The sequence below is a fragment of the Streptomyces sp. YIM 130001 genome (genome assembly GCF_003574445.1).
Lineage (GTDB): Bacteria > Actinomycetota > Actinomycetes > Streptomycetales > Streptomycetaceae > Streptomyces.
The window spans coordinates 56,954-171,453 of record NZ_KZ984558.1 but is presented as its reverse complement, the minus strand read 5'-3'; the positions used below and the strand labels follow the sequence as shown (position 1 = coordinate 171,453).

95 protein-coding genes (1 of these 95 cut by a window edge) are annotated in these 114,500 nt (G+C 71.7%); 37 read left to right on the top strand and 58 right to left on the bottom strand.

From position 1 onward, the window contains the following. From DSC45_RS20650 to DSC45_RS20625, 6 genes are all read right to left on the bottom strand, one after another. Positions 1 to 341, bottom strand: the beginning of a protein-coding gene (locus DSC45_RS20650; RefSeq protein WP_119293101.1) for a sugar ABC transporter ATP-binding protein. 1,294 nt of this gene lie to the left of the window's left edge; 341 of the gene's 1,635 nt are visible here — the first part of the coding sequence; the start codon lies at positions 339 to 341; its stop codon lies off the left edge, out of view. A 97-nt stretch (positions 342 to 438) separates the two neighbouring features. Continuing rightward, positions 439 to 1,857 (bottom strand): L-fucose/L-arabinose isomerase family protein, encoded by a 1,419-nt coding sequence (locus DSC45_RS20645; RefSeq protein ID WP_119293099.1) that lies wholly within the window; start codon positions 1,855 to 1,857, stop codon positions 439 to 441. 60 nt (positions 1,858 to 1,917) lie between these two features. Beyond that, entirely contained in the window at positions 1,918 to 2,757 is an 840-nt protein-coding gene (locus DSC45_RS20640; RefSeq protein WP_119293098.1) for a carbohydrate ABC transporter permease, read from the bottom strand. Beyond that, positions 2,747 to 3,631, bottom strand: a complete 885-nt coding sequence (locus tag DSC45_RS20635; protein ID WP_240434754.1) for a carbohydrate ABC transporter permease — start codon at positions 3,629 to 3,631, stop codon at positions 2,747 to 2,749. Before DSC45_RS20635 ends, DSC45_RS20640 begins: the two co-directional genes overlap by 11 nt. Positions 3,632 to 3,702: 71 nt before the next feature. Continuing rightward, the gene (locus DSC45_RS20630) at positions 3,703 to 5,067 is read right to left on the bottom strand and encodes an ABC transporter substrate-binding protein (RefSeq protein ID WP_119293095.1); all 1,365 of its coding nucleotides are present in this window, start codon (positions 5,065 to 5,067) and stop codon (positions 3,703 to 3,705) included. 86 nt (positions 5,068 to 5,153) lie between these two features. Then, on the bottom strand, positions 5,154 to 6,257 hold the full coding sequence (locus DSC45_RS20625; RefSeq protein ID WP_119293093.1) for a glycoside hydrolase family 172 protein: 1,104 nt from the start codon (positions 6,255 to 6,257) through the stop codon (positions 5,154 to 5,156). A gap of 324 nt (positions 6,258 to 6,581) precedes the next feature. On the opposite strand from DSC45_RS20625, the gene DSC45_RS20620 reads away from it, so the two are divergent. Continuing rightward, on the top strand, positions 6,582 to 7,634 hold the full coding sequence (locus DSC45_RS20620) for a LacI family DNA-binding transcriptional regulator (RefSeq protein WP_119293091.1): 1,053 nt from the start codon (positions 6,582 to 6,584) through the stop codon (positions 7,632 to 7,634). Between the two features lie 28 nt (positions 7,635 to 7,662). Here the strand turns inward: DSC45_RS20620 and DSC45_RS20615 are convergent, their stop codons facing one another. Beyond that, positions 7,663 to 8,601, bottom strand: a complete 939-nt coding sequence (locus tag DSC45_RS20615; protein WP_119293089.1) for a TauD/TfdA dioxygenase family protein — start codon at positions 8,599 to 8,601, stop codon at positions 7,663 to 7,665. Positions 8,602 to 9,079: 478 nt separating this feature from the next. On the opposite strand from DSC45_RS20615, the gene DSC45_RS20610 reads away from it, so the two are divergent. Continuing rightward, positions 9,080 to 9,592: a P-loop nucleotide/nucleoside kinase family protein gene (locus tag DSC45_RS20610; protein WP_119293087.1), complete on the top strand. Its 513-nt coding sequence runs from the start codon at positions 9,080 to 9,082 to the stop codon at positions 9,590 to 9,592. Between the two features lie 12 nt (positions 9,593 to 9,604). Here the strand turns inward: DSC45_RS20610 and DSC45_RS20605 are convergent, their stop codons facing one another. Further along, positions 9,605 to 11,641 (bottom strand): AfsR/SARP family transcriptional regulator, encoded by a 2,037-nt coding sequence (locus tag DSC45_RS20605; RefSeq protein WP_119293085.1) that lies wholly within the window; start codon positions 11,639 to 11,641, stop codon positions 9,605 to 9,607. A gap of 122 nt (positions 11,642 to 11,763) precedes the next feature. On the opposite strand from DSC45_RS20605, the gene DSC45_RS20600 reads away from it, so the two are divergent. Next, positions 11,764 to 12,672 carry an alpha/beta fold hydrolase gene (locus DSC45_RS20600; protein WP_119293083.1) on the top strand — a complete coding sequence of 303 codons (909 nt, stop codon included), beginning with the start codon at positions 11,764 to 11,766 and terminating at the stop codon, positions 12,670 to 12,672. A gap of 30 nt (positions 12,673 to 12,702) precedes the next feature. Here DSC45_RS20600 and DSC45_RS20595 read toward each other — a convergent pair whose 3' ends face one another. After that, positions 12,703 to 13,524 (bottom strand): class I SAM-dependent methyltransferase, encoded by an 822-nt coding sequence (locus DSC45_RS20595; RefSeq protein WP_119293081.1) that lies wholly within the window; start codon positions 13,522 to 13,524, stop codon positions 12,703 to 12,705. A 70-nt stretch (positions 13,525 to 13,594) separates the two neighbouring features. Between DSC45_RS20595 and DSC45_RS20590 the strand changes: the two genes are divergently transcribed. Continuing rightward, the gene (locus DSC45_RS20590; protein ID WP_119293079.1) at positions 13,595 to 14,194 is read left to right on the top strand and encodes a TetR/AcrR family transcriptional regulator; all 600 of its coding nucleotides are present in this window, start codon (positions 13,595 to 13,597) and stop codon (positions 14,192 to 14,194) included. A gap of 116 nt (positions 14,195 to 14,310) precedes the next feature. After that, positions 14,311 to 14,931, top strand: coding sequence for an L-threonylcarbamoyladenylate synthase (locus DSC45_RS20585; RefSeq protein WP_119293291.1), 621 nt, complete (start codon positions 14,311 to 14,313; stop codon positions 14,929 to 14,931). A 24-nt stretch (positions 14,932 to 14,955) separates the two neighbouring features. On the opposite strand, the gene DSC45_RS20580 is transcribed toward DSC45_RS20585, so the two are convergent. Next, on the bottom strand, positions 14,956 to 17,289 hold the full coding sequence (locus tag DSC45_RS20580; protein WP_119293077.1) for a SpoIIE family protein phosphatase: 2,334 nt from the start codon (positions 17,287 to 17,289) through the stop codon (positions 14,956 to 14,958). Positions 17,290 to 17,477: 188 nt separating this feature from the next. Continuing rightward, positions 17,478 to 19,091 (bottom strand): IclR family transcriptional regulator domain-containing protein, encoded by a 1,614-nt coding sequence (locus DSC45_RS20575; protein ID WP_119293075.1) that lies wholly within the window; start codon positions 19,089 to 19,091, stop codon positions 17,478 to 17,480. 212 nt (positions 19,092 to 19,303) lie between these two features. On the opposite strand from DSC45_RS20575, the gene DSC45_RS20570 reads away from it, so the two are divergent. The 7 genes from DSC45_RS20570 (at position 19,304) to DSC45_RS20540 (ending at position 27,815) form a co-directional block, all read left to right on the top strand. After that, on the top strand, positions 19,304 to 20,518 hold the full coding sequence (locus DSC45_RS20570; RefSeq protein ID WP_119293073.1) for a thiolase family protein: 1,215 nt from the start codon (positions 19,304 to 19,306) through the stop codon (positions 20,516 to 20,518). 192 nt (positions 20,519 to 20,710) lie between these two features. Continuing rightward, positions 20,711 to 21,862: an Acg family FMN-binding oxidoreductase gene (locus tag DSC45_RS20565; protein WP_240434753.1), complete on the top strand. Its 1,152-nt coding sequence runs from the start codon at positions 20,711 to 20,713 to the stop codon at positions 21,860 to 21,862. Between the two features lie 70 nt (positions 21,863 to 21,932). After that, positions 21,933 to 22,856, top strand: coding sequence for a universal stress protein (locus tag DSC45_RS20560; protein WP_119293071.1), 924 nt, complete (start codon positions 21,933 to 21,935; stop codon positions 22,854 to 22,856). 117 nt (positions 22,857 to 22,973) lie between these two features. Further along, positions 22,974 to 24,533, top strand: a complete 1,560-nt coding sequence (locus tag DSC45_RS20555) for an MFS transporter (RefSeq protein WP_119293070.1) — start codon at positions 22,974 to 22,976, stop codon at positions 24,531 to 24,533. A gap of 273 nt (positions 24,534 to 24,806) precedes the next feature. Next, complete coding sequence (locus DSC45_RS20550; RefSeq protein WP_119293068.1) at positions 24,807 to 26,471, top strand: ABC-F family ATP-binding cassette domain-containing protein; 1,665 nt, start codon at positions 24,807 to 24,809, stop codon at positions 26,469 to 26,471. An 84-nt stretch (positions 26,472 to 26,555) separates the two neighbouring features. Then, positions 26,556 to 27,212, top strand: a complete 657-nt coding sequence (locus tag DSC45_RS20545) for an alpha-ketoglutarate-dependent dioxygenase AlkB family protein (protein WP_119293066.1) — start codon at positions 26,556 to 26,558, stop codon at positions 27,210 to 27,212. Between the two features lie 54 nt (positions 27,213 to 27,266). Beyond that, positions 27,267 to 27,815, top strand: a complete 549-nt coding sequence (locus DSC45_RS20540; protein WP_119293288.1) for a GNAT family N-acetyltransferase — start codon at positions 27,267 to 27,269, stop codon at positions 27,813 to 27,815. A 91-nt stretch (positions 27,816 to 27,906) separates the two neighbouring features. On the opposite strand, the gene DSC45_RS20535 is transcribed toward DSC45_RS20540, so the two are convergent. Continuing rightward, the gene (locus tag DSC45_RS20535; RefSeq protein WP_119293064.1) at positions 27,907 to 28,467 is read right to left on the bottom strand and encodes an NAD(P)H-dependent oxidoreductase; all 561 of its coding nucleotides are present in this window, start codon (positions 28,465 to 28,467) and stop codon (positions 27,907 to 27,909) included. A 141-nt stretch (positions 28,468 to 28,608) separates the two neighbouring features. Here DSC45_RS20535 and DSC45_RS20530 point away from each other — a divergent pair, with 141 nt between their 5' ends. Together DSC45_RS20530 and DSC45_RS20525 are read left to right on the top strand one after the other, a co-directional pair. Then, positions 28,609 to 29,334: a TetR/AcrR family transcriptional regulator gene (locus tag DSC45_RS20530; protein WP_119293062.1), complete on the top strand. Its 726-nt coding sequence runs from the start codon at positions 28,609 to 28,611 to the stop codon at positions 29,332 to 29,334. Positions 29,335 to 29,341: 7 nt separating this feature from the next. Next, a complete protein-coding gene (locus DSC45_RS20525) occupies positions 29,342 to 30,322 on the top strand; it encodes a hypothetical protein (RefSeq protein ID WP_162929285.1) in 981 nt (326 codons plus the stop codon). A 23-nt stretch (positions 30,323 to 30,345) separates the two neighbouring features. Here DSC45_RS20525 and DSC45_RS20520 read toward each other — a convergent pair whose 3' ends face one another. Beyond that, positions 30,346 to 31,104 carry an alpha/beta hydrolase gene (locus tag DSC45_RS20520; protein WP_119293059.1) on the bottom strand — a complete coding sequence of 253 codons (759 nt, stop codon included), beginning with the start codon at positions 31,102 to 31,104 and terminating at the stop codon, positions 30,346 to 30,348. 274 nt (positions 31,105 to 31,378) lie between these two features. Here DSC45_RS20520 and DSC45_RS20515 point away from each other — a divergent pair, with 274 nt between their 5' ends. After that, positions 31,379 to 32,215 carry an SGNH/GDSL hydrolase family protein gene (locus DSC45_RS20515; RefSeq protein WP_119293057.1) on the top strand — a complete coding sequence of 279 codons (837 nt, stop codon included), beginning with the start codon at positions 31,379 to 31,381 and terminating at the stop codon, positions 32,213 to 32,215. Positions 32,216 to 32,424: 209 nt separating this feature from the next. Here DSC45_RS20515 and DSC45_RS20510 read toward each other — a convergent pair whose 3' ends face one another. The 7 genes from DSC45_RS20510 to DSC45_RS20480 form a co-directional block, all read right to left on the bottom strand. Beyond that, the gene (locus DSC45_RS20510; protein ID WP_119293055.1) at positions 32,425 to 34,293 is read right to left on the bottom strand and encodes an ABC transporter ATP-binding protein; all 1,869 of its coding nucleotides are present in this window, start codon (positions 34,291 to 34,293) and stop codon (positions 32,425 to 32,427) included. 72 nt (positions 34,294 to 34,365) lie between these two features. After that, positions 34,366 to 35,556: a glycosyltransferase gene (locus DSC45_RS20505; RefSeq protein ID WP_119293053.1), complete on the bottom strand. Its 1,191-nt coding sequence runs from the start codon at positions 35,554 to 35,556 to the stop codon at positions 34,366 to 34,368. Beyond that, the gene (locus tag DSC45_RS20500) at positions 35,553 to 36,395 is read right to left on the bottom strand and encodes an alpha/beta fold hydrolase (protein WP_119293051.1); all 843 of its coding nucleotides are present in this window, start codon (positions 36,393 to 36,395) and stop codon (positions 35,553 to 35,555) included. The genes DSC45_RS20505 and DSC45_RS20500 overlap by 4 nt, the downstream gene beginning before the upstream one ends. 5 nt (positions 36,396 to 36,400) lie before the next feature. Continuing rightward, positions 36,401 to 36,730: an acyl carrier protein gene (locus tag DSC45_RS20495; RefSeq protein ID WP_119293049.1), complete on the bottom strand. Its 330-nt coding sequence runs from the start codon at positions 36,728 to 36,730 to the stop codon at positions 36,401 to 36,403. After that, the gene (locus DSC45_RS20490; protein WP_119293286.1) at positions 36,720 to 41,465 is read right to left on the bottom strand and encodes a type I polyketide synthase; all 4,746 of its coding nucleotides are present in this window, start codon (positions 41,463 to 41,465) and stop codon (positions 36,720 to 36,722) included. Before DSC45_RS20490 ends, DSC45_RS20495 begins: the two co-directional genes overlap by 11 nt. A 5-nt stretch (positions 41,466 to 41,470) precedes the next feature. Beyond that, positions 41,471 to 48,616: a type I polyketide synthase gene (locus DSC45_RS20485; RefSeq protein WP_119293048.1), complete on the bottom strand. Its 7,146-nt coding sequence runs from the start codon at positions 48,614 to 48,616 to the stop codon at positions 41,471 to 41,473. Positions 48,617 to 49,195: 579 nt separating this feature from the next. Further along, entirely contained in the window at positions 49,196 to 50,443 is a 1,248-nt protein-coding gene (locus tag DSC45_RS20480; RefSeq protein WP_240434752.1) for a cytochrome P450, read from the bottom strand. Between the two features lie 235 nt (positions 50,444 to 50,678). On the opposite strand from DSC45_RS20480, the gene DSC45_RS20475 reads away from it, so the two are divergent. Together DSC45_RS20475 and DSC45_RS20470 are read left to right on the top strand one after the other, a co-directional pair. Further along, entirely contained in the window at positions 50,679 to 52,112 is a 1,434-nt protein-coding gene (locus DSC45_RS20475; protein ID WP_119293046.1) for an MFS transporter, read from the top strand. 47 nt (positions 52,113 to 52,159) lie between these two features. Then, positions 52,160 to 52,918: a 2-phosphosulfolactate phosphatase gene (locus tag DSC45_RS20470; RefSeq protein ID WP_119293044.1), complete on the top strand. Its 759-nt coding sequence runs from the start codon at positions 52,160 to 52,162 to the stop codon at positions 52,916 to 52,918. 18 nt (positions 52,919 to 52,936) lie between these two features. On the opposite strand, the gene DSC45_RS20465 is transcribed toward DSC45_RS20470, so the two are convergent. Together DSC45_RS20465 and DSC45_RS20460 are read right to left on the bottom strand one after the other, a co-directional pair. After that, positions 52,937 to 53,581, bottom strand: a complete 645-nt coding sequence (locus DSC45_RS20465; protein WP_240434751.1) for a hypothetical protein — start codon at positions 53,579 to 53,581, stop codon at positions 52,937 to 52,939. Between the two features lie 110 nt (positions 53,582 to 53,691). After that, positions 53,692 to 54,027 carry a deoxyxylulose-5-phosphate synthase gene (locus tag DSC45_RS20460; RefSeq protein WP_119293042.1) on the bottom strand — a complete coding sequence of 112 codons (336 nt, stop codon included), beginning with the start codon at positions 54,025 to 54,027 and terminating at the stop codon, positions 53,692 to 53,694. A 128-nt stretch (positions 54,028 to 54,155) separates the two neighbouring features. Between DSC45_RS20460 and DSC45_RS20455 the strand changes: the two genes are divergently transcribed. Further along, positions 54,156 to 55,049, top strand: a complete 894-nt coding sequence (locus DSC45_RS20455) for an aminoglycoside phosphotransferase family protein (RefSeq protein WP_119293041.1) — start codon at positions 54,156 to 54,158, stop codon at positions 55,047 to 55,049. Between the two features lie 51 nt (positions 55,050 to 55,100). Here DSC45_RS20455 and DSC45_RS20450 read toward each other — a convergent pair whose 3' ends face one another. Further along, positions 55,101 to 55,514 carry a Fur family transcriptional regulator gene (locus DSC45_RS20450; protein WP_119293039.1) on the bottom strand — a complete coding sequence of 138 codons (414 nt, stop codon included), beginning with the start codon at positions 55,512 to 55,514 and terminating at the stop codon, positions 55,101 to 55,103. A 195-nt stretch (positions 55,515 to 55,709) separates the two neighbouring features. On the opposite strand from DSC45_RS20450, the gene DSC45_RS20445 reads away from it, so the two are divergent. Together DSC45_RS20445 and DSC45_RS20440 are read left to right on the top strand one after the other, a co-directional pair. After that, complete coding sequence (locus tag DSC45_RS20445) at positions 55,710 to 57,173, top strand: catalase (protein ID WP_119293038.1); 1,464 nt, start codon at positions 55,710 to 55,712, stop codon at positions 57,171 to 57,173. Positions 57,174 to 57,346: 173 nt separating this feature from the next. Further along, positions 57,347 to 57,742, top strand: coding sequence for an ankyrin repeat domain-containing protein (locus DSC45_RS20440; RefSeq protein WP_240434764.1), 396 nt, complete (start codon positions 57,347 to 57,349; stop codon positions 57,740 to 57,742). Positions 57,743 to 57,939: 197 nt separating this feature from the next. On the opposite strand, the gene DSC45_RS20435 is transcribed toward DSC45_RS20440, so the two are convergent. Beyond that, positions 57,940 to 58,488 (bottom strand): pep a2, encoded by a 549-nt coding sequence (locus DSC45_RS20435; RefSeq protein WP_205571381.1) that lies wholly within the window; start codon positions 58,486 to 58,488, stop codon positions 57,940 to 57,942. A 296-nt stretch (positions 58,489 to 58,784) separates the two neighbouring features. On the opposite strand from DSC45_RS20435, the gene DSC45_RS20430 reads away from it, so the two are divergent. Together DSC45_RS20430 and DSC45_RS20425 are read left to right on the top strand one after the other, a co-directional pair. After that, positions 58,785 to 59,021, top strand: a complete 237-nt coding sequence (locus DSC45_RS20430; protein WP_119293034.1) for a DUF5133 domain-containing protein — start codon at positions 58,785 to 58,787, stop codon at positions 59,019 to 59,021. 88 nt (positions 59,022 to 59,109) lie between these two features. Continuing rightward, complete coding sequence (locus DSC45_RS20425; RefSeq protein WP_119293032.1) at positions 59,110 to 59,943, top strand: aldo/keto reductase; 834 nt, start codon at positions 59,110 to 59,112, stop codon at positions 59,941 to 59,943. Positions 59,944 to 59,964: 21 nt separating this feature from the next. Here the strand turns inward: DSC45_RS20425 and DSC45_RS20420 are convergent, their stop codons facing one another. Then, the gene (locus tag DSC45_RS20420; protein WP_240434750.1) at positions 59,965 to 60,837 is read right to left on the bottom strand and encodes an endo alpha-1,4 polygalactosaminidase; all 873 of its coding nucleotides are present in this window, start codon (positions 60,835 to 60,837) and stop codon (positions 59,965 to 59,967) included. 146 nt (positions 60,838 to 60,983) lie between these two features. Continuing rightward, complete coding sequence (locus tag DSC45_RS20415; protein WP_119293278.1) at positions 60,984 to 61,958, bottom strand: NAD(P)/FAD-dependent oxidoreductase; 975 nt, start codon at positions 61,956 to 61,958, stop codon at positions 60,984 to 60,986. 203 nt (positions 61,959 to 62,161) lie between these two features. Here DSC45_RS20415 and DSC45_RS20410 point away from each other — a divergent pair, with 203 nt between their 5' ends. The 5 genes from DSC45_RS20410 to DSC45_RS20390 all read left to right on the top strand — a co-directional run bounded on the left by DSC45_RS20410 (position 62,162) and on the right by DSC45_RS20390 (position 66,627). Then, the gene (locus DSC45_RS20410) at positions 62,162 to 62,938 is read left to right on the top strand and encodes a maleylpyruvate isomerase family mycothiol-dependent enzyme (protein ID WP_119293030.1); all 777 of its coding nucleotides are present in this window, start codon (positions 62,162 to 62,164) and stop codon (positions 62,936 to 62,938) included. 110 nt (positions 62,939 to 63,048) lie between these two features. Further along, on the top strand, positions 63,049 to 63,924 hold the full coding sequence (locus DSC45_RS20405; RefSeq protein WP_119293028.1) for an LLM class flavin-dependent oxidoreductase: 876 nt from the start codon (positions 63,049 to 63,051) through the stop codon (positions 63,922 to 63,924). Positions 63,925 to 64,165: 241 nt separating this feature from the next. Continuing rightward, positions 64,166 to 64,489: an ATP-binding cassette domain-containing protein gene (locus DSC45_RS36930; RefSeq protein ID WP_346426667.1), complete on the top strand. Its 324-nt coding sequence runs from the start codon at positions 64,166 to 64,168 to the stop codon at positions 64,487 to 64,489. 64 nt (positions 64,490 to 64,553) lie between these two features. Continuing rightward, entirely contained in the window at positions 64,554 to 65,927 is a 1,374-nt protein-coding gene (locus DSC45_RS20395) for a sensor histidine kinase (RefSeq protein ID WP_240434749.1), read from the top strand. Between the two features lie 55 nt (positions 65,928 to 65,982). Beyond that, on the top strand, positions 65,983 to 66,627 hold the full coding sequence (locus DSC45_RS20390) for a response regulator transcription factor (RefSeq protein WP_119293024.1): 645 nt from the start codon (positions 65,983 to 65,985) through the stop codon (positions 66,625 to 66,627). A 43-nt stretch (positions 66,628 to 66,670) separates the two neighbouring features. On the opposite strand, the gene DSC45_RS20385 is transcribed toward DSC45_RS20390, so the two are convergent. The 3 genes from DSC45_RS20385 to DSC45_RS20375 all read right to left on the bottom strand — a co-directional run bounded on the left by DSC45_RS20385 (position 66,671) and on the right by DSC45_RS20375 (position 69,233). After that, positions 66,671 to 67,354 carry a class I SAM-dependent methyltransferase gene (locus DSC45_RS20385; protein WP_119293022.1) on the bottom strand — a complete coding sequence of 228 codons (684 nt, stop codon included), beginning with the start codon at positions 67,352 to 67,354 and terminating at the stop codon, positions 66,671 to 66,673. A gap of 69 nt (positions 67,355 to 67,423) precedes the next feature. Continuing rightward, positions 67,424 to 68,239 (bottom strand): SDR family NAD(P)-dependent oxidoreductase, encoded by an 816-nt coding sequence (locus DSC45_RS20380; protein ID WP_119293020.1) that lies wholly within the window; start codon positions 68,237 to 68,239, stop codon positions 67,424 to 67,426. Positions 68,240 to 68,330: 91 nt separating this feature from the next. Beyond that, positions 68,331 to 69,233, bottom strand: a complete 903-nt coding sequence (locus DSC45_RS20375; RefSeq protein ID WP_119293018.1) for a class I SAM-dependent methyltransferase — start codon at positions 69,231 to 69,233, stop codon at positions 68,331 to 68,333. A gap of 262 nt (positions 69,234 to 69,495) precedes the next feature. Between DSC45_RS20375 and DSC45_RS20370 the strand changes: the two genes are divergently transcribed. Next, entirely contained in the window at positions 69,496 to 70,635 is a 1,140-nt protein-coding gene (locus DSC45_RS20370) for a hypothetical protein (protein WP_162929284.1), read from the top strand. A 32-nt stretch (positions 70,636 to 70,667) separates the two neighbouring features. Here the strand turns inward: DSC45_RS20370 and DSC45_RS20365 are convergent, their stop codons facing one another. From DSC45_RS20365 to DSC45_RS20300, 14 genes are all read right to left on the bottom strand, one after another. Next, the gene (locus DSC45_RS20365) at positions 70,668 to 71,498 is read right to left on the bottom strand and encodes an aminoglycoside adenylyltransferase family protein (RefSeq protein WP_119293014.1); all 831 of its coding nucleotides are present in this window, start codon (positions 71,496 to 71,498) and stop codon (positions 70,668 to 70,670) included. Positions 71,499 to 71,608: 110 nt separating this feature from the next. Then, positions 71,609 to 72,157 (bottom strand): flavin reductase family protein, encoded by a 549-nt coding sequence (locus DSC45_RS20360; protein WP_119293012.1) that lies wholly within the window; start codon positions 72,155 to 72,157, stop codon positions 71,609 to 71,611. 80 nt (positions 72,158 to 72,237) lie between these two features. Beyond that, positions 72,238 to 73,035, bottom strand: a complete 798-nt coding sequence (locus DSC45_RS20355) for an alpha/beta hydrolase (RefSeq protein ID WP_119293010.1) — start codon at positions 73,033 to 73,035, stop codon at positions 72,238 to 72,240. Beyond that, positions 73,035 to 74,174: an LLM class flavin-dependent oxidoreductase gene (locus DSC45_RS20350; RefSeq protein ID WP_119293008.1), complete on the bottom strand. Its 1,140-nt coding sequence runs from the start codon at positions 74,172 to 74,174 to the stop codon at positions 73,035 to 73,037. Before DSC45_RS20350 ends, DSC45_RS20355 begins: the two co-directional genes overlap by 1 nt. A gap of 56 nt (positions 74,175 to 74,230) precedes the next feature. Beyond that, positions 74,231 to 75,442 (bottom strand): acyl-CoA dehydrogenase family protein, encoded by a 1,212-nt coding sequence (locus DSC45_RS20345; RefSeq protein ID WP_119293007.1) that lies wholly within the window; start codon positions 75,440 to 75,442, stop codon positions 74,231 to 74,233. Then, complete coding sequence (locus DSC45_RS20340) at positions 75,439 to 77,880, bottom strand: molybdopterin-dependent oxidoreductase (RefSeq protein ID WP_119293005.1); 2,442 nt, start codon at positions 77,878 to 77,880, stop codon at positions 75,439 to 75,441. Before DSC45_RS20340 ends, DSC45_RS20345 begins: the two co-directional genes overlap by 4 nt. Further along, positions 77,877 to 79,085, bottom strand: a complete 1,209-nt coding sequence (locus DSC45_RS20335; RefSeq protein WP_205571380.1) for an LLM class flavin-dependent oxidoreductase — start codon at positions 79,083 to 79,085, stop codon at positions 77,877 to 77,879. Before DSC45_RS20335 ends, DSC45_RS20340 begins: the two co-directional genes overlap by 4 nt. A gap of 51 nt (positions 79,086 to 79,136) precedes the next feature. Beyond that, positions 79,137 to 80,315, bottom strand: coding sequence for an ABC transporter ATP-binding protein (locus DSC45_RS20330; RefSeq protein ID WP_119293003.1), 1,179 nt, complete (start codon positions 80,313 to 80,315; stop codon positions 79,137 to 79,139). Continuing rightward, entirely contained in the window at positions 80,312 to 81,463 is a 1,152-nt protein-coding gene (locus DSC45_RS20325; protein ID WP_240434748.1) for an ABC transporter ATP-binding protein, read from the bottom strand. The genes DSC45_RS20330 and DSC45_RS20325 overlap by 4 nt, the downstream gene beginning before the upstream one ends. Beyond that, positions 81,447 to 82,451 (bottom strand): ABC transporter permease, encoded by a 1,005-nt coding sequence (locus DSC45_RS20320; RefSeq protein WP_119292999.1) that lies wholly within the window; start codon positions 82,449 to 82,451, stop codon positions 81,447 to 81,449. Before DSC45_RS20320 ends, DSC45_RS20325 begins: the two co-directional genes overlap by 17 nt. After that, positions 82,448 to 83,512: an ABC transporter permease gene (locus tag DSC45_RS20315; protein ID WP_119292997.1), complete on the bottom strand. Its 1,065-nt coding sequence runs from the start codon at positions 83,510 to 83,512 to the stop codon at positions 82,448 to 82,450. Before DSC45_RS20315 ends, DSC45_RS20320 begins: the two co-directional genes overlap by 4 nt. Continuing rightward, on the bottom strand, positions 83,509 to 85,131 hold the full coding sequence (locus DSC45_RS20310) for an ABC transporter substrate-binding protein (RefSeq protein ID WP_119292995.1): 1,623 nt from the start codon (positions 85,129 to 85,131) through the stop codon (positions 83,509 to 83,511). Before DSC45_RS20310 ends, DSC45_RS20315 begins: the two co-directional genes overlap by 4 nt. 582 nt (positions 85,132 to 85,713) lie before the next feature. Then, a complete protein-coding gene (locus DSC45_RS20305; RefSeq protein WP_240434747.1) occupies positions 85,714 to 86,616 on the bottom strand; it encodes a DsbA family oxidoreductase in 903 nt (300 codons plus the stop codon). Next, positions 86,613 to 87,065, bottom strand: coding sequence for an RrF2 family transcriptional regulator (locus DSC45_RS20300; protein ID WP_119292993.1), 453 nt, complete (start codon positions 87,063 to 87,065; stop codon positions 86,613 to 86,615). Before DSC45_RS20300 ends, DSC45_RS20305 begins: the two co-directional genes overlap by 4 nt. Before the next feature lie 276 nt (positions 87,066 to 87,341). Between DSC45_RS20300 and DSC45_RS20295 the strand changes: the two genes are divergently transcribed. After that, positions 87,342 to 87,890 carry a cupin domain-containing protein gene (locus DSC45_RS20295; protein WP_119292991.1) on the top strand — a complete coding sequence of 183 codons (549 nt, stop codon included), beginning with the start codon at positions 87,342 to 87,344 and terminating at the stop codon, positions 87,888 to 87,890. Between the two features lie 49 nt (positions 87,891 to 87,939). Here the strand turns inward: DSC45_RS20295 and DSC45_RS20290 are convergent, their stop codons facing one another. From DSC45_RS20290 to DSC45_RS20275, 4 genes are all read right to left on the bottom strand, one after another. After that, positions 87,940 to 88,581 (bottom strand): FMN reductase, encoded by a 642-nt coding sequence (locus tag DSC45_RS20290; protein WP_119292990.1) that lies wholly within the window; start codon positions 88,579 to 88,581, stop codon positions 87,940 to 87,942. Then, positions 88,578 to 89,681 carry an LLM class flavin-dependent oxidoreductase gene (locus DSC45_RS20285; protein ID WP_119292988.1) on the bottom strand — a complete coding sequence of 368 codons (1,104 nt, stop codon included), beginning with the start codon at positions 89,679 to 89,681 and terminating at the stop codon, positions 88,578 to 88,580. Before DSC45_RS20285 ends, DSC45_RS20290 begins: the two co-directional genes overlap by 4 nt. A gap of 173 nt (positions 89,682 to 89,854) precedes the next feature. Then, a complete protein-coding gene (locus DSC45_RS20280) occupies positions 89,855 to 90,274 on the bottom strand; it encodes a hypothetical protein (protein ID WP_119292986.1) in 420 nt (139 codons plus the stop codon). A 459-nt stretch (positions 90,275 to 90,733) separates the two neighbouring features. Continuing rightward, positions 90,734 to 91,192 carry a pyridoxamine 5'-phosphate oxidase family protein gene (locus DSC45_RS20275; protein ID WP_119292984.1) on the bottom strand — a complete coding sequence of 153 codons (459 nt, stop codon included), beginning with the start codon at positions 91,190 to 91,192 and terminating at the stop codon, positions 90,734 to 90,736. A 248-nt stretch (positions 91,193 to 91,440) separates the two neighbouring features. On the opposite strand from DSC45_RS20275, the gene DSC45_RS20270 reads away from it, so the two are divergent. After that, a complete protein-coding gene (locus DSC45_RS20270; RefSeq protein ID WP_119292982.1) occupies positions 91,441 to 91,854 on the top strand; it encodes a VOC family protein in 414 nt (137 codons plus the stop codon). Positions 91,855 to 91,971: 117 nt separating this feature from the next. Next, positions 91,972 to 93,141, top strand: a complete 1,170-nt coding sequence (locus DSC45_RS20265) for an alpha-hydroxy-acid oxidizing protein (protein ID WP_119292980.1) — start codon at positions 91,972 to 91,974, stop codon at positions 93,139 to 93,141. Positions 93,142 to 93,163: 22 nt separating this feature from the next. Here DSC45_RS20265 and DSC45_RS20260 read toward each other — a convergent pair whose 3' ends face one another. Then, positions 93,164 to 94,105, bottom strand: coding sequence for an alpha/beta hydrolase family protein (locus DSC45_RS20260; protein ID WP_119292979.1), 942 nt, complete (start codon positions 94,103 to 94,105; stop codon positions 93,164 to 93,166). A 228-nt stretch (positions 94,106 to 94,333) separates the two neighbouring features. Here DSC45_RS20260 and DSC45_RS20255 point away from each other — a divergent pair, with 228 nt between their 5' ends. Then, on the top strand, positions 94,334 to 94,714 hold the full coding sequence (locus DSC45_RS20255; RefSeq protein ID WP_119292977.1) for a MerR family transcriptional regulator: 381 nt from the start codon (positions 94,334 to 94,336) through the stop codon (positions 94,712 to 94,714). Between the two features lie 128 nt (positions 94,715 to 94,842). Here DSC45_RS20255 and DSC45_RS36450 read toward each other — a convergent pair whose 3' ends face one another. After that, entirely contained in the window at positions 94,843 to 95,172 is a 330-nt protein-coding gene (locus DSC45_RS36450) for a hypothetical protein (RefSeq protein ID WP_240434746.1), read from the bottom strand. A gap of 200 nt (positions 95,173 to 95,372) precedes the next feature. Here DSC45_RS36450 and DSC45_RS20245 point away from each other — a divergent pair, with 200 nt between their 5' ends. After that, positions 95,373 to 95,855, top strand: a complete 483-nt coding sequence (locus DSC45_RS20245) for a nucleoside deaminase (protein ID WP_119293268.1) — start codon at positions 95,373 to 95,375, stop codon at positions 95,853 to 95,855. Between the two features lie 40 nt (positions 95,856 to 95,895). Here DSC45_RS20245 and DSC45_RS20240 read toward each other — a convergent pair whose 3' ends face one another. Beyond that, positions 95,896 to 96,381, bottom strand: a complete 486-nt coding sequence (locus DSC45_RS20240) for a GNAT family N-acetyltransferase (RefSeq protein ID WP_119292975.1) — start codon at positions 96,379 to 96,381, stop codon at positions 95,896 to 95,898. Positions 96,382 to 96,493: 112 nt separating this feature from the next. Continuing rightward, positions 96,494 to 96,877: a hypothetical protein gene (locus tag DSC45_RS20235; RefSeq protein ID WP_119292973.1), complete on the bottom strand. Its 384-nt coding sequence runs from the start codon at positions 96,875 to 96,877 to the stop codon at positions 96,494 to 96,496. A gap of 426 nt (positions 96,878 to 97,303) precedes the next feature. Between DSC45_RS20235 and DSC45_RS20230 the strand changes: the two genes are divergently transcribed. Further along, positions 97,304 to 98,725, top strand: a complete 1,422-nt coding sequence (locus DSC45_RS20230; protein ID WP_119292971.1) for a PP2C family protein-serine/threonine phosphatase — start codon at positions 97,304 to 97,306, stop codon at positions 98,723 to 98,725. 136 nt (positions 98,726 to 98,861) lie between these two features. Here the strand turns inward: DSC45_RS20230 and DSC45_RS20225 are convergent, their stop codons facing one another. Further along, complete coding sequence (locus DSC45_RS20225; protein ID WP_119292969.1) at positions 98,862 to 100,364, bottom strand: DNA-binding protein NsdB; 1,503 nt, start codon at positions 100,362 to 100,364, stop codon at positions 98,862 to 98,864. 235 nt (positions 100,365 to 100,599) lie between these two features. Here DSC45_RS20225 and DSC45_RS20220 point away from each other — a divergent pair, with 235 nt between their 5' ends. Then, positions 100,600 to 101,751, top strand: coding sequence for an aminoglycoside phosphotransferase family protein (locus DSC45_RS20220; protein WP_119292967.1), 1,152 nt, complete (start codon positions 100,600 to 100,602; stop codon positions 101,749 to 101,751). A gap of 135 nt (positions 101,752 to 101,886) precedes the next feature. Here the strand turns inward: DSC45_RS20220 and DSC45_RS20215 are convergent, their stop codons facing one another. The 6 genes from DSC45_RS20215 to DSC45_RS20190 form a co-directional block, all read right to left on the bottom strand. Next, positions 101,887 to 105,030: a ThuA domain-containing protein gene (locus DSC45_RS20215; RefSeq protein ID WP_119292965.1), complete on the bottom strand. Its 3,144-nt coding sequence runs from the start codon at positions 105,028 to 105,030 to the stop codon at positions 101,887 to 101,889. 145 nt (positions 105,031 to 105,175) lie between these two features. Beyond that, on the bottom strand, positions 105,176 to 106,048 hold the full coding sequence (locus DSC45_RS20210; protein WP_119292963.1) for a sugar phosphate isomerase/epimerase family protein: 873 nt from the start codon (positions 106,046 to 106,048) through the stop codon (positions 105,176 to 105,178). Next, positions 106,045 to 107,250, bottom strand: a complete 1,206-nt coding sequence (locus DSC45_RS20205) for an ABC transporter substrate-binding protein (RefSeq protein WP_119292961.1) — start codon at positions 107,248 to 107,250, stop codon at positions 106,045 to 106,047. Before DSC45_RS20205 ends, DSC45_RS20210 begins: the two co-directional genes overlap by 4 nt. Beyond that, positions 107,247 to 108,263 carry an ABC transporter permease gene (locus DSC45_RS20200; protein ID WP_119292960.1) on the bottom strand — a complete coding sequence of 339 codons (1,017 nt, stop codon included), beginning with the start codon at positions 108,261 to 108,263 and terminating at the stop codon, positions 107,247 to 107,249. The genes DSC45_RS20205 and DSC45_RS20200 overlap by 4 nt, the downstream gene beginning before the upstream one ends. After that, the gene (locus tag DSC45_RS20195; RefSeq protein WP_119292958.1) at positions 108,260 to 109,258 is read right to left on the bottom strand and encodes an ABC transporter permease; all 999 of its coding nucleotides are present in this window, start codon (positions 109,256 to 109,258) and stop codon (positions 108,260 to 108,262) included. Before DSC45_RS20195 ends, DSC45_RS20200 begins: the two co-directional genes overlap by 4 nt. After that, positions 109,255 to 110,769: a sugar ABC transporter ATP-binding protein gene (locus DSC45_RS20190; RefSeq protein WP_119293267.1), complete on the bottom strand. Its 1,515-nt coding sequence runs from the start codon at positions 110,767 to 110,769 to the stop codon at positions 109,255 to 109,257. The genes DSC45_RS20195 and DSC45_RS20190 overlap by 4 nt, the downstream gene beginning before the upstream one ends. A gap of 175 nt (positions 110,770 to 110,944) precedes the next feature. On the opposite strand from DSC45_RS20190, the gene DSC45_RS20185 reads away from it, so the two are divergent. Together DSC45_RS20185 and DSC45_RS20180 are read left to right on the top strand one after the other, a co-directional pair. Further along, a complete protein-coding gene (locus DSC45_RS20185; protein WP_119292956.1) occupies positions 110,945 to 112,141 on the top strand; it encodes an ROK family transcriptional regulator in 1,197 nt (398 codons plus the stop codon). A 234-nt stretch (positions 112,142 to 112,375) separates the two neighbouring features. Further along, positions 112,376 to 114,364 carry a peptidoglycan recognition protein family protein gene (locus DSC45_RS20180; protein WP_119292954.1) on the top strand — a complete coding sequence of 663 codons (1,989 nt, stop codon included), beginning with the start codon at positions 112,376 to 112,378 and terminating at the stop codon, positions 114,362 to 114,364. Positions 114,365 to 114,500 lie beyond the last annotated feature (136 nt).

Sequence of the window (114,500 nt, the reverse complement as noted above, 5' to 3'; positions counted from 1 at the left end):
CGGGGCTCACGGCCGAGGAGGATGTTCTCGGCGGCGGAGAGTTCCGGGACCAGGTTGAGCTCCTGGTGGATCATGCCGATGCCGTGTCGGGCGGCGTCCTTGGGACGGTGGATGTCGACGCGCTCTCCGTCGCGTTCGATGACCCCTTCGTAGTCGGAGTGCACTCCGGCGAGGACGTTCATCAGGGTGGACTTCCCGGCACCGTTCTCGCCGAGCAGTGCCACCACCTCGCCGGAGTGCACGGTCAGGTCGACGCCCTTGAGGGCGCGTACGCCGGGGAAGGACTTGGCTATGCCGCGCATCGCGAGCAGCGGTGGCGCGGGCGGCACTTCGGTGGTCATGGCCGGATGGGCTCGCCTTCCGTGAGTCGGGGCGCGGGGCGGGCCCCGGTGAGGGGCTCCGCCCCGCGCGACGGGAGCTGGAGCGGGGGTGTGCGCTCTAGGCCGCGTCCCCGAAGCCGTCATAACGGATACCGAGTTGGTCGCAGACTGCGCGCAGGTCGGCGACGTGGTCGCCGGGCACGGCGTGGATGTGGTTGGACCCGAACCTGGTCAGGAACTCCTCGGCGGGTGCGTTCAGGCGGGCGAAGGCGTGCGGCCACTCCCAGGTGGAGGCGCGCATCATCTGCTCGTTGGTCGCGGCGTCGTAGTTCTCGAACGATCCGCGCATGACGTGCATGCGGTACTCGCTGTCGGCCCGGGTCAGTCGGGCGAAGGTGAGGTCGCCCGGGGCGGCGAGGTGTTGCACGGAGGCACCGCCGGCGGGGAAGTAGAACACCTCGGGCAGGAAGTTGACCTTGGCGAGGTTCTCCAGCGGGTCGTCGGAGCGGGCGGCGTACCAGGTGGCGTGCTGGCCGGAGTTGCAGAGGTCCCAGACGTCCTTGTCCTGGTGGTAGTGGCGCACGTCGGCGAACAGGACCGGGTCGCCGGTGAGCAGCTTCAGGAGCTGCATGGTGAGGGCGCCGTCCATGTCCGCCTCGGTGGCGGTGACATGGGTTTCCTTCGGCCCTTCCCAGTCGTAGGGGTCGTTCAGGAAGGCCTCGGCGACGTCCATGGTGGCGAAGTTGGCGGTGAGTTCGGGCTGGCCCTTGATGCCGGAGAAGTCCAGGTTCCATTCGGCGATGAGTTCCTTCATCGCGTAGTAGGAGCGGATCTGGCGTTCCAGGAGCTCCGGGGTGAGCCGGTCGCCGTCGTAGTGGACGCCCGCGGAGTTCTGTTCCAGCCAGAGGCGGCCCTGTTTGACCAGGGACGCGTCGGCGTTCTCGGCGCGGCGTACCACCTCCCACTGGTCGATCTCCTCGACGTCGACGCCGAAGATCTTCATCCACTGGTCGGTGTTGGCGGTGGCGGTGTACATCCCCATCGGGCGTCCGCCGATCCGGCCGAAGGTGGATCCGCGCAGGCCCTGGACGGCGGCGCCGGCCCTGACCTGGGAGAGGATGCGGCTGCGCGTGGCGGGGTCGTGCACGTCCCCCCAGGCGCGGGAGTGGACACGGCCTATCTGGTCGAGGCCACCGCCGCCGGCCAGCATGCCGACCATGCCCGGGTACTGCGGGTCGATGTTCGCGACCATCAGGATCGGTCCGGGTGTGGCCTCGGCGGCCAGCATGGTGAAGTGCGGGAAGGTCCACACCGAGTGGTGAAAGATCGTCAGATCCACGTGCTGGTCCGCGAGATGGCGGGCCTGGGAGGTGGCGAGGACGTTGGACTCGACGTGCTCGGGTGCGGTCACGACCTCGTGTCCGGCCTCGACCAGCATCGCTGCCAGTTCCCGGGCGGCGCGGGTCACGTGCTCACGTACGTCGCGCTGTACGTAGTCCCGGCCGTCGGAGATGGACAGCAGACCGATGCGTGCCATGTATGGCCTCCAAATGCGTGGTGGGTTTCGCGGCGGTGCCTGGTGCGGTGGCCGTCGGCGTCACTTCAGGCCGGAGGTCTTGATGGACTCGACCATCTGGCGCTGGAACACGACGAATACGGCGATCATGGGAATGGCGGCGACCATCGTGCCGGCCAGAATGTAGTTGTAGTTCGACGAACTCTGGCTGGCGAACTGGGCGATGGCCGTCTGGACGACCTGGAGCTTCGGGTCGGTGGTGACGACCAGGGGCCAGACGAACGCGTTCCAGTTCGCCAGGAAGAAGAAGATCGCCAAGGCCGAGAGAATGGGCCGGGACATCGGCAGGACGACGCTCCAGTAGACGCGCCAGTGACTGCATCCGTCGACGATCGCCGCTTCTTCGAGTTCACGCGGAAAGCCGAGATAGAACTGCCGGAGCAGGAAGATCCCGAACGCGTTGAAGATGGCGGGGACGATGAGCCCGGCATAACTGTCCAGCATCCCCATTTGGCGGACGACCATGAACAGCGGAATGAGTACGACGGGGGCGGTGATCAGCAGGGTGGCGAAGATCAGGGTAAAGATCTTCTCCCGGCCGGGAAAGCGCAGTCGGGCCAGCGCATAGGCCGCCATCGAGTGGAAGAAGAGAGCCACCACGGTGATGACGACGGAGACGAAGAAGCTGTTGAAGAGGTAGCGCCCGAAGTCGACCTCGGTGAAGACGTAGACGAAATTGTCGAAGGTGAAGTCGGTGGGGATGAGTTTTCCGTCGTTCACCGTGGCGCGGGTCTTGAACGAGGACGTGATCATCCACAGGAACGGGAAGATGGTCACGACCGACATCACGACCGCGAGTGCGGTGAGGCCGGCCCGGCCGGTGAACCGCCGGCGGGTGGCGACCGGATTGCTAGCGGTCATCGTCGAACCTCCCGCTCCCGGTCACCTTGAAGATGACGGCGGAGAACAGCACCATGACCAGGACGAGGAAAGAGCCCATCGCCGATGCGTAGCCGTACTCGCCGAATCCGAAGGCCTGGGTGTAGATGTAGTAGATCGCGAGCGAAGTGCCGTTCGCGGGACCGCCCGCCGTCATGGTGAAGATCAGGTCCAGGCCGCCGGTCATGGCGGCGACGGTGGACATGATGAGGACGAAGAAGCTGGTGGGTTTGAGCAACGGCCAGGTGATGGAACGGAATTGGGTCCATGGCCCGGCACCGTCGATCCGCGCCGCCTCGTAGTACTCCTTGGGGATTTCCTGCAGACCGGCGAGGAAAATGATCATGTAGTAGCCCATCATGACCCAGACCATGATGGCGATGACCGTGGCGAGTGCGAGGGTCGGTTCGCCGAGCCATGACTCGCCCTCCATTCCCAGGGCGCGTAGTGACTGGTTCACCACGCCCACCTGGTCGTCGAGCATGAATTTCCAGAGCAGACCGACGACGGCCAGGCTGATCATGTACGGCAGGAAGAGTGCGGTGCGGAAGAAGCCGTTACCGGGCAGCTGCTGCTTCATCAGTAGGCCGAGCGCGAGGCTGACGCAGAAGAGGACCGGCACGAGGACCACCACATAGATGCCGGTGATCTTCATCGACTCCCAGAACATCGGGTCCTGGAACATCCGCTCATAGTTGCCGAATCCGACCCATTCGTAGCTGCCGAATCCACTGACCTGGAAGAAGCCGAGAACGACGGAGAGCAGCATGGGAATTCCGACGAACAGCAGGAGCCCGAGACCGTCGGGGAGGATGAAGAGTCCGGCTGCCAGCCACTCCCGGTGCTTGCGGCTCATTCGCCGGCCGCCGGGGCTCGCCGGCGTGGCCGTTTCCGTTTCCCGGGTACGTCCCGGTGCGGCGACGCTCGTCATATCAGGCTCGCCCCCTGGTAACTCTTCATGAACGCGTCGATGGACTCGGCGGCGCGGGTGACGGAACCGTCCACGCCCTTGTCGGCGAACATCACGCCCTGGATGGCGTCGGACACGGCCTTGTAGACCACGGGCGGGAAGCGGGGTTCGGCGCGTCCCTCGGGGGCGATGTCGTCCTTGAACTTCTTCATCGCCCAGAAGTCGTATCCGCCCTTCTCGGCGCCCCGTTCGACCGCGGACGTACGCGGTGCCACATCCGACTTGACCCCGGTGCACCACTTGACCATGCGGTCCACGCAACGGTCGTCGGCCTTGCCGAGAGCCCAGCCGCAGAACTCGGCGGCCTGGTCGGGATTACTGCCCTTGGCGTTCGCCGCGAACGACCAACCGCCCAGTGCGGTGATGTACTTGCCGCCTGGTGGCAGGGGCAGCCGGAAGACGCCGTACTTGAACTTCGGGGCGAACGCCTTGAAGCTCGACACCTGCCAGATGCCCATCTGCCACATGCCGACGTTGCCCGCCTTGAAGGCACTGACCACGTCGCCGGCGGCGGGAAGTGTGCGGGGCATGATGCGGTGTTGCACCGCATCCCCCCACAACTGCAGTGCCTGGCGGGCCGCCTTCGAGTCGAAGACGACATTGCCCTGCGGGTCGACGACGTCGCCGCCGCCCTGCCACAGCCACGGATACCACATGAAGTTCTGCAGGTAGCCGGGGTTGGTCTCGACGACGAACCCGGCCCGGGTGCCGCTGCTCAACTTGTCTCCGGCGTCGAGCAGTTGGTCCCAGGTGGTGGGGATGTCGCCCTCGGAGAGCCCCGCCTTCTCCCAGGCCTGCACGTCGTAGAGCATGGCGAGCGGCTCGACCTCCATCGGGAGGGCGTAGACCTTGTCGTCGACCATGCGACTCTTCAGGTGGTCGCCGTAGTCCTCGACGACGCCGTCGTCGAGGTGCGGGGTGAGGTCCTGCAGCACGCCGCCGTTGGAGTAGCGCAGGAAGTCACCGGGGCTGAGCAGGAAGATGTCGGGGCCCGAACCGGTCGCGAAGGCGGAGGGCACCTTGAATCCGTTGGTGTAGTCGCCGGTGGGCACGAAGACCAGGTCGACCTTGACGTCATGGGTGGCGTTCCACTCGCTGACGAGGTCGGTGAACCACTTCGCCTGGGCGTTGACCGCCGGGTCCGGACTCTTCTGTGGAGCGTAGAAGTTCCAGAATGTCAGCCGCTTGCCGTCGGCCTTGGCCGATCCCCCGCATCCGCTCAGCAGCGGAGTGCCGGCGGCCGCTGCCGCCGCGCCCGCTGCGGTGCCGAGGAAGCGGCGGCGGGTGGGCGGCGGAACGGCACCCTTGCCGTCCTTGAGCATGGCCTTGCTCCCGTCTCTGGCTTGTTCCAGTCGGTTGGTGCACGTCAACTGCTGCTGATGGGCCGGCCGGGGCGCTCCCCCGCGCCTCACATATGAGTGTCGGCCTCGAGGTCGAGCAGGTCCGGAGTGACAGGCGGGGAGGCAGGCGCCGGCCGGTCCAGGTAGAACAGGGAGGTCGAGGCGATGTCGTCGTGGTTCTGCCGGTAGCGGTGGGGCAGTCCGCTGCCGTGACCGCGCGCGATGCCGAGGCACTGCACGGTGACCCGCAGGTCCTCCTGGAATCGGACCGGGTCGAGTACGTGCCAGCGGTACATCCCGAACCGCTGCTGGCTGTCGTAGAGACCATCCGGAGCGAGCACTTGGTTCAGGCCGAGATAGGGGGTGGTGAACTCCGTGTAGCCCTGACCGGGTACGTCGAAGTTCCAGGCGCCGCCGAAGTAGTCCTCGGTGCCGGTGCCGCAGATGGTGGGGAACTCGTCGTCCCCGTCGAGGAAGAACTTGAGCTCGCCCTCGCCCCACCAGCCAGGACTGTTCACGGCCCAGGCGAGGTAGGTGCCGACATACTGGCCCGCGCCCTGCACGCCTTCCAGGAGCACGTGGTCGACGCCAGGAGTGACCGGGTTGCTGCGGCGCCACTGCGCGTGGAAGTACGCGGCGTCGTCGGCGACTTCACCGAGCTCGTAGTCGATCTGGTAGTAGAGCGTCATCTGTTCCGGGGCCAGGTTCTCCAGGGTGATGCGCGCCCGGCGGTGGAAGGGCATGGGCCAGTACGCGTTGAACCCGCCGTTCGGATTGGCGGCCACCGGGATGGAGGAGACCTGACTGAAACGGTTCCAGCCGTTGCAGAAGAAGTCCCCGAGCGGCACCTCGACCGCCGGGGTCTCCTCGCCCTCCCAGTACAGGCGCAGCAGGGTCCCCCGCCAAGCGGCGTGCGGCGCGGTGGTGCACCAGATGTGCCGCAGCGTGCCCGGTCCGTCGATGTCGGCGAGTACCGCGGTCTCGCCTGCGGCGATGTCGATGCTCGGGGAGACCTTCCAGCCGCGGCCGAGCCGGGACGCGGCCTGCGCTCCGGTACCCTCGGTCGCCGCCCCGCCCGCACCCTTGGCGCCGGTGAAGTTCTCCGCGCTGATGGAGCGGCTGACGGCGCCGGTGCGGCGGGCCAGATCGTCGAGGCCGAACGTGGTGCTCATCGTCGATGACTCCAGGGACTAGATGTCTGTTGAAATCGATTTCTTACGCCTCAGGCAGAGGTCAACCCAGTTACTACAGCGAAATGTTGAGGTGATCCACCCCTGCGGACCGAGCCCGTCGAGGGATCTCTTGAAATCCATTTCACGCGAACGTAAAGTTCAGGCCAGACGGTGTCAAGGGGTCAGGACGACCCGGCGTCCGGTCGAACGGCGCAGAGCAGTTCGCGTACGGCGACCGTGCTCCCGCCGGCGGAGAATGAGGGGCATGACACCCGGCGCGCGGCCAACTCCCGCGCCTGATCGAGGGGTTCGGGTACGGGAACAGTGACGACGATCAGCGATGTGGCCCGCGCGGCCGGAGTCTCCCCCGCGACGGTGTCGCGCGTCTTCAACGGCGGAAGGGTCACGGCGGAACGGGCCGAGCGGGTCCGCAGAACGGCGGCCGAACTGGGCTTCGCGCCCAACCGGGTGGCGCGCAGTCTGCGTAAGCAGCGGGCCAGCGTGATCGGCCTGATCATCCCCGACATCGAGAACCCGTTCTTCACCTCGCTCGCCCGGGGCGTGGAGGACGCTGCCCAGGAGACGAACCTGTCGGTGGTGCTGTGCAACACCGACGAGGACGTGGACAAGGAGCGCCGCTATCTGGAGATCGCGGCGGCGGAGCAGATGGCCGGCGTCATCGTGGCGGCTGCGTCACGCAACCGCACGGACCTGTCCCTGCTGGCCAGTCGCGGTATGCCGGTGGTGGCGGTCGACCGCCGCCCGCGCGGCGCCTCGGTGGACGCGGTGATGGTCGACAACCAGCACGGCGGCGAGGAGGCCACGGCCCATCTGCTGGGGAGCGGTTACCGCCGTATCGCGTGCATCGCGGGCCCGGAGGGTGCGTCGACCTCCGAGGAGCGGCTCGCGGGCTACCGGGCGGTGCTCCGTGACCAGTTGCGCGAGGCGGGCCGGAGCGGTGAGCCCTCCCCCGAGTACATCCGGCACGGAGACTTCAGGGTGGAGGGCGGCAGGGCGGCGATGGCCGATCTGCTCGCCCTGCCGGAACCGCCGGACGCGGTCTTCGTGGCGAACAACCTGATGACGGTCGGTGCGCTGCAGGCTTTGCGTGAAGCGGCCGTCGAGCCGCCGGACTTCGGGGTGCTGTCCTTCGGTGACGTGCCGTGGGCCTCCTTGGTCCGGCCGCCTCTGACGACCGTCCAGCTTCCGTCGTACGACCTCGGCTGGACGGCCGCCGGGCTGCTGCAGGACCGCATCGCCGGCACCGACCGGTCCCTGCAGACGGTGGTGCTGCGCACGGCCCTGCAGGTGCGGGAGTCGACCTCGGGGCCCGTCCTGCAAGGGCGCGGTGGCCGCCGGACGCGGGCCCCTCGATAGGACCGGACCGCTCCGTGGCCGGAACGCCTCAGTACGGACGGTCCCCCGCGATGGCGACGCGTTCGGCGACCCGTGGTGCGTTGCCGTAGTCACCGACCGCGTAGTGCTGGGTGGAACGGTTGTCCCAGAAGGCGATGTCGCCCGGCTGCCAGTGGAAGCGGACCTGATACTCGGGGACGTGCGCCTGCTGCACCAGGAGACGCAGGAGTTCGTCGCTCTCGCTGCGGTCGAGGCCGGAGATGCGGGTGGTGAACGAGGTGTTCACGAACAGCGTCCGCCGCCCGGTCTCGGGGTGGATGCGCACCACCGGGTGTTCCACCGGCGGGAACAGGTCCTGATGCCGGGCGAGCCGCTCGGGACCGTAGAAGCGCCGGAAACCGGGGATGAAGTCGTGCACGGCCCGCGCCCCGTCGATCCGCGACCGCACATCCGCCGGAAGGTTGTCGTACGCGGCCGCCATGTCCGCCCACATGGTGTCGCCGCCGGACGGCGGGACCTCACGCAGCTGCAGGACGGCACCCATGGCCGGCTGCTCGCGGAAGGTGACGTCGGCGTGCCAGACGTTCTCGAAGGTGGGCACGCCCGCGGCGCTCTTGTCGAAGCGTACGACGTCCTCGCTGTCACCGGCCTCGAGCAGCGGGTTGGTCTCCAACTCACCCCAGTTACGGGCGAATTGACGCTGCTGCTGCGAGGTCAGGTGCTGATTGCGGAAGAAGAGCACCTTCCATTCGAGCAGGGCGCGGTTCAGTTCCTCGCGGAGCTCGGCCGGCGTCGACTGCTTCAGGTCGAGGCCCCTGATCTCGGCGCCGATGGTCGCACCGAGCGGCACCACCTCGAAGTGGCGGTACGGCCGCGGCGCAGCGCCCTCGGGCAGCCGGTTCAGCACGCGCCGCCCCTCGTAGAAGGCGTGGTCCGGGATCCTGGCCTCGCGCAGGGTGGGCACGGGCGGGGTTGCGGTGGTCGACATCTGGCACTCCGGGGTGGTCGGGACAAGGGACGGGTGACGGGTCGGGACGTGGCTGGTCCACGGTGAGCGGGAGTCGGACGGGTGCGGGCGCTGCGCCCGGAGGGTGTACGCCGCACACGCCACCCGTCTCGGGGCTGCCCGCGGCAGTCACCGGGGACTTGCGGGTGTGTGGCAGCAACGCCCTTGAGGCGAAGGGATGTCGGCCTCGTCGCAGGCGGGGCCGAGCGCTCGACCGCGCCCGTGATGCGGCCGGCGGCCGCAGGAGAAGTTCGCTAGAGGCCGCAGCGCGCACAGCCGCAGCGGTCGGGCACGAGAGCCGATCCGGGGGCGTGGGCGTGGTTGGCGAACATGGCGCCATCCTGCGGTGCGAACCCCCTCCGGGTCAAGATCGGGTCGGCGCCCCCGTTGCACGGCCGGTTTCGGCGGTGCCTCGCCGGAAGCTCGCGGTCCGCGAAGGTCGACGTGCAAGGGTGGCGGGATGCTGATCGCGATGGCAGGACTGCCGGGTGCGGGGAAGAGTGCGGTCGCCGAGGAGCTGGGGCGCGAGCTGGCCGCCCCTGTCGTGTCGGTGGACCCGATCGAGGCGGCGATGTGGCGTGCCGGGGTCGCCCGCGCGGAGCCGACGGGGCTGGCGGCGTACGTCGTCGCCGAAGCGGTGGCCGACGGGGTGATCGCGCTCGGCCAGACGGCCATCCTGGACGCGGTGAACGCGGCTCCGCAGGCTCGGGAGCAGTGGCGGTCACTTGCCGATCGTCATGCCGTGCCGCTGGTGTTCATCGAGGTGACCTGCTCGGATCCGGAGGTGCACCGCCGCCGCCTCGAGAGCCGCGTGCGTGCGATCCCCGGCTTCATCGACCCGACGTGGGAGTCGGTGGAAGCGCTGCGCCGGCAGTTCACCTCCTGGTCGGATCGCCGGCTGGTGCTCGACGCGATGAACGACCTGACGTCGAGCGTGGCGGCGGCACTTCGGTACCTGTCGGCACCATATTGATCACGCCGCACCTCAACTCTCTTTTTCACCAAGGGAATTGAGCGCCTCGTCCAGCGCGGCCAGATGTCCGGCGACCGGCCCGGCGGTGAGCACTCCGCTGCCCGCTCCGGCGATCTCGGCGGAGGCCGGAGCCAGGTGTTGCCGTGCCCGCCGCATGATGTGCGGCTCGTCGAGGCTCAGCGCGGCGCGGCCGAGCAGGCACCACAGCGCTTCCGCCAGGAGATCCTGGGGCGGATCGGGGACCTCCGCCAGTGACCGCATCGCTTCGGCCCGCGGTCCGGCCGTGCTCAGGAGCAGAGGGCGGGCCCACGGCTCGTACGGCCCCCAGTCCTCGCCGAGCAGCGCATCGGGTACGGGCAGGGCGCGGGCCACGCGCAGACACAACAGGGCCAGCGGCAACAGGCCCTGTTCCAGGCCGGGCATCCCGGCACCGTCGAGGGCTTTCGCCGCCTCGCGGAAGCCCTGCTCCGCCGCCTCGAGGGGAGTCTCGGGGTCGGCTGCTCCGCGCAGCGCCCGGTACCAGCGGGTGAACACCCCGACCAGCGGCACCTCATGGCGTTCGGCGAGCCGGTCCGCCGCACCTGCATGGGTGTCCGCGGCGGTGAACTCGCCCAGTGCACCGAGGGCTTGGACGCGGACGAGGTGGCCGAGGATCTCGTACGACGGCAGGTCGTGGCGGGTGGCGAGGGCGACGAGTTCCGCGCCGGTCGTGGCGCGGCGCGGGGCGAGGCCGGTGCGCGCGAAGGCTTGCATGTACTGGGAGTTGAGGGCGTGGGCGAGGAGGGCGGGGTCGTCGAGGTGACGGGCGATGCGCTCTGCCTCGGCGGCCGCCTCGCGTGCCCGCGCCCGAGCCGTGGCGGCCGGTGTGCCGCCGCCTCTCGACTCCACGCCGATCGTGGCGAGGAGCGCGGCGCGTGCGGCGTCGTGCCCTTCGGCGGGGAGGCGGCGCAGGGTCCGTTCGGTGGCGGCCAGGATCCGGGCGGTCTGCTCGGGGTCGTCGACCCTCGTCCAGACGGCGGGGACGTCGTAGCGGCCGATGATCCTGGCGGTCAGTTCCGGGTCGCCGAGCGCCTCGGCCGCTTCGACCGCTGCGACGCGGTGGCGCCTGGCCTCCTCGAGGCCGCTGCCGCCGGTCACGGCCAGGCTCCTGAGCAGCCCGGCGGTCGACTCGAGGCGCGCGCGTGCGTCCGCGGGGACGCTGCGGTCGTACGCGGCGGCCGCCCGGGCCCATACCTGTCCGGCGGCGTCCTGCGGGCCGCGTGCCGGCGCGGTCGCCGAGGCGGAGCGCGCCGGGTCCAGGTGCGGGGCTTGACGGAGCATGTCCTGCTCGAGGCCGCGCAGTGCCGGTCCCGGGTCCACGCCGAGTTGCGACACCAGCAGGCCCCGCGCCCGGCGCAGCACGGCGAGGGCATCGCCCTGTCTGCCGGTGCGGTAGAGCGCGAGGGCGAGCAGCCGCCAGGCGTCCTCGCGCCACGGGTGCTCGCTGACGTGTGCGTCCAGGTCGGGCACGGCGCGGTCCGCGCGGCCGAGCGCGAGGCGGGCCTCGGCCTGTGCTTCGACGGCGTGCAGGCGCAGTTCGAGCAGGCGTCCGCGTTCGGCCCGGACCCAGGATTCGTCCGCGTACTCGGCGTAGGCAGGGCCGCGCCACAGCGCGAGGGCCTCGTCCAGGTCGGTGGCGGCTCGTGGCGCGGGTGCGATGGCGGCCGTCTCGACGAGGGACTCGAAGCGCCGGGCGTCGACGGCGCCGGGGTGGGCCCGCAGGGCGTAGCCGGGCCCCTCGGTGACGAGGAGGCGCGCGGGCGTGCGCGGCGGCCGTTCCGGTTCCAGGGCGCGGCGGAGTGCGGCGACGAAGGTGCGGACGGCTCCGACCCCGTCGGTGGGCGGATCCGCCCAGAGGTCGTCCACGAGGCGGGCGACGGGGACGACGCGGCCCTTGGCGAGTACCAGTCTGGCCAGGACGGCACGGTGTCGCGGGCCCTTCAGGGCGACACTGCGGCCGCGCTCGTCCCAGGCGGTCACCGGTCCGAGTACACCGAACATGACCTGCACTTCGCTCCGCCCTTCGACCGGTTCCGGACCTGCTCAACCTAGCGCGCTCGCGGGCTGCTCATCGGTTGCTCATCGGCCGGCAGGAAGCTGGAGAGCGCCCGGTAGCCCGACGAGGAGAGTCCATGACCAGCCCGGAATCCAAGCCCGCCCCCGCCCCCGTGCCCTTCGAGGGGTTCGAGCTGCTGCGCGTGCCCGTCGCGGACGGGGTGTCCCTGAACGCCGCCGTCGGCGGTTCGGGCAGCCCCGTCGTCCTGCTGCACGGCTTCCCGCAGACGCACCTGATGTGGCGGCACGTCGCTGCCGAGCTGGCGGCCGAGCACACGGTGATCTGCCCGGACCTGCGCGGTTACGGCGCCAGCGACAAGCCCGCGGAGCGCGACGGCACCGAGTACGCCAAGCGCACCATGGCCGCCGACGTGGTGGCCCTCGCGGCGGCGCTCGGCCACGACCGTTTCGCGGTCGCCGGCCACGACCGGGGCGCGCTCGTCGCTCTGCGTGCCGGACTCGACCACCCGGGAACGGTCACCCACCTCGCCTGTCTCGACGTACTGCCGACGCTCGACATGTGGGACGCGATGCGCGGGGTGAGCGCGACCGTCGGGTTCCACCTGTATCTGATGGCTCAACCGCCAGGGCTGCCCGAGGAGTTGATCTCCGGTGCCCCCGACGCCTTCTTCGGGCATTTCCTGGATGTGTGGGCGAAGGATCCCGCGGCGATCCCTGGGCCGGTACGGAACGCGTACCTGGCGGCGTCCCGCGACGCCGTCACATCGATCGTGGCGGACTACCGCGCCTCGGCGGGCATCGACATCGAGCACGATCTGGCCGACCGGGAGGCCGGACACACGCTGCGGATGCCGGTGACGGTGCTGCAGCAGGACTGGGGCGCCGCGCTCGGCTACGACGCGTCCGCGCTGTGGCGTGCATGGGCGCCGGATGTGCGGCATCGCACTGTCGATGCCGGGCATTTCATGGCGGAGGAGGACCCCGGCCTGATCGCTGCCGAGCTGCGGGGACTCCTCACCCGCTGACCGGTCGCGTCACCGCGGTCCGGCCCGACCTCAGTCGATGCGCCGTGCCACGACCGCCAACGTGGCGTAGTGCATGGTGAATCGGCCACCCACCGCGTCGATGGCCTCGCCGATCCCGGCGAGCACCTCGGCCCGCTCCCGCGCGTTCAGCCGCGGGAAGGCGCCGGTGGTCGGCAGTTGGTCGAGCCAGGCGTCCTTGGTGTACGTGAACTCCCAGTCCTCGCGCCACCGTTCGGGCTCGGCGAAGGCTCCGCTGCCGCGGATGCCGTCAGCGGCCTTGTCGCAGATCAGGCCGTACCCGTCCACCGCGGACCCGGACGTGCCGCGCAGCGCCAGGGAGTCCGGGGCGGCACGCCGGAAGACGTCCGCGAACGCGTCCTTGACCGCGGCGGGCGGCTCCCCCGCGTTCCAGAACAGGGCGAGCGTCCCGTGCGGACGGAGTATCTGCGCCGCGCGGGACGCTCCGCCCGCGGGATCGATCCAGTGCCAGGTCTGGCCTGCGACGACCGCATCGAAGGAGCGGCCGGCCGGATCCCAGTCCTCGAAGCGGCCGACCTCCACCTCGAGCCCGTTCACCCGGGCCACTTCGGCCATGCGCGCATCGGCGTCGAGACCGCGGACCCGGCACCCCTCGGCCGTGAACTGCCGGGCCGCGATGCCGGTACCGCATCCGACATCCAGTACGTCTGAGCCGGGTGCCGAGCGGGCGATACGACGGATCAGGGCTTGGGGATAGCGGGGCCTGGCACGGTCGTAGCGGGCCGCGTCCTCGCCGAAGGATTCGGCCACGTCCCGGTGCCGATGGGTCTCTCCGGGGTCGGGCGTCGGCTGCTGCGGAGATAGAGTGGGCATGCGCCCACTATGGTGGGCAAGTGCCCACTCGTCAATCGCGGCGGGCGGATCGACCGAGGAGGACCACCGCATGCCCACGGGTGTCGCCATGCGTGACGTACGCCGACAACTCTTCGACGCCGCCGAGCGCGTCCTGCTGAGCGAGGGTCCGAGCGCCCTCACCAGCCGGGCGGTCACGGACGAGGCCGGCTGCGCGAAGGGTGTACTGCACCGCCACTTCGCGGACTGCGACGCTTTCCTCGCCGAGCTGGTCCGCGACCGGATCGCCCGCATCGAGGGGCAGTCCGACGCACTCGTCGCGGCTGCGGGCGCAGGCGATGTCGTCGACCGCCTGACGCGCGTACTGACCGAGCTGTTCGGGTCGGTGGCGGTGGCTGTCGTGGGCCTGGTCGTCTCGCGCGACACCCTGCGCACCCGGTTGCGCGAGACCACACCCGTCGGCATTCCGGTGCTCACCGAGGCCACCGCTGTGGTGGCCTCCTATCTCGACGCCGAGCGAAAAGCCGGCAGGCTCGCACCGGAAGCCGACGTCGGCGCGCTGGCCCCCATGCTGGTCGGCACCGCCCACCTCCTCTTCGCCGACCGCCTCGCCGCCGCGCCCGGCACCGCCACGGTGCATCGCGCCGTGGCGGGCGTCCTGTCCGGGGTGCTGCCCACGCCGGATCCCTGAGCCGCCCCTGACACCCCTACGCCCGCGGAAAACCTGTCCGTGCACGGACCGCTCGGACGGGTGGAGTGCACGTCCGCGGACTCGGAGCGCGTGAACAGGTCACGTACGCTCGGCGGATGGCGAAATACTTCGACGTGCACCCCGAGAATCCTCAGCGGCGCACCATCAGCACGGTGGCCGAGAGCATCCGCTCCGGCGCATTGGTCGTGTACCCGACGGACTCCTGCTTCGCACTCGGATGCCAGCTCGGCAATCGCGAGGGGCTCGACCGGATCCGCACGATCCGACAGCTGAACGACCGTCACCACTTCACCCTGGTCTGCCAGAACTTCTCGCAGCTCGGCCAGTTCGTGCAGATCGACAACGACGTCTTCCGCGCCATCAAGGCGGCCACACCGGGCAGTTACACCTTCATCCTGCCGGCCACGAAGGAGGTCCCGCGCCAGCTCCTGCACCCGAAGAAGCGCACGGTCGGCGTGCGGATCCCCGATCATGTGGTCGCCCAGGACCTGGTCGCCGAACTGGGCGAGCCGCTGGTGTCCAGCACCCTTCTCCTGCCGGACGAGGACGAGCCGATGACGCAGGGGTGGGAGATCAAGGAGCGGCTCGACCACGTGGTGGACGCGGTGGTCGACTCGGGCGACTGCGGGACCAGCCCCACCACGGTGATCGACTTCTCCGGGGGCGAGGTCGAGATCGTGCGGCGGGGTGCGGGCGACGTGTCGCGCTTCGAGTAGGACGGCGCGCCTGCGGACTGCCGCTCAGGGGCGGTGGATGAGCAGGACCGCGATGTCGTCGCTGCCCGTACCAGTCTCACTGGCGGTGGCGACGATGTCCTCGGCGAGCGCTTCCAGGCCCGCGCCGCCGTCGTCCTGCTCGTCGCGCCCGGCCCAGTCGGCGAACACGGACGAGACCCGGGCGAGCGCCTCGTCGTAGGAGCGTCCCGGGCGGTCGACCAGTCCGTCGGTGTAGAGCAACAGGGTGCTCCCCGGCGCGAGTTGACCGTGATGGACGGGATAGTGGTCGTCGGGGGCGAAGCCGAGCGGGAGCCCGCCGGCCACGTCGAGTTCGGTGACGGTGCCGTCGGCCGTCGCCTGCAGCGGCCGGGGGTGTCCGGCGCGTACCACCTGCAGGTGGCCGGTATCCGGTGTGACGTCGACGATGCAGCAGGTGGCGAAGCGTTCGGTGTCGAGTCCGTACAGCGTCTGGTTTCCGCGCCTCATCAGGTGCTCCACCCGGTAGCCGTCCGAGGCGTGCGCACGCAGTGCGGTGCGCAGTTGGCCCATCACCGCAGCGGCCTGGGCACTGTGGCCCTGCACGTCGCCGATGACCAGTGAGGCGCCACCGTCGGCTCGCGGCAGTACGTCGAACCAGTCGCCGCCGACCTGCATGCCCTGCGATGCCGGCAGATAGCACGCGGCGACCTGGAAGTCCTCCAGTCGGGGCAGTGCGCGCGGCATCATCAGCTGCTGCAGGTCGGTCATCCGGCGCCGGCTCAGGTCGGACAGCCGCGCGCGGGCCAGGGACTGGCCGAGGATGCCGGAGACCGCCGCCGCCAGGGTCTGCTCGTCGGGGCTGAAGCGCTTGGGCCGGTCGTAGGCGATGAGGCAGGTGCCGACCGTGCCGTCCGCGGTGGCGAGCGGCAGGAAGACGAAGGCGTGATGGCCCTCGACGGGGCGCAGTTCGTGGGCGGGGAAGCGTTCCTGGAAGGCTCGGCGCGACTCGAAGAACAACGGGTGGCCGGCATCGAGGGCGGCCTGCAACGGGTTGTCGCGGATCCGGCCGACCTCGGCGAGCCGCTTCATGACGTCGGCCGGGTAGCCGGCCGAGCCTTCCAGGATGAGCCGCCCCTCCTCGACCATGTGCAGGGCGAGCGCCCGCGCACCCAGCTCGGGCAGCACGATGTCGATCATCGTCGCCAGTACGTCCTGGGGCGAGAGGGCGGCCGCGAAGGCCTGCGTGACGCTGAGGTACACCGCGCGGCGGGCCTCGCGTTTGGCCTCGCGCTCGCGCTGGGCCGTGGCGTCCCAGGCGACACCGATGACGGACTCGGGCCGGCCGTCGGCGGACCGTTCGACGATGCCCTTGGCCTCGATCCAGTGCTGGGACCCGTCGGGCCAGACGACGCGGTAGACGAGGTGGCAGTCGTCGGTCCGCAGCGTCTCGGCCAGTTCCTCCTGGACGCGTTCGCGGTCCTCGGGGTGGACGACGGCGAGAAAGGTCTCGAGACGCGCGTCGAACGTGTCGGGAGCAAGTCCCATCAGGCGCACCACCCTGGCGTCCCAGACCAGCACGTCGGAGTCGACGTACCACTGGAAGGAGCCCAGGTTTCCGCCGGCCAGGGCCAGCTCGAGGCGGACCTGGTCGCGCGGCTGTCCGGCCACCGCGTGCCCGCCGGGGAGCCGGGCGGCGGTGCCCGCCGGCAGCCCGGCGCTCTCGGTGACGAGGATGTCCTCGAGGCGGTGGGCGCATACGGCGGCGACCATGGCGATGAGCTGCTCGTCGTCGAGATCCGGGGTGTACGACGGTGCCAGGTGTACGACCAGGGCGCCCAGGCAGCGGTCGTCGACGAGCAACGGCTCGGCGAGGACGCCGACGGGCCTTCTGAGTGCGGCGAGGTCCGGGTAGCGGGTCTTGAAGTCCTCGGCGAGGGCGCGTACCGAGCGGCGTTCGCGGGCCGCGACGGCGGCGGGCAGTTCGGCGTCGGGGGCGAGCGAGGGGAAGCGTTCTACGACCGCGTCGTCGAGGTTGCGGTTGGCGGTCATGCGCAGCCAGCCGTCGTCCCCTGCGACGAAGAGGGCGCCGGCCCTGGCCTCGATGCTCTGCAGGGCGCCGAGCGCGGAACCGAGGAGGCTGTCGGGGTCGGGGCTGGCCAGCATCCGCAGGACGCTCTTCTGCTCGGCGGATGCCCGGCCGTCCGGGGCCTGCGCCCGAGCGGACGTCTGTGCCTGTGCCGACGTCTGTGCCTGACCGGACGTCTGTGCCTGGCCGGACGTCTGTGCCGTGGGCGCGAATCCTCCCAGCACCTGTCCCCCGTTCCCGGCGGGCTCGGGGACAGTCGCGGAATCGGCGGGCTCGTCGGGGTCGGCTCTCACGGCTGCCGGTCTGCTTCCTGTGGGCTGAGGATCCTGCGATCACTGTAGGAAGACCAGGACAGAGGTGCCAATAGCGGGAGAAATCAGGCACCGGACTGGGCGGCCCGATGATCCGTACCGGCTCGGGCCGGTCACCCTCCGCGACCTGGGCAGCGGACTGCGCCCGTCCGTCGGGTGAAGGGCCCAGGTCAGGCAGGCAGGGACTGGGGGTCGCGGCCCGCTGCCGCCGCCAGGTCGGCCTCGATGTGCCGTACGGCGGACCGCAGTTCGGGAAGGACGCGGTCGCGCAAGTCGGCCGCGCTGCGCTGGACGGCGTGCGCCGAGATGTTCACCGCGGCGACGGCCCGCCCACCGGCGTCACGGACCGGGAGGGCGATCGAGCGCAGGCCCTCCTCCAGCTCCTCGTCGACCAGGGCGTAGCCGTCTCGCCGCGCGGCGTCCACCACGGCGGCGGGCGAGGTGCGGGTGTGCGGGGTGAGCGACCGCGGGGCCATCTGCTCCAGGCGCAGGGTGCGTGCGTCGCGCTCGAGGTCCCCGAGCAGTACGCGGCCCATGGCGGTGGCGTACGCGGGCAGCCGGGTGCCGACGCCCAGGTCGACGCTCATGATGCGGCGGGCCCCGACGCGGGCGACGTAGCGGATGTCGGAGCCGTCGAGTACGGCCGACGAGGCGGAGTCGTTGAGTCGCAGGGCCAGGGCCGCGAGGTGCGGTCGGACCAGTTGTTCGTAGTCGAGCGGCGGGACGGTGGCGTAGCCGAGTTCCAGGACGCGTGGCAGCAGGACGAAGCGTCCGTCGGTGGCGGCGTCGACGTAGCCGAGACGCTGCAGGGTGAGCAGCGGGCGCCGCGCGCTGGCCCGGGCCAGACCGACCTTCTCGGCGAGCGCGCTCAGGGTCAGCCCGCCAGGGACGTCGAGGGCCCGCAGCACGGCCAGCCCGCGGGCCAGCGACTGGAGGAAGTCCGGACCCAACTCGCCCTTGGCGGAACGGAGTTCGACGTCCGCGCGGATGCCGGTGGCGTCAGCCGCCGGCGGCCCGCCACCCGGCCCCGCGAGTACGGTCCGTAGCGCATCGGCTGTCCGCCGCAGCCGGGGCAGGGCGTGCGCGGTGAGCTCTACGGCGGTGTGGCGGCTGGTGTGGCTGACCACGTTCAGCGTGCGGGCGGCGGAGCCGTCGGGGCCCGGCACCGGGACCGAGACGGCGATCAGGCCCGGTTCGGTGAGCTGGTCGTCGACGGCGAACCCGAGGCCGCGGGCCGTCGCAGCCCGGGCCTCGAAGGCGCCGGGCGCCGCCGCCGAACGCCACGCCCGCCATCGCCTCCGGTCCCAGCCCGCCGCGAACAGGGCGCCGGGCGCGCACCGTTCGACAGCCAGCAGGTCACCGACCCGGAAGGCCGGAGTCATGGCGCGCTGCCGTGGGCACTGCAGGACGAAGCGCGCCCCGTCACCGTCCGGCACACAGACCGACACCGATTCGTCCAGGTCGGCGGCGAGGTCGAGGACGACGGGGCGCATCGCGTCGGTGACGCGCTCGGCGGAGAGGTAGGCGTTGCCGAGCTCCAGGACACGTGGGGCCAGTTGGACATCGCTGCCGTCGGGGCGGGCGTAGCCCATCCTGATCAGGGTGGCGGTGATCCGGTCGACGGTGGCGCGGGCGAGGCCTGTCGTCCTGGTCAGTGCGGAACGGCCGAGGCGGGCGGACGGATCCGCCGCGAGGGCACGCAGCACGGTCAGTCCGCGCTCGAGCGTCGCTCCCGGGTCCGCCCCGCGGCCGGTCCCGGACGGTGCGGTCGTGGTCGGCGGCACGGCTCGCCCTCCCCTTCGTCGCACGTGACAGGCGTCGGGCGGCGCGCCGGGCGGGCATTGACACGCGCACTCGGCCCGGCGAACATACCGGCGGCCAGATTAATGGACTTCTGTTCACTCTGCGAACACACCCGATGGGCGGCAGGCCTCAGGGAGTCCGGCCGGACGGTCAGCAGGACACCCGCCGTGGTACTCACCGAAGGAGTCGCCCGATGAACCACCGGACCAGGGACGTCTACATCGTCGACGCGGTACGGACCCCGTTCGGCAAGTACGCGGGCAGCCTGTCGTCGGTGCGCCCGGACGATCTGGCCGCGCACACGCTGCGAGCTCTGCTCGACCGCTCGCCGGACCTCGATCCGGGCCTGATCGGCGACATCTACTACGGCAACGCCAACGGCGCGGGCGAGGAGAACCGCAATGTGGCCCGGATGGCGGGCCTGCTCGCCGGCCTTCCGGTCACCGTCCCGGGCGTGACCCTGAACCGGCTCTGCGCGAGCGGCCTCGAAGCCGTGGTGCAGGGTGCTCGCGCCATCGCACTCGGGGACGCGTCGGTGATCCTGGCCGGCGGCGTCGAGTCGATGTCCCGCGCGCCCTACGTCCTGCCGAAGTCCGGCCAGGCCTTCCCGGCCGGCCACACCGAGCTGTACTCGACGACGCTGGGCTGGCGGATGGTCAATCCGCGGATGGAACCGGAGTGGACGGTGCCGCTCGGCGAGTGCGCCGAACTCATCGCGGACAAGCACCGGATCACCCGCGAGCAGCAGGACGCCTTCGCGCTGTCCTCGCACCACAAGGCCGCCGAGGCGCAGGCGGCTGGGCGTTTCGACGCCGAGATCGCCCCGGTGAGCGTGCCCCGGCGCAAGGGCGACCCGGTGGTCGTCGACCGGGACGAATGTGTGCGCGCGGATGCTTCGACGGAGGCCATGGGCCGGTTGAAGCCGTCGTTCCGTACGGACGGCGGGACGGTCACGGCGGGGAACGCCTCTCCGTTGAACGACGGCGCTTCGGCGCTGCTGCTCACCGACGAGGAGGGTCTGAAGGCGGTCGGCCGTGAGCCACTCGCCAGGATCTCGGCCACCGCGGTGTCGGCCGTGGAACCGCAGTGGTTCGGTCTGGCGCCGGTGCCCGCGGTGGAGCGTGCACTCGCGAAGGCGGGGCGCGGCTTCGGCGACCTCACCTCGATCGAGCTGAACGAGGCGTTCGCCGCGCAGGTGCTCGGCTGCCTCGCCGAGTGGCCGCAGTGCGACCCCGACGTCGTGAATCCGCAGGGCGGGGCGATCGCCCTCGGCCATCCACTGGGCGCGTCCGGAGCCCGCCTCGCCGGCACCGCGGCACACCAGCTGGCCGCGACGGGCGGCGGCACGGCTGTCGCGACGCTGTGCATCGGGGTCGGCCAGGGGCTTGCGCTGGTGCTGGAGCGCTGAGCCACCCAGCCCTGAGCCCTTGAAGCCCTGAGCCCCTGAGCCCCTGAGCCCGACGGATCACCGCCGGCCCACGGAGCGGCGCCGGTGACCGCGTCCGGCGGCCCGGCCTGGTGAGTCTGCGGGACCTCCCCGATGATGGACAGAAGGGACATTTGCCCCTCCTGCCCGCCGGGGCGGAAAGGACGCTGGAAGGTGACACCGGACAATCCCGCGGACGACGCCCCCGAGCACCGCCGTTCCCCGCAGCCACAACCGCCGGAGCGCGGGCCGTGGGCGAGCCCGGAGCAGGACGGACCGCCCACGGCACCGAGAGCCGCCCCCCGCACCCCGACCGGCCAGGAGCTGAACGGCTTCGTGGCGGACGCCGTCACGGCACCGTCGCTGCACAACTCCCAGCCGTGGAGCTTCCGCGCCGACCGCGACGGCGGGAGGCTGCAGGTGCGCGCCGACCGCACCCGGGCCCTCCCCCACGTCGACCCGCAGGGCCGAGGGCTGCACCTGGCCGGCGGCGCCGCGCTGTTCAACCTGCGGGTCGCCGCGGCCCGGGCCGGCCTGGAGCCTTCGGTAACGCTGCTGCCCGACCCGGATGATCCCGACCTGCTCGCCGAGGTCGACTTCCGTACGGCCCCGGAGCCGGCCGACGCGGACTCCGCGCGGGACGACGCCGAGCCCGCGGCGTACTCGGAACGGGGCGAACTCGCCGATCTGCACGGTGCGTTGAGACGCAGGCACAGCAGCCGTGAACCGTTCGACCCCGAACCGGTGGACGCGGCGCTCCGTGACGGCCTGCGTCGGGCCGCGCTGCTCGAAGGGGCACGTCTGGTGTTCCCGGACCCGGGACACAACGAGATGGTGCTCGCCCTGTCCCGCGAGGCCGAACTGCGCGAGGAGGCGGATCCCGGCCGGCGCGCCGACCTGGAGCACTGGCTGGGCGACGGCCGCCCCGCCGACTCCGGCCTGCCCCGCGAGGCGCTCGGACCGCGCTTGCGCTCGGGCGGCGCACCCGTACGCGACTTCGAGGGTCCGAACGCGCCCGCCGACCGTCCGGGCGCCGCCTTCGAGACCGATCCCCAGCTCGCACTGCTCGGGACCACGGGAGACGAACCGGGCGACTGGCTGCGGGCGGGCCAGGCCCTGGAGCGCGTCCTGCTGCAGGCCACCCAGGACGGCATCGCCACCTCGGTCGCCTCGTCGGCCCTCGAATGGGACGCGCTGCGCTGGGCGGTGCGCGATCCGGAAACGGACTCGGGCCCGGTCCAGATGGTGATCCGGCTCGGCTACGGGCCCGCCGGCCTCCCGACGGAACGCCGCCCGGTGTCGGACGTGCTGACCGTCGACGGTTGACCGGGCCGTCCCGGGTGTACGGCGGCCGGCTGCCGTGTGCGCCGCTCCACATGACGAAAGGAAGCCCGCCATGACCCCGAGCGAGGGGGCCCCGATCCCGGAACCCGACGTCGCGGCCGGGACGCCGGTCGTGGTCGGGGTGGACGGTTCCGCGTCGGCGCTGCACGCCGTGGACACGGCGGCGCGGGAGGCGTCGCTGCGCGGCTGCCCGCTACGGGTGGTGCACGTCTTCATCTGGCCGGCGCTGCACGTGCCGCTCGGCCCTTCGGCTCTCGGACCCGCCGACGGCGGACTGCGCAATCTGGCCCGGCAGACGGTGACGGAGGCGGTCCAGCGGGCCCGTGCGGCCGCCCCCGAGGTGGAGGTGACGCACGCCGTCGTGAACGGTGAGGCGCTCACCGCGCTGGAGGCCGAGTCCCGCTCCGCCCGGCTGATCGTGGTCGGCAGCCGGGGTCTGGGCGGTTTCATCGGGCTCCTCGTCGGCTCGACCGCCGTCCACCTGTCCGCGTACAGCCACTGCCCGCTCCTGGTCGTCCGTGAGCAGTCCGCGCAGGGGGACGGCCGCGTGGTCCTCGGCGTGGACGGGTCCCCCGGGGGCCGGGCGGCGATCGACTTCGCGTTCGCGCATGCAGCCCTGCACGGCACCGGCATCCTCGCCCTGCACGCCTGGAGCGACTGGTCGGTACAGGCACCGCCGCCGGACGACCCCGCCGAGCCGTACGCGGCCGAACCGGGGGCGCTGGCCGGCGGCGAACAGCGGCTGCTCGCCGAGCTGATGGCCGGCCGTGCCGAACATCATCCGGAGGTGACCGTGGAACACCGGGTGGTCAAGGGCGGTGCACGCGAGGCGCTCATCGCGGCCAGCGAGGGCGCCGCTCTCGTGGTGGTGGGCGCCCGCGGGCGAGGCGGGTTCACCGGACTGCTCCTCGGTTCGGTCAGCCAGGCGCTGCTGCACCACGCACACAGCCCCGTTGCCGTGGTCCGGCCCACCTAGCCGTACGCACGGCGCGGGCCGGTGTCGCGGGCCGGCAGGGGAAGCCGCTGCCGAGGGCTCCGCAGGCGCCGCCGCCACGTCGCGCGGTCCCCCGCCTTCTGTGCTGTCCTGGACTGCATGGGTTCCGCACCTGACACCCCGGGGCCGATACCGGACCCGACCACCACCGGGTCCGCGAGCACCCCCGGGAGTTCCCGGGACGCCCCCGATCCACGTCGCTGGTGGGGCCTCGTCGTCATCGCTCTCGCCCAGCTCATGGTCGTCCTGGACGCGACGATCGTGAACATCGCGCTCCCCTCCGCGCAGCGCGAACTCGGCATGTCCGACGGCAGCCGGCAGTGGGTCATCACCGCGTACACCCTCGCTTTCGGCGGGCTGCTGCTGCTCGGCGGCCGCGTCGCGGATCTGGCCGGCCGCAAACGGACGTTCGTGATCGGCCTGATCGGGTTCGCCGGGGCGTCCGCTCTCGGCGGCGCCGCGGGCTCGCCGGGGATGCTGTTCGCGGCGCGGGCGTTGCAGGGTGTGTTCGCGGCGCTGCTCGCCCCCTCCGCGCTCTCGCTGCTCACGACGACGTTCACCGATCCCAAGGAGCGCGGCAAGGCGTTCGGGATCTACGGCGCGCTCGCGGGCGGCGGCAGTGCGATAGGCCTGATCGCGGGCGGACTGCTCACGGAGTATCTCGACTGGCGCTGGTGTCTGTACGTGAACGTGCCCATCGCCCTGATCGCGGTCTTCGGCGCCTTCGCGCTGTTGCACGACCGTTCGGGACACCGGGAGGCGCGGCTCGACGTGCCGGGGGCACTGCTCGGCTGCGGCGGTCTGGTCGCGATCGTCTACGGCTTCAGCGAGGCGGAGCCGCGCGGCTGGAGCGACGGGATCGTGCTCGGTCTTCTGGTCGGCGGTGCGGTGCTGCTCGGCTGCTTCGTGTGGTGGCAGAACCGGGCCGCGAGCCCGCTGCTGCCGCTGCACATCCTCCGCGACCGCACCAGGGCCGGCTGCTTCTTGACCATGGGCCTGGCGACGATCGGCATGTTCGGCCTGTTCCTGTTCCTGACCTACTACCTGCAGGGGATCCTGCAGTATTCGCCGGTCAAGACCGGGCTCGCCTTCCTGCCGATGACGGCCGCGATCATCGTGGGCTCCACCCAGATCTCCGCGCGGCTCCTTCACCATGTCGCGCCGCGGGTCCTGATGGTGCCCGGCATGCTGCTCGCGGCCTGCGGTCTGGGACTCCTGACCGGACTCACCGTGCATTCCGAGTACGCCACCCACGTCCTGCCGGGGATGCTCCTGACGGGTCTCGGAATGGGGCTCACCTTCATGCCGGTGTTCGCCACGGCGACGGCGGGGATCGCGCCGAGAGACTCGGGCGTCACCTCGGCGACGATCAACACGGCCCAGCAGGTGGGTGGTTCGATCGGTACGGCCCTCCTGAACACCATTGCGACCAGTACCTCGACGGCGTACATCGCCTCGCACCTGCGGGACGCGGCGCGGGACACCGGCCGGCCCCCCGGCGGCGACGTGCGGCGGCTGGTCTCCGCGGAGGGCATCGTGCACGGCTACACGGTCGCGCTGTGGTGGGCGGTCGGGATCATGCTGCTCGCGGGTGTGATCGCCGGGCTGATGGTGACGGCGAAGGCACCGAAGCACAGCGAGGTCGAACCGGTGGCGTGACGCGGTACGGCCCGTGGAGTCCCGGGCGTGATTCCCGGGTGGGTGCGGGTGTCCGTTGTTAGGGTGACCGGGCAGATCATCGTGAACGAGGAGTACGACGTGGCGGGCGACGACGACATCTCCGGGTGACACCCCGGAACCGCGACGGCCACCGGCAGGCGCCCTCAAAGCGCGCCGCCGCAGTGGCCGTCTCGTCGTCCCTTCTTCTCGTCGCCCCTCTTTCCGTCTCGGCGGTGCTGCTCCCGGCACCCGCCCTGCCTCACGGTGGTCCTCATGCCCGTACCGGCTCTGCTCGCCCACGATCTCGTCCACACCCTCGGCACCCGGCGTGTCCTCGACGGGGTCTCGCTCACCGCCTCCCCCGGCCACCGGATCGGCCTGATCGGGGAGAACGGCGCGGGCAAGACCACCCTGCTGCGACTGCTCGCCGGCGTCGACGAGCCGGATCGTGGGAACGTCGAGCGCCCGGACGAACTCGGTTTCCTGCACCAGGAGTTGCCGTATCCCGTCGACGCGACACTCACCGACGTACTGGACGACGCACTGCGCGAGGCCCGCGAGGATCTGGCGGAACTCGACCGCGCCGGCGCCGAACTCGCCACCGCAGCACAGGACTCGCCGGACCATCCGCACCTGCTCGCGGCCTACGGCGAACACCTCCAGCGCGCCCAGGAACGCGACGCATGGGACGCCGACCGGCGCGCCTCGCTCGTCCTGGACGGACTCGGCCTCGGCTCGCTGCCCCACGACCGGACGCTCGGGTCACTCGCCGGCGGCCAGCGCAGCCGTCTCGCGCTGGCGGCCCTGCTCATCCGGCAGCCGGCCGCACTGCTCCTCGACGAGCCGACCAACCATCTGGACGACGAGGCCGCCGAGTTCGTCGAGGAGCGGCTGCGCGCGTTGCCGGGAGTGGTCGTGGTGGCCAGCCATGACCGCGCCTTCCTCGACGCGGTCTGCACCGATCTCATCGACCTCGACCCGTCCCTCGAGGGCCCGACCCGCTACGGCGGCAACTACACCGACTACCAGGCCGTCAAGCGGGCCGAACGGGAACGCTGGCAGCGGCGCTTCGAGGCGGAGCAGGAAGAACTCGAGGCCCTGCGGCACTCGGCCGGCGTCACGGCCCACCGGGTCGCCCCGTACCGGGCGATGCGGGACAACGAGAAGATGGGGTACGGCCGCCGCGGCAACCGGGTGGACCATCAGATCTCGCGGCGGGTGCGCAACGCCAGCCGTCGCCTCGACGACCTGCGCCGCGCCCAAGTGCTCGAGCCGCCACGGCCGTTGAGGTTCAGTCCGCCCGCTCTCGCGCGCCCGGTCACGGATCCGGGGACACTCGAGGTGGCCGCGGACGCGGCTCCGGGTCCTGTGCTGTCGTTGCGCGGGGTCCGGGTGCCGGGGCGGATGAGACTGGACTCGCTGGAGGTGTCGGAGTGTGAGCGGCTGCTCGTGACGGGGGCGAACGGTTCGGGGAAGTCGACGCTACTGGCCGTTCTCGCCGGGGAGTTGGAGCCGAGGGGCGAGGTACGCCGCCGTCCCGGTCTCTCCGTCGCGCTGCTCGCACAGGACACCGTCTTCGAGCGCCCGGACCGCACCGTGCGCGACACCTATACGGCGGGGGTGGGCGCCGAACGGGCGGAGTCCGTACCCCTGGTCTCGCTCGGCCTGATGGAAGCCCGGGACCTGGACAAGCGGGTGGGCGAACTCTCGGTGGGCCAACGCCGCAGGCTCGCCCTCGCCCTCCTGGTGGCAAGCCCGCCGGCCCTGCTGCTGCTCGACGAGCCGACGAACCACCTCTCACCGCGGCTCTGCGACGAACTGGAGGACGCACTCGGGCCCGGTCCGGGCGCGGTCGTGGTGGCCAGCCACGACCGCCGGCTTCGGTCACGGTGGCAGGGGCGGGAGCTACGGATGCACGCGGAGCCGTCGCGTGCATGACATCGCGGCGGCGGCGCCGACGGCCGTGGCGGCATACGTACCTGCAGGTAGGCTGGACGGCGAGGCATCGCAGGGAGGTACGTGATGGACGCACTGATTCCGCGGCCTCCGCTCGAGGTGGCGCCGGGTGCCGTCCATGTGCCGGGGTGGCTCGGGCCCGCCCAGCAGCGGGAGTTGGTGGCCGCCTGCCGTGGCTGGGCCACCGGCCCCGTCCCGATCAGGCATACCGAACTGCCGCGCGGCGGGGTGATGTCGGTGCAGACGGTGTGCATCGGCTGGCACTGGCAGCCCTACCGGTACACCCGCACCGCCGATGACGTGAACGGCCGGCAGGTCGCCCCGTTCCCCGACTGGCTGGTGCAGCTGGGCCGGCAGGCGCTGGCCCGGGCGTACGGCGCGTCCGCGGAGGCCGAGCGGTACACGCCGGACACCGCGCTGATCAACTTCTACGACGGCGAAGCCCGCATGGGCATGCACCAGGACAAGGACGAGCGGTCCTCTGCGCCCGTGGTGTCGCTGAGTATCGGCGACAGCTGCGTCTTCCGCATCGGCAACACCGAGACCCGCAACCGCCCTTACCAGGACGTCGAGTTGGAGTCCGGTGACCTCGTGGTCCTCGGCGGTCCTTCGCGCTACGTCTACCACGGCGTCCCGAAGGTCCGACCTGGCACCGCGGCCCCGGACTGCGGGCTCGCCTCGGGGCGCCTGAACATCACGCTCCGCGAGACGGGTCTTTCGTAGCGACCCGGCCCGTACCGCCCGGCCCGCGACCGTAGGGTGATGGCCGTGAATTCCATGATCTTCGACCTGCCCGACGGGGTCACGTTGCGCCCGCTGACGGAGTCCGACGCGGAACCGCTGCTGCGCGCGTACGTCGTCAACCGTGAGCACCTCGCCCCGTGGGAGCCCCGCAGGCCCCCGGACTTCTACACCTTGGTCGGGCAGGAGTCGCGGGCCCGCGACCGGGTGCAGTTGCAGCGGGAGGGGCGCCTGAGTTCCTGGGCGCTCCAGGACGAGGAACGGATCGTGGGCACGATCACGCTGTCACACATCGAGCTGGGCCCGTTCCGCAGCGCCCACCTCGGCTACTGGATCGACAGCGGGTACACGGGCCGTGGGCTCGCCACGGCGGCGGCGAACGCGGTGTGCCGTGCGGCCGACGAACAGCTGGGCCTGCACCGGATCGAGGCGGGCACGCTGCTCGACAACACGGCGTCACAGCGGGTGCTCGAGCGGTGCGGCTTCTCCCGTATCGGAGTGGCTCCGCGGTATCTGCACATCGATGGGGCCTGGCGCGACCACGTCCTGTTCCAGCGCGTCCTCCACGACCGTCCCGCGATCTGAGGTCACCTCGCGCCCTGCCCTCGACGTGAACGGCCCGGCGCTGCACCCGAATCGGGTGCGGCACCGGGCCGTCACGCTGCCACGGCGCGGATCAGGCAGCGGCGGGCGCGACCTGGCCGGCGAGCTGTCCGACCACGGCGGCGATCCCCTCGGCGACCTCGGTGTCGTCGGCGGGGTGCAGCTCGGCGAAGCGGGTCAGGGAACCGGGGATGGAGAGCTTGGCCTCCTCGACCACGGCGCCACCGGCGATCCCGACGGCCTTGCGGGCCTCGTCCTGCGCCCAGACGCCGCCGTACTGCCCGAAGGCGGTACCGACGACCGCGACCGGACGGCCGGACAGTGCGCCGGATCCGTAGGGGCGGGACAGCCAGTCGATGGAGTTCTTCAGGACGGCGGGCATCGTGCCGTTGTACTCGGGCGAGAAGAGCAGCAGCGCGTCGGCCGCGTTGGCCGAGTCACGCAGGCGCTGGGCCGACTCCGGTACGCCGCCTTCGACGTCGATGTCCTCGTTGTAGAAGGGCACCTCGCCCAGGCCATCGAAGACGTCGATGGTCACGCCTTCGGGCGCGTGCTTCGAGGCGGCGTCGGCGAGCTGACGGTTGTGCGAGCCGGCGCGAAGGCTTCCGACGAGCGCGAGGATACGAACAGACATGGAGGTGTCTCCTGAGTAAAACGTGCCTGACGGCGCGGGCTAACGAATACGGTCGGTCAACCGGACCAAGGTCCGTTTAGATTTGTACCACCTAACCGGACCGCAGTCCACTTCTGCTCGTCAGGCGCTACGCTGAGGCGTATGACTGGTCCCGTCACACCCCCGCCCGCGTCGTCCGCCGCACCCGGCGAGCCCGTGGACCTGACCTCCCGGCCGCCGGACGGGACTCCCCAGCTGCGCGCCGACGCCGCCCGCAATCGCTCGCGACTGCTCGACGCCGCCTCCCGCCTGCTGACCGAGCACGGCCCCGAACGCCTCACGATGGACGCGGTCGCCTGCGCGGCCGGGGTGGGCAAGGGCACCGTCTTCAGACGCTTCGGCGACCGCAGCGGACTGCTGTTCGCCCTCCTCGACCACAGTGAGCAGACGTTCCAGGGCTCCTTCCTGAGCGGCCCTCCCCCGCTCGGGCCCGGAGCCCCGGCCGTGGACCGGCTGCACGCCTTCGGTCCCGCGCTGATCCGGCACGAGAGCGATCATCACGAACTGATTCTGGCCACCCGCAAGGACCCACTGCGGACCTACTCGGTCCCGCCGTACCGGCTGCGCCTCACCCACGTGGTCATGCTGCTGCGGGAGGCGGGTGCCGCACCCGACCCCGAGTTCCTCGCGCACACGCTGCTCGCGGCCACCGACACCGCGCTCGTCCACCATCTGACGACGGCCGGCGACCGGTCGTCCTACGAGCGGCTGGAATGCGGCTGGCACGACCTGGTGACCCGCTTCACCCGGCCCGTCGAGCCGCCCTACGCCGGAAACGGACCGCGCGCCGCACAAAGTGGTGGAGGCGGTCCGGCGGATCGCCGATGATGACGCCATGTCCCGGTCGCCCGCGCACACTGACACCGTCGAGATCGCCTGCGACGAGTCCGGATCCGACGGGGAGAACCTCGTCAACGGCAATACGGATGTGTTCACGCACGCGAGCGTGAGCCTGGATCACGCGGCGGCCGAGCGCGGCCTCGACGAGATCTTCGAGCGGGTACGGTCCCCGGCCAGCTCCGCCATGACGGAGTACAAGGCGAACGTACTGCTCCGCTCCAAGCACCGGCCCGCGCTCACCTGGCTGCTCGGCCCCGACGGGCCGCTCCTCGGCAGCGCCCACGTCCACGTCATCGACAAGCGGTACTTCCTGCTGGCCACCACCACGGCCCTGCTCACGGACGAAGGCCCGCACACCGAGGAGCTGAGCCTCGCAGCCCACCGGGCCGGCCCGGCGACGTACGGGCCCGAGCGCTGGCAGGCCTTCCTCACGGCGGCCAACGACCTGCTCCGCGCCCGGCCCCGTCCCGAGACGAGCGATCCCGCGGCGGTGTTCATCCGCTGTGTCGAGCAGCTGAGCAGCACGGTTCCGGTCGACCCCTCGGACCCCGCCGCCCGATTGACCGCGCTGCTGCTGCACTCCCGCGCACGCGCCGAACGCCATCGCCTCCGCTCGGCCGAAGCGCCGGGCGCCTGGCCCGCGTTGGACCCGTTGTTCCCCGCGCTGCTGGGCACCGTCGAACACTGGAGCGCCGCGGGCCGACACGTCGCGGTCGTCCACGACCGGCAGAACACGCTCACCCCGGAGCGCCTGGACCACGTCATCTCCGCCACCGGCGGCATGCTCGATGAGGTCCGCCTCGTCGAGGCCCGGCAGGACCCACGGATCGGTCTCGCCGACTTCCTCGCCGGCATCACCCGGAAGATCGCCTCGGACCGCCTCCACGGCACACCCGACGCCGAACTGACGGACCTCCTCAGGCCCTACACCACCTCGGCCCCGCCCCTGCCCACCTCCTGGTCCTGGCCCAGGTAGGCGTAGAGCTTCCTGACGGGCGTTCAGCTCGAGGAGGCCTCTTGCTCCCTCGCGATCGAAGCGATCATCGCCGCGGCGACGCTCATGGCGTCGCGCGCCGCCTCGCTGTGCGACGGTACGCAGCGGCGGACCGCGGGGTCGTAGGCGCATCCGAGGACACCCGCGTGATCGGTGGCGGGTTCGGTCAGGCGCGTGTCCCAGCCGTGGTCGAGCAGCGACCGGTGCATCGCCCGCGTCGAGTCGGGCGGAACGACGGTGTCCTCGGTGCCGTGGACGAGCCGCACGGGCACCCGTGGCGTGTGCGGGGAGAGAGCGTCGAGTGGGGCGATGCCGGTCGTACGGGCCGGGCGACGGAAGTCACCCGCGATGCCCACCACAGCGACCGGCCGCCAGTCACCGAGGAGTTCGGGCCGAAGCAGGAGGCCGGGCTGCAGCACGGCACCGAGCGCGGCCCCCGCTCCCGCGGACCAGCCCCCGACGATCAGGCGGCCGGGGCTGCCGGAGCGGGCGCGGCTGTGGTCGAGGGCGAACCGCAGCGAATCGGTGAGCTGTTCGCGTCCCTGATCGGGCCGGTCCGACTGCCAGTCGGGGACGACGACGGTGGGACCGAGCGCGGCGATGGCCTGGGCGAGCGGGGCGAGTACGTCGCGTTCGTCCGGACCGGTGCCGTGCCAGAGCAGGACGACCGGGCCGACCGCGGGGCCGGAGGCGTTGGTGTGGATGTCGACTGCCTTGGTGTGGCTGCCGGTTGGATAGGCCGCGGCACGGACCTCGGTGTTCACGGGATTCCTCTCGGTACGGCGGCGGGCGAGGGTCCATCAGAACCTACTCGGCGGTGGTCGGCACACCCCCATCGTCCGAGGCGGTCGTCCTGGACCTGCGGGCCGCTCGGGACCTGACTCGCACAGGGAATTCGCGGTCAAATTTCTCGCCTTTCCGGACACATCGCGTGAACGGTTCGGCTTTCTCGTGCCGGAGGCCTGATGTTCAGAGTCTCGATCTGATATTCCAGGAGTGTCAGAAACGGAAACCCCCCACTCACTCCAGGAGTGACGCATGCGCTCGTTAAGAGCCCGCAGACCGCTCTTCTCACTTTCTCTCGCGGTGGCAACGGCCTGTATTGCATTCACGTCCGCACCCGTCGCACAGGCCGACGACAATGACGCGGCGGCCGCGGAGAAGTACGTCGCACTCGGCGACTCGTACGCCACCGGACCGGGTACGGGCGAGTACGACGACCCGGACGACGCGTGCCGCCGGGGCCCGGCCACGTACCCGCGGCTGTGGGCGCAGCAGCACGCCTCGTACTCCTTCGTGGAGGCGTCGTGCTCCGGCGCGACGACGGCCGAGCTCACGGCACAGCAGGTGCCGCAGCTGACGGCGGACACGACCCTCGCGACGGTCCAGGTGGGCGGCAACGACGTCGGTTTCGTCGAGGTCCTCAAGAACTGCATCCTGACTCTCGACGACAAGGACTGCCTGGCCGGCGTGGACGCCGCCAAGGCCGCCGCGACGACCAGCCTGCCGGGCGCTCTCGCGGACACGTACGCTGCGGTGCGGGCGAAGGCGCCGAACGCCGAGGTAGTCGTCGTCGGCTATCCGCGGCTCTACACGATCGGCGGCAGCTGCGGCGTCCTCGGCCTGAGCGACGCCGAGCGGGCCGCGCTCAACTCGGCGGCCGACACGCTCGACGGGGTGCTCGCGGAGCAGGCCCAGAAGGCCGGGTTCACCTTCCTCGACCCGCGTGCCGCGTTCGACCCGCACTCGATCTGCTCCGACGGCGACACCTGGGTGACGAGTCTGGAGTGGGACGCGCTGAACGAGTCCTACCACCCGAACAAGGCCGGGCACCGTGACGGGTACCTGCCGCTCCTGAACGCCATCACCGGCTGAGCGGAGCCGAGGGACACGAGCGGGCCGACCGGATTTCCGGTCGGCCCGCTCTTTCGTTTCGCGATGCCGCACGTGCCTGCGCGACAATACGGGCCCGGAAAAGGGCAGCATAATTCCGCGGCGGCTCTTTCATCGAAAAGAAGCCGTCGAAGCACAGCACGATCTTTCCCGATCGCGACGTTTACCGGTACCCCATTTCGCCGACCCGGTTACGCGGATCCGGAGACGGTGGAAGTGAGCATCTGAGAAGCAGCAAGTTCGTGGTAAAGAGAATCCGCGCCGATCAGTTCGCCGTGGGTGCCGGAGGCGCGGACGAGGCCGCTCTCGAGCACGACGATCTGTTCGGCGTCGGTGACGGTGGAGAGGCGGTGGGCGATGAGGATGACGGTGCAGCGCCGGGCGGCCTGGTCCACGGCCTCGCGCAGCGCCTGTTCGTTGCTGGCGTCCAGCTGGGCGGTGGCCTCGTCGAGCAGCAGGACCTCGGGCTTGCGGAGCAACGCCCTTGCGATGGCCAGGCGTTGGCGTTCCCCGCCGGACAGGGTGACGCCCCGGTTACCGACCTCGGTGCCGAGGCCGTCGGGAAGGCGGTCCAGGAGCCCGTCCAGACGGGTCAGGCGCAGTACCTCGGCGATGTCCTCGTCGCTCGCGTCGGTGGCGGCGTACCGGAGGTTCTCGCCGATGGTGCCCGCCATCACGGGTGACTCCTGCTCGACGTAGGCGATCCGGCGGCGAACCTCGGCGCGGGGCAGCGAGGCGATGTCCTGGCCGCCGATGCGGATGCGTCCGGACTTCGGTTCGTGGAAGCGCTGCAGCAGCGCGAACATGGTCGTCTTGCCTGCGCCGGAGAGTCCGACGAGCGCGGTACGGGTGCCACCGGCGACGGTGAAGGTGATGCCGCGCAGGGCGGGGTCGCGGTCCGGATAGGCGAAGTGGACGTTGTCGAACTCGACCGGCGGGGGCGGGAGTTCGGCGCCGTCCCGGATGGGCGCGCCGTCCGGGGATTCCGCCGGGTCGACGTCGTCCTCCACCGGCAGGGTCTTGACCTGCTCGATGCGGCCGATGGCGCCGAGGCCCTGCTGCAGCATGCCGAGTCCGCCGAGCAGCGAGGCGATGGGGCTGGCGAGGTAGAAGACGTACAGGAGGAAGGCGATCAGCGCCGCGGCCTGCAGTTCGCCGGAGGCTACCAGCGCGCCGCCGACGCCGAGTACGGCGAGGAAGGCGGCCTGGATGGCGACTCCGGAGAGGACCTGGACGAGCGCGGCGTACTTGGCGCCGACGAGGCCCGCTTCATAGGCCTCCTGGATCGCGGCGTCGGCGCGGGCTGTCTCTCGGCCTTCGGCTCCGTTCGCCTTCACCGTGCGGGCGGCGCCGAGGGAGGTGTCGAGCGCGGCGCCGATCGCTCCGACGGAGGTCTGGGCGCGGGCGACCGCCTGCCGGATGCGGGGCAGGATCAGGCCGAGTACGAGCCCCACCGCGAGCAGGACGCCGAAGGTCACGGCGAGCAGGCCCAGGTGCACGACTCCCATCAGGACCACGGCTCCGGTGATGGTCAGGGCACCGTTGGTGACCATCACCAGGCCCTCGGTAGCGGCGTTCTGCACCAGCGCGCTGTCCGAGGTGACGCGGGCGACGAGGTCGCCGGGGGGCCGGCGGTCGAGCTCCGGGACGCGCAGGCGGATCAGGTGGTGGACGAGGTCCTGCCGGATGGTGCGCACCACGCGCTCGGACGTCCGGCGCTGCCACCAGGACTGAATGCCCGTCAGTAATGCTCCGGAGACGACCAGTACGGCGAGCAGCACGATCGGTCCGCCGACACTGCGTCCGCTGCCGAGGCCCTGAAGGACTTCCTGGGCGACCAGGGGTTGGATCAGGCCGGAGGCGCTGGCGGCCAGGACGAGCAACAAGGTGGCGCCCAGGACCATGCGGTGCGGTCGCGCCTCGCGGAGCAGTGCGCGCAGCGGCGGGGTGCCGTGCTCGGTGTCGGGTCCGGGCGTGCCGAACGCTGCGGGCTTCGCGGCGGACGGGCCGGGGTCCGGGGCAGGCTCCCCCGGCGGTGCGGGCGCGTGGGTCGTGGTCATGCGTGCTCCGGTGCGGGTCGGGGCCCCTTCGGACGACGTCCGAGGAGGAGTTGAGGGAGTGCCGGACGGGATTCAGCTACGGACGGTGGCTGCCGTGACCGGCTGGGCGGCGAGCCGTTCCAGGTGGGTGGCGGCGGTGTGCTGGCCGCCTCCGGCGCGCAGGGTCCTTCCGATGGCGGCCGCGGCGGTGCGGTGCCCCTCGGCGTCGTCGAGCACGGTCGTGAGGGCCTCGGCGATCCGCGGCGCCTTGACCCGTCCGAAACGCACCCGGACGCCCGCGCCCGCCGCGACCACCTGGGCGGCGACGATGGGCTGGTCGTCCCGGATCGGCGCCAGGACGAGGGGCAGTCCGTGCCAGAGCGACTCGGCGACGGTGTTGTGTCCCGAGTGACTGATGACGGCCTTCGCCCGGCTGAGCAGGTCCAGTTGGGGTACCTGTGGCCGCGCCAGCATGCCGGCGGGCAGCTCGCCGAGGTGACCGCCCGGGTCGGCGAACACGCCCTGGACACGGTCCCGGAGGTGGTGGAGGGCTTCGACGGTCTCGCCGAGGAAACGCTGCCCGGCTTCGGTGTTCGCGGTGCCGAGGGACACGAAGACCAGGTCGCGGTCCGCGTCGAGGTCGTCCCAAGGGAAGTCGGGGTCCTCGGGCCGTTCGGCGATGACGGGGCCCACCAAGTGGACACGTTCCCAGGGCAGATCGGCGTCGCCGAGGAGTTCGCGGCTGGTGAAGGCGAGGATGCCGTACGGCGAGAAGCGCGGGTCGTGGTCGGCGCTCGGGTCCCCGATCCGCTGCCGCAGCGCGTCGAGGCGGTCCGCGAGCCAGGCCGCCACCTTGGGCAACTCGGCCAGTGGGTCGACGAGTTCGGCCGACGTGCTGGCCGAGGTCAGATACGGGACACCCAGGCGCTCCGGGACCAGGGCGCCCGCGACGGCGTGCTGGTCGGTGACGACGACATCGGGCCGGAACTCGCTTACGGCCCGCTCGACATGGGGCGCCATGGACTCGGCGAGCGGGACGAAGAACTCCTCCCACAGGAACCGGAACGCCCCGGGACCGGTGAGGCCGGGCGGCCGGGACAGGTCGCCGCCCTCGGGCAGGGGAGCGTCGTGGACCTGCGCACGGTCGTCCGTGAGGCTCCGGATGCGCTCCGCATGGCCGCACCAGGCCACCTCGTGTCCACGCCGGCCGAGTTCGGCGGCCACCCCGGCGAGCGGGTTGATGTGGCCGACGAGCGGCGGCACGACGAGCAGGAAGCGGCTCACCGGACAGCTCCCGCCGCGACGGCCGGCGGCGCGGTGCCCGCGGCATGGTGCTCCCTGACCCAGTCGAGCACCAGTTCGCGGGTCCGGGTGGGCTGCTCGACGAGGACGGAGTGGCCCTGGTCGGGCAGCACCACGGTGCGGCAGAGCGGGAGCCGGGCCTCCAGCCAGGGCACCTGCGCGTTCAGTCCGGAGTCGCCGCCGAAGACGGCGAGGAGCGGGCAGCGGATCGCCGAGAGGTCGTCGTCGATGGTGCGGCCCAGCGAGATCTCCTCCGCGATCGCGGTGCCGGCGAGGATACGGCCGGCGCCGCGGGACAGGCGGGCCGTGTGCGCTCCGTTGTGCTCGGCGATCCAGTCGATGACCTCGTCGCGGACGAGTTCGCGCTGCGCGTGTGCGAGGCCTTCCGCCATGCGTGCGGCCCAGTCGGCCACCGGCGGTTCGGACTCGATCATCACGACGCCCGCGGTGCGCTCGGGGTGCCAGGCGGCGAAGGCGGTGGCGACGGTGCCGCCGAAGGAGTTCCCGACCAGGTGGACGGGCCGCTCCTCACCGAGTCCGTCCAGCAGGTGCGCGAGGTCGTCGACGAAGTCGTCGAGCCGGTAGCCGGTGCGGGGCCGGTCACTGCGTCCGTGGCCACGCAGGTCGTACATGACGGTGTCGATGCCGGCCGCCGAGAGGGCGGGGCCGAGGGTGAAGTAGTAGCTCGCGAGGCTGTCGGTGAGCAGCCCGTGCACGAAGACGACGACGGGTATGTCACCGTCGGGGACGCTGCCGCCGGCGGCGCCTGCGGCCAACTGCTGTACGTGGGTGGTGATGTCGCCGGTGGATATCTTGGCCATCGGGGTCAGCCTCGTTCCGCTGCGTGCAGGGACGCGGCCACGTAGTCGGCGAGTTCGCCCACGGTGAGGGCGATGATCTCGTCGAGTTCCAGGTCGGCGATGAACAGGGCGACGTTGACCTGCTCGCCGTAGTGCTCGCGCAGAGCGCCTGCGAGGCCCACCAGGTCGATGCTCTCCAGCTCGAGGTCGTCGTGGAAGAGGGTGTCGCGGTCGATCTCCACGTCGTCGAGTCCGGCCTCCGGCAGGTCTCGCAGCATGCCGGCGATCTGGGCGAGGACCGTGTCCGTGTGGGGCGGGGCGGTCTGGGTGGGGGCCATGGTTGCCTCAGTGGTCATGTCGTTCTCCGGATTCGTTGACGCCCGTCGTCCAGGCGACGACGTAACTGCGTTGCGGCAGCCCGGACGGGGCCGCCACCTGGCTGCAGCGCACTTCCCAGGCACTGCCCGCGTGTTCCACCTGCAGCCGGTCGGGGTGCGCGGCGGTCACCCGGTAGGTGTCCGGGCGGCCCTGCAAGCCGGTGCCGAGTGCCTTGGCGACGGCCTCCTTCGCCGCCCAGAAGCGGGTGAACCAGAGCGCCGCGTCCTTTGTCGAGCCTTCCGACACGTGGGTGAGCAGCTCGCGTTCGGCGGGTGCGCAGGCGGACTGCAAGGTTGCTGCGGGGCGGTCGGTGACCTCTTCGAGGTCGATGCCGCAGGGACCGCCGCGGTGCGCGAGGGCGACGGCGGCCTCCTTGCAGTGCGCGAGGGACACGACGAGGTCGCCGCCGAGCTGCCTGCCATGCACGCCGGTGGCGATCGGGCGGCCGAACTCGTCGTTGTGCAGGGCTATTTCGCCCGGATAGATGTCGTGCGCGCCCTCGGACCACAGGAGTTCACGGATCGCGTCCTTGGCCGCGATACGGCCGAGGAGGTGGCGCCGGCGCCGTCCGGGTGGCTGGGTCTCGTGGCGGGTGCGCTCCTCACCGGCGAGCATGTTGCGCATGATGAGTTCGCGGGTGGCGAGGTCGGGCCAGCGCTCGTGGACCAACGTCCAGCCACCGGGCTGCAGTTGGGACAGCGTGTTGCGGCCCGGGAAGCGGTCCGTGCGGCGGATGCCGGGGTCGGTGTCGAAGCGGCGGTCGGTCCAACCGGTGAGCTCGGCCCACACCTTCCCCTCGTGGCTGAGCTGCATGTCGGCAGTCAGGGTGGTGTGGGTGACGTCGGTGATACGGATGTGGCAGTCGAGGGTACTGCCGGGCTCGGGGTCCGGACCGTGGAACGCCATGCTGCGCATGCTCACCGGGAAGACGGTGGTGCGCTCGGTGAGCGAGTCCATGATCCAGTAGCCGAGGAGCTGGCCGACGTTGTCCAGGAGCGCTCCGGGCGGGCCCGGAGCGGTGAGCACTCCGCGTACGTGGCGGTCGCCGATCGCGGTGAGGGTGCGCACACCCTGGAACTCGGGGCCGTGGAACATCCAGCGTTCGGAGTAGAGCTGCTCGGCGGTCAGGGCGGGCGCACGTTCCTCGGCAGGGTCGACGGTCCAGGGTTCGGGCGGTGAGCCGTGCCGGGGTGCGAGCTGGAGGACGGCTCCGGCGTATCCGGTGAGCCGCACCTCGAGCCGGTCGGGACCGAGCCGGTGCAGGGTGACGGGCACGTCGGATGCGGGCACGGCGACGATCCACTTCTGCAGCGTCACGTCGTGGACGGCGACCACCCGCAGTCCTGGCAGGGCGCGTTCGGCGATGCGCATCAGGTGGTGGACGACGGTGGTGGCGGGTACGACGGGCCAGCGGTCGCCGTCGTCGGGCCAGCCCGGGCGCTGCCGGAAGAAGCAGTGGTCGAGCAGGTACGGCATGTCGGCGACGTCGATGCGCAGAGCGCCGGGGACGGGGGCGAGCTCGGGGCCGTGAGCGCCGGGGGCCGGACTCGGTTGTGCCGGCGCCGGCTTCGCGGCGGGCTGCTCGTGGACGCGGTCCGCTCCCCTCGCCGGCCGTCCAGGCCCGCTTCGGCCACGACGTGCTGGGCGGGGTACTGCGGTGCGGCCCGCCTGCGCGGCGTCGAGCAGCTCCTCCGTGAGGGAGGCGGTGTCGCTCAGCAGGGCGGAGAGTTCGGCGGTCAAAGGGGCGTGTTCGGCAGCCAGGGCGGCATGTTCGGCGACCCGCGGCGCGGTGCCGAGGTCGGCCGGATTCCCGCGCCCCTCGTGCGCACGAGCGTGCGCGGGCGTGGGCTCCGGGGGGACAACACCCTTGCCCTTACGTCGAGTTGACCGGACGGGTTCGGGGATGACTCGGGGCGCGGGTGATGCCGCGCGGCCCGTCTCGGGGCCGGCATGCGTTCCCGGTTCGAGCAGGCCGTGGGACCGCTCCGGCAGTGACACCAGAGCCCCGCCGAGATCGAGGCGGATCCCCGGGCGTCCAGGGCGGCTCGCCCGAGGGGTGCGGGAGGGCTGCCGATCGCCGGTCAGCGCGGTGGCATCGGGCGCCGCGCCCTCCGTCCACAGCGCCGTGGCCACTCGACGCAGCTGGTCGAGGCTGTCGCGGGCGGTCGAGTGCGCGGGCACCACGAGCCGGTCGCGTCCCGCGAGGGTCTCGTCGACGAGTGAGCCGAGTTGCCCGGCGCCGAGCGTGACGAAGGCCCGGAATCCCGCCGCGTACTGGGCGAGGATCAGCTGCCGGAAGCGCACGGGTTCGAGCAGGTGCCGTACGAACAGGTCGCGGACCGCGGCGGGTTCGACGGGGAACGGCTCGGCGGTGGTGGCCGACCAGACAGGTACGTGCGGGGCGTGCACGGTGTATGTGTCGGCGGCACGCCGGATCGGGTCCAGATACGGGGCGAGCATCGGCGTGTGGAAGCCGGAGCGGAACGGCAGCACCTGCGCGATGACCCCGTCGGCCCGGAAGGCCGCCACCAGCTCGGTGACCGCGGCCTCGGGCCCGCAGATCATGGACTGGCTGGGGGCGTTGTCGTGCGAGAGAACCACGTCGCCGCGGCCGGCGAGGCGACCGAGGACTTGATCGGCGCGGGTGCCGAGCACCGCGAACGCGAGGCCGGGCACCCGTAGCGCATCCGGGTCGAAGCCCGCCAGGAAGGCGTCGACCTCCTCGGGCGCGTGCACCCCCGCGGCCGCCATCGCGGTCCACTCCCCCACGCTGTGGCCGGCGACCGCGTCCGGTGTCACGCCGATACGGCGCAGGGCCGAGTCGAGCAGTCGGCCGAGCTGGAAGACGGCCGCGCCGTGCCGGCCGACGTCGCCGACCGGTGCGCCTGCCCCGAACTCCCAGTCGAGACCGAAGCGTTGAGCGAGTTTCTCCACCTTCGCGTCGAACTCGGCCTCCAGGCCCGGAAAGAGGAAGGCCGTTCGCCCGCCGGACGCGCCGAGCACCGGCCGTGGCGTGAACCACACGTCGCTGCGGCCGCGCCAGGGCTCGCCCTTGGCGACGGCCTTGCGGGCCAGCTTGAGCCTGCGGGCGGTGGGGTCGACGATGCCGAGCCGGACTCGGCCGCCCTGGTTCGCGGCGGCCCTGGTCTCGGGCAGTCCCGCGGCGAGCACCTCGCCGTCGTGCGCGGCGAGACGGGCGGCCAGCTCGTCGGTGGTGGGGGCGGCGAGCCGCAGCACCCGCTCCGGTTCGGTGACCGTGGCGCGGGGGCGGCGGGTCGGCACGGGAGCCGGCTGTTCCAGTACGACGTGGGCGTTGATGCCGCCGAAGCCGAAGGCGTTCACGGCGGCACGCCGCGGAGCTCCGCCCGCGACCTCGCGCCAGGGCCGCGCCCGGTCCAGCGGGGCGAACCGGGTGCCGTCCAGGGCCGGACTCGGGTCGTCGCAGTGCAGCGTCGGCGGGAGTTCCTCGTGATACAGGGCGAGCGCGGCCTTGACGAGGCCGGCGATGCCCGCGGCGGGCATGGTGTGCCCGATCTGCGACTTCACTGATCCGATGACCGCGCGCTCACCGGCTGCGGGACCGAACACCTCGGCCACAGTGGCGAGTTCGGCGCGGTCGCCGGCCGGTGTGGCGGTGCCGTGCGCCTCCAGGAGCTGCAGCGCGTCGGCGGCCCGCGGGTCGAGTCCGGCGGCGTCCCAGGCCTGTCGTACGGCACGGATCTGACCGCCGGGATCGGGGTTGAACAGGCTCGCCGACCGCCCGTCCCCCGCGACGCCCGTACCACGCAGCACTGCGTAGACACGGTCACCGTCGCGCCGGGCGTCGTCGAGTCGCTTGAGGACGACGACGCCGGTACCCTCGCCGATCAGGACGCCGTCCGCATCCCGGTGCAGCGGTCTGATGCGCTCGCTGCGGGAGAGCGCGCCGAGCTGGGTGAACACGCTCCACAGGGTCAGGTCGTGGCAGTGGTGGACGCCGCCGGCGAGCATCACGTCGCAGCGTCCGGAGCCGAGTTCGCGTACGGCATGGTCGACGGCGACCAGGGACGAGGCGCAGGCGGCGTCGACGGTGTAGGCGGGGCCGCGCAGGTCGAGACGGTTGGCGACGCGGGAGGCGACCAGGTTGGGGACGAGCCCGATGGCCGACTCGGGTTGTTCCGGGCCAAGTCGTGCGGTGAACTCGGCTCGTACGGCCTCGAGTTGGCTCTCGTCCAGTTGCGGCGCGAGCTCGCGCAGGGTGTGGACGAGCTGATTGGCGGTGCGCACGCGCTGGTCCAGGCGGACGAGGCCCGGGGTGAGGTAGCCGCCGCGGCCGAGGACGATGCCCGCCCGTTCGCGGCGGGCGGGCAGCACCCGCTCGCCGCCCGCGTCCTCGATAGAGCGGTGTGCCACATCGAGGGCGATCAACTGGTCCGGTTCGGTCCCGGGCACCGAGTTCGGCATCATGCCGAAGCGGGTCGGGTCGAACTCGGCACTGGCGTCCACGAATCCACCGCGCCGGCAGTAGAAGCGGTCGCTGCGCGGCCCGGCGGTGGGATCGTAGAACGTGTCGGCGTCCCAGCGGTCCGCGGGCACCTCGGTGACCGCGTCGACCGCGTTGCGGATGCTGTGCCAGTACGCGGCCAGGTCGGGGGCGCCCGGCAGGAAGACCTCCATGCCGACCACCGCGACCGGGACCTGGCCGCCGCCGTCCGGCCGGTCGGGGGTTGCCATGCCGGTCACCACCCGGACGCGGTGTAGACGACGGCGTGCTCGTCCGGTGCGCCGTAGGCGAGTTCACGCAGCAGGCTGAGCGGTCCCTCGTCGAGGTCGATGAGCTTGATGCCGCGGGCCGCGTACGAGCGCATCAGCTCGGGGGTGACCATTCCGCCGCCGGTGTCGGACGCCGCCCAGGGCCCCCAGTGCACGGTCAGTCCGCGCCGCTCGGGGGTGGACCAGCGGCGGCCCAGTTCCTCGAGTACGTCGTTGGCGCCGGCGTAGTCGCTCTGGCCGCGGTTGCCGAGCGCGGCGGCGATGCTGCCGAACAGGACCGCGAAGCGGGGACCTTCCGCCAGGGTGTCGACGGCGTCGAGGACGGTGCGGGCGCCGTCCGCCTTGGTCGCGAAGACCCGGGCGAAGGAGTCCGGCGACTTGTCCGCGATCAGCCGGTCCTCGATGACACCGGCCGCGTGGACGAGGCCGTCGAGGCGTCCGTACTGCGCGTGCACGTCCTTGACCAGTGCGCCGACCGCCTCGGCGTCGGTGACGTCGACGCGGTGGTACTGGGCTTCGCTGCCGAGGTCGCGCAGTGCGGCCAGCGTGGCCCGCACCTCGCGCTCGGCGAGCAGGGCGCCGACCCGGCGTTCCGTATCGGCCGGGGTGCGGGTGGCTCCCGAGGCGAGCAGCGCGGCACGCAGGCCGGCGCGGTCCCCGGCCGCGGCGGTGAGGGGGTCCTCCGGGCCGGTGGGCTCGGGGGTACGGCCGGCCAGGACCAGGCGGCAGCGGGTCGCTGCGGCGAGGGTGCGGGCGAACCGCGCGGTGATGCCGCGGGCCCCACCGACGAGCAGGACCACCGATGCCCGGTCGAGGCCCGCGGCATCGGCCTCCGCCGCTCCGTCACCGGCGGGTCCGGCTCCGGTGGCGGCGACGGCGCCGAGCGGGGCGGGGGCGAGGTGCAGGGCGTGGCGGCGGCCCTCGCGGGCGAGGACCACGGGTTCGGCGTCGGCGTCGGCGACCGCGAGTTCGGCGCGCAGCGCCCGGGCCGTCTCGGACGGTGTGGCTGTGCCCGGCACTTCGACCAGGGTGGTGCAGACCTGCGGGTACTCGCGGGCCACCGAGCGGTGGAAGCCGCGCAGTCCGCTGGGTGCGCCGCTGCCGCGTCGGTCGACGGTGAGCAGGCGCTGCGGCGGGTCGGCCAGGATGCGCTGGTACAGCGGGAACGCGTCGGGCAGCAGGGGGTCGCCGCTGTCGAGTGCGCCGAGGTGGATCACGGCGTCGGCGCGGGTGGCCGGATGCTGTCCGGTCGGCAGCAGTTCGGTGTGGACGCCGTCCTCGTGCAGCAGGGCGGCCAGTTCTCGTGCGGTGTCGCCGCCTCCGATGAGCTGTACGCGGCTGCCGCGGGCGGGGCTCGCGGTGACGGGCTCGAGGTCGCGTTCGGTGAAGGTGAGCCGTTCCGGTGCCACGACCTGGACAGCGGTGGAACGGTCGTCGTCGGCGCTCGACGCTTCCTGCGTCGGCGTCGAGGCTGCCGGTGCCTCGCCGCTCGGCGACGGCCCGCCGAGCGCCTCGCCGATGAGCTCGGCCAGGGCGGCCGCGGTGCGCGCGGTACTGAGTCGCTCCAGGTCGGCCGTCTCGGCGTCCAGGCCGAGCCGGGCGCCGAGTTCGCCGGCGATCTCGGTGCGCTTGATGGAGTCGACGCTGAGGTCGGCCTCCAGATCGAGCCCGGGCTCGATCATGTCCACCGGATAGCCCGTGCGCTCCGCGACCACGGCCAGCACGGTGTCCAGCACGGCCGCCGGCCCGACGGGCGCCGGAAGTGCGGCGGGTGAGTTGGGTGCGTCATGTGCAAGGGACACTCCGCCGATGCGTTCGGTCAGGAGCCCGGCGATGCCTTCGACGGTGCGGGCCGCGCTCAGCTCGTCGAGTTGGGCGCCGCCCTCGACCGGCAGTCCGAGCCGGACGGCGAGTTCGCCGGCGATCTCGACGCGTTTGATGGAGTCGATACTCAGGTCGGCCTCCAGATCGAGCCCGGGCTCGATCATGTCCACCGGATACCCCGTGCGCTCCGCGACCACGGCCAGCACCGTGTCCAGCACGGCCGCGCCGGACGTGGGCTGCGGCTCGCTGGTCGCCTGCGGCTCGACGACGCGCTCCATCGTCGGCCTCGCAGCCGGCGACTCCGGCACCTGACTCGTGAACCGAGTTTGTTCGCCGGGGAGTTCGGGAGCTCCGAGGTAGGACAGCAGCACGTCGCGTTGCGCGGCGACCAGGTCCCGGCTGCTGCGCAGGAAGTCCGTTATCAGTTCTTCGGGTCCGGCTGGCGCCGGGTGGACCTGGTGCTGGTCGGGCACGGTGAACTCCGTCACGGGTCGGGCCGGTTGCAGGGCGTGCGGTGGGGAGCTGCCGTCGGCGCGGCGCAGCAGTTGGCCGTCGACGGTGAACGCGGGGGGCCGTACTGCCTCGGCGGTGGCCGGGTCCCGGGTGTCGCGGCCGGTGAAGAGGCGGCGGGTGCGGACGTCGACTCCGCTGACGGCGAGGTGGGCGAGCGCGGTGAGGAGCCCGGGAAGTCCGGCCGCATCGGGGCCCTGTTCCAGGGGCACGGTGCGGTGGGGTCGGTCGCCGAGCACGTTGCTCACCAGTCGGCTCAGGACGGATCCTGGTCCGGCCTCGACGAAGACGCGGGCGCCCGCCTCGTACATCGACTCGATCTGCTCGGCGAAGCGCACAGGAGAGCCGATCTGCTGCGCGAGTTCGGCGCGGATCCCTTCCGGGTCGCTGGGGTAGGGAGCCGCGGTCCGGTTCGACCAGACCGGGAAGACGCCGGATTCCAAGGGGAGTTGGGCGAGGTGGGTGCCGAAGTCGTCGCCGGCTCCGGCGAGCAGCGGGCTGTGGAAGGCGCAGGCGACCTTGAGCGTTCTGGCCGTGAGGCCGGCGTCCCCGAGATGGGTGACGGCAGCGGTCACCGAACGGGTCGGGCCCGAAATCACCGTCTGCTCGGGGGAGTTGTGGTTGGCGGCCACCACGTCGTCGGCGAGGCCGGCAAGCTGCAGCACCTCCTCGACCCGAGCCGCGGACGCACCGACGGCGGCCATGGTGCCCGGGTCGTCGTCCGGGAGCCGGCCGAGGATGGCCGCGGCGCGGGCGGCGCTGGCGTCCAGCAGCTCGGCCGGGTTCAGGACGTCAGCGGCGGCCAGGGCGGCCAGTTCGCCGTAGCTGTGCCCGCCGGCCATGTCCGGGCGTACGCCGAGCGTGCCGAGCAGGTCGGTGGCGGCCAGGGCGGTGAGGCCGAGCGCCGGCTGAGCGACGTCCGTGTCGGTGATCCGGGCGCGTGCCTGGCGTTCCGCGGCCTTGTCGAGTGCGGCCGGCGGGAAGACGGTGCCGGCCCAGCGGGAGCCGAGACGCAGGTACCGGTGCAACTCGGGGAAGGCGACGAACAAGTCGGCGAACATACCGGGTCGTTGGCTGCCCTGCCCCGGATACAGGAAGGCCAGCCGCCCGTCCCGCACCTCCTGGGACACTGCGTGGGCGGCGTGCAGTCCGTCGCCCGGGGCGTGTTCGCCGTCGGCGGCCCGGCGCAGCAACTCGGGCAGTCGGGCGATGTCCCGGGCGACCACGGCGATGCGCACCGGCTCGCCTCGCAGCGCGGCCTGGTCGCTCAGCCAGGAGGCGTTGCGGGCATGGTCGCGCAGTCGCCAGGGGCCTCCTTCGGCGACGCGATCGCCGAGGGCGCGGGCGGCCTCGCGCGCCGCTTCCTCGTCGCGGCCTCGGAAGGTGAAGAGCTCGGCGGGCCAGGCGTGCAGGGCATGTGCCTCGGGTGCCTGTTCGTGGGCCCGGAGTACGACATGGAAGTTGGTGCCGCCGAAGCCGAAGGCACTGACTCCGGCGATGCGCTTGCCGGCTTCGGTGGCCCAGGGTGCGGCGGTGGTGTGGAAGGCGAAGGGGCTGCTGTCGCGGTCCCAGGCCGGGTTGGGTTCGGACAGGTGCAGGGTGGGCGGTTTGACTCCGTGGTGGAGGGCGAGTGTGGTCTTGATGAGTCCGGCGAGGCCCGCGGCGCATTTGGTGTGCCCGATCTGGGACTTGACCGAGCCGATGGCGCAGCTGCCGGGGCGCGCGCCTGATTCCGTGAACACCTCGGTGAGCGTGCCGAGTTCGGTGCGGTCACCGACCACGGTGCCGGTGCCATGTGCTTCCACCAGGCCGACTTCGGAAGGTGCGACACGGGCGTTGCGGTAGGCGCGGGTGAGTGCCGAGCGCTGGCCCTCGGGGCGGGGGGCGGTGAGGCCGAGGGCCCGGCCGTCGCTGGCACTGCCGACACCGTCGATGACGGCGTAGATGCGGTCGCCGTCGCGTTCGGCGTCCGCGAGGCGTTTGAGGGCGACGCAGGCGACTCCTTCGCCGAGCGCGATGCCGTCTGCGCGCGCGTCGAAGGTGGCCGAGCGGCCGGTGGGCGACAGGGCGTGCACGGAGGAGAAGAGCAGGTAGTCGTTGATGCCGTTGTGCAGGTCGGCTCCGCCGCACAGCACCAAGTCGCTGGTACCGGCGGTGAGTTCCTTGCAGGCGGTGTCGACGGCGGTCAGGGAGGAGGCGCAGGCGGCGTCGACGGTGTAGTTGGCGCCGCCGAGGTCGAGCCGGTTCGCGATGCGGCCGGCGATGACGTTGGCGAGCATCCCGGGGAAGGAGTCCTCGGTCAGGCGCGGGAGTTGGGCGTCGAGCCCGGGCGGCAGCGTGCCGGTGTAGGCGGGCAGTACGGTGCGCAGCGTGGTGGCGTTGGACAGATCGCTGCCCGCCTCGGCGCCGAAGATCACGGAGGTGCGCCGGTGGTCGGCCTCGGAGCCCTCGTACCCGGCGTCAGCGAGGGCGCGGCGGGCTGCCTCGAGGGCGAGCAGCTGTACGGGTTCGATGCTGGGCAGGGCCGCGGGCGGTATGCCGTAGCGCAGCGGGTCGAAGGGGATCTCGGGCAGGAATCCGCCCCAGCGCGAAGGCGTCTGCTCGCCGTCGCCCTCGGGGTCGTAGTACTGGGCGGGGTCCCACCGATGGGTGGGAACCTCGGTGACGCTGTCCTTGCCGCTGACCACGTTGGACCAGAACTCGGCGAGATCCGGGGCACCCGGGAACATGGCGGACATGCCGACCACGGCGACACGCAGCGGCGGTGGCGCGGTCTCGGTCTCCGGGGCTTCGGGGTGCGGGCGGTCCGCCCGCTGGTGCAGCAGGTCGGCGGCGCCGCGGGTGACGTTCTCGTGCAGGGCGGCGAGGGTGGTGGTGCCGGTCCGCAGTACGCAGACCTCTCCGGCCATGAACATGCCTTCGGCGTCCTGGCGCTCCTCATCGACGTCGTGCAGGACGTCGCCGACGCGTTCGACGCCCTTGGAGGCGAGCCGGAGGCGTCCGACGTTGAAGCGCTCGAGCTGTTCCCAGGCTTCCCGGTCCGGGACGCCGTTCGCGGCGAGTTCACTGCGCAGGGCGGCGAAGTCGTGGGTGATGTGGCTGGCCGCGCAGCGGGTGGCGTGCCCGGGCGCGGTCTCCAGGAGCTGGGTGCGTTCCGCGCTGCGCACCCGGCGCTGGAAGAGCGGCTTGATGGCGCCGGCGCCGACCGCTTCGTCGGTGAACAAATACGCGGTGCCCATCAGGACGCCGAAAGCGGCGCCTTTCTCGACGAGCGGGGCGGCGACGGTGGCGGCCATGGCGGCCGAGCGGTCGTCGTGGATGCCGCCGGCGAAGAGCACGGTGAGTTCGGCGGCCGCCCGTTCCCCGTTCTCGGCGACGAAGGCGCGCAGCACCTCGGTCTGCGCCTCCCAGAGCGGGAAGCTGTTGCGCGGGCCGATGTGTCCCCCGCATTCGGCGCCCTCGAAGATGAACTTCCTGGCTCCCGCGGCGAGGAACTGCCGCAGCAGGCCGGGCGACGGCACGTGAAGGAAGGCGGAGATGCCTTCCGCCTCGAGGGCTGCCGCCTGTGCGGGCCGGCCGCCGGCGATGATCGCGTGGCTGGGCTTGAGCTCGCGTACGACGGCGAGTTGGGCTTCCTTGACCTGCTCGTCGGCGAAGCCGAGGATGCCGACTCCCCATGCGGTGTCCGGGCCGACGAGTTCCCGGGTGCGCTCCAGCATCGTCCTGGTGCGCCCGGCGTCGGCGAGGGCGAGGGCGAGGAACGGCAGCCCACCCTCGGCGGCGACGGCCGCCGCGAAGGCGGGTTCGTCGCTGACTCGGGTCATCGGCCCCTGAACGATGGGGAGTCGGGTGCCGAGCGCTTGCGCCCCCGGGGAGCCCTCGGCGAGGGCCCCGGCGGGCGCCGACGGGTCAGCGGCGGCCCGGGTGACGGCGTCACGCACTCGTCGTACCGCCTCGGCGACCGTGCGCGCGCCGGAGGCGAACGAGGTTGCCAGGTAACCGTCCTGACCCACCGGCAGCAGCCGCTGTCCGGGGTCGTCCGAGGCGAACGCACGCTGGACGGCATCCCCGTCCACAGGGGCCGGAGGCGCTCCGGGGCCGCGACGGCGCAAGTACCGGACGCCGTCCACCAGGGCGGTCTCCGAGCCGTCGAGCGCGCCCAGTTCGGCGCCGATCGCAGCGGTGGGTACGGCCTCGTCGAGGAGGGCGAGCTGGACGTCGAGTACGACGCCCTCGGCTCCCCCCGCCGTCGCTGCGGCGGCGGTCCGCGGTCCGATGCCGCCCCAGACCCATACGGGAACGGTGACGGCGGGGTCGGCGAGCACCCTCTGGAGGAGGACGAAGGTACTCAACTCCCCTGCGCGGCCGCCGCATTCACTGCCGCGCAGCAGGAGTCCGTCGGCACCGCCGGCCTGCGCCGCCGCCGCTTCAGCGGCGCTGGTCACCTCGACGAGGACGCGGCGTCCGGGGAACTCCGCCGGCGAACGCCGCGGGTCGGCGAGCAGCACCGTCGTCGCACTGTCGGGGAGTTGGGCGGCGGGGACCGGGCAGCCGGGACGTACCCGTACACCGAAGGGGCGGTCCGCGCACCACTCGGCCGTACGCTCGAGGGCCTCAGCCGCCCTGCGGGGCCGGCCGTCGGGCAGCTCGAGTACTCCCAGCGCGCCGGCGCGACACACGGCGGCGGTCAGCCGGGGCGACGGCCGATGGAGCGGATTGACCGCTACGACCAGGTCTGTCCGTAACTTTGGGGACACGTGAGGGGTATGCGCCCGCATGGGACTCTCCGAGGTGGGGGGTGGTGCGCGGTAGTCAACTGACGGCGGTGCGGGCGGTCAACCGGTAACCGTGTGTAGCCACTGCCGTTTCTCTACGCGCGTCATCCAATTCGGCCAACTCGGCGCTCACAACTGTCAAGCCAGGCCTCCCCCACATAGGGATTCACGCCGCGGCCGTCCGAGAAGCGACCACGCCGACGCGAACCCGCCATGCGGGAGTAACACGCACTTCTCATTCCACGATCACGAGTGTGACCTAAAACACAGCAACCCAGGCCACTTCACTGCGTCCGCTCCCCAATTGCGCACGCTCCGTGATGAGTCGAGGATGAAACCGCGCCTACCCGGACAAACACCAGCCCTACAAGGTCGACATACACGGCAAGTCGCCCGACACGTCCGCGCGTTGTATGCGCAACCATCACTCCGGATTTCAACAACCTGCATTCCCGGGCGACTTGAGACAGCGTCATACCCCTTGCGCGAACTCGGTACTTCGAGTACTGGAGCCCGGCGGGGGGCTTAGTACTGTCCGGGCGCCCATCGCCCCACTCCCCGGAGACCCGACGCCGGCCCGGCTCACCAAGTGACGGGCAGTGACTCCGGCCCCCGGATGAGTGCGTTGCGCCTCCAGGGAACCTGCTCGGCCGGGACGGCCAGCCGCAGCCCGGGCAGGCGGTCGACGAGTGTGTCGACGACGAGGTCGATCTGCATCCGGGCGAGCGGGCCCCCGGTGCAGTAGTGAGTCCCGTGTCCGAACGCCACGTGCGCGGCAGGCGCTTCGCGCTCGAAGTCGATCCGGTCCGGTTCCGGGAACACGTGGGGATCGCGGTTGGCGGACAGATAGGACACATAGACGGGATCGCCCGCGCTGATGCGGATGCCGCGCAACTCGACGTCCTCGGTGGCGATCCGTGCCAGGCCGACCGAGTTGCGGTGCGGGATGTAGCGCAGCAGCTCGTCGATGGCGCGCGGTCGCAGTGCGCGGTCCGCGTGCAGCTTCTCGAGCAGCTGCGGGCGGGTGAGCAGCAGGAAGAACATCTGGCCGGTGTTGTTGGTGACCGCCTCGCCACCGATCTGCAGCGGCCCCGCGACGCCGATCGCCTCTTCCTCGGTCAGGTCACCGCGGTCCACCCCGGCGGCAAGCAGCGACAGGATCTCCTCGTCCGCTGCGCTGACGGCTTCCGCCCGGCCTCTGCGGGAGGAGATCTCACCGGCGATCCAGGCGTACAGCTCGTCCTTGGCCCGGCCGGTGGCACGGGTGTCGCGGGAGGGAAACACGATCTGCTGGGTCAGGTCGTGCAGCCGCGGCCGGTCCGCCTCCGGTACGCCCATCAGGTCGCAGTGCACGGCGATGGGGAACGGCTCGAGGACGCGCGCCGTGAGGTCCGCGGGCGGGCCGTCCTGCACCAGGGCGTCCACCAGGCCGTCGAGCGCCGCCTGCGCGTGGGCCTGCCGCCGCGCCACGCCGCGCGCGGTGAACGCCGGTGCGACGACCCGGCGCAGCCGGTTGTGGTCGGGCGGATCGGCGAACGCCAGGGAGCCCGGCTTGGGCTTGAAGTGCGGGGCGATCCGGGTGACTTGGCGCTCGGCTACGGGGCGGCGCACGAAGCGCGGGTCGTTGGTCACCGCCCGCACGTCCTCGTACCGGGTGACCAGCCACGCCCAGCCGTCGCCGTACGGCAGGGAGATCCGGGTGATCGGCCCCTCCCGCATCAGCTCGGCGAGCACCGGGTCGAAGTCGGTCCCGCCGACGTCCTCGGCCGGCCAGTGCCGCACCGGTGGCTCAGCGGTCAGTGGGTCAGCGGCTGCGATGTCCTCGGTCACGCGTCCGTCTCCGTCCGACGAGGGTGCGACGTGCGGCGGCTCGGTCCGCCGCCACGGCGTACGGGAGGCCGACGGCCCGCGGCCCCTCCACCTCCCACCGTCCGCCCGCTCGCGCGGGACTTCACAGCGGAGTACTCCAGATGGCCCCGGCCGCCCCGCTCGGTCCCCCGGCCGCTGTCACTGCTCACGCGTCATCCGGACTGCGAGGTGGGCGGCGGCTGCCTAGCGTGAGCGCATGAACACCCCCACCGCGCGTGCCGCTCCCGCCGAGGCGGCCGATCCGCGTAGCTGGAAGGCGCTCGGCGTCTGTCTGACGGCCGGTTTCATGACGCTCCTCGACACCTCGATCGTGAACGTGGCCCTGCCGTCCGTCGAACGGAGCCTCCACGCCACCGGCGCCGACCTGTCGTGGGTGGTGTCGGGGTACGCGCTCGGCTTCGGCCTGGCCCTGGTGCCCGGCGGCCGGCTCGGTGACCTGCACGGGCGGCGCACCATGTTCCTGACCGGTCTCACCCTGTTCACGCTGGCCTCGGCAGCCTGCGGCTTCGCGCCCGGAGCGGGTTGGCTCGTGGTGTGCCGGCTGCTGCAGGGGGTCGCGGCCGGGATGGTGTCTCCGCAGGTGTCCGGGCTCATCCAGCAGATGTTCCAAGGGCCTTTGCGCGCGCGGGCGTTCGGCATGCTCGGCAGCGTCGTCGCGGTGTCGACCGCGGCCGGGCCCTTGGCCGGCGGGCTGATCATCGCGGTGGCGGGACCGGAGCAGGGCTGGCGCTGGGTGTTCTTCGTGAATCTGCCCATCGGTATCGCCGCCATCGTGGCCGGTCGCCGACTGCTGCCCCGCACCGTGCACACCACCGCACGCCGCCCCGGTCTCGACCCGGCGGGCCTGATCCTGCTCGCCACCGGTGTCGTCGCGGTCCTGCTGCCGCTGCTTCAGGAGCAGCGGTGGACCGGCCGGGGCAAGTGGCTCCTGATCGGCGTGGGCGTGCTGCTGCTCGCCGCTTTCTGGCGCTGGCAACGCCGGCAGGACGCGCACGGCGCGGCGCCACTGGTGGCGCCGCAGCTGTTCGCCCAACGCTCCTTCTCGCTCGGCGCACTCCTGGGACTGATCTACTTCTCGGGCTTCACGACGCTCTTCTTCGTCTACACGCTGTTCCTGCAGAACGGCCACGGCTTCAGCGCACTGCAGGCCGGCCTCGCGGCCACTCCCGTCGCCGCGGGATCCGCGGTCGCCGCGAACGTCGGGGGGCGGCTGGTCGTACGGTTCGGGCGGCGCCTCGTCGCCTGGGGGCTCGTCTGTGTGGCGGTGGGCCTGGTGGGCACGATCGTCGTGGTCCAGCTCGTGCCCGGCCGGTCGGTGGCCTGGGCCGCCGCGGTGCCGCTGTTGCTCGCGGGCGCAGGTTCGGGCCTGGTCATCTCGCCCAATGTGACCCTCACGCTCTCCAAGGTGCCGGTGTCGCTGGGCAGTTCGGCGAGCGGCGTACTGCAGACGGGGCAGCGGATCGGCTCGGCGGCCGGCATCGCCGCGGTGGGCGCCGTCTTCTTCGCCCATGTCGCCCATCACGGCGACTGGGCGGGCGCTTTCCAACTGGGCCTGGTCACCTCCCTCGCCCTCGTACTCCTCGCCCTCGTGGTCGCGTTGGTGGACTTGCGCGGGACGCAGCCGGAGTAGCCCCCTCGGCCCGATCCCCGCCCACACCGACCTGGCAGGCTTGCGTCATGGTCGACGAGTGGTCTCTGCAGTCGGGGCACGGAGTGCGGTTCGAGTGGGGCGCGGCAGGTGCCGAACGGCTCGGCCGCGAGGTCGACTGCACCGTCGTCGTGGACGTGCTGTCGTTCACCACCACGGTCACGGTGGCGGCCGATGCGGGCACGCGGGTCGTGCCGTACCGCTGGCGCGACGCCACGGCCGAGGCTTTCGCCGCCGGCCTCGGTGCCGAACTGGCCGTGGGCCGCCGCTCCGCCACGCCGGCCTCGCCCTGGTCACTGTCACCGGCCGCCCTGCGCGCCGCCCCTCGCGTCCCGCTGCTTGTGCTGCCCTCCCCCAACGGCTCCGCGCTCGCCGCGTCGGCCGGCACCCGGCACGTGGTGGCCGGAGCGCTGCGTAACGCATCGGCCGTCGCCGACCGGCTCGCCCGCTGGGGGTACGGAACCCTCGACCGCCCCGTGGCCGTCGTCGCGGCGGGCGAACGCTGGCCGGACGCCGGACTGCGCCCCGCCCTCGAGGACCTGCTCGGCGCGGGCGCGATCATCTCCGGGCTCCGGGACCGCACGGACGCCGTCCTGTCGCCCGAGGCGACCGCCGCTGCCGCCGTCCACGGCGCGACGGCCGACCCCGCCGCGACGATCGCCGCGAGCTCCTCCGGCCGTCAGCTGATCTCCGGTGGCTTCGGCGACGACGTAGCGGTTGCCGGCGAAGTCGACTCGTCTTCGCTCGTCCCGGTGCTGAGGGACGGGGCCTTCGTACCCGAACGGTGACGGGCGGTCCGGCGTCGCTCAGGCGGCGTACGCCGTCACCTTGAGGGTGTCGGCGAGGACGGCCCACAGGGGCCAGGCGAGGGCCTTGCCGGATTCTCTGCGCAGCCGGGTCGGGCGTTCGCCCTGCGGGCTGTTCTGCCAGGCCCGCACGGTCAGGATGTGCATGCCCGCCTTGCGCGAGAACGTGAACCGGATGTGCAGGTTGCTGCCGAGCATGTGGCCGCGCCGCGTCGCGATCTGCAGATGGTCCGCACCGACGAGTTCCACGGTCACCGGATTCCCGCCGAGCAGGTCGCAGTCGCGGCCCTGGTACATGTCGCCGCGGCATCGGCCGCTCACCGGGAACAGCCAGAAGTGGTCGGTCAGTTGGGTACGCACGTCCTGCGCCGAGGTGAAGGGGTGGAAGCCGAGCGTGAAGCTGTACTCGTAGAGCCGTACGGCGCGTGGGCAGTCGTCGAGACGCACCACGCAGGGGTCGTCCGCCGGTGCGGCGGCGGAAGCGGTCCGCGCGGCGGCGGGAGCGGGGAGGGAGACCGGGGCGACGGCCGGCACCACGGTCGCCAGCAGCACTCCCAGCACGCCCCACGACCGGACGCTGCGCCGGATCCACCGCCGTGCGCGGCCCGCGCGGGTGCCGGTCCTGTCCGGTGAGTCGTGGCCCATCGGCTCTCCCGGGGACGGCTGCGTCGACGAGTCGACGCTAGGTCACCCGGTGGCGGCTGTCCTGTTCACGCACCCGCCGGCCACCGCGCCTCGGCCGCCCGTGCGCCGGTTCAGAGCAGGCCGTGGTCGGTGAGTGCCTTGCGGGCCGGCATGCCGTCGCGCCGCGCCCGGGTGAGCCGTTCGCGTACTTCGCGGAGGTTCTGCGGCCGGTATCCCGGGCCGTCGCAGCAGCCCATGTGGAAGGCCACGCCCGCGTTCAGCAGCACCTCCAGCACGCGCCAGGCCGCGATGTCGCGACGCGGCGGAGCTGCGAAGGCGGCCCCCGCGTGGAACAGCGGACGCGCACAGCGAGGGCAGACTCGCTGCCGCCGTCGATCGAATCCCTGCTTGTACGAGACCCGGCAATCGAGGCAGACGTAGTGGGTTCGGGCGACGGCGGCACGCATACCGGCAGCCTAGCGACGACGACCGCCCGGCGGCCACGGAGTTTCCGTACCGTGACGGGCCGTTGTGCCGCTTCTGGTGCTGTGCCGCGCTTGACGGTCACCGGGCGTGGGCGATCGGATGACACGTCATGAACGCAGGCAAGCAGGGCACCGTCCCGGTCCCGGTCGACGAGGTGCTCGTACGGCGCCTCGTGGCCGGGCAGTTCCCGCACTGGGACGGGCTCCGGGTACGGCGGCAGCCTTCCGGCGGGACCGTGAACGCGATGTTCCGCCTCGGCCCGGATCTGGTCGTGCGGCTGCCGCTGCAGGCCGGCGGGGCCGCGGATGTGGTTCTGGAGCAGGAGTGGCTGCCGCGTCTCGCGCCGCTGCTGCCCGTCCCCACCGTGGTGGGCAGCGGGCAACCCGCCGAGGGGTTCCCCTGGCCGTGGTCGGTGTTCCGCTGGTTGCCGGGTGAGCTGCCGGAGCCGGACGCGCTGCGCGAACCGGTGGGCCTCGCCCGGGACTTGGCGGATTTCGTGCGGGCCATGCGGGAGGTGGGACTGCCCGACGCACCGGACGCCTATCGGGGCGGGCCGCTCGCGTCTCTCGACTCGGCGACCCGGGCGGCGATCGACGCACTGCGCGGCATCCCCGAGGAGGGCATCGACGGGAACGCCGTGGCGGCGGTCTGGGCGGACTCGCTGGCGGCCCCCGGCTGGGACGGTCCGCCGGTGTGGCTGCACGCGGACCTGATGCCGGGCAATGTGCTGCTCAGGGGCGGGCGGTTGTGCGCGGTGATCGACTTCGGGTGCATGGGCACCGGTGATCCGGCCTGCGACCTGTTCCCGGCGTGGAACCTGCTGCCCGCCGAGGGCCGCGCGGCCTTCCGCGAGTCACTCGGTGTGGACGCCGCGACCTGGCGGCGGGGCCGGGGCAGGGCCCTGTCCCAGGCGCTCATCTCGCTGCCGTACCACCGGAGCAGGAACGCCGCGATGGCCACGAACGCACGCCATGTGATCCGGGCCGTGCTCAGGGATTCCTGAGCCGACCGCAGGCAACGCCCGCCCGGCGATCAGGGCCGAGGCGGGGACCGGTCAGGAGGCGCAGTCCGGGCACACGCCGCGATAGGTGAGTTCGACGTCGGAGACGGTGAAGCCGAAGCGCTCCGACTCCGGCAGGTCGGCCAGTGGATCACCCGCGGGCCGTACGTCGCGGATCGCACCGCAGCCGGCGCACAGCAGGTGGTGGTGCGGCCGGTGTGCGTTCGGGTCGTAGCGCTTGGCGCGGCGGTCGGTCGAGACCTCGAGGACCTCGCCGATGTTCACGAGTTCACCCAGGGTGTTGTAGACCGTGGCCCGGGAGATCTCCGGCAGCCTGTTCACCGCCCGCGCATGGACCTCGTCGGCCGTCAGATGGACGTGGTCGCCGTCGAGGACCTCGGCGACGACGCGCCGCTGAGCGGTCAGGCGCCAGCCGCGTGTCCGCAGTCTCCCCAGGAGGTCACTCATGCGGGCCACCCTAGCAGCGAGCAGGCCAAAATCGAGAACAGGTACGCCCCTGGAGCTCTGCTTGACTTGGATATTGTCCAGAGTAGGATCGGCAACGACCCAGCCAGGGACAGACTGCGCGGACACAAGGGCGCGACCGGCCAGGAGCCGGGCCTTGAGACGCACGCGGACGAATCACTCACCGAGGAGCGAGCTTTGCCCGAGAACAACCAGAAGCCGTTGACCACGGTCGCCGGCGCACCGGTTCCCGACAACCAGAACTCTGTGACCGCCGGTCCGCGGGGCCCGATGCTCCTGCAGGACGTGTGGTTCCTGGAGAAGCTCGCGCACTTCGACCGTGAGGTCATCCCCGAGCGCCGCATGCACGCCAAGGGCTCCGGCGCGTACGGCACCTTCACGGTGACGAACGACATCTCGCAGTACACCAGCGCGAAGATCTTCTCCGAAGTCGGCAAGCAGACCGACATGTTCGCCCGGTTCTCCACCGTCGCCGGTGAGCGTGGCGCGGCCGACGCCGAGCGCGACATCCGCGGCTTCGCCCTGAAGTTCTACACGGACGAGGGCAACTGGGACCTGGTCGGGAACAACACCCCGGTGTTCTTCTTCCGCGACCCGCTGAAGTTCCCCGACCTGAACCACGCGGTGAAGCGCGACCCGCGCACCAACCTGCGTGACGCCGAGAACAACTGGGACTTCTGGACCAACCTCCCCGAGGCCCTGCACCAGGTCACCATCGTCATGTCGGACCGCGGCATCCCCGCCTCGTACCGTCACATGCACGGCTTCGGCTCGCACACGTACAGCTTCATCAACGCCGAGGGCGAGCGCTTCTGGGTGAAGTTCCACCACCGCACCCAGCAGGGCATCAAGAACCTCACCGACGCCGAGGCCGAGGCCCTGGTCGGCAAGGACCGCGAGTCGCACCAGCGTGACCTCTTCGACGCGATCGAGGAGGGCGACTTCCCGAAGTGGAAGCTGTACGTCCAGGTCATGCCGGAGGCGGACGCGGACAACTACCGCTTCCACCCCTTCGACCTCACCAAGGTCTGGTCGAAGAAGGACTACCCGCTGATCGAGGTCGGCGAGTGGGAGCTCAACTACAACCCGCAGAACTACTTCGCCGACGTGGAGCAGGCCGCCTTCACCCCGGCGAACGTGGTCCCGGGCATCAGCTACTCGCCGGACAAGATGCTGCAGGGCCGGCTCTTCTCCTACGGTGACGCCCAGCGCTACCGCCTCGGCGTGAACCACCACCAGATCCCGGTCAACGCCGCGAAGAACCCGGTGAACTCCTACCACCGTGACGGTGCCATGCGCATCGACGGCAACCAGGGCGCCACCCCGGGCATCGAGCCCAACTCCTACGGCCGCTGGGCCGAGCAGCCGGCCTACCGCGAGCCGGCCCAGGCCGTGGGCGCCGTCGCCGACCGGTTCAACTACCGCGAGGACGACGACAACTACTTCGAGCAGCCCCGCAACCTGTTCCGGCAGATGAGCCCGGAGCAGCAGCAGGTGCTCTTCGAGAACACGGCACGCGCCATCGACGGCGCGTCCGAGGCCACCGTCGAGCGGCACATCGCCAACTGCACGCAGGCCGACCCGGCCTACGGCGAGGGCGTCCGCAAGGCGATCGAGGCCCTGGCCGCCGGCGAGCTCTGAGCCCGGCCGCCCAGGTGAGTGCGGGCTTGCCCCGCACACCGCACCCGGCGTCGCGTACCGCGCGTACGCACGCCGGGTGCGTGTAGGCCGTTCGAGAACCAGGCCGACGAGACCTGCTCGAACCGGAACGATCCATGGCTGAGCGATCACTACGGCCGCACGATCAGGAGGAGGTGCACATGAGCAGTGGAGGTGGACTGACTCCTGAGCAGACGGAACGCGTGGTGACGATCGCCATGGACCTGGCACGCGAGGGCAGCACCGAGCAGTTGGTGGAGTTCGTCGAGCACGGGCTCCCCGTCGACGTGACGGACCAGAGTGCCAACAGTCTGCTGATGCTCGCCGCCTATCACGGGCACGCCGGCACGGTGCGTGCTCTGCTCCGCCACGGCGCCGACCCGGATCTGCGCAACGACCGCGACCAGTCCCCCATCGCCGGCGCCCTGTTCAAGGGCGCGGACGACGTGGTGTCCGTGCTGCGGGAGGCCGGCGCCGATCTCGACGCCGGTACGCCCACCGCACGGGCCGCGGCATCCATGTTCGGCCGGGAGCACCTGCTCACCGACTGAACTCCCCTTGTGCGCCCGGCGGCTTCACGGCCGGAGCGGGCGACGGCTTCGGCGAGTGGCTCCAGGCCGCGGTCCAGGCCCTACGCGGCCCATACGGACCACTTGTCGCAGGAGAGAGGGGCCGGCACCCGTCGTCTCGGGTTCCGGCCCCTTTCGTATGCGCCGCCGCTGTCGCCGCGCCGCGCAGATCTGAGCGGTCAGGCTCCGGCGCCGCTGAGGACGGACTCGCGGCCGCGGACCGAACCGACGTCGACCGGGCTGGCGATCACCACCCGCCGCGGCCCCGCACCGGGCATCGCACATGCTGCGCCGGCCACCGGCTTCGGCGTCCGACGGGCCAGCGTCTCCCGGTCCGTCACGCCGACCCGGTACGCGAACCAGATGATCCGCCCCATGGGGGTCGCGCAACGGCCGCAGCTGTCGCTGAGTTCCTTGATACGGGTCAGGCAGTCGTCCGATGCGGGACGACCGTGCGAGGCGGCTCCGGTGTTGTCGGAGACCGCCGCGATCAGATACTCACCGTTCCACGACATCTCGATGGCGGTCGCGCCGCTCGAGTCGCCGGACTGCGCCCGGCGTTCGGCGATCGTGTGCAGCAGGACACTGATGCAACGGTCGACGGGTCGTGCGAGGTTCTCCAGTCGCCAGTACCGCAGGTGGGCCGTCAGGATCCGGGCGACCTGCCCGACCCGCTCCGGCGTCACCTGTACATCGAGGTGGTACTGACAGGGTTCTGCGTGGTTCATCGTGCTTGCTCCTCACCGCGGGACGTGCGCTCCGTCCCCGGCCGGAGCTCTGCACACGGAGCGTGAGCAGATATCGCTTGACTGTCACCATCAGGGTCGGGGCGTTGGGCCATCCGTGCAACACGGGGCGTAAAACCGCTGGTCCGCGCCGTTCAACAGGACGGATGGTGACCCCGCACGCACCATGAGTGAGGGTGCCGGTCCGGCTCACCGCAGCCGGCCGGTCTCCTCCGTGCCAGGCCCCAGAGTCCGCCCGCCGGGCTCGCCGGCACGGTCGACGGGAAGGACACGGTTCGATGCGGCTACGGGAAGCCACCCACGAAGTGACACGTCAACTCGAGCGGTACCGCACCTGGGAGCTGAGATTCCTCGCGTCCCCCGTGGACTCCGCGATCCGCGCCCAGTTCGAGCGCACGGCACGGGAGTTGTGCGCACTCACCGGAGCGCGCTGCGGCCGAGAGGCGGCGATGGCAGCCGAACGCTATCTGCGCGCCACCTCCGACGGACGTGCCGCCCGCCACCCCGGGCGTTGAACCGGACGCTCCGCACTCCCCCGGCGGCGTCGACGCCGGGTGCCGCCGCACAATGAACGGATCACCCGGCACACCGACGGAGGGCACCATGGGCATCACAGTTCCCGAGTACGAGCTGGGCGACGGCACGTTCGCCCCGGCGGTCGGCCTGGGCACCTACCCGCTGGACGACGACGAGGCGCGGGACGCGGTCGCGCACGCACTGCGCATCGGCTACCGGCTGATCGACACCGCCACCAACTACCGCAACGAGACGGGCACCGGCCACGGCGTCGCGGACAGTGGCGTACCGCGCTCCGAGATCGTCGTCACGACGAAACTGCCCGGCCGGCACCACGGATACGAGGAGACGCTCGCGTCGTTCGAGGAGTCACGCACGCGCCTCGGTCTGGAGCAGGTCGACCTGTACCTGATCCACTGGCCGCTGCCCCGGGTCGACCGTTACGTGGACTCCTGGAAGGCCATGATCGAGCTGCGCGAGCGTGGTCTGGTGCGCTCGATCGGCGTCTCCAACTTCACTGCGGAGCACATCGGCCGCCTGGAGCGGGAGACGGGCGTACTGCCGGTGGTGAATCAGATCGAGCTCCATCCGGCCTTTCCCCAGGACGAGTTGCGCACCTTCCACGCGGACAAGGGCATCGTCACGGAGAGCTGGAGTCCGCTGGGCCGGCGCAGCCCGCTCCTGGACGATCCCGCGATCGGCGGGATCGCTCGGGCGCACGGCGTGACACCCGGCCAGGTCGTCCTGCGCTGGCACACCCAGCTCGGCGCCCTGCCCATCCCGAAGTCCGCCGATCCGAAGCGGCAGCAGGAGAACCTGGACGTGTTCGGGTTCGAACTCGACGAGAACGAGCTCGCCGCCGTCGCCGACCGTCCGCACCGGCGGCAGGGCGGGGATCCCGAGACACACGAGGAGTTCTGAGCGGCCCGCTCCGGGTGCGGCTCAACAGTGCCGGTGTACGTGGCCGGCGCTGCCGGCCGGGGTGACATCGCGGTCCCGCAGGGTGATCGACAAGGCGGTCCCCCACGTGCGGCACGCCTGGTCGTAGTCGGGCGGCGAGTACTCGATGTCGAGGATCCGGTCGTCGTAGGTGTCGGCGAACCGGTCGCACTCGTCGTAGCGTGCGCACTCCTCGACGACGGCGAAGTCGAAGCCGATGCGGGCCCGTCGGGGCAGCAGGTCCGTGGTGTTCTTCTGCCCGACGGCCAGGCCACGGGCATGCGCCCGATCCGCCAGGAGCCGGGCGAAGGCGGCGGCGTCGTTCTTGGTGAGCAGGCCGTCGGAGCGTTCGTAGGAATCCAGGTTGTCGGGCTCGATCGCGTCGAATCCGGACTCGGCGCAGCCGTCGATCCACCGGCCGACGATGTCGAGGAGGCGCTGGCGTTTCGACGCGGTCGAGATGTCGAGGAGGGCTTCCTGCCAGTCCTCGTCGATGACCGGGTCGCCGCTGTCGTCCCGCAGCAGCAGGTCGGGGTGGTCGCCGTCCCAGCGGTCGACCGCGCGTCCCGGCTGGGTCTGGAAGGCGTTGACGTAGCAGATGTTGTAGTGCCCGGGTTCCGGGGAAGCGGTGCGGTCGCGGGCCAGCACGGTGACTCCGGCCGGGGGCGGGTAGGGGCCGCCGAGCTGGTAGTCGAAGGAGGCGTTCGCCTGCGGGGCGCGGAACTCGGTGGACGGCTTCCCGGTCGGGTGGGGCTCGGGGCGGTGCGGGGCGTCGGGTGCGCATCCCGTCAGGACGAGCACGGCCGACGCGAGTGCCCCGGCAACGGCCGGGCGGCGCAGGCGAGTTGCGAGGCGGCGCGGAGGGGCAGGGAGCACGTCGGTCTCTTCTGAACGGTGAGCGGGGCCCGGTGCGGCGCCCCGGGGATCAACCCTAGACGCCTGCCCGCACGCGCCTCGCCCGGCCCGACGTGTGCGAGCCGCCACCCGATGCTGCGGGACACGGGCTACGCGCCGCCTCCTCGTCACGCACCGGACGAAACGGCGCCCTGAGCCCGGTGCTCGGCCACCGCGTCCCGTGTCTCCTCCGCGACGAGTTCGGCGTTGATCTGCGCACCGGCGACGGCCCCCTGCGCGGCGGCGGTGTGTACCTGCGCCGACAGATCCGTGACGTTCCCGGCCACCCAGACACCCGGCACCTCGGTACGCCCCACAGCGTCGGCCGGGATGTGCTGTCCCATCCCGGACTGATGGTCCACCGCCCGCAGGCCGAGGTCCGTGAGGAAGCCGGCCCGGGCCACCATGCGCGGCGCGACGGCGACGGCCTCGCGGCTGATGGACCGCCCGTCGGCGAGCCGCACCCCCAGCGTCCTGCCGCCGATGATCTCCAGGGGCTCGAGTGCGGTCACCTCGCCCCGCACGATCCGGATCCCGCGCGCGGCGAGCTGTTCCGCCTGCTCCGCGTCCGGCTCGGCTCCGGTGTGGGGGAAGTAGGTGACGTCCTGACTCCACTGACGCAGCAGCAGAGCCTGGTGCACGGACATGGGGCCGGTCGCGAGTACGCCGATGGCCCGGTCGCGCACCTCCCAGCCGTGGCAGTACGGGCAGTGCAGTACGTCGCCGCCCCACCGCTCGCGCAGTCCGGGCACGTCGGGCAGTTCGTCGACGAGGCCGGCCGTGACCAACAGCCGTCGGGCGGCCACCGACGAACCGTCGGCGAGGGTGACCACGAATCCCGGCTTCTGGGCATGTACCGCGGTGACTTCTCCGGTCACCACCTGTCCGCCGTAGCCGACGACCTCCGCGCGGCCGCGCTCGAGCAGCTCGCCGGGCGGCGTTCCCTCCCGGCCCAGCAGTCCGTGCACGCCTTCGGCCGGGGCGTTGCGCGGTCGGCCCGCGTCGATCACCAGCACCGAGCGGCGGGACCGCGCCAGCATCAGGGCGCCGCTCAGGCCCGCGGATCCGCCGCCGATCACCACCGCGTCGTAGCTGGAGTTCATCTCCTGGGTCACCGTGACCACCTCCACGTCCGAGACTGCTGGCGACACGACCCTTTCCGCAAGCAAGCTTGCCGGAATCGCAAACTTCTGGCGGTCGGCGGACGCTGCGGGCGCTGCAGCCGGGCCGGTCTCGCCGGACCACCGGGCCGGTCTCGAGGGATAAGGGGACGCGCCCGGCGTTCGCGTGTGATCCACTCTCCGGCATGGATCCTTCACGTCTCCTCGCCTGCCTGAACGCCGACTTCGCCAGGCTGCGTTCGGTCGTACCCGACCGGTTGTCCGCACGCGTGCCGACCTGCCCGGACTGGACGGTCGGCGATCTCACCCGGCATGTGGGCGACGTGTACCTGCACAAGACCCTGGCGATGCGCGAGGGCGTGGAGCGCGAGCCGTGGCCGCCCGCGGAACTGGCCGACGAGGATCCGCTGAAGCTCCTGGACCGCGGCCATGCCGGCTTGATGGAGGAGTTCGCCGCACACGGCCCCGAGGATCACGCCGGATCCTGGTACACCCCCGATCCCACGGTGGGCTTCTGGATCCGGCGGATGGCACAGGAGACCGTGATCCACCGCATCGACGCCGAACTGGGCGCGGGCGTTCCGGTGGCACCCGTGGCGGAGGATCTGGCGGTCGACGGGATCGACGAAGTACTGCGCGTCTTCGCGGAGTTCAGCGTCGCCGAGTGGGGTGACTACTTCACCGGCATCCTGGACCGGTCCCCGGGGCGCCTGCACACGCTCCGCACCGACGGGGCGGAATGGCGGGTACGGACCGCTCCCGGACTGTTCGCCGTCGAGGGCGGCACGGACGGTCCGGGCGGCCGCGCCGAATGCGATGTGACGGTCTCCGCACCACCCGCCGACCTGCTGCGCTGGCTGTGGAACCGCGAGTCCCCCGGCGTACCGAGCGACGTACGCGTTGCGGGCACGCCCGAGGCGGTGGCGGAGTTGCGCGGCTGCCTCACCGTGGCCACGGAGTAGTCGGCGCCGCAGCGCATCCGTGTACGTCCCCGCCCCGCCGCGCAGACGGCCCGGTCCGCGCCACAGGCACGGTATTGCCGCCCATCCGAACGCGCTGGTAGGAAGAGGACATGACCGCACTGGGAGCCGTGTTCCGCCCGCAACTACCCCCGGAACGACTCCGCGATGTGGCCCTCGCGGCCGATCGCGCGGGACTCGACGAACTCTGGCTGTGGGAGGACTGCTTCCTGGAGAGCGGGATCGCCAGCGCCTCGGCAGCGCTCGCCTGGACCGAGCGGCTCCGCGTCGGCGTGGGCCTGCTGCCGGCGCCGCTGCGCAATGTCGCACTGACCTCGATGGAGGCGGCCACCCTGTACCGCCTGTTCCCCGGCCGGGTGCTCCTCGGCGTGGGCCATGGCGTGCAGGACTGGATGGGCCAGGTCGGCGCGCGGGTCGACTCTCCGGTGACGCTGCTGCGCGAGTACCTGGACGCGATGCGCGCGCTGCTGGCAGGGGAACGCGTCACGACCAGCGGCCGGTACGTGCAACTGGACCGAGTCGCCCTCGACTGGCCCCCGTTGACCCCGCCTCCGGTGCTGGCCGGCGCCATCGGCCCGCGGTCCCTGCGGCTGACCGGCGAGAGCGCGGACGGCACCGTGGTGGACGCGCGCGTCTCTGCCGAAGGACTGCGCACCGCGTGCGCGCTCGTCGAGGAGGGACGGAAAGCGGCCGGGCGCACGGGCCCCCATCCCGTGACGGTGTACGTCCACGCGGCGACGGGCCCTGGCGCGGCCGAGCGGGTGGAGGCAGAGGTTCGCCGTGAGGGCCACGACCCGTCCGCGGGACTCGGAGCCGCCGGTGACGCGGCGGAGATCGCCGCGGCCGTGCACGCACTCGCCGAGGCGGGCGCGGACACCGTGGTCCTGCAGCCCACCGCGGACGAGCCGGACCCCGAGGGGTTCGTACGGTTCGCCGCCGAGCAGGTGCGTCCGCTGGTCACCCTCTGACACCGCGGGGCCCTCTGAAGGTGGTGGGGCGCCCGCTGAGGCCGTGAGGCGGACCGCGTCGGTTCGGGCGGCGGTCCGCACAGCGAACCGCGGCCGGCCCGCGGGCAGCGCAGGAACACGCGGCGGGGGAAAACCCCCAGGCGGGACTGAGGAAAACCGCGTTCCGGGAGAGCATTCGGCTGCCTAACGTGTGAGGCATGCTCACCTCCGCGCAAACCCCGCAGCCCTCCTGGCGGCGGCGATGATCTCCGTCCGCGAGCCGACCGCGCACCATCGCGCCACGACGGCCGTCGAGCCACTCGGCCTCGAGCTTCCACTAGGGCGGGTGACCGGTTTCCTCGGCCCGAACGGCGCCGGGACATCCGCCCCACTCCGCAGGCTCGTGGGACTCGATGCCCCGGACTCCGGCCGGACCCTGACCCGGGGCCGCCGGTACGCCCCAGTGCGACGGCTGCTGCAGGAGGTGGCGCGCTGCTCGATGCCCGGGGCTTCAAGGCCGGGCGCAGTGCCGTCCCGCACCTCGCTCGGTGTGAGCGGACGGATGCCGGTGCGCCGTGACGTCTGAACGAGGCGGCTCCGAGGGCGGGGGCGGACCGGTGCCGAGTGGGCGCCCCGAGGCGGAGGGCGGCATGCTCAGTGCTGCGTCCGCGACGAGCGATCCACCCGCCTCGCCGCCGCCGCGACCGTCCCGCGGCCCGCGGTTCCTGCAGCCGCTCCGGATGCCGCTGCGGGCGAGGTCCTGGCGAGAGGCGGTGTACTGCCTGATCGGTGCACCGGTGGGTGTCGCCGGGGCGGTGCTGGTGCTCGTACTCCTCGCGCTGGGCCTCGGCTTCGCGCTGTCCATGGTCGGGGCGGTGCTCGGGCTGGTCCTGCTGGCTCTGGCGACGGTGCTCGCGCGTGGCCTGGGCGCGGTGCACCGCGAGCTGGCCGGGCGGCTCATCGGTGAACGGACCGCTCCCGCGCCCGCGTTCCGCGCGCCGCCGGGGCTCGGTCTGCTCGGCCGGGTGGACGCACGACTGCGGGACGGGAATGCCTGGCGGCAGGTCGCTTACGTCCTGGCCAAGCTCCCGCTCGCGCTGTGCGGACTGTACGGCGTGGCGTGGTGGGTGGTGGGGCTGGCGAATGTGGCGTCGCCCGTGCGCTGGTTCGTTCCCGGGCAGCGCGGCAGCGACGGCGGGCTCGGGTTGCCGACTCCGCTGCCCTTCGGCGGCTTTCCCGTCGTCCACAGTTTCGGCGGCGCGCTCCTCGGGGTGGTCTTCGGTGCGGTCCTGCTGCTGATCGCGCCCTGGCTCACGCGGGCGGTGGCCCGGGTGGACATCCGGTTGGTACGGGCGCTGCTCGGGCCGGGCGCCATGGCCGAGCGTGTCCGTGACCTGGAGGAGACTCGGGCGCTCGCCGTCGACGACTCGGCGGCGCTGCTGCGTCGTCTGGAACGGGATCTGCACGACGGCGCTCAGGTCCGTCTCGTGGCGCTGGCGCTGAGTCTGGACATGATCAAGGACAAGCTCGCAGCCGGCCAGGCGCCCGACCTGGGGCCGGTGCGCCGGTTGGTCGACGGCGCCCGGGAGAACGCCACCGCCGCGCTGACCGAGCTGCGCGACCTGTCCAGGGGGCTGCATCCGCCGGTCCTCGACGACGGTCTGCCCGACGCGCTCGCCTCGCTCACGTCGCGCAGTTCGGTGCCCGTCGAGCTGACGGTGGAGGTGTCGGAGCGGCCCTCGCCGGCGATCGAGACGATCGCCTACTTCTGTGCGGCGGAGCTGCTTGCCAATGTCATCAAACACAGCGGTGCGGCCCGGGCCACGGTGTCGGCGGTGCGCCGGCCGGACGGGACGCTGCGGCTCCGGGTCGGCGACGACGGTCACGGCGGAGCACGGTCGCACCCGGCCGGCGGGCTCGCCGGGTTGCGGCAGCGGGTGCGTACCGTCGACGGCACTCTCGACCTCTCGAGTCCCGAGGGCGGGCCCACCGTGGTCACGGTCGACCTGCCGCCGCACGCGTGACCGCCCGAGGCCGTGCGCGGACGGTACGCCGACGCCTGCGTGAGAGCATGCCGCCATGCGCGTGGTGATCGCCGAGGACGCAGCTGTGCTGCGGGAGTTGCTGGTCCAGATGCTGACGGACCGCGGATACGAGGTGTGTGCCGCGGTGGGTGAGCCGGACGGGCTCCGTGCCGCCGTCACCCGTCACCGGCCGGACGCGGCGGTCGTCGACATCCGGATGCCGCCCACCCACACCGACGAGGGACTGCGGGCGGCGATCGCCGTCCGCCGTGAACTCCCGGACACCGGCGTCCTGTTGTTCTCCCAGTACGTGGAGACGAAGTACGCGACCGAACTGCTCGCGGACGGCTCGTCCGGGGTCGGCTATCTGCTCAAGGAACGAGTCGCGAACATCGCGGAGTTCACGTCCGCCCTCGACCGGGTCGCGGCGGGCGGCACGGCGCTCGATCCGGAGGTGGTGACGCGTCTGGCGGCGGCCGGGCGCCGCGCGGCCGAGGTGGACACCCTGACGGACCGGGAGCAGGACGTCATGTCGCTGATGGCGGAGGGCCGTTCGAACACGGCGATCGCCGGCGCTCTGCACGTATCGGCGGGCACGGTGGAGAAGCATGTGGCCGCGGTCTTCGGCAAGTTGGGGCTGCCGGCCTCGCAGGACCACAACCGCCGGGTCCTCGCGGTGCTCAAGTTCCTGCGCGAATAGGGCGCGTGCCGCACCAGGGTCCGGACGGACGCCGCGCGCCTTCTCACAGCGACCGATGCGCGGATCCGCTCGTCTCCGCGTGCCAGACCAGGGTGTGGCGCCAGAACAGCCGGCCGCGTACCCGCACTCCGGGCAGGACTCGTTCCGCCTCGCGGCTGATGTCGGCGAGCGTCATCGTCGGCGGCTTCACCGGTGCGGTCATGGCCGCGGGACGCGGGACCTTGCGTCCACGGTTCTTGACCAGGGCCATCGCTACGTTCGACACCGCCGACGTCAGATCCCGTGCCCGGTCCGCGCCGGTCTCCGGCCGCGCGAGCCCGACCACGACGAGGGTGCCGCCCGGCGCGAGTTCCGCGCGGAAGCGCTGCAGGGACTCGGTGAACGGGAGGTGGTGGAGGACCGCGACGCAGGTGATGACGTCGTAGGGACCGGGAGGCAGTCCCTCGGGCGCCGAGCCGACGGTGTAGGTGACCGGGGACGACGACGGGGTGAGCGCGCGGGCCCGGGCCACCGTGTCCGCGTCGGCGTCGAGCGCGTCCACGGCACCGGCCCGTGCGGCCAGGGCGCGGGCCAGGTCTCCCGTGCCGCACCCGACGTCGAGGGCGCGGTCGAATCGTCGGGGCAGGGTGCGCAGGATCCATCGGTGAAAGTGCGCGTTGTGGTCCCAGGGCCGGGCGGCGTGGAAGGCGTTCAGTACCCCGATGATCCGGCTCTTGCGTGTCCCCATGGGTCCCCAGTCCATCACGGGCTGACGTCCCCGGCGTGACGAGGGTGGGCAGGCGCCGGGCCACGGGGTTCAGCGCAGGACGATGACGTTGCCCGTGATCAAGGCTGCCTCGTCGGAGGCCAGGTGGACGAGGGTGCGGGCCACGTCGTCCGGTTCGGCGACATGGAAATGGGTGGTGCTGGCCTCGACGAACCGCCGCACCTCGTCCGTGACCCAGCCGGTGTCGGTGACCGGCGGGTGGACGACGTTGGCGGTGATCCCGAACGGGGCCAGTTCGACCGCGGCGGACAGTGTGTAGTCGGTCTGTGCGGCCTTCGCCGCGCCGTAGGACACCTCGCCGGGAAAGCCGAGGTCGCCGCCGGAGGTGAGGCCGATGATCCGGCCCCAGTCCGCGCCGCGTTCCAGGTGTCGGCGCGCGAGTTCGGCGATCAGCAACGCGGGTGCCCGCGCGTCGACGGCGAACTGCTGGGCCCAGGTGGCGGAGGTGACGGGGCGCAGTACCCGGTCGAAGCGGTCGACGGGATCGGGCGTGAAGGTGTCCTGGACCCAGCCCGAGGCGTTGTTGACGAGGATGTCGACGGGTCCGAGGTGCTCTTCCGCGTGGTCGAACAGGGCCGCTGCGGTGGCGGGCTCAGCCAGGTCCGCCTCCATCGGCACGGCGCGTCCACCGGCGGCGCGGATGGTGTCGACGACCTCGTCGAGACCCGTGGCCCGCTGCTTGTCGTAGGTGCTCTGCGGTGCGCCGCCGTCTGCGGCGCGCAGCGGAAGTCCCGTGCACAGGACGGCTGCGCCGCGGGCGGCGAGCGCCCGGGCGACCGCCGCCCCGATTCCCTGGTTCGCGCCGGTCACGATCGCCACGTGTCCGGTTGCCGCTGTCTCGTGCATCGCAGCCGTCCTCGTTCCTGTCCGCAGTCTGCCGTGGTCGTCCGGAGGTGTTCTCGGCGTGCCGGGCGAACGTCCGCCGACGCGCCCTACGTCAGCGTCCGGGCATCCCCAACTCCCAGAGGATCATGGACGGTACGCCCTCGGTCGCCGCACGCGCCGCCTCGGGCGCGAGAGCGGCCAGGGACCAGGGCCAGGTGTCCCAAGGCCCGGGGTCGCCCTTCGCGACGGGTGGACCGGGTTCCGGATCCGGCCCGGCCGCGATCGCGTTCAGGGGCTCCTCGCAGCGCCGCACCTCGAATCCGGCGGCGAGCGCGGCCCGCAGGTAGTCGCCCGTGCGGTGACGGTACGAAGCCACCCGGCCCGGCGTGCCGTCCTCCCGGCGGACCGCCGGAACCGCGCCGCGCGCCACCACCTCGGGATGGACGTCGGCGATCACGGCCGACCCGCCCGGACGCAGTACCCGGGCCATCTCCCGCAGTACGGGCTCCAGTTGAGGGACGTGGGTCAGGGCCAGGGAGCAGGTGACCAGGTCGACGGACGCGTCGTCGACGGGGAACCCCTGGAGCGTGCCGCGCCAGAACGTGCCCCGCGGCACCCGCCGCCGGGCCAGGGCGAGCATCTCGGGAGATGCGTCCACGCCCACCACCTCGTGGCCGAGGTTCCCGAGCAGGGCCGCGACCCGCCCGGTGCCGCACGCCGCATCGAGCGCCACGCCCGCGGGCCGGGCACCGGCGACCTCCCGGATCAGCGCCTCGTCGAAGTCGAAGGCGGGGTTGGGGGCGTCGTAGGTGGGCGCCCAGATGCCGTACGCCTCGACCGGATCGAGGCGCGCCACTTCGACGCCCGCGTCCTGCAGGGCGGGCTCGTCGAGGAGCCGGCGGACGGCGTCGACGCGTGCACGGGTGAAGGCCCGGTCGTGCTCTCCGGTGAAAGCTCGGAGCAGGGCGGCGCCTTGGAGGCCGATCGCGTAGGCCAGGGGGTCCTCGTACGTCACGTCGACAACGTTAGTGATCCCGGTGCGGCCCCTGCGAACGGATTACCGGCGACCGCTCTTCGCCGGCCCGCGCTCGGCCCGCCGCGCGCGCCGGGAGCCCGTTTTGCGGAATTCCTCCGACCGCCCCCGGCCACGCCCTACCGTCGTTCGGGTGCCGCCGCCGGAGCCCCTGCGGCGGACGGCACGGCGAAGGGGCCCGCCGTACCCGCGGTCCCTCGTCACCGACGTTCAGGGGGATCGGGGGAAGAATCGCGCTATGCGCATGTCCAGGAACAGGTCCGACGACGGGGCCGACAGCAGGGCCGCCACCAGGTCCAGGATCCCGCGGCTGACGGCCGCTGTGGGCGCGGCCGCACTCGTGGTCCCCGCGCTGACCGGCGCCACGGCCGAAGCTCCGGCGGCCGCCGACGAGGCGAAGCCCAACGACGCGCCGGGCTTCCTGCAGGTGTACGACGCCAATGTGGAGAACCTGCCCACCTCCACCGAGACTTCTCCGGCCCAGTGCGCGGGCGACTGGCACGACCTCATGTACTACATGCGCACCCAGGAACTGAAGCCGGACGTGTATCTGGTCCAACAGCTCAGCAACAAGGCGCAGTTGGACCGCCTCCTGGACCGTATGGAGACCCACTTCGGCGAGAAGTTCTCCGGTGTGCTCGCCGAGAACGCCCCGGTACCGTCCGACGAGGGCGCCGGAGGCAACTGCTGGAACTACAAGAAGCGCCAGACGAACGCCGTGATCTGGCGCACCGACCGCCTGGAACTCCTCAAGTCCGCCTCGCCGGACAACCGATGGCAGGCCCAGAACTGGAACGGGAAGGAGTGCGTGAACAACAACCAGCCGCGCACCAAGGGCGTCAAGGCCCTGCTGCGCGACAAGGTCTCGGGAAAGACGGTCACCGCCGCGTCGTTCCACTGGCCGACGGTCGGCCACGGCGGCAGCAAGTGCACGATGTCCAACATCGGTGAGCTGTCCAACGAACTGACCGAGGACGAGTACGACACCGACCCGACGCACGGCTCGACGGACCTGTATCTGGCCGGCGGTGACAGTAATGCGCACGAGCAGACCGGCGGGGACTGGCACCCCTGGTACGCGGCGGCGAACGCCGACATCGGTGGCAGGTTCGGCTTCCGTGACGCCGTGTACGCGGACTGCGCGACGCAGGACGATCCCGACGCTTGCCGCGCCGACCGGTGGACGCTGATCACCAAGTCCCACCGCCGCGTCGACTACCTCCTCGGCCGGAAGCCGGACGGCGCACAGCCCCGGATGACCGATGTGGCCGTACCCACGTTCGACGAGGGTGACCTGGCGGACGAGGAGTTGTCGGACGACGGGGACCGGGGCGACCTCGACTATTCCGACCACCGTGCGGTCGGAGCACGCGTGCACTACTGATGCGCGGCGGCCGCACATCGGTGGGGTGCCTCTCAGCGGTGTGCGGCCGCCCGCTCGATCTCCCGGACGAGATGGGCGGCGAACGGGCGCAGCTCGTCGCGCAGCCCGGACCAGTCCTCGGCCGCCTCGCCGAGATAGACCGCCCGGGCGTGGGCGAGGACGGCCCGGTGCCGGGCGGGAAGTCGCGCGAGTACCCAATTCGCCGCCACGTCCTTGGAGTTGATGGTGCCGGTCTCCAGCGTGGCGCGGATGCGGGCGAGAGTGAGGACGACATTGCGGGTGTCCTCCTCGAGCTCGGCGAGGAGCTGGGGTACGCCGTCGGCCATCGCCCGCGCGAGGTCGTCCCGAGGCACGGGGCCGAGGATCTCCGACGGGCGCGGTCCGTACAGCGGCCGGTCCCCGAGGAGCACGATGGTGACCAACGGGGCGAGATCGGGGCTCGGTTCGCGGACCGGCAGGTCTCCGCGTTCGTATTCCTCGCGCAGCCATTCCCCGTACTGGAAGTCGCAGACGGGCGGATACCGCCAGGGCCGTACGTCGGAGTCGACCACGACCGTGAGTTCGACCGGCCGCGCGGACCGCGGTCCTCCTGCTCCGGAGGCGGTGAGCAACTGGTCGACCAGGGCACGGCGTTCCGCGTCTGTTGCGGGCCTGCGGGTCACGACGAACAGGTCCAGGTCGCTGGTCGGGCGCAGGCCACCCAGGACGGCCGATCCGTGCAGGTAGACGCCCCGTAGGTCCCGGCCGAACACCTGGTGCACAAGGCGCAGTACGCGCTCCTGCTGTTCCTGGGTAGGGGCGTCGGGCCCCCCTTGAGCGCCGGTTGCGGTGTCGGGGTTCCGGCTCGTACGGGGACGGTCCACGTTCCCTCTGTCGTCTGTGGGATCTCGGGGTCGGTGTGCGTCCTCCACGGTACGACGTGCCGCCGGACACCTGGGTGGTGCCCGGCGTACGAACGCCCGGTCCGCGCCGGTCAGCCGAGTGGCGTCGGGGTCGCGAAGGCGCCGTTGTGGTGGACGAGGCCGGAGTCCCCCGCGGTCACCGCTCCCGAGTCGACCTCGCCCACGACGAGCAGGTGATCGCCCACCGGCTGGCGGAGCGTGACCCGTGCGGTGAGCCATGCCCCGACGCCGCCGAGCAACGGCAGCCCGTCGGGCTGTGTCTCGCTGGGCACGCCGGCGAAGCGGTCGATGCCGCTGCGTGCGAACTGTGCGGCCAGTTCGGCGTTCTCGCTGCCCAGTATGTGCACGGCGAACCGGTCAGCGCTCTGGACGGCGGGCAGGCTGGAGGCGCCGAGCCCGAGGCAGAACGAGACCAGGGCGGGCCGCAGGGACACCGAGGTGAACGAGGTGGCGGTGAAGCCGGCCGGGCCCGGCACGGTGATGACCGCCACCCCGGACGCGTGCCGGCGCAGCGTGGCGCGGAGGATCTCCGCGCCCTCGGGCGCCGGCGGTGCGGGGTCGGCTGTCGTCTGACGGAGCGGGGTGGCGGGCGTCGGACGGTGGTGGGTGGTGGCGGTCATGCCGCTTCCCTTCGGCCGGTGGGGAGCCCGCACGCCGCGGTGCGGCAGGGCGGCTCCCCGGTGGGTGATGGTGGCTGCGGTCAGGTGCCGGGGGTCGACTCGAGGGTCAGGATCGGCGTCGACTCCGGTCCGCCGCGCAGCCGTTCGAGCCACAGGACGACGGTGGCCGCGGCTGTTCGGTGGGTGATGTCGTTGAGTACGTCGTGGCGGCCGTCGCGGACGGTGCCGAAGGCCGCCCCCGGCAGGCGCGCGGCGAGAGCCCGGGCCCGGTCCACGGAACTGACCGGGTCGGCGGCGCCGTGCAGGACCAGCGCCGGGAGGCGTGTCGTGACGTCGGACCGCAGCGAGGCGGGCACGTCGTCGGCGAGCCGCCCGCGGTCGAACGCGGTGTCCTCGGTGAGCACCCGCCGGTGGGTCGGGCAGGCCGTGCGGGCCGCCAGCTCGGCGTCCCAGGCTTCGTCCGTGGCGGCGGCGGGTTCGGTCGCGGCGGTTTCCGGTTCGGCGGGCACGGCGGTGCCCGCGAGCAGCAGTGCGTCCACGGTCAGGTGACCGCCGGCCGCGGTGTGCAGGGCCTGCAGGGCGCCCGTGTCACTGCCGGCCAGGACCACGGGCGCGGCGGGGCCCGGACCGAGTACGTCCTTCGCCGCTGCTGCGAGTTGCCCCGGCGAGTGCCCGGGGGCTGAGTCCAGTGCGTGCACGACGTACCCGTCGACAGCCAGTCGGCGGCCGAACCTCTCGTACACACGGGCGTGTTCGCCTCTGCCCGGCAGCAGGACGAGGGTGCCGCGCGGGGCGATGGCGGCCGGCGGCTGCCAGCTGGTGGCGGCGATCGCGTCCGTGGCGGCGGAGCCCGTGGTGGCGGTGTGCAGGTCGGTCATCAGTTGCTTCCGGCGGAGGTGAGCGCCGTCCGGGCGGCGCGGTGGGCGAGTTCCTGGCGGACCAGGGGCAGCAGGTGGCGGCCGTAGTCGACGGCGTCGTCGAGCGGGTCGTAGCCGCGGATCAGGATCGTGGTCACGCCGATGTCGATGTAGTCGAGCAGCGCCTGCGCGACGGTGTCGGGCGTGCCGACCAGAGCCGTGGTGTTGCCGCCCGCACCGGTGGCCGCGGCGGTGGGCGTCCACAGCGCACGATCGTGCAGGTCGCCCTTGGCGGCGGCCGCGAGGAGCCGGCGCGAGCCGGTGTTCTGCGGCTCGGTGCCACCGATGTGGTGACGGGCCTGCTCCAGGAAGGCCTTGCCGCGCCCGGACTTGATGGTGTCGAGGATGCCGTGCGCGCGTTCCCAGGCGAGTTCCTCGGTGGGTGCGAGGACGGGCCGGAAGGAGACGCTGATGCCCGGTGGTGTGGTGCGGCCCGCCGCTTCGGCCGCCGCGCGGACGGAGGCGATCTGCTCGGCGGTCTCGGCGAGCGGTTCGCCCCACAGGGCGAAGGTGTCGGCATGCTTTCCGCCCACCCGGTAGGCGGCCTCGGAGGAGCCTCCGAAGTACAGCGGGATGCCCTCGGGGCGCAGCGGGCGGACTCCGGGCGTGTAGTCCTCGAAGCGGTAGTGCCGGCCCTGGTGGCTGATCGGGCCGTCGGCCGACCAGGAGCGGCGCAGGATCTCCAGGTACTCGTCGGTGCGGTCGTAGCGTTCGTCCTTGTCCAAGTAGTCGCCGTCGCGGCGCTGTTCGGTGTCGTTGCCGCCGGTGATGGTGTGTACGGCGACGCGGCCGCCGGTGAAGTGGTCGAGGGTGGCGAAGCTGCGTGCGGCGAGCGTCGGGGAGATGAACCCGGGCCGGTGCGCGACGAGCAGTCCGAGGCGTTCGGTGCGGGCGGCCACGTGCGCGGCGACCTGGGTGCCGTCGGGCCGGGAGGAGCTGTAGCCGATGAGGATGCGGTCGAATCCGGCGTCCTCGTGGGCCCGTGCGAAACGGGTGGTGTACTCCGTGTCGATGAGCGGGCCTTGCGGTGGCCGGGTCTCGGATGCGTCCTGGGTGCCGATCATGCCGATGAACTCGACGTCTCGGCCGGGGCTTGTCATGACGGTCGCCTTTCGTGCGGGAGGGAGGTCGGGCAGGGGCTTACGCGGGCGTTCGTTCAGCGGCGCTCCTCGGAGGCCGCGTCGACAGCCGGGTGGCGGGCGAGCGCCGCGCGCCCGGCTGCCGTGAGGACCGAGTCGTCCTGCGGTGTGTGGATGCGACTGCACAGCACGTCCCGGTGATGGCGCTGCAGTGGGTTGGCGCGGCTGAGGCCGTGGTTACCGGTGAGGGTCAGGGCGCGTTCGACGGCCGAGATCGCCGCGCGGGTGCCGAGGACCTTGGCCGGTGCGGCCTGGGCGACGGCTTCCGGATCGCCCGCGTCGACACGTGCGGCGAGTGCCTCCACCAGCGTGACGGCGCCGCCGAGTTCGGTCTCGATCTCGCCGACGGCGGTCTGGAACCGGGGCAGGGTGGCGAGCGGCGCGCCGAGGGACGTCGGCACGCGCTCGTGCAGGAATCCGGTGAGCCAGTCGCGGGCGGCACCGGCCACGCCGAGGTACAGGGCGGTGAGTCCGAGTGCGTTCCACGCTCCGGTGACCGCGTCAGGTCTGGCCCCCGGCACGGCTGCGGGTTCCGCGAGCCCGATGACCTCGTCGTCGGCCACCGGCACGGAGTCGAGGACGACGTCGTCACTGCGGCTCGCGCGCAGTCCCAGATGGTCCCAGGTCTCCTCGATGGTCAGGCCGGGGGCGTCGGGGCGTACGACGAAGGTGCCGACCCGCGCCGGGTCCTCGCCGGTGCGGGCGAACACCAGCATCCGGCTGAGGCCCACGGCTCCGGTCGAGTAGATCTTGCGGCCGGTCAGGAGCCACCGGCCGTCCGCTCGGCGCGCGGTGGTGGCGGGGAGTCCGCCGCGTACGGGACTGCCGAGTTCGGGCTCGACCCGCAGGGCGTTCACGAGTGCGGGGCGATCGACGGACTCGGCCAGCAGCCGGGCGTACGCGCCGGAGGGCCAGGCGGGAGTGCGGGCCTCGCCGGCGTGCACGAACAGGGTCATCGCGGTGACCAGGGCGACCGCCGGATCGCCTGCCCCGAGGGCGCGCAGAACGCGGACGGTGTCTGCGAGACCGGCGCCGGGGCCGCCGTGCCGCACACCGACCGTTGCGGTCAACAGGCCTGCCGTGTGGGCTAGTTCGAAGCCCTCGTGGGGGAACGAGCCCTCCCGGTCGTGTTCCTCGGCTCGGGCGGCCAGTTCGCGGGTGATGCGGGGCAGTTCCGCGAGGTCGAGGGGCGGCAGTGCGGTGACGGTGGCGGGTCCGGGGTGGGTCACGGGGTCTCCCGGGGTTCGGGCGCGGGCGGCGCGTGGGTGGGCTGCGGCGGGCGGTCCGTACGCGGCGCGCGTGGCTCGGGGGTCGGCGTCGTGGACCGGTGGAGGTGGCGGGGCACGGTGGCGCTGCCGATCAGCGGGGGTGGTTCGCGGACCGTGACGGGCGGCGGCTCGCCCTCGTACCGCTCGGCCTGGACGAGGGTGTGCTGACCGGTGGCGCCCTGACTGAGCCGGGAGGACGGGATGTCCGCGGTGAGTGTGTTGGGGTTGCCGTGCACACACAGCGGAGGGCCGTCCCCCGGGGCGGGGTCGAACCAGGCGCCCGTGGGCAGGCAGGCGACGCCTGCGCGGACAGCGGTGTCGAGCCGGGCCCCGGCGAGTACGGCACCACGGTCGTTGTGCAGGCGTACGAGGTCGCCGTCGCGGACGCCGCGGGCCGTCGCGTCGGTGGGGTTGAGGCGGACCGTCTCGCGTCCGGCGGTCTTGCCGGCCAGGCTGACGTCGCCCACGTCGTACTGACTGTGCAGGCGGGTGGCGGGCTGGTGGGCGATCAGGAGCATCGGGTGGCTGGCGGCCTCCGGGGCGCGGTGCCACGCGTCCGGCTCGAGCCAGGTCGGGTGCGCGGGGCAGTCCGCGAGGGCGAGGGACGCGAGGCGCGCGGAGGTGATCTCGATCCGGCCGCTCGGCGTGTCCAAGGGGTGCGCGACAGGGTCCCGTCGGTAGTCCTCGAAGAGGGTGAAGTGCTCGCGTCCTGCGGGGAGTTCGTACTCACCGTCCTTCCAGAACGTGCCGAAGTCCGGCACCTCGTGGCCGTGTGCGCGCAGGTCCGCGCTCCATGAGTCGTAGAGGTGGGTGAGCCATTCACGGGGTGTACGGCCCTCGGTGAAGCGCTGGGCGAATCCGAGGCGTCCGGCGAGTTCGGCGAGGATGCGATGGTCGTCACGGGCCTCACCGACCGGTTCGACGATCCGGTGCATGGCGATCAGGTGGGTGTCGCGGCGGCCGCCGCCGAAGTCCTCGCGTTCCAGGGTGGTGGTCGTGGGCAGCACGATGTCGGCATGTCGTGCCGTGGCCGTCCAGTGCGGTTCGTGGACGACGATCGTGTCGGGACGGGCGAAGGCGCGCCGAAGCCTGCCGAGGTCCTGGTGGTGGTGGAAGGGGTTGCCACCGGCCCAGTGGACGAGCCGGATGTCCGGGTAGGTGCGGCGCTCGCCGTCGTAGTCGTAGCTCTCCCCCGGGTGCAGGAGCAGATCGGCGATACGCGCGCAGGGGATAAACTCTCTTACCGGGTTGGCCCCTTGGGGCAGATGCGGCAGGCGCAACTGCGGGCCGTGGTCGCCGACGTCGCCCATCGATCCGTAGCCGTGGCCGAAGCCGCCGCCGGGCAGGCCGATCTGACCGAGCATGGCGGCGAGTGCGAGGCCCGCGTGCACCGGCTGTTCGCCGTGCTGAGTGCGCTGCAGGGACCAGGTGACGGTGATCAGGGTGCGGGAGCCTGCCATGCGCCGGGCGAGCCGACGGATGTCCGCCGCGTCGATTCCGCACAGCGCTGCGGCCCAGTCGGCGTCCTTGGCGGTGCCGTCCGTACGCCCTTCGAGGTAGCGGGCGAAGGTGTCGAAGCCGGTGGTGTACCGGTCGAGGAACGCGCGGTCGTGCAGCCCCTCGCGCAGCAGGGTGTGCGCGAGGCCGAGCATGAGGGCGGTGTCGGTGGCGGGGCGGACCGGATACCAGTCGGCGGCGATCCGCTCCGGCAGGTCGTCGCGGAGCGGACTGACGAGGGCGACGCGGGTCCCGGCCTCGGCGAGTGCGGCGAGCGCGTCGGGTGTGCGGTGGCGGGTGACGCCACCGGGTGTGACGTGGACGTTCTTTGCGGGTACGCCGCCGAAGGCGACGAGGAGTTCGGTGCGTGCGGCGATGGTGGGCCAGCTGGAGGCGGCGCGCAGGACTGCGTCGGCTCCCGCGCGCCCGACCAGATGGGGCAGCACGACGAGTGAGGCGCCGAGGCTGTACGAGTTGCGGGAGGCCGTGTAGCCGCCGAACTGGCTCAGGAATCGGTGCAGTTGGCTCTGCGCATGGTGGAAACGTCCCGCCGAGGCCCAGCCGTAGGAGCCGCCGAAGACGGCCGCCGGGCCGTGCGTGTCTCGCACCCGGTCCAGCTCGGCGGCGACCAGGTCGAGCGCTTCGTCCCACTCCACCTCGACGAACGGCTCCCGTCCGCGGGCCCCGCTCGGGCCCGGGCCGTCCTCGAGCCAGCCGCGGCGTACGCACGGGCGGCGCACCCGGGTGGGGTGACGCAGGGCGCCGGACACGTTGCCGAGCAGGGGCGAGGGCGACGGGTCGCCGGGGTGCGGGTAGGTCCGTACCCCGTGCTCGGTCGTCACGGCACGGTAGGCACCCCAGTGCGAGGTGGTGGGCAGGGCACTCGGAGGGACCGCTGTCATGCGGACACCACGGGGTCCTCGAGGGCCACCGGGTCGCCGGACTCGGCGCCGGCGCGGACGAGTTCGACGAGGTGGCGGTAGTCGCGGGCGTCGGCGAGCGGGGTGAAGCCGCGGATGAGGAGGGTACTCACGCCGAGTCCTACGTAGTCGAGCAGCGACTCGGCGACCTGCTCGTAACTTCCCACCAGGGCCGTGGAGTTGCCTGCCGCACCGGTGGTCCTGGCGATCTCGGTCCACAGCCGCTTGTCGTGCACCTCACCCTGGGCGGCGTACTCCAGGAGGCGCTGGGAGCCGCGCTGTTCGCTGTGGTCGAGGTTGAAGGCCTTGCGGGCCTCGCCGAATCGCTCCCTGGTCAGGCGGAGGATCTCGCGGGCGCGTTCCCAGGCCTCCGCCTCGGTGGCGGCGGGGATGGGGCGCAGGCTGACACTGAAGCGCGGGCTGCGTCCGTGCGGGGCCGCCGCGGCGCGCACCTGGCGGATCCGCTCGGCGATCCCGGCGAGCGGTTCGCCCCAGAAGGCGTACACATCCGCGTGACGGCCGCCGACGCGAACGGCGTCCTCGGACGCGCCGCCGAAGTAGACGGGGATGGGCACCTCCGGGCGGACCGTCGAGAGTCCGCCCTTGACGCGGTAGAACTCCCCTTCGTGGTCGAAGGGTTGGGTGGCTGTCCAGGTTTTGCGGACGACGTCGAGGAAGTCGTCGGTGCGCCGGTAGCGGGTCGGCTTGTCGGTGAAGTCGCCGTCGCGCGCCTGGTCGGTGTCGTCACCGCCGGTGATGACGTGCAGGGCCACGCGTCCGGGGTGGAAGGCGTCCAGGGTGGCGTACTTGCGGGCGGCGACGGTCGGCGAGACGAAGCCGGGGCGGTGGGCGAGCAGAACACCCAGGCGTTCGGTGTGGGTGAGGATCTGGTCGGCGACGGTGAAGGCGTCGGGGCTGGACGAGGAGTGGGCGATCAGGACCCGGTCGAATCCCGATTCCTCGTGTGCGCGGGCGAGTTCATGCAGGTACGCGGGCTGGATCGCGGGGCCGGTGGAGTGGCCGGTCTCGGTCTGCGTCTGGATCTGGGTGCCGGCGCGAGTGGGCGGCGGGACGGGGGCGGACTGCTGTTCGCCGGTGGCGCGCGCGGGCTCGGCGCCGGGCCTGGGGCCGGATCCGGTCTCGCTGGTGTCCTGGGTGGCGGCGATTCCGATGAACTCGAGGGGCACGGGGGTCTCCGGGGTGGGGAGGTGACGGGTACGGGCGGGCGGTGCGCGCGGTCAGTCGAGACGGGTGCGCCAGTCGTCGGCGTGGTGACAGGCCACCGTGTGGCCGGCGCCTCCGGGGCTGGGCGATTCGAGGTCGAGGCCGTTCGCCGACTGCGGTACTTCTGCCGCCGGTTCGGAGCGCGACCGCTCGTCGTGGACACCAAGGTCCTGTGCGGGTTCCGCGTCCCCGGAGGTCGACGGCCCGCGTGCGGCGCGTCGTACGGGCTGCGTTCGGCAGTTGCCGTCCGCGAACCGGCAGCGCCGGGCGAAGACGCAGCCCTCCCCCGCCGGCCACGGCGCCCCGCCCTCCGGCGGCCTCAACTGCGCGGGCAGCAGCCGGTGTTCGCGCCGCACGCTGGGCGCGGACGCGGTGAGCAGTGCGGTGTACGGGTGCCTGGGTGACTCCAGTACCTCGCGCGTGGGCCCCTCCTCGACGATGTGGCCGCGGTAGAGGACGGCGACGCGGTCGGCGATGCCGGCGAGTGAGCTGAGGTCGTGGGAGATGACCAGGACACCGAGGTCGAGCTCCTGGCGCAGTCGGTCGAGGAGGCCGAGGACCAGGTTGCGGTTCGAGGCGTCCAGGGCGCTGACCGGCTCGTCGCTGAGCAGCAGCCGTGGTCGGGTGACGACCGCCCTGGCCAGCGAGACGCGCTGCCGCTGGCCGCCGGATATCAGGCCCGGCGTACGGGTCGCCACGGCCGCCGGGTCGAGCCCCACCAGACTCAGCGCCTCGTCCGCACGGGCCGCACGCTCCCGCCGGTCGTACGCGCCGGTCGCGGCGAGTGGTTCGGCGACGATCTGCCGGACCGTCAGATCGGGATCCTGGGATCGCAGCGGGTCCTGGAACATGTACTGGACCTGGCCCGACCGCCGGAAAGCCGCGCGCTCACGCCTGCCGAGCCCGACCAGGTCGCGCCCCTCGAAACGGACGGTGCCGGTGTCCGGCCGCACCAGTCCGACCGCGGCGCGGGCCAGGGTCGTCTTGCCTGACCCGGTCTCGCCGATGAGGCCCACGATCTCGCCGGACCGCACGCTCAGGTCGACGCCGTCGAGCACGGCGCTGCGGCTCCTGCCGAGCCTGCCCCGGCCGTAGGACACACCGAGCCCGCCGATCTCGAGGAGCGCCGCCGCAGGGTCCGCAGCGGCACGCTCGGGCCGCCGGTCGACTCCGGCCACGGGTGCGACGGTCATGCGAGGGCCTCCTCGGTCACGGCAGAGACGGGTGCCTCCTCGGCTACGGCGGACGCGTCCTGCCGTACGGCCGCCGGTACCTCGTCCTGCCGGGACTGCGGCCCCTCGGCCGCGGGCACGGAGTCGTGGACGCAGCGGGTGCGGCGGCCGTCGGGCCGGGTGCGTAGCGGAACCGGCTGTTCGGTGCAGCGCGCGGTCGCGAACGCGCAGCGCTCGGCGAACCGGCAGCCCGGCAGTTCCGCGCCGGTCTCGGGCGGGCGTCCCGGGATGGTGTCGAGGCTCCGGCGGCCCCATTCCCCGATGGACGCGACCTTCAGGAGGGCGGCCGTGTAGGGGTGGGCGGGGGCTTCGAGCACCTCCCCGGTCGGGCCTTCCTCGACGATCTCGCCCGCGTACATGACGACGACCCGGTCGCAGCTGTCGGCGACCACCGCGAGGTCGTGGGTGACCAGGAGCAGGGCGAGTCCCTGTTCCCGGCGCAGTGTGCGCAGGAGTTCCAGGATCTCCGCCTGGATGACCACGTCGAGGGCCGTCGTCGCCTCGTCCGCGATCAGGATCTCCGGGGTGCAGGAGACCGCGATGGCGATGAGGACGCGCTGCAGCATGCCTCCGGAGAGTTCGTGCGGGTACTGGTGGTACAGCTCGGCCGGACCGTGCAGACCGACGTCCGCGAGGAGTTCGACGGCTCGGGCCCTGGCGTCCCGGCGGGAGAGGCCGAGCCCGACCCGCACCTGCTCGGCGAGCTGACGGCCGACGGTCAAGGACGGGTTCAAGTACGAGGCGGGGTCCTGGAAGACGGCGGCGAGCCGCCTGCCGCGCACCGAGTCCCAGTCCCGTCGGGACAATGCGGTGAGCTCGACTCTTTCCGAGGAGCCGGCAGCGGGACCGGAGGCACGGTCCGCGCCGTCCGCCGTCAGCCCGATACGTCCCGAGGTGACCCGGCACCCCGCGGGCAGTACGCCGAGGACCGAACGGCAGGTCAGGCTCTTTCCGCTGCCGGACTCGCCGACCAGGGCGAGTGCCTCGCCGGGCGCGAGACGAAAGGACACGTCCCGTACCGCCGTGGTGCCCGCGTCGGCGCCTACGCCGACGTCCAGGCCGTCGACGGTGAGCACCGCCCCGGCCGACGTCTCAGACTCTGCTGACACGGTGATCGTCCTCCCCTTCGTGGTGGCGCGTGCGTGCGTGTGCGTCATGACCGGCGCGGTCGTACGAGACCGTCTCGGCGGCAAGGCGGTCCGGGACGGGAGCGTGCTGATCGTCGGGCCCCTCGGCACCTGTGCTCCGGACAGCTGTCCGCGGCGGGTCCCCCGCCTGCTGTCCGGGAGCGGAGCTGTCGCGTACCGCGTCGGCCAGGATGTTCAGCGCGCCGACGGTGAGCATGATGGCGACGCCCGGTATCAGCGGGGCCCACGGCTGCTGGGCGAGATAGCCCAGATCCGAGGCGAGCATGCCGCCCCAGGTCGGCGCGGGCGGCTGCACACCCAGTCCGAGGAATGTCAGCGAGGACACTACGAGCAGGGCGGCGCCGATGGTCTGTGCGGTGGTGACCGCGATCGTGGGCAGTACCTTGCCCCAGATGTGCACGCGCAGGATCCACCAGCGCGTCGCGCCCATGAGTTCGGCGGCCTCCACGTACTGGGCCTGCTTGAGCCCCAGTACCGCGGCCCGCGTGACGCGGAAGTACAGCGGCGCGAAGAGCACGCCGAGTGCGAGCATCGCCTGGTGCATGCCGTTGCCGAGGGCTCCGACGACCGCGATGGCGAAGACCGTGAACGGCATGATCATCAGGGTGTCGGCGGCCCGCTGTGTACCCCACTCCACCGCGCGTCCGAGCCAGACCGAGGCGATCCCCGGCACGATGCCGAGCACCATGGCCGATCCCACCGCTTCCAGGGCCCCGATCAGGGAGGGCCCGGTTCCGGCGAGCAGACGGCTCAGTACGTCCCTGCCCAGGTAGTCGGTGCCCAACAGGTTGCCCGCGCCCGGCCCTTGGAGCATCTCGGTGGGGTGCTGGGCGAGCGGATCGTGCGGTGCGAGGGCGCCGCCGGCCGTGGCGACGAGAGCGACCAGGGCGAGGACGGCGAGCGCGAGGCGGGCCGAGCGGAGCCGCCAGGTGCGGCGCAGGACTCTCATCCGTTGCCTCCCGTCGTCGCGGTGCGGGCGCGGCCGGTGCGACGGGAGGCCGGGTTGAGGGCGGCGAGGGCCGCGTTCACGGCGATGTTGGCGACGAGGACCACGGCGATCGTGACGAGCAGGGTGCCCTGGATCACCGGGATGTCGTGCTTCTCCGCTGCCTGCAGGGAGAGTTGGGCGATCCCTGGCAGGTTGAAGATCTTCTCGGTGACGACGGCGCCGCCCAGGATCACGGGCACGCTCATCCCGAGCACAGTCAGGGCCGGCCCGGCGGCGTTGCGCAGGACGTGGCCGAACAGCACGCGCCGGGCGGAGAAGCCGCGCATCTGCGCGCCCGTCACGTAGTTCTCGCTCAGGGCGCCCACGAGGGAGGTGCGCAACTGCCGCGCGAGTGAGGCCGCGGCGTCCAGGCTCAGGGCCACGGCCGGCAGGATCGCGTAGCGCAACCACTGGCCCGCGCCCGCCTCCAACGGCTGATAGCCGCCGGTCGGCAGGGCGCCGAACTGTACGGCGAACACCACGATCAGCACGATGCCGATCAGGAACGGCGGCAGGGTGGCGAGCACCGAGCACACCAGGGTCACCGCCCGGTCGACCGGCCCGCCGTGGTTGAGCGCGGCCGCGATGCCGGCGCCGCCGCCGATCAGTACGGCGAGCAGCAGGGCGAGGCCGGCGATGGACAGGTCGACGGGAAGGGCCTGGGCGACGCTGTCCATCACGGGCACCCCGGTGAACCAGGACACTCCGAGGTCCCCGGTCAGAGCGCTGCCGAGCCAGGTCAGGTACTGCACCACCGCCGGCCGGTCGAGGCCGAACTCGGCCTCCATACGGGCGATGTCGTCGGCGGTCGCCAGATCGCCGAGGACGGCCGCGGCCGGATTGGCGTCGGACAGGGTGCCGAGGCCGAAGGTGAGCAGCGAGGCGAGCAGGAAGACCGTGGCGGTGACGATCACGACCCGGCCGAAGGAGCGCGGTGCCGCGACGAGCCGTTCCCGTCGTCGCAGCGAACGGGCTTTCACGGCAGCCTGGTGATGATCCGTCAGGGCCGGTGCGGCGCTCATGAGACGGTGACTCCCTCGAACCGCTGGACCACACTGAACTCGGGGATCTTCGACACCTTCGGGTTGCGGGCCAGGATCCTCGGCACCGTGTAGAGGAAGACGTTCGGCATGGTGCGGACCGCGACACCGGTCGCCTTCTGCAGCACTTCGGGGTACTCGGGGGCGTCCAGCGGGGTGCGCCGCACCTTCTCCAGCGCCTTCTCCAGTTCGGGTGACGTGGTGCGGCCCGGATTCATCAGCCCGTCCTCGCCGAACAGCACCTGGAACGACTGGGTGGCGGCGTCGCGTCCGGCGAACTGGTCGACGTAGAGGGCCTTTTGGCGCTGGATGTACACGATCTGGGTGGCGCGGTCCTCGGGGATGGTCTCGATCTCCGCGGTGATGCCGACCTTCTTCAGTTGCGCCTGGATCAGCTCGGGGACGCCCTCGGCCTTCTGCGCGGACAGAGTGATCTTCAGTCCGTCCGCGTGTCCGGCCTTGGCGAGCAGCTGCCTGGCCTTGGCGGGGTCGTAGGGGAAGAGCTCGTCGAGGGCGGCATCGTGGCCCGCGTACCCCTTCGGGAAGGGCTGCCGGGTCGCCTCGCCGAAGCCGAACGAGGCGGTTTTCAGCAGCTCTTCACGGTCCACGGCGTACTTGAGGGCGAGGGCCACATCGGGGTCCGTGAAGGGTTCACGGCCGATGTGGACGTCGAGGACGGCGACGACCATGGAGGGGATGATCTGCACCTCGAGACCTGCCGCGCGTGCCGCCTTGACCTGGCTGCCGGGTATCTGGGCGACGTTGTACTGGCCGGACTCGAGAGAGGCCACCACGGTCGACGGTTCCGGCAGCGGATACAGCTCGAAGTCGCGGGTCCTGATGTGCCCGGCGTCCCAGTAACGGTCGTTGCGGCGCAGGACGGCCTTGTCGTTCTGGACGTAGGAGACAAGGGTGTACGGGCCGGCGCCGGCCGGTTTCGTGGCCAGGGCGGAGGCGTTCTTCTCGAACGCGCGAGGGTTGACGATCATCCCGGTCTTGCCGGCGAGCAGTGACGGCAGCTGGAAGTCCGGTTCTTTCAGACGGAGTTCGACGGTGTGCCGGTCCACTGCGGTGACGGATTCGACGCCGGTCAGCTGGGACGCGATCAGGGACTTGGGGAAGTCGCGGCCGCGTTCGATGCTCTTCTTGACCGCGGACGCGTCCAGCGGGCTGCCGTCGCTGAAGGTGAGGCCGTCACGGAGGGTGAAAGTGACTGTGGTGCCTTCGTCGTTGTACTTCCAGGAGCCGGCGAGTGCCGGTACCGCGCTGCCCTTCTCGTCGAGCTTGGTGAGTCCGGCGTAGACGAGGGAGAGGCCGTGCACGTCCCAGCCGGCCGACGACGTGACCGGGTCCCACGAAGTGGGCAGGTCCCAGCCCCACTTGATGACGCCTCCGCCGGCGCCGGACGCCGAGGTCGCTTCGCCGCCGCAGGCGGTGAGGGCCACGGCCGCGCCGGCACCGAGGGTCAGACCGAGAAAGGAGCGCCGGCCAAGACCCGGCCTCGGCGCTGAGCCGGATGTGAAGGAGGAGGCGATCGAGGAACGGGCGTCCGCGCCGACGGCGCCCGGCGGCGGGGCCTGCGGGGCAGGGGACGGAGGCATGGGGCACACCTTTCTCGGTCGCGCCGGGACGCGTGGGCAGACCGACGGGAGCCGGGAGGGCGGGGGCGAGGGACGGATCGCGCAGGGAGGGCGCGGCAGGCATCAACCACCCGCGTGGGCAGGCCTGTTGGATGTCATGCCGGTGTCACGGCGTGTGAGTCACGCCGGTGGTGCGGTCGGGCGGGAGTGCCGTACGGACTGCGGCGAGGGTGCGAGTCCGGGAGTTCGGGACCATCAGCCACACGGAGTGAGGCCGGGGCCGCTCGGCGGCCGGGGCGTGGAAGCCGGAGCCGGGCCGACGGAACGGGTCAGCGACAGAGAGCGCTGGAAGTGCGTCGGTAGTCCACGTAGCGGCAGACGACGCCGGGGTGCAGCGGATGCATGCCTCGTATCCTCACGGCCGCATCACCCACCTGTCAATGGACACCTCAAGGTGTCTCATCACCCGAGACCTCGACGACCTGCGCTTTCGCCCGCGCGGCGCAGTACGAGGCCGCAGGACAGGGCGTGGGGGCGGGTGACGGACACGTGCACGCCGCAGCCCCGGGCCACTCGCATCGCCACCGCAACGGCGGGGCCGAATCAGCGCGTACGCGCCGGATGTTCCGCCGCCTCCGCGGGATGCAGCCACAGCGTTCCGTTCCCCGTGGCCACCGGAATCGCCCCGCCGGGAGCCTGCTCCTCCCCCGTCAGCAAGCGGAGTTCGGGCTCGGTCAGGCTCCGCCAGTGCGCCAACGCCGCATCGGGGCCGAGCGGCACGAACGGCGTCACCGCACCGAAAGCCGTCGCCGCCGCGTCCAGGTAGTCCCCGAGCGGCCGCCACCCCGGCACGCACACCAACCCGCCCGGCCCCTCGAAGAGCAGCGTGGGCAGCGCATACCGGTGACCGGCGTCAACTTCCTTGACCCGCCCGGGATGCGGCCCGTCACCGACGGACTCGTGCACGGCGGCGAGCGGGCGCCGTGCCTCGGCCCGGTCCGCGCGCACAGCCTCTCGGGCCCGACTCGTCGCCACCTCGTCGAACAGCGCCTCCACATCGAGCCCGCGCACACCCACCAGCGCCTGGCGGATCAGTTCGGGGCTGTCGGCAGGCTCGCCGGTGATGAAGGTGGTCTCGCGCAGCCGACGCAGCACCCGGTCCGCCACCTGCTCCCCTTGTGCCTCGGCACACTTCGCCGCGACCGAGGCGGGCCAGCTGCTCCGGGTGAGCCGGAGCAGCTCCGCGGCGCGCGGAGCGCCGGTGTGGGCCGTGACGTCCCGGATGAAGCCGTCGTACCACCGCGCCTCCGCCGCGGGGTCGGGAGCCGGGTCGTCGTCCTCGTCGAAGAGGATTCCGTACACCCGACGCCAGTGGGCCACGGGCGCCAGGGCATGGCGCAGCAGACGCACGACGGGTTCGGAGCCCCAGGCCCAGGGGCAGGCGGGGTCGGTGAACTCGGTGACCGTCGGGCGCTCCGCCACGTCGCCGGCGTCCGTGCCGTTCACGCCGGTACCGCGGCGGGCTCGGCGTGCGGGTCGCCGTCCCGGCCGCCGGCCGACTGCCCGTCGGACCGGGCGAGTTCGCCGATCGTGGTACGCCCCAGAAGCGCGCGCGCCGCCGCCTCGACCTGCTGCCACAGAGCGGGCACCGAGGCCTCGGCCTCCGGCCCGCCGGGCTCCTCGCCGCGTACGGTGAAGAACGCCCCGTCGACCGCGGTCATCACCTCGGCCACCGTGATGGAGTCCGCTTCGCGGCCGAGCCAGTATCCGCCCTCGCAGCCGCGCTGGCTGCGCACGAGACCGGCCGAACGCAGGTCACGGAAGACCGACTTGAGGAAGCGGAAGGGGATCTGCTGCGCCTCCGCGATGCTCTCGCAGTTGAGCGGTCGCGCACTGTCGGCGGCCAGCTCGACGAGCGCGCGCACCGCGTAGTCGGACTTGGCCGAGATCTGCATGAGCACCGTCTCCCCGATACGCCGATGTGGTCGAAGTCTTCCGGTCCGCCGATGACCCCGGTCCGGCCCGGCGCCGTGGGCGGAACACAGAGGTCGGCGGCAATGGACACATCTTGACATCCATTCGCCGCGCTCTCTACCGTCACCGCAGGATCGCGCTCCGCGGACGGCCCCCGGACTCACGATCATTCGGCGCGGGTCGTTCGTCGCAACACCGCGCCCACCCCTCGCATTCCGCCGCACACATCGTCGGCCCGCCCGCAGAGCAGGGAGCACATGGCCACCTCGCACACCCCTTCCCCGGCCTCTCATCAGCCCGCTGACGGATCCGGCGCCGGGCACGACGCCTTCCACCCCGACCTTCCGGACCGGCGCGGTGAACTGGGCGCTCTGCGCGCCAGGTTGCACCACGTCCGGGCGGCGGACGTCGACGACGGGACGGCGCAGAGCGAGGGGATGCGGCGGTTCGCCGCGATCAGCGGCGGCACGGTCGGGTCCGAGCGCATCTGGATGGGCCAGACCCATGTGGCTCCGAGGACCGCCTCGTCGAACCATCACCACGGCGAGTCCGAGACGGCGATCCATGTCGTCGCCGGTCACCCGGAGTTCGTGTTCCTCGACGACTCGAGCGGTACACCCGAGGAGGTGCGGATCCGCACCTCGCCCGGCGACTACATCTTCGTACCGCCGCACGTCCCGCACCGGGAGGAGAATCCGAGCGGCGACGAGGAGGCGGTCGTGGTGATCGCCCGCAGCACACAGGAGGCCATCGTGGTGAACCTTCCTGAGCTGTACGTACTCGGCAAGGAGCCCGGCACGGCGTGAATCGCCGTACCGGACTCCGTCGGCAGCGCTGAGCCGCGGCGCCTTCGGTTCACCCGAAGACCGACGCCACCTGCCGGCCCACCGTGGCAGGGGTCTGAGCCACCAGCCGGGCGAACTGCGCGCCGGCCCGCTCGATCCGGGCCGGGAGCGTATCGGTGAGCGGGTCGCCGCTTCCGCCCCAGTCCTCGGCGGCCGCGAACACGGCCGTCGGTGCGACCACGGCCCGAGCGAAGGCGAACAGCGGGCGCATGGCGTGCTCCAGAACCAGCGAATGCCGTGCCGTGCCGCCGGTGGCGCCGATCAGCACGGGCTTCCCGGCCAGCGCATCCGGCTCGATCAGGTCCACGAACGACTTGAAGAGGCCGCTGTACGAAGCCGCGAACACCGGCGTCACCGCGATCACGCCGTCGGCCGAGGTGACGGTCTCGAGCGCCTCGTCGAGCACCGGCGGAGGGAACCCGGCCACCAGGTGATGGGCGATCGGGACCGCGAGTTCCCGCAGTTCGACGACCTGCACCTCGACCTCGTGCCCCTGGTCCACCAGGGCGTTGCGCGCGGCCTCGGTCAGCCGGTCGGCGAGCAGCCTGGTCGAGGACGGAGCACGCAGCCCCGCCGAGACGGCGACCAGCCTGACCGGTGTCCGCTCCTCGGCCGTGACCTCCGGAGCGGGCGCCTGGGTGACCGTGGTCATGACGTGACCTCCTCGTCGACGGGACGGGCGGGGGTGCCGGACACCGCCGGGTGCGGCGGCGCGGTCTCGGGGACGCCGGCCGGCCGCAGCCGGGCGAACTCCTTGCGCAGTACGGGTACGACCTCCTCGCCGAGCATGTCGAGCTGCTCGAGGACCGTCTTCAGCGGCAACCCCGCGTGGTCCATCAGGAACAGCTGCCGCTGATAGTCACCGATCGCGTCACGGAAGCCGAGCGTGCGCTCGACGACCTGCTGCGGCGACCCCACGGTGAGCGGCGTCTGGGTGCTGAAGTCCTCGAGGGACGGACCGTGGCCGTACACGGGCGCGTTGTCGAAGTATGGACGGAACTCGCGCACCGCGTCCTGCGAGTTCTTTCGCATGAACGCCTGCCCGCCGAGTCCGACGATGGCCTGCTCGGGCGTTCCGTGGCCGTGGTAGGCGTACTTGGTCCGGTACAGCTCGACCATCTTCTTGGTGTGGGACATCGGCCAGAAGATGTTGTTGTGGAAGAACCCGTCGCCGTAGTACGCCGCCTGCTCCGCGATCTCCGGCGTGCGGATCGAGCCGTGCCAGACGAACGGGGGCACTCCGTCGAGCGGCCTCGGCGTCGAGGTGAAGGACTGCAGCGGGGTGCGGAACTTGCCGGCCCAGTCGACCACGTCCTCGCGCCACAGCTTGTACAGCAGCGCATAGTTCTCGACCGCGAGCTCGACTCCCTGCCGGATGTCCTTGCCGAACCACGGGTAGACGGGGCCGGTGTTGCCGCGGCCCATCATCAGGTCGACCCGCCCGTCGGCCAGGTGCTGCAGATAGGCGTAGTCCTCGGCGATCTTCACCGGGTCGTTGGTGGTGATCAGCGTGGTGGACGTGGAAAGGATCAGGTTCTCGGTCCTGGCCGCGATGTGGCCGAGCAGCGTGGTCGGCGACGAGGGCACGAACGGCGGGTTGTGGTGCTCACCGGTCGCGAACACGTCCAGGCCCACCTCCTCGGCCTTCTGTGCGATCGCCACGGTCGCCTTGATCCGCTCGTGCTCGCTCGGCGTGCGGCCGGTGGTCGGGTCGGTGGTGACGTCACCGACGGTGAAGATGCCGAACTGCATGGAGCTCACCTCTCGGGTCGATTCTTCGATCCTCAGTAGTTGAAGATTGAATCATACCCGTCAACGGCAGTGGTCCTCGACCTATTCCTTCTTCCGGCTCTGCAGCCTGACCAGGCATCTTTCGCCGCCCCGCCAGACGCTCACCGTGCGCGCGGGCTCGCGCAGGGCCCGGCTCAGGCCGATGCGCCCAGCGACGGGACGTCGATCAGCGCCGCGCGCTGGATCCGCAGCGCGTCCACGGACTCGGCGAGCAGCTCGTAGACCGTGGTGTCGTCCCGGGTGGCGAACCTGACGAGCAAGCCGCGCGCAAGGCGGTCGCCCGCCGCATCCTGACCGGCCCGGTCGTCCCGCCAGGCACGCAACTCACCCGGCGCGTCCGGTACGTCGTCGGCGACGGGCACCAAGGCGCGCACCGGCCACCGGCACGACTCCGGCAAGGGGTCGAGACGCTCCGCCATCCAGGTCGCCCGCTCCCGCATCCACCACAGAGCGAGGGAGAGCGACGGCGCCCGGTAGGAGCCCAGCGGGACACCGACCCATTGCCCGGCAGACATGCCGTACGCGGTGACCTGGCACAGGAACTCCTGATGCACAGCGGCTCCCTCGCGCCGCGCGTCACGGCACGGGCGGCAGCCCTGGGGCCGTGACGGACCGGTGGCGGTCCGGCGAACGGCTGCACGTGCGGCCCTGTCGGGCGTGCACGGCCCTTCGCCGACGGCCATTGTCGCGGAGTGCCGCTGACCGAGGCATATGCATCACGGGATTTGGCCGACACCCGACCCCGGCCCCAAGGGGCCTGCCGGCGACGCCGGAGCCCGGCCGAGCCCGGCTTGCGACTCCCGCACACGCACCGGGCGCCGAGGCTCCGGCCGTCGCTGACCTCCCGGTCCACAAGGTCGTCGGCACAGGCCCCGCGCGCCCCACGCCTCGCACCCGGCCACGCTGGAACCGAGCGGTCCGTGCGCCGCGGAGCCCCGCCCCGTGCGGGCCCGGTTGGCCGGGTCCGATCGCCCACGGCGGCCGGTGATCTACAGGTGCCCGCCGCGGCCGCCTCACGAGGAGAAGTCCAGCGCCGTTCCGTAGAGCCGGTCCGCCTTCAAGCGGATCACCACACGACGCTCCGCGATCTGCTGCTCCCAGAACTCCGCGAGATCGTCCGGCCGTGCGTCCGCGGGCACCAGCGTGAGCAACTCCCTGCCCACCTCGTCGCCGGGATCCGTGGTCACCGGCGAGACCTCGGCCGCACCCTCAGCGACGGCGAAGGTCCAGACGTCGGGGCCCTGGACGTGGATGGCCGCGTGGGCGTTGCGGCCGAGATGCTTCGGTTTGGCGCGGTCCGCGGTCGTCGAGACGCGCACGATCCGGGTCTCCGGGTCCCACCGGTACGCCACGGTCGCCAGGTGCGGCCTGCCGTTGCGCTTCTGCGTGGCGAGGGTGCCGAACCGCTGCTCGGCGAGGAGCGCGGAGAGTTCGCCGTCGGTGAGAGCACGCGGGCCCGGGGTGTTGGTCATGACCGTCCAACCACCGTACGCGGCACGGAAATTCCGGCGAGCGGGAGGCGGGAGTGCAAGACATGACTCCATCACCGTCCCTCTCGGACAGGCCTCAAACTGTCAACCTCCACTTCAACTTCAGGTCGATGCCGAGACGGCCCCGCCCACCTGTACCTCCACCAGAGCCTGAGTGGCGGGACGCGCCCTCGCCCCGACACGCTCCGGCCTCCACCGGACCTCGGCCCCTCCCTCTACGCTCGACCGCCATGAGCTCTCCCCTCCACGGCTGGCCCTTCATCCACCACCTCGGCGTCTTCGCCTCCGACCCGGCGGCGAGCGAGACGTTCTACACGGCCGTCCTCGCACCACTCGGCGTCACGATCGGCTACCGCGACGCGGACGTGACGGAGTACTGGACGCCGGACCACGACACCCCCTCGCTCTCCCTGGAGCGGGCGCCGGACGACTCGGGCGTCACCCGGGGTCTGCACCTGGCCTTCACCGCTCTCACTCCGGACGCCGTCGACGCCTTCCACGCCGCGGCGCTCTCCGCCGGAGGCGTCTCACGGCATGCGCCGCGGACCTGGGACTCGTACCGCGCGTACTGCGCCTTCGTCACCGATCCCGACGGCAACAACATCGAGGCCGTACACAAACTCCGGTCGGCACCGGACCTCTGAGATTCGGGAGCGGCGGCTCTTGTCCGCCCCCTGCCCGTCGGAACGCCCCGCGCGGTACGTTCTGATCTTGCGAGGTCCGGGCGGTGCCACGGTGATGCGGAAGGGGTCGGGCTGCACATGGGCGAGGTATTCGGCGGCTACCAGAACGAGATCTACTTCGAGGGCCTCGGCGGTGTGGTGCCGAAGTACCCGATGACCGCCGCCGAGCTGGCGTCCCGCGCCGAGGCCGCCATGCCCCCGTCCGTCTGGTCCTACGTGGCGGGTGGCGCCGGCGACGAACGCACCCAGAACGCCAATGCACGCGCCTTCGACGGGTGGGGACTGGTCCCCCGCATGTTCGTCGGCGCCGCCGACCGCGATCTGTCCGTCGATCTCTTCGGGATGCGGCTGCCGTCCCCGCTGTTCATGGCCCCGGTCGGAGTGCTCGGCATCTGCGCCCAAGACGGGCACGGTGACCTGGCGACCGCACGCGCCGCGGCGCGTACCGGCGTTCCGATGGTCGCCTCGACCCTGTCGGTGGATCCGCTGGAGCAGGTGGCCCCGGAGTTCGGCGACACTCCGGGGTTCTTTCAGCTGTACACACCGACCGACCGGGATCTGGCGGAGAGTCTGGTCCGCCGGGCCGAGGCGGCCGGGTTCCGCGGCATCGTGGTCACCCTCGACACCTGGATCACCGGATGGCGCCCGCGTGACCTGGCCACCGCCAACTTCCCGCAGCTGCGCGGCCATTGCCTGGCCAACTACTTCTCCGACCCGGTCTTCCGCGGCCTGCTCGACGTGCCGGTCGAGGAGAACCCGGGGGCCGCGATCCTGCGCTGGGTCAGCGTGTTCGGCAATCCGCTCACCTGGAACGACCTGGCCTGGCTGCGGTCCCTCACCGACCTGCCGCTGATCGTCAAGGGCCTGCAGCACCCCGACGACGTCCGCCGAGCGAAGGACGGCGGCGTGGACGGCATCTACTGCTCGAACCACGGCGGCCGCCAGGCGAACGGCGGACTGCCGGCTCTCGACGCCCTGCCCGCGGTGGTCGAGGCCGCCGGTGGACTGCCGGTCCTCTTCGACTCCGGGGTACGCAGCGGCGCCGACGTGATCAAGGCACTCGCCCTCGGCGCCACTGCCGTCGGCGTGGGACGTCCGTACGTACACGGGCTCGCCCTCGGCGGCACGGACGGCGTGGTCCACGTGCTTCGGTCCATGCTCGCCGAGGCCGACCTGATCATGGCCGTCGACGGCTACCCGACGCTCGACGACCTCACCCCGGAGGCGCTGCGCCGCGTGCTGCCGTAGCGGCGACCGACCGGAACCGGTGTCACTTGGACTCCAGGCGCCCCAGCGGGTCGCCGTCGGCGAGCACCGCCCGGGCCTTGTCCCAGTCGGTGTCGTCGGTCCCGGTGACGTGCCGCAGATAGGCGAGGGTGACCTGCTGGACGAGAGCAACGCGGCCGGGGTCCTCGTCGGTGGTCTCCGTTACCTGGTAGCCGGAGATGCCGCCCAGGAAGTGCTTGCCGCCGTGGACGGTGAGCAGGCTCTTGTTGCCGCGGCTGAGGGTATAGGGGTCGGTCGTCCAGGCCGCGCCCCGGGTGGAGAGCGGCAGGTCGTCGTCCTTGTCTCCGGCGACGACGAGTCCGGGTGCGGTGATGTGGGAGAAGTCCTGATCGCGCAGCCACGGGAGGTTCTCGTGCGCGAAGGCGGTCAGTTCGTCGCCGCCCTTGCCCGCGGTGGCCAGTTGGATGCTGCCCAGGACCCGGGAATCCGACAGGTCCTCGGCGATGCCCGTGTGCGGGTCCTTGACGCGCAGCCCCACCAGGATGCCCGCGGTCTGGCCGCCGAAGGAGTGCCCGGCCGCGACGATGCGGCCGCGGTCGACCCGGCCGGCCAGGCCCGGTACGGCCGCCTCCAGGTTCCCGAGCTCGTCGAGGATGCGTCGCATGTCGTGCACCCGGTGACGCCACAGCTGCGGCCTGCGGGGATCGTCGGCGGCCGGCATGATCCGCTGGGAGTCCAGGTGCGTGGCCTGGACGACCACGAACCCGTGGGAAGCCCAGTGGTCGACCAGCGGCGCGTAGCCGTCGAGGTGCGAGCCGAATCCGTGGGCGAACAGCACGACGGGCAGACCGGTCCCGGTCACCGGGGCGGAGACGCGTACGTGCAGGTCCTCACCGCGCTGCGGTTCCTTCAGCACGAGCGGCTTGACCGAGACGATCGGGGTGGGTTCGGGACCGGTGAGACCGGTCCCCGGGTATGTGGCCATGCGACTGCCTGCCTTCCAGAGGTGGTGCGGGTCCTAGCGCCCAGAGGTGCGGCCTTGAGCGCGGCCGAGCACGGCGCGCTGCGCCCGGCCCTTCCGTCCCTGACGTGGCACGTAAGGGCCCTGCCGGGAGACATCTCCCGGCAACGGGCACGTCGACTACGCTAAAACTTGACGTTGACGTCAAAGGCAAGTGAATGTGCCGTACGCCACAGGGACACGGAGCCGGCCATGCGCATCGGAGAACTCGCCCGCCGCACAGGCGTCACCACGCGGGCGCTGCGCTACTACGAGGAGCAGAACCTGCTCACCGCCGAACGCAGCACCGGTGGCCAGCGGCATTACGAGGAGGCCGCGGTCGACCGGATCCGCCTGATCCGGCAGCTCTACGCGGCGGGCCTGTCCAGCAAGACCATCGCGGAGCTCACCCCCTGCGTCGTGGACGGCAAGGCCACACCCGAGCTCCTCGAGCGACTGGCCACCGAGCGCGATCACCTCGCGCGGCACATCGCCGACCTCACGCACACCCGAGACCGGCTCGAATCCGTCATCGCCGGAGCGTCCTCCAACCTGCGGACCGGGGCAGCGTGCCGGCCGGACCCGACCGCCTAGACCGGCGGGTCTCCGGTCGCCGGCCTTCGCTCCTCGGCCGCCGTGGTCGACCAGGGCCTCGTCGCCCTGCACCGTCCCGGTACACCGGCAGCGGACTCGAACTTCCGTGCCAGGTGCGGCAGTCGGCGTCAGCCGGCGAGGACCGATCCGGTGATCCAGCGGTGCAGGGCTGCGTTGACGCGGTCGTCGAGCCGGCACAGCGCCTCGATCGCCTCGAGATCGCCGGGCAGGGGCGCGATGCCCGACGCGGTGAGCACCGCGTGCAGATCGAGCCGGCGGCGGTCCTGCGGGCTGATCGGCAGGGACAGGCGCTGTGCCGGGTCGGGGACGGGGAGAAAGGATTCGTCCCGACCGGTGTCCGCCCGACCGGTGTCCGCCGCGAGGCCTGCGCCGTCGGAGACGGGCGAGCCGGGGTGAGGAACGGTCAGCGACAACGTGGGCGCGTACGCAGTGGACATGGTGACCTCCTGATGCGGATGGCGGTACGTCCCGTGAGAGGCGCCTTCGTCCCGCCCCGGTTGCGGACCGGGCTCCGGACCACCCGAATGCCGCAGCCGCGCGTTGACGGCCATGCCGCCGCACCCGAGCCGGGCATCAGGCCATGCCCCTGAGGTCTGCCGTACGATCCGACGTCGGGGTCAAGATCCAGGAGGAAACCGTGCTGAACGAAGTCGAGTTGGGACACCTGCGCCGGGCCGTGGAGCTCGCCGCCGAGGCGCTCGCTGCGGGCGACGAACCGTTCGGATCGGTCCTGGTGGGCGGCGACGGCACCGTCCTCGCGGAGGACCGCAACCGGGTCGGCGCCGGTGATCACACCCGCCACCCCGAATTCGAACTCGCGCGCTGGGCGGCAGTCGAGCTCACCCCCGAGGCGCGGGCCGCCGCGACCGTGTTCACCTCCACCGAGCACTGCCCGATGTGCTCGACGGCGCACGGCTGGGTGGGGCTCGGCCGGATCGTCTACGCCAGTTCGTCCGAGCAGTTGGGCAGCTGGCTCGCGGAGCTCGGCCTGCCGGCACCACCGGTGCGCACCCTGCCGATCGGCGATCTGGTGCCCGGACTGCAGGTCGCGGGGCCGGTGCCCGAACTAGCCGCACAGGTAAGGGCGTTGCACCGCCGCCTGCACGGCCGAACGGACTGAACTCGGCCGCGACGTGGCCGGCCGGCCCACGTGGGACCGCTCAGGCGTCCAGGTTCCGCAGGAAGCGTCGCCCCGGCCGCCCGTCCAGGGTCATGTCGCCCACGGGCCGGAATCCCGTCCGGGCGAGCACGGCCAGGGAAGCCTCGTTGTCGAGCGTGGTCTGCGCGCGCAACTCCCGCAGGCCGTAGTCGGTGCGGGCCAGTTGGCAGGCGCTGCGCACGGCCGCGGTGGCCAGGCCCCGGCCCGCCGCGCGCCGGGCTATGCGGTAGCCGAGTTCGGCCGTCCCGTCGGCCACGTCGACGAGGTTGAGGCGGCCGACGACGGCCTTGTCCTCGTCCACCAGGACGTGGAAGTGGCCCATTCCGTCGTCCTGTTCGGCGAGCAGCGCGCGCAGGCGGTCGTCGAACCGCGCGAAGAACGCGTCACCGCGGTCAGGGATCGACGCCGCGAAATAGGACCGGTTCTCGCGCTCGAAGGAGAACAGCTCCCGGGCGTGATCGAGGCGCAGACGCTGCAGTTCAGGCATCCCGTGACGCTACGTCAGGCAGGTGGGCACCGCGACGTGTTTTCGCCGGAACCGGCACCGTCGCCCCGCCATGGAGACCCGGACCTCATCCACCGGCGCGGGCCGCGGCGCCTCAGTCGAAGGCGTCCGTGACACAGTCCGCGCGACAGCCACCGGCCTCGAAGCGCCTGCGCAGCGCCGCCGCGACCACGTGCCTCGGTACGTCCGGGCCCCCGAAGTGATCGGCCAGCACGCCGAGTACCTCGTCGACTCGCACCACGGCGGGCTCGCCGGGCCGCGCGGCCCCTCGTGCCCGGCTGATCGCGAGGTCGGCGGCATGCTTCAACTGTGGTTTCCCCAAGCGGACTTCGGATGTCCCGGCACGCATCGCGGCGAAGGGGCGGCGGATCCCGCCGCGCCACATCACCGCCGCACAGACGAACACTCCACCGATCACCACCACGACGAGCATGCCGATGACGTCGCCGCCGATCCCCGCCCCGGCCCATGCCCCCACGGCAGCCTCCCGCACCTGTTCCCGGCCCCGGGAGTATGCCAGTCCGCGCGGCCGCTTCGAACACCGGGCCGCGTCTCGCCAGGGTTCACGAACGGGACGGCGCCCGCACACGGCCGGACCGGAAGCGGCCCGGCGCGGTCCACCCCGGGCCGACTGCGCCACGTTCCGGGAGGGAACCGTTCACGCAAGTCCTGACCAGGCCGACTCGGCTTCACGGCAGGGCAGTTCACACCTGGCGCATCCCGGTCGCGGAGCTCGACGAAAGGGGCAGTACACGGCCACTTCACCGCATGGCCGAGGGCATATGCCTTCGGCACCACCGGATCGGGTATTGCCAAATCACTTACGGGGCATCCTCTGCTGTGCAACAGTCATAACGGTCCTTCCATCAGCCCTGGACGTGACGCGCCAGTATCGGAGTACGTGATGCCGTCCCCCCTCTTCGCGGACCGTCCCGCCGCCCGGCCGCCCGAGCGCGGCACGGTCGACGCACTCATCTCACAGACGCGCCGCCTGCGTACCGAGGTCGACGCGGTGCACCGCGACACCGGCCACGACGACACCGACCCGCACGGCCGCTGGTACCGGGCCCTGTGCGAACTGGCCATGCACCAGCTCGACGACCTGGACGGCCACTTCGGACAGTTGCGCCACGGCGCGGCGGCGTACGAGGAGCCCGTCGGACAGCAGAGTGTCCCGGACCCGGCCGCACCGCACGAATCCCTGCTCAGCCGCGTCGGCAGCGCCGAGTGGAACCTCCTCACCGACGAGGTCACCTGGTCCCCCGAGCTCTACGGAATCCTGGGCCGCACTCCGGGCAGCGCTCCGCTCCCCCTCGACGAACTGTCCTCCGTGGTCTGCGCCGACGACCAGGCCCAGCTCAATGCGATGGTGACCGACTGCCTCATCGAAGGCAGGCCCATCGACGGTGAGTTCCGCATCAACCGGCCCGACGGCGGGCCCCGGACCGTCCACATGATGGGCGAGCCGGTGCTCGACGCCCACGGCGGCACGGCCTCCATGTGGGCCGTACTCCGGGACGTCAGCGAACTGCGCCGCACCCAGCTCACCGTGCGCGAGACCCGGGACTCGCTCCAGCGCCGGCAGCACTCCGCGCAGTCGGAGCATCAACTCGCGGTCGAGCTGCAGGAGGCCGTACTGCCGCCGTGGCAGGGCTCGTTGCAGCTCCCACAGGACGGGGCGGGAGCCCTGGACCTCGCCGCGCACTACCTCCCCTCGTCGAGCGCGACACTCATCGGCGGCGACTGGTACGACGCACTCGAACTCCCGGACGGTGAATCCCTGCTGAGCGTCGGCGATCTCACCGGCCACGGTGTGTCCGTCACCTCAGGCATGGCCATGGTGCTCGGTGCACTGCGCGGGATGGCGTACTCCGGGGTCCGTCCCGGCCCCCTGCTCGGCTGGCTGAACCAGATGCTGGACACTGCGGCCCAGCCTGCCCTGGGCAGCGCTGTCTGCTGTCGCTACCACCCCGGCAAGCGCACCCTGTCCTGGGCGCAGGCCGGGCACCCCGCCCCGATGGTCTTCCGGGACGGGGTGGGCCGCGTGCTCACGCCACCTGCGGGCGTCCTGCTCGGCGCCGCCCCCGGCAGCACCTACGAGCAGGCGGAGGAGCAACTCGAGGCGGGCGACCTGGTGTTGCTGCACACGGACGGCCTGGTGCCGCGGCATCTCCACGACGGAGGTGTCGACCGGCTGCTCGACCTGGCCCCGAAGTTCGCCGAGGCCGGCAGCGCGCAGGACTGCGTGCGCGCCGTGGTCGAGGAGTTCGGCCACCGGGATCGCCCGGACGACGCCTGCGTACTGATCGCCAGGGTCGGCTCCTGACAGGTCCGGGCAAGCGCAAGTCCCGGCAGTCGGTCCACTTCTGGCGGTCCGTCAACTCCTGCGAGCCGCGACCGCCCCGAACCGGGACTGCCCCGCACAGCGAGATCAGCTCCCGCACCGCCCCACGGCCGAGCCGTCAGGCGCGGGCGCTGCCTCCCTTCGCCTTCGCCTTCGACTTCCCCTTGGGCAGGGCCTGTTGGATCTCCTCGCGCAGGTCCTGGATCTTCGGGAAGCCCGCGTACTGGCCGGTCAGGCGGTACATCTCACGGAGCCGGTCCCAGGTGCGGTGCGAGGAGGTCTCCCCCATCGACACCAGCGCCAGGCGTGCGTACCGGTCGGCCTGCTCGGGGTCGTCGGCGATGAAGCAGGCCGAAGCGAGCGAGATGTAGTCGAAGATCTGGGAGCGCTGACGCCCCTTCTCCCGCAGTTCGATCGCCTCCTTGGCGTGCCGCTGCGCGATCGCGGCGGCGGAGGGGTCATGGTCGGCGAGGGTGCGGTACGCGAGGGCCTGCATGCCGTGCAGGTCCGCCTCGTCGAACATCTGCATCCAGCTGGGTGGCGGGACGTCGCCGCGGTCGGAGACGAAGAGTTCCTCCGCCTCGCCGAGCGTGCGGCGCATCGCCTGGCCGCGCCCCATGGCCGCCTGGGCCCAGGCCTCGATGGTGTGCAGCATGGCCTGGGTCCGGGGCAACACCTCGTCGCCGGAGCCGGACTTGGCGAGCTTCATCAGGTCGAGTGCGTCGTCGGGCTTGCCGAGGTGCACCATCTGGCGCGCCGCCCTGGACAGGGCTTCGCCGGCCCGCGGGCGGTCCCCGCCCTCGCGCGCCGCATGCGCGGCGATCACGAAGTACTTCTGGGCGGTGGGCTCGAGGCCGACGTCGTGAGACATCCAGCCGGCGAGTACGGCGAGGTTCGCGGCGACGCCCCACAGGCGCCGCTGGAGGTGCTCCGGATGATGGTAGGAGAGCATGCCGCCCACCTCGTTCAACTGTCCTACGACAGCCTTGCGTTGCAGGCCGCCGCCGCGGGCCGCGTCCCAGGCGCGGAACACTTCGACCGAACGCTCCAGCTCTTCGATCTCCTGCGACCCGATGGGGGCGGCCTCGTAGCGGTCGAACCCAGCGGGGTCGGCGTGCAGGGGATCGTCGAAGCGGGGTGCGTCGGATGTCAGGGCCGGATCAGTGTGCAGCCAGTCGTGCATGGCGCTGCTGAGGGCGGATCCTGCGGCAAGCGCGGCACCCGCGCCCACCAGACCGCGTCGGTTGAGCATGAGGTCCATTCCCGTGAATTCGGTGAGGACCGCAGCAGTCCGCTCGGGCGCCCACGGCAGTCGGTCGGGGTTGTCGAGCTCCCCGCCGCCGTGTTTTCTCCCGGTGCGCCCGTGCCGGACCAGACCTAGGTCCTCGATGGTCACGACACGGCCGAGACGCTCGGTGAACAACGCTGCCAGCACTCGCGGTACGGGATCGCGCGGGATCTCTCCCATGTCGATCCAGCGCCGCACCCGCGAGGTGTCGGTCGCCAGCTGCGGATGGCCCATGACCGCCGCCTGCCGGTTGACCAGCCTGGCGAGTTCGCCCTTGGACCAGCCGGCGAGGCCGAACAGGTCCTGCAGGCGAGTGTTCGGTTCGTTGCTCACGTCAAGCCCCCAGGTTCTCGGCTGACTTGAATGTAGCCCGCTGTCAGTTGCTGAGCGACTATTCGCCAGGGTTCGCCAGGGTGCGCTAGGTGGAGGGCCATGCGAGACACGGTGTCAGGTAGGAATGCGCCTTCCCGGCCCGGCAGACGCTCGGGGACTCCCCAGGGTGTCCGTACTTCTGCCGGGCGGGACGGCGCAGGCAACTCGTCGGCGCACGAAGGGATCTGTATCACCCATGTACACAGCATCGTCCTCCGTGTCCGCACCGCCCCGGCCGTACCACCCGCGACAGGGCGGCGGTCCCTACCTCGACTCCGGCCGCGCCGCGGCGCCTGTGCGTCAGGCGCCCCCCGCGGTGGCCGGCCGGTCCAGGCGACTGCCGGGCACGGGTACTCAGACCCTCAGCGGAAGAATCGACCTGTCCGGCCCGCAGGGTGCCCAACTGCGCACCGCCATCGCCTCGGTGCACCGCATCTGCCCGGAGTTCACACCGGTGCAGGTGCTGCGGCGCAGCGGCCGTTCGGTGCTGATCGTCGGCACTACGGGCCGTACCACCGCGGTGGCCAAGTGCTTACTGGATCATTCCCCGGTGTGGTCGGAGCGGAGCGGGCACGAAATAGCTGCCTACCGCGCGTTCGTCCGGCACCGGCCGCCGGTGCGGGCACCGCGGCTCATCGCGGCGGACCCGGACAACGGCACGCTGGTGATCGAACGGATGCCGGGCCGGGTGGCGGCGCTCCAGCGCCACCCCACCGAGGCCCCGTCCCCAGCCGATCTGCGCACCGCCCTCGGTGCGATCACCCGTCTGAACGCCTGGCGCCCGCCGGCCGGTACGTTCGGCGCGCCCCTCGACTACGCCGCGCGTATCTCGAGGTACCACGAGCTGGGCCTGCTGACCGACCGTGACCTGGGCGACCTGCAGAAGCTGCTGCACGGCATCGCGCACGCCTCCGGGCCGGGCGGAATGGGCGAGTTCTGCCACGGCGACGCCCTCCTGTCGAACATGCTCCTGTCCCCCACGGGCGCGGTGCTTGTCGACTGGGAGCACGCGGGCTGGTATCTGCCCGGGTACGACCTGGCCACCCTGTGGTCGGTACTCGGCGACGCCCCGGCCGCACGCCGGGAGATCAGCAAGCTCGCCCAGTCCAGGGGTCAGGCGTCGCGGGACGCGTTCCTGGTCAATCTGATGCTGGTCCTGACCCGCGAGATCAGGACCTACGAGACGGCGGTGCAGCGCACGATGCGTGACACGGCCCCGGCGGCACCGGGTTCGGCCCACCCGGGTGCTGCGCCGTCCGGCGAGGAGCAGCGCCTGTTGTTGCGGCGGCTGCACGACGACTGCGGACTGGCCCGAAGGGCCGTGCGGGCCGCGGTCGGCACTCGCTGACGGGGAGCGACGGCCCGCGAGGCGCCCGGGGGTCTCGTCCCTTCCGTCGGGGATGGGGACGAGGATGGGGCGCCTCGCGGGCCGTCGTCTGTCGCGGTGCGGCCGGACCAGGACATTCCTGGTCCGGCCGTTGCGCTACGAGGTGGTGAACTGCAGAGCGTCCACGTCGTAGGCGTTGTCCTGCGGTGACGTGAAGACCACGTACAGCTTGTGGGCGCCGTCCAGTGCTTCGACCGGCACCGCGGGGGTCTCCTCGTAGGTGTCCCAGCCCCCGGTGTCGGGGACCGGGGTGGTGGCCAGGAGCTTGCCGTCTGGTGCGTCGGCGCGCAGTTCGATCGCTCCGACTCCCTCCGGCGACGAGAGCCGGTAGTGGACCGACTCGACGCCCTCGACGCTCATCGGCTCGAAGGCGATCCAGTCGCCGTCGCCGATGTCACCGATGCGTTTGCCGTTCTCGGCTCCCTCCTGGGAGACGATGCGGGTGCCGGACTGGTCGTCGTGGTACTCGGCCTGCTTGTGCTCGGGCTGCAGGACCGCGCGGCCGTATCCGGTGAGTTCGCCGGTTCCCTCGGCACCCTGGTCGGTGTACTTGGCGTTGAGGACATAGGTCAGGTCGGCGCCCTCCGGGTGGCCGCCGAGATCGCCGGTGTCGACCGTGCCCTCACAGCCGGGGATGTCGGTGGTGGGGTGCTCGTGGTCGTCGTGTCCGAGTGCCGGGTTCACGGTGACCTTGGAGCAGTCGATCTCGCCGTCCTCCGGGTCGGTGACGGTGACCTTGTACGGGATCTGGTCGCCGAACTCGATGAGTTTGCCGTCGACCGGGGTCTCGATCTTCACGGTGGGTGCGGTGTTGCCCGCCGAGATCGGGATGTTGGCGTAGCCCGATTTGCCGGTGGAGTCGGTGACCTTCAACTGCGCGTTGAAGTCGCCCTTCTCGGTGTAGGTGTGGCTGGGGTTCGCCTCCGTGGAGTCGTAGGTGCCGTCGCCGTCGAAGTCCCATTCGAGGGTGACCGGGTCGCCGTCGGGGTCCTCGCTGCCCTCGCTGGAGAAGTCGACCTCCAGCGGTACGGGGCCGTTGGTGGCGGACGCCTCGGCCTTCGCCACGGGGATGCGCTGGCCCTGGGCGTAGTCGATGCGGTAGAGGCCGGAGTCGTTGTTGCCGCCGCCGAACTCGCTGCCCCATTCGAGGACGTAGAGCGAGCCGTCGGGGCCGAACGTCATGTCCATGGGTTTGACGAAGTCCGCCGTCGACATGAAGTCGTTGATCTTCAGGAGCTTCTCGTCCTGGTCGAAGCGGATCTCCTTGACCTCGTTGCGCGCCCACTCGTAGAAGAAGCTCGCTCCGTCGTAGTACTCGGGGAACTTGGTGTCCGAGGGGTTGTCCTTGTCGTAGCGGTAGACGGGGCCGCTCATCGGCGCGGAGCCGCCGCTGCCCATCTCGGGGAACTCCTTCGACTCGTCGTAGCCGTACCAGATCTCGGGCTGCTGGAGCGGGGGCAGGTCCTTCAGACCGGTGTTGTTCGGCGAGGGGTTGGTGGGTTTGTCGCAGTCGAACTTCGCGCCGACCTCGCCGGTGTCCGGGTTGAAGGGGGCGTAGGGCTGGTTGTTGCCGTGGCAGAAGGGCCAGCCGAAGTTGCCGGGCTTCTTGATGACGTTGTACTCGACGAGGCCCTCGGGTCCGCGTTCGGTTTCGGGGGCGCCTCGGTCGGGGCCGTAGTCGGATACGTGGACGTATCCGGTCTTCTGGTCGACGGTGAAGCGGAACGGGTTGCGGAAGCCCATCGCGTAGATCTCGGCGCGGGTCTTGTCGGTGCCCTCCTCGAAGAGGTTGCCCTCGGGGACGGTGTAACTGCCGTCGTCCTCGGGCTTGACGCGCAGGATCTTGCCGCGCAGGTCGTTGCTGTTGCCGGCGGTGCGGGCGGCGTCCAGCATCTCCTTGCCCTCGCGCCAGTCGAGGGGGGCGTAACCCTGCCAGTCGGGGTCGAGGTTCGGCGGTGTGTCGTCGCCGGTGGAGAGGTAGAGGGTGCCGTCGGGGCCGAACTCGACTGCGCCGCCGGTGTGTCCGGGCTCGGGGAAGGTGCGGTCCCGGTAGGCGGGTACGTCGATCAGCTGCTTCTCGCTGTCGAGGTCGAGCTTGCCGTCCTTCAGGGTGAAGCGGGAGAGGCGGTTGATGTCCTCTTCGCTGCCGGCGGGGGCGTGGTAGAGGTAGATCCAGTTGTTCTCGGTGAACTTCGGGTCGAGCTCCATGCCGACCAGGCCGTCCTCGCCGCCGGTGTAGACGTCGAGCTTTCCGGCGGTGCTGGTGGAGTGGGACTTCGGGTCGAAGACCTGTACCTCGCCGCTGCGTTGGGCGTAGTAGACCTTGCCGTCCTTGGCGACGTCGAGCTCCATGGGGTCGGCCGTGTTGTCGTCCAGGGCGACCTTCTCGTAGCCGCCCCAGACCGTGCCGCCGCAGTCGCCCGGTTCGTTGCCCGCGGCCCATTTGACGCCGCCGACGACATGGTCGCGGAAGGCTTCCTCGCTGTATGCGGCCTTGTCGTGGCCCATGGCGGTGGCCCAGACCTTGCCGCCCTGGGTGCTGCGGCACCAGGAGATGGGATGGTCGGCGCCCATGGCGTCGTCACCGGGGTCGTACGTGGTCTCGTCTGCGCTGACCAGTACGTGTACGTCTCCGCGCGGGTTCTTGTCGAAGTTGTACCACTCCTCTGGGCGTTCCCAGCGTTCGGGAAGGCCCTTGGTGGAGGGGTGGACGCGGTCGGCGACCTTGGCGGTGCCCGGCAGGACGCCCGGCGAGTGGGTGGGCATGTGGACGCCGCCGTTCATGGTGTCGTCCCACCACGGGAACTCCTCCTCGACGCCCATGTCGAGGGTGTTGTGGATGCCGACGATGCCCTTGCCGCTCTCGACGTAGCTCTTCATCGCGTCACGCTGCTCCTGGGTGTCCCAGACCATCCCGGAGTTCTGCAGCATCACGATGACGTCGAAATCCTTGAGCTTCTCCTCGGAGAAGACCGTGGCGTCGTCGGTCTCGACGACCTCGAAGTCGTTCTCGGCGGCCTCTTCCTTGAACATCTCGATGCCGGCCGGGATGGAGTCGTGGACGTAGCCGACGGCCTTGGTGAAGAGCAGGGCGCGGAAGGCCGGGGCCTTCTGGCCCGCGTCCCAGTCGGCGGCTGTCGCCGGGACGGCCCCGGCAGCGATCATGAACAACGCGGCCAGCAGGGCGACGACGGCTCTTCGCGGGCCGAACGTCGGTATGTCACGAGCATGACAGCCCATGATGCGGTCCTCTCTGATCGGGTGAGGGACGTGCGGGTGCCGGATGCCGCTGTGCGCCGCCGGAGCGCCAGCAGGTGCCGTGCGGCGGTCAAGTGCCGTCGTACGGAGGTGCGTTGACAAGGTGGAGCGTCGAGGTGCCGAGGACTCAGATCTCGCTCAGTGCACGGCGCAGGAAACCGATGCCATCGGTGGCGATGGCGTCCTGGGTCGCGGCAAGGGGGCGCCAGACGGAGGCGGCCACGGCGATGGTGGCGTTGTGGGCGGTGAACGACTCGATGCACAGCGGGCCTTGATGGCCCGCCTCCCGCAGCGCGCGCAGGAAGCCGGGCCAGTCGAGGTGGTCGGTGCCGGGTGCGCCGCGGTCGTTGGCGCACACCTGGACGTGCGCGATGCGTCCGGCCGCTGCGCGTACCGCGTCGGGCAGTGAATGCTCCTCGATGTTCTGGTGGTAGGTGTCGAATGCGACGCCGATGCCGTCGGCGGGCAGGGGGGCTATGGCCTCGGCGGTCTGCGCGACGGTGTTGAACATGCTGGTCTCGTACCGGTTGAGCGGTTCGACACCGATCCTCACCCCTGCCTGCCGGGCGTGGTCGACGACGGGTGCGATGTGGGCGCGCCATTCGTCGACCGTCGCGGCGCGTTCGATGTCGTCCATGCGCCAGGTCCGGCCGACGCCCGCGTAGACCGGTCCGGCGACCACGGGGGCACCGACGGCCCGGGCCGAGTCGACGCAGCGACGCAGGTAGTCCTGGGTGCGCCGCACGGTGGCCGGGTCGGTGCGGACGAGGTCACGGCCCGGTGCGAGTACGGCGATCACGGCCGCGGCGTCGAGGCCGGTGGACTCCAGGAGCTTCAGAGCGTCGTCGGCTTCCCAGTCCGTGGGCCCCTCCAGGGGAAGTTCCACGCAGTCGAAGCCCCAGCCGGCCAGACGCGGCAGCACTTCGGTGAGGGCCGCGCGGGTGACGGGCGAGTGCCAGATCCAGGGGTTGGCGCCGATGGCGACGCCTGCCGGGCTCACTTCTTGCCTCCCCAGGCCTCGGGGAATCCGGGCATCTTCTCGCAGCCGCACATGGCGTAGTGCAGCGGCGGCATGCCGTCCTCGAGGTAGGTGTCGAGGGTGTCCTGGGTGACGGTGGGCTGCGGGAGCTTCCACTCCTCGGGGACCTGCTTCCCGTCGAGGATGCGCAGGGCGGCGATCACCGGAGTGCGCCACTGGAACGTCGGGTACGCGGGGGCGATGGCGGTGAGTTTCTTGTCCTTCCAGGCCTTGAGGAAGTCCTGCTGGTCCTCGCCGGTGATGGGCGGTACGTCGACGCCGGCGTCCTCGAAGGCCTCGACGGCGGCGACCGCGGTGGCGCCGGAGTCCATCCACACACCGTCGATCTGTCCGTGCCGGGAGATGGCGTCGGCGACGACCGACTTGGCCTTGGAGGTGTCGCCGTCGGTGAACTTGACGTCCACGACGTCGAGTTCGCTCTTGTCGAAGGCGACCTTCGCCGCCGACCAGCGGTTCTCGAGGACGTCCACGCCGGGTGAGATGCGCAGGGCGAGGATCTTGCCCTTGGGCTTGACCTCGTCGACCAGGAAGTCCGCGGCGACGGCTCCGTAGGCGTATCCGCCGATGGGGTTGACGAAGGTGACCGCGCAGTCGGTCTCGACACCGCGGTCGAAGACGATGACCGGCATCTTGCCGCAGGCCTCCTTGACCGCGGGGGTCAGGGTCGCGGTGGTGTTGGGCGAGACGATCAGGGCGTCGCAGCCCTTGCCGGTGAGCTCCTGGATGTCGGAGATCTGCTTGTCGTCCTTGCCCTGGGCGTCCAGGTCGGTGAACTTGGTGATCTCCTTGTGGAGTTTCACCTCGGCCTTCATGGTCTTCAGGCCCACCTGGCGCCAGGGGTTGAACACTCCCGCGTTCGAGAAGCACAGATGGGTGCCGCCCGAACCCTTCTTCTTGTACTGGGCCGTGTCCGTCATCTCGGGTTCCAGCATCTGTTCCCAGGGTTTGCCGGCCGGTCCCTCAGGCTCGGTGTCCCTGAGCTTCATCTGCCGGTCGTACTCGGCCTGTTCGAAGAACTTGGAGTCCTTGCCGTCGCTCTTGTTCTTCTCCTCGCTCCCGGAGGCGGCGGCCGGCGAATCGGGCGGTGCGTCGCTCGAGCAGGAGGCGAGCAGTGCCCCGGCGCACAGGGCGGCGGCCGGCACGAGCAGGCGTCTGCGGATCATGAGGGGGTCCCTCCCGGTGAAGAGTGACGGCGGCGGCGCAGCCGGGAGAAGTCGGCGGCTCCGAGCCCGACGGCGGCGATGACGATGAAGCCCTGGACGGTGGACTCCAGGGCGCCGGAGACGCCCTGCAGGTTGAGCAGGGTGAACAGGGCCTGCAGGCTGAACGCCCCGGCCATGGCGGCCACCACGGATCCGCGCCCGCCGCCGAGTACCACTCCGCCGAGGACGACGGCGGTGATGGCCTCGAACTCCAGGCCGCGGCCCGCCTGGGCGGAGACTCCGGAGAAGCCGCCGACCAGGACGGCGGCCAGAGCTGCTGCCACGCCGGACAGGATGAAGGCGACGATGCGGACGCGGTGCACGCGGACCCCGGCGAGGGCTGCGGTGCGTTCGCTGTCGCCGGTGGCGATCAGGGTGCGGCCGAAGTCGGAGCGCATCAGACGTACGGCGAGGAGGCCGGCGGCCGCGCATGCGAGGACGGCCCAGGGCAGCCAGCCGAAGGCGGTGCCGCGGCCGAGCGCGCGGAAGCTCTCGGTCAGGGAGCCGTGCGGAGAGCCGCCCGTCCAGTAGAAGACGGCGCCCTCGAGGATCAGCATCATGCCGAGCGTGGTGATGAACGAGGGCACTCTCAGGGCCGTACTGATCAGCCCGTTGACCAGCCCGACGACGGCTCCGCCGAGCAGCAGGGCGAGCGTGACGACCAGCCAGGACGCCTCCGGGAACGAGCCGTACAGCTCGGCTGCGACGACCACGCCGGCCGTGACGATCGCCCCGACGGACAGGTCGAACTGGCCGCTGACGATGACCAGATACTGTCCGGCGGCGAGGATCACCAGGGGCGCGGCCCGCTTGACGAAGGCCAGGAAGCGGTCCGGTTCGTAGAAGCCGGGGTCGGTGAGGGCGAGGGCGGCGAGCAGGAGGACGAGCAGGGCGTAGACGGGAGCGCCGGTGCCGAGCGCGGCGGCGAGCCGTCGCTTCGGGGGCGTCTTCGCGGCGGAGGCCGTGGCGGTCATGCGGACCTCCTGCTGCCGCGTCGGGCGTAGAGGGCGACCGCCGCGATGATCACGACGCCGCGGACGACATTCTTGAAGAAGGGGTCGACGGACAGCTGGTTGAAGACGCTGTCGAGTACGGCGAGCACCAGGACGCCGCCGAGGGTGCCGGCCACTCCCCCGCGTCCGCCGGCCAGGACCGTACCGCCGAGGACGACGGCGGCGATCGACTCGAGGTCGTAGCGTGCCTCGGTGCCGGCCCAGGGCGCTCCGGCACCGAGCCGGGCGGCGAGGAACAGGGCGGCGGCCCCGACGCAGAGCGAGCACAGGACGTGGGCGAGGACGACGGTGCGGCGGGTGCGTACCCCGGACAGGCGGGCCGCGTGTTCGTCGCCGCCGGTCGCGTACATGTGGTGTCCGAGGCGCGTGTACTTGAGGAGCACCCACAGGGCCACGGCGACGGCGATGAGGAGGAACACCGAGACGGGCACGAAGCCGATGCGGTCGTAGCCGAGCCGCTGGAAGGAGGCGGGGACCTTGCCCGCGGGTCCGGTGTAGTTGTCCTCGATCCAGCCGCGCAGGATGAATCCGGTGCCCAGGGTGGCGATGAAGGCGTTGACCTTGAGGCCGGTGACGACGAGGCCGTTGGCGAGGCCGACGGCGGTCGACAGTGCGAGCACCATGAGGATCGCGCCGATGACGCTGCCGCTCTCCATGGTCTCCGCGGCGACCAGGGTGCCGAGACCGATGAGGTAGGCGACGGACAGGTCGAGCGAGCCGGTCAGGATCACGGCGGTCTGTCCTACGGCGACCAGGCCGAGGGCGACGCAGTTGGACAGGATGACGACGATGTTGGCGCGGCTGAAGAAGGTGCCGCCGTCCAGGGTGACGACGAGCCAGCCGAGCAGGGTGACGACGAAGGCGGCGATCCATACACCGACGGCGGGGTCGGTGAGCCGGGAGGCGCGGACCGTGGACGGCTTGACGGCCGGGGGTGCGAGTGCGGTTCCGGTCATGCGGCGTCCTCCCGCCGGTCGCCGCCGGTGGCGAGGCGCATGATGTCCTCCTCGGCGGCGCCTGCGGGCAGTTCGCCCGCGAGGCGTCCGTCGGCCATGACCAGGATGCGGTCGCTCATGCCGATGAGTTCGGGCAGTTCGGACGACACGATCAGGACCGCGAGGCCGTCGCGGGCGAGTTCGCGTACCAGGGTGTGGATGGCGGATTTGGCGCCGACGTCGACACCGCGGGTGGGCTCGTCGAAGAGCAGGACGCGGGGTCCCGCGGCGAGCCATTTGGCGATGACGACCTTCTGCTGGTTGCCGCCCGAGAGGTAGCGGGCCTGCTGGTCCTCGCCGCGGGACTGCAGGGTCACTCGTTCCAGGAGAGCGGTGAGGGAGCGGCTCGCGGACCGCCTTCCGCGGGCGGGGACCGCGCGGGTGACCAGGAGGGCGTTGTCGCGGACGGACTGGCGCAGGGCGAGGCCCTCGGCTTTGCGGTCCTCGGTGACCAGGGCGATGCCGGCGCGGATGGCCTGGCGCGGGCTGCCGGGTCGCAGTTCCTGGCCGGCGACGTTCATGGTGCCTTCGGTGAACGGCGCGGCGCCGAACAGAGCCCGTGCGAGTGAGGTGCGGCCGGATCCCTGGAGGCCTGCTACGCCGGTCACTTCACCCGCGCGCAGGTCCAGGCCGATACCGCTGATCCGGCTGTTGCCGCCGCCCCGGACGGTGAGTGCGACGTCGCCGAGTTCCTCGGGACGGGCGCGCGGCGGGTAGTAGGTGCCGAGTTCGCGGCCGACCATGGCGCGCACCACCTGCTCGGTGTCGGTCTCGGCGGTGGGCACGGTGGTGATGTGCCGGCCGTCCTTGAGGACGGTGACCCGGCGGGAGAGGTCGAAGACCTCGCGCAGGCGGTGCGAGATGTAGAGGATGCCGAGTCCGCGGTCGGTGAGGCGGCGGACCAGGTCGTGCAGGAGGCCGACCTCGTGATCGGCGAGCGGTGCGGTCGGTTCGTCCATGACCAGGACGCGGACGCCGGAGTCCTCGGAACGTTTCGGGTCGGCGCGCCCCACCAGGGCCTTGACGATCTCGACGGTCTGCTGGCGGGCGACGGACAGGTCGTGGATGTACGTGCGGGGGGTGATGCCGTGCTCGCCGAGTTCGGTGAGCAGGTGCGCGGTGCGCTCCTCCATGGCGCGCCGGTCGACGAGTCCGCGACGTACCGGTTCGCGGCCGAGGAAGACGTTCTCGGCGACGGTCCGGTGCGGCAGCAGCGCGAACTCCTGGTGGATGATGCCGATTCCGGCGGCCTGGGCCTGTGACGGGTGGCTGAAGGCGTGCTCGGTTCCGTCGATCCGGATGGTGCCGCTGTCCGGTTCGTGCTCTCCGGCCAGGATCTTCATCAGCGTGGATTTGCCTGCGCCGTTCTCCCCCACCAGTGCGTGCACCTCTCCCGCCTCCAGGTCGAGGGACACATCACTGAGGACTCGTACTCCCAGGAAGCTCTTGGACACGTCTCGCATCGTCAGCAAGGCCGGCATGCGTGCGGCTCCTTCGGCAGCGGTCTGCCGAGCAATGTGCTGCCAGCCCTTTGCCCTGTCAAGGGTTCAAGCAGCAGTCCGTACAACATAATTGACGCACAGTTATGTCGACGGGCGAACAGCATCGGCCTTGTGAGCAGCAGAAGTCGTCCCTACAGTTGCCCGCATGTCCCCCGCGCCTGAGCACGCGTCCTCCGGACCCTTCTCGTCGGGCGAGGTGCTGGCCCTGATCGGTTCGGGTGCGGCCGCCACTCGGGCCGACATATCCCGCCTGACCGGTCTGGCCCGCTCCACGGTGTCCCAGCGCGTCGACGCCCTGATCGCGCACGGATTCATCGACGAGGACAACGCGAACGGCGGGTCCACCGGTGGCAGACCACCGCGCCGGCTGCAGCTGCGGACGCGGGAGCACGCGGTGGCGGGGGTGGACCTGGGTGCCTCGCACTGCCGGGTCGCCCTGATGGACATCGGCGGTGACCTTCTCGCCGTACGCGAGGATCCGCTGTCGATCGCCGACGGCCCTGCGGCGGTGCTCGGGCACGTCGAGCGCGCGCTGCACGGACTGCTCGGCGAGTCGGGCCGTGATCCGGGCACACTGAAGTCGATCGGGGTGGGTGTGCCGGGTCCCGTGGAGTTCTCCACCGGGCGGCCGGTGGACCCGCCGATCATGCCGGGCTGGCACCAGTACCCGATCCCGGAGTTCTTCGCCGACCGTTTCGGGGCGCGTGCCCTGGTGGACAACGACGTGAATGTGATGGCCCTGGCCGAGCAGCGCCGTGCCTTCCCGGAGACCGGCTATCTGCTGTACATCAAGGTCGGTACGGGTATCGGCTGCGGCATCGTGGCGGACGGCCGGCTGCACCGGGGCGCGCAGGGCAGTGCGGGCGACATCGGGCACATCCGGGTGGCGGACGACGAACAGCCTTGTCGCTGTGGGAACTTCGGCTGTCTGGAGGCCGTCGCCTCGGGCGCGGCGATCGCCGCCCGGCTGTCCGGTCTCGGCCTCGAGGCCGCGTCCGGTCAGGACGTCGTAGGTCTGGTGAAGTCCGGGAACCGGGACGCGGTCCGGATGGTGCGCGAGGCGGGGCGGGCCGTCGGCGAGGTCCTCGCGGGCCTGGTGAACTTCTTCAATCCGGACACGGTGGTGCTCGGCGGCGCGCTCGCCGCGGTGCACGACCAGCTGCTCGCCGGAGTGCGCGAGGCGGTCTACCGGCGCTCGCACCCGCTCGCCACGCACGTCCTGCGGATCGAGCCGAGCCGTACGGGTCAGAACGCGGCCGCTGTCGGCGCGGGCATCCTCGCGATCGAACACGCGCTGTCCCCCGAACAGGTGGACCGGGTCCTGGCGGGCTCCACGCCCTGATCGTGCGTCCCCGCCGACAGCCTTGACGTTCTGCCTGTTCAGCGGCCCCCATTGGTCCATTCCACTGACGCGCCGCAGGCTGCGCGGGTGCGCGCGAGAAAGCCGCGCGTAGGGCGGCTGACATGGGAAATCCCCTGTTCCTGGGCATGATTGACGGATCGTCGGAGAGCCGGTACCACTGACCCACGTTCGGCCCCGCACGCCCCATCGCGCTCGACCGCCCAGGAGGCTGCTTTGCCAGGATCCGACCTCGACCGGTCCACCCCCACCCGCAGACGGCTGCGCCGGACGGTTCTCGCGGTGGCCTCGGGTGCGCTGCTGCTGCCCCTGGTGGCGGCCGCCCCGTCGTCCCCCGCCGACGACGCCGAGCCCTCCGCTCGCCTGCAGGACGCCTTCGCGCGCGCCGCGGCGGAGTACGAGGTGCCGCAGAGCGTGCTGCTCGGTGTGTCGTATCTGCAGTCGCGGTGGGACGCGCACGAGGGCGCGGCGAGCGTCAGCGGTGGCTACGGGCCGATGCATCTGACGGACGCGAGCACCGCGATCGCCGAGTCGGCCGGGCACCACGCCGAGGGCGCCGAGGACCCGCGCGGCGACGGGTCACGGTCCGTCAAGAAGGTCGAGCACGCCGCGCCGCCCCGCCCGTCCGAGCTTCCGGCCCGGCTGAAGACCCTGCGCCGGGCGGCCGAGTTGACCGGCTTGTCGGCCGAGCAGCTGCGCAACGACCCGGCGGCGAACGTCCGGGGCGGCGCCGCACTGCTCGCGGACGCGCAGCGCCGCGCGGGCGGCGGACACAGCGAGAAGGCCTCCGACTGGTACGGGGCGGTGGCCCGCTTCTCCGGCGCGGAGGACCGCGCGACGGCCGCGACGTACGCCAACGAGGTCTTCGCCGTCATCCGCGACGGCGAGCAGCGGGTGACCGACGCGGGGCAGCGTGTCGGTGTACGCGCCGAGCCGGACCTGAAGGCGGACTCGGACCAGCTGACGGGTCTCGGCCTGCGCCGGGCGGCGGCCGGTGAGACGGACTGCCCGCGGACGGTGTCCTGCGAGTGGATCCCGGCGCCGTACGAGGAGTTCGGCGACGACGACTACGGCAACCACGACAAGGCGGACCGGCCGAAGGACCAGTCCGTGGACTACATCGTGGTGCACGACACCGAGGGCAGTTGGGACACCACCCTGAAGCTGGTGCAGGATCCGGAGTACGTCTCCTGGCAGTACACGCTGCGCTCCACCGACGGACACATCGCGCAGCACGTGGACAACAAGGATGTCGCCTGGCACGCGGGCAACTGGTACGTGAACTCGAAGTCGGTCGGCCTGGAGCACGAGGGTTTCCTCACCGATCCGGACGCCTGGTACACGGAGGCGATGTACCGCAGCTCGGCCCGTCTGGTGAAGCACCTGTCGAAGAAGTACGACGTGCCGCTCGACCGGCAGCACATCCTCGGCCACGACACGGTGCCGGGCACGACCACGGACACGATCCCGGGCATGCACACCGACCCCGGTCCGTACTGGGACTGGCAGCACTACTTCGCGCTGATGGGCAAGCCCTTCCACCGCACGGGCGGCCCGAAGAGCGGTCTGGTCACCGTGCTGCCCGAGTACGGCGAGAACCGGCCGAAGTTCACCGGCTGCGAGAAGGCGGGAGAGGACTGCGCCGCGCACGGTTCGAGCGCGGTCCGACTGCACACGAAGCCGAGCGCGGACGCCCCGCTGGTCAAGGACATCGGTCTGCGGCCCGGCGGCGAGGACTCGACGATCGACGTGAACGACCTCGGCTCCCGGGTCTCCACCGGCCAGAAGTACGCGGTCGCCGACCGCGAGGGCGACTGGACGGCGATCTGGTACCTCGGCCAGAAGGCCTGGTTCCACAACCCGCGCAAGCAGCCGACGGCGGTCGACGCGAAGGGGCTCGTCATCACCCCGAAGAAGGGCCGCGCGGACGTTCCGGTCTACGGGCGGGCCTACCCCGAGAAGGAGGCGTACCCGAAGGGCATCGAGCCGCAGGAGGTCTCGCCGCTGCCGTACAAGCTCCTCGCGGGGCAGCAGTACACGGTGGGCGAGCGGGTACCCGGTGAGTACTTCTACGCGCCGGTCTTCGACACCAAGGGGCATCAGGTGGTGCGCGGCAAGGACACCTACTACGAGGTCCAGTTCGGGCACCGGGTGGCGTTCGTGCGGGCCGCGGACGTGACGGTGCGGCCCGCGTCCGCCGGCTAGCCGGCGGCGCCCCGTCCTTCGGGCCCGGACCTGCGTGGGGGCAGGCCCGGGCCCGTTGTCATGTCAGGGTGGTGCAGGCTCTGACGCGCGCCGCGGCGAATTTCCGGAAGAATTTTCCGGAGTCCTGTCGATCGGG

Coding starts and splice junctions, on each gene's coding strand:
- DSC45_RS20645 (WP_119293099.1), bottom strand. CDS start 1,857: ATGGCACGCATCGGTCTGCTGTCCATCTCCGACGGCCGGGACTACGTA.
- DSC45_RS20640 (WP_119293098.1), bottom strand. CDS start 2,757: ATGACCGCTAGCAATCCGGTCGCCACCCGCCGGCGGTTCACCGGCCGG.
- DSC45_RS20635 (WP_240434754.1), bottom strand. CDS start 3,631: ATGAGCCGCAAGCACCGGGAGTGGCTGGCAGCCGGACTCTTCATCCTC.
- DSC45_RS20630 (WP_119293095.1), bottom strand. CDS start 5,067: ATGCTCAAGGACGGCAAGGGTGCCGTTCCGCCGCCCACCCGCCGCCGC.
- DSC45_RS20625 (WP_119293093.1), bottom strand. CDS start 6,257: ATGAGCACCACGTTCGGCCTCGACGATCTGGCCCGCCGCACCGGCGCC.
- DSC45_RS20615 (WP_119293089.1), bottom strand. CDS start 8,601: ATGTCGACCACCGCAACCCCGCCCGTGCCCACCCTGCGCGAGGCCAGG.
- DSC45_RS20610 (WP_119293087.1), top strand. CDS start 9,080: ATGCTGATCGCGATGGCAGGACTGCCGGGTGCGGGGAAGAGTGCGGTC.
- DSC45_RS20600 (WP_119293083.1), top strand. CDS start 11,764: ATGACCAGCCCGGAATCCAAGCCCGCCCCCGCCCCCGTGCCCTTCGAG.
- DSC45_RS20595 (WP_119293081.1), bottom strand. CDS start 13,524: ATGCCCACTCTATCTCCGCAGCAGCCGACGCCCGACCCCGGAGAGACC.
- DSC45_RS20590 (WP_119293079.1), top strand. CDS start 13,595: ATGCCCACGGGTGTCGCCATGCGTGACGTACGCCGACAACTCTTCGAC.
- DSC45_RS20585 (WP_119293291.1), top strand. CDS start 14,311: ATGGCGAAATACTTCGACGTGCACCCCGAGAATCCTCAGCGGCGCACC.
- DSC45_RS20570 (WP_119293073.1), top strand. CDS start 19,304: ATGAACCACCGGACCAGGGACGTCTACATCGTCGACGCGGTACGGACC.
- DSC45_RS20560 (WP_119293071.1), top strand. CDS start 21,933: ATGACCCCGAGCGAGGGGGCCCCGATCCCGGAACCCGACGTCGCGGCC.
- DSC45_RS20555 (WP_119293070.1), top strand. CDS start 22,974: ATGGGTTCCGCACCTGACACCCCGGGGCCGATACCGGACCCGACCACC.
- DSC45_RS20550 (WP_119293068.1), top strand. CDS start 24,807: ATGCCCGTACCGGCTCTGCTCGCCCACGATCTCGTCCACACCCTCGGC.
- DSC45_RS20545 (WP_119293066.1), top strand. CDS start 26,556: ATGGACGCACTGATTCCGCGGCCTCCGCTCGAGGTGGCGCCGGGTGCC.
- DSC45_RS20540 (WP_119293288.1), top strand. CDS start 27,267: ATGATCTTCGACCTGCCCGACGGGGTCACGTTGCGCCCGCTGACGGAG.
- DSC45_RS20535 (WP_119293064.1), bottom strand. CDS start 28,467: ATGTCTGTTCGTATCCTCGCGCTCGTCGGAAGCCTTCGCGCCGGCTCG.
- DSC45_RS20530 (WP_119293062.1), top strand. CDS start 28,609: ATGACTGGTCCCGTCACACCCCCGCCCGCGTCGTCCGCCGCACCCGGC.
- DSC45_RS20525 (WP_162929285.1), top strand. CDS start 29,342: ATGTCCCGGTCGCCCGCGCACACTGACACCGTCGAGATCGCCTGCGAC.
- DSC45_RS20515 (WP_119293057.1), top strand. CDS start 31,379: ATGCGCTCGTTAAGAGCCCGCAGACCGCTCTTCTCACTTTCTCTCGCG.
- DSC45_RS20510 (WP_119293055.1), bottom strand. CDS start 34,293: ATGACCACGACCCACGCGCCCGCACCGCCGGGGGAGCCTGCCCCGGAC.
- DSC45_RS20500 (WP_119293051.1), bottom strand. CDS start 36,395: ATGGCCAAGATATCCACCGGCGACATCACCACCCACGTACAGCAGTTG.
- DSC45_RS20495 (WP_119293049.1), bottom strand. CDS start 36,730: ATGACCACTGAGGCAACCATGGCCCCCACCCAGACCGCCCCGCCCCAC.
- DSC45_RS20490 (WP_119293286.1), bottom strand. CDS start 41,465: ATGGCAACCCCCGACCGGCCGGACGGCGGCGGCCAGGTCCCGGTCGCG.
- DSC45_RS20485 (WP_119293048.1), bottom strand. CDS start 48,616: ATGCGGGCGCATACCCCTCACGTGTCCCCAAAGTTACGGACAGACCTG.
- DSC45_RS20475 (WP_119293046.1), top strand. CDS start 50,679: ATGAACACCCCCACCGCGCGTGCCGCTCCCGCCGAGGCGGCCGATCCG.
- DSC45_RS20470 (WP_119293044.1), top strand. CDS start 52,160: ATGGTCGACGAGTGGTCTCTGCAGTCGGGGCACGGAGTGCGGTTCGAG.
- DSC45_RS20465 (WP_240434751.1), bottom strand. CDS start 53,581: ATGGGCCACGACTCACCGGACAGGACCGGCACCCGCGCGGGCCGCGCA.
- DSC45_RS20460 (WP_119293042.1), bottom strand. CDS start 54,027: ATGCGTGCCGCCGTCGCCCGAACCCACTACGTCTGCCTCGATTGCCGG.
- DSC45_RS20455 (WP_119293041.1), top strand. CDS start 54,156: ATGAACGCAGGCAAGCAGGGCACCGTCCCGGTCCCGGTCGACGAGGTG.
- DSC45_RS20450 (WP_119293039.1), bottom strand. CDS start 55,514: ATGAGTGACCTCCTGGGGAGACTGCGGACACGCGGCTGGCGCCTGACC.
- DSC45_RS20435 (WP_205571381.1), bottom strand. CDS start 58,488: ATGAACCACGCAGAACCCTGTCAGTACCACCTCGATGTACAGGTGACG.
- DSC45_RS20430 (WP_119293034.1), top strand. CDS start 58,785: ATGCGGCTACGGGAAGCCACCCACGAAGTGACACGTCAACTCGAGCGG.
- DSC45_RS20425 (WP_119293032.1), top strand. CDS start 59,110: ATGGGCATCACAGTTCCCGAGTACGAGCTGGGCGACGGCACGTTCGCC.
- DSC45_RS20415 (WP_119293278.1), bottom strand. CDS start 61,958: ATGAACTCCAGCTACGACGCGGTGGTGATCGGCGGCGGATCCGCGGGC.
- DSC45_RS20410 (WP_119293030.1), top strand. CDS start 62,162: ATGGATCCTTCACGTCTCCTCGCCTGCCTGAACGCCGACTTCGCCAGG.
- DSC45_RS20405 (WP_119293028.1), top strand. CDS start 63,049: ATGACCGCACTGGGAGCCGTGTTCCGCCCGCAACTACCCCCGGAACGA.
- DSC45_RS36930 (WP_346426667.1), top strand. CDS start 64,166: ATGATCTCCGTCCGCGAGCCGACCGCGCACCATCGCGCCACGACGGCC.
- DSC45_RS20395 (WP_240434749.1), top strand. CDS start 64,554: ATGCTCAGTGCTGCGTCCGCGACGAGCGATCCACCCGCCTCGCCGCCG.
- DSC45_RS20390 (WP_119293024.1), top strand. CDS start 65,983: ATGCGCGTGGTGATCGCCGAGGACGCAGCTGTGCTGCGGGAGTTGCTG.
- DSC45_RS20385 (WP_119293022.1), bottom strand. CDS start 67,354: ATGGGGACACGCAAGAGCCGGATCATCGGGGTACTGAACGCCTTCCAC.
- DSC45_RS20380 (WP_119293020.1), bottom strand. CDS start 68,239: ATGCACGAGACAGCGGCAACCGGACACGTGGCGATCGTGACCGGCGCG.
- DSC45_RS20370 (WP_162929284.1), top strand. CDS start 69,496: ATGTCCAGGAACAGGTCCGACGACGGGGCCGACAGCAGGGCCGCCACC.
- DSC45_RS20360 (WP_119293012.1), bottom strand. CDS start 72,157: ATGACCGCCACCACCCACCACCGTCCGACGCCCGCCACCCCGCTCCGT.
- DSC45_RS20355 (WP_119293010.1), bottom strand. CDS start 73,035: ATGACCGACCTGCACACCGCCACCACGGGCTCCGCCGCCACGGACGCG.
- DSC45_RS20350 (WP_119293008.1), bottom strand. CDS start 74,174: ATGACAAGCCCCGGCCGAGACGTCGAGTTCATCGGCATGATCGGCACC.
- DSC45_RS20340 (WP_119293005.1), bottom strand. CDS start 77,880: ATGACAGCGGTCCCTCCGAGTGCCCTGCCCACCACCTCGCACTGGGGT.
- DSC45_RS20330 (WP_119293003.1), bottom strand. CDS start 80,315: ATGACCGTCGCACCCGTGGCCGGAGTCGACCGGCGGCCCGAGCGTGCC.
- DSC45_RS20320 (WP_119292999.1), bottom strand. CDS start 82,451: ATGAGAGTCCTGCGCCGCACCTGGCGGCTCCGCTCGGCCCGCCTCGCG.
- DSC45_RS20315 (WP_119292997.1), bottom strand. CDS start 83,512: ATGAGCGCCGCACCGGCCCTGACGGATCATCACCAGGCTGCCGTGAAA.
- DSC45_RS20310 (WP_119292995.1), bottom strand. CDS start 85,131: ATGCCTCCGTCCCCTGCCCCGCAGGCCCCGCCGCCGGGCGCCGTCGGC.
- DSC45_RS20300 (WP_119292993.1), bottom strand. CDS start 87,065: ATGCAGATCTCGGCCAAGTCCGACTACGCGGTGCGCGCGCTCGTCGAG.
- DSC45_RS20295 (WP_119292991.1), top strand. CDS start 87,342: ATGGCCACCTCGCACACCCCTTCCCCGGCCTCTCATCAGCCCGCTGAC.
- DSC45_RS20290 (WP_119292990.1), bottom strand. CDS start 88,581: ATGACCACGGTCACCCAGGCGCCCGCTCCGGAGGTCACGGCCGAGGAG.
- DSC45_RS20285 (WP_119292988.1), bottom strand. CDS start 89,681: ATGCAGTTCGGCATCTTCACCGTCGGTGACGTCACCACCGACCCGACC.
- DSC45_RS20275 (WP_119292984.1), bottom strand. CDS start 91,192: ATGACCAACACCCCGGGCCCGCGTGCTCTCACCGACGGCGAACTCTCC.
- DSC45_RS20270 (WP_119292982.1), top strand. CDS start 91,441: ATGAGCTCTCCCCTCCACGGCTGGCCCTTCATCCACCACCTCGGCGTC.
- DSC45_RS20265 (WP_119292980.1), top strand. CDS start 91,972: ATGGGCGAGGTATTCGGCGGCTACCAGAACGAGATCTACTTCGAGGGC.
- DSC45_RS20260 (WP_119292979.1), bottom strand. CDS start 94,105: ATGGCCACATACCCGGGGACCGGTCTCACCGGTCCCGAACCCACCCCG.
- DSC45_RS20255 (WP_119292977.1), top strand. CDS start 94,334: ATGCGCATCGGAGAACTCGCCCGCCGCACAGGCGTCACCACGCGGGCG.
- DSC45_RS36450 (WP_240434746.1), bottom strand. CDS start 95,172: ATGTCCACTGCGTACGCGCCCACGTTGTCGCTGACCGTTCCTCACCCC.
- DSC45_RS20240 (WP_119292975.1), bottom strand. CDS start 96,381: ATGCCTGAACTGCAGCGTCTGCGCCTCGATCACGCCCGGGAGCTGTTC.
- DSC45_RS20230 (WP_119292971.1), top strand. CDS start 97,304: ATGCCGTCCCCCCTCTTCGCGGACCGTCCCGCCGCCCGGCCGCCCGAG.
- DSC45_RS20220 (WP_119292967.1), top strand. CDS start 100,600: ATGTACACAGCATCGTCCTCCGTGTCCGCACCGCCCCGGCCGTACCAC.
- DSC45_RS20215 (WP_119292965.1), bottom strand. CDS start 105,030: ATGGGCTGTCATGCTCGTGACATACCGACGTTCGGCCCGCGAAGAGCC.
- DSC45_RS20205 (WP_119292961.1), bottom strand. CDS start 107,250: ATGATCCGCAGACGCCTGCTCGTGCCGGCCGCCGCCCTGTGCGCCGGG.
- DSC45_RS20200 (WP_119292960.1), bottom strand. CDS start 108,263: ATGACCGCCACGGCCTCCGCCGCGAAGACGCCCCCGAAGCGACGGCTC.
- DSC45_RS20195 (WP_119292958.1), bottom strand. CDS start 109,258: ATGACCGGAACCGCACTCGCACCCCCGGCCGTCAAGCCGTCCACGGTC.
- DSC45_RS20185 (WP_119292956.1), top strand. CDS start 110,945: ATGTCCCCCGCGCCTGAGCACGCGTCCTCCGGACCCTTCTCGTCGGGC.